This is a genomic window from Paraliobacillus sediminis (assembly GCF_003426055.1).
The window spans coordinates 346,030-461,372 of record NZ_QJSI01000002.1; the positions used below are offsets into that span (position 1 = coordinate 346,030).

Sequence of the window (115,343 nt, forward strand, 5' to 3'; positions counted from 1 at the left end):
GAAGAAGTACGTGATCGAATTATTGAAGCCTGTCAATTTGCAATTGTTGATCCATATCGAGCTGTCACACATAATAAAGGTATTATGAATGGCATTGATGCTGTTGTTCTTGCCTCTGGAAATGATACGCGTGCAATCGAAGCGGGCGTACATGCTTATGCCACGCGAAGTGGACAGTATCGTTCTTTATCTAGTTGGACCAAGGCGGAAAACGGTGATTTAGTTGGCATGATGACATTACCCTTACCAGTTGGTGCGGTTGGAGGTTCTATTAACATTCACCCTACAGCACAATTCACGAAACAATTGTTGGGAAATCCAACAGCTAAAGAATTAGAATCTATTATTGTTTCGGTCGGTTTAGGACAAAACTTTTCAGCTCTCAAGGCACTTGTAACAGAGGGTATTCAAAAAGGACATATGGGACTCCATGCCAAATCACTTGCTATTAGTGCAGGTGCTAAAGGAGAGCAAATTGAAGTCGTTACGCAAGAATTAAAACAAAGGAAAAACATGAACCTAGTAACCGCTAAGGATATTTTAAAGCAATTAAATAACAAATAAGTTACGCTATACATTAAACCCGTTTAAATAATTATTTTACTGAAGAAGCAGTCTAACATTAACGTAGACTGCTCTTTTTTTCGTAAATCGTCTCTGGGTCATATCAATTTAGTACGACCTTATATCACAACACGTATAGCATGTATTTTCTTATATATACTATATGTGAGGTGATGACATGAATAACAAGAACAATAAGTATATGAAGAAACAGGTTGATAATCAACCAAACCGGATGGAACAAGAAAATACGTCGGTGAATGTTGAGATGGCCAGCTATGTTGCTTCTGATGATGATAAAAATGAGCGACACAATAATAATGCGCGTGCTTTAGCAGCTGTTGAACCAGAATATCCGAGAATTAATACAGATAATCTCTAACAGTAAAACGAAATCTGAAAAATAATACAGTGAATAATCCTTAAACGAAACAAGAAGTACGGAGTGTATAGTTATAGAAAGCATATATCCTATATTATACCTATTTAACGCTCTTTCACAATACATTTCAACGCTTAACGTTACTGATTTTCCTAACTAAAATAAAATGACCGTTTAGTGATAATCACTTAACGGTCATTTGGCTTATTTATTTTTATTTACATATTGTCGCATATGATCTTTTATACCTGAGAAGCATATAGTCGCTGGGTCTTCATCAATTGGCAATGCAATGTTGTCAATACCTACTGGTAATGTATCTTGGAAGACCTCTTCATACTTAGCAACACTAATTTCTTTTCTATCTGCTAGTAATTTCTCGTGCTGGTCTGCAAATAAGGCGTCACGATAGTTTGGTTGTAATATTCCTGAGAAGAATTCGCCTACTGCTCCTGATCCATAGCTGAATAATCCTATTCTAGCTCCTGGCTCAATGGTATCATTTAATTCAAGTAAGGAAATTAAGCTTAAGTAAAGTGCTCCTGTATAAATATTACCAACAATTGTATTATATCGCTTACTAATTTCAAAATTAGCTAATAAGCGATCTTTGTCAGCTTCTGTACCTTCATCAATCACAGTTCTTAGTGCTTTTAAGCCCATCTTTGTATATGGTAAGTGGAAAAAGATAGATTCAAAATCCTTTAATTCGAATCCTGTCTTTTCTTTATGTTCTTTCCAAACACTTTGGAAAAAGCTCAAATATTGATCGACAGAAAGCTTTCCTTGTACATAGGCTGTATCCGAATAAATTGGACGCCAGAAATCCATCACCTGTTCAGTTTGGTAAGCACTTGGGCTCTCGATTGTCATGATTTTTGGATCTTTACTTACTAATATGGCAACTGCTCCTGCACCCTGGGTAACCTCACCAGTTGTATGTAAGCCATAACGTGCTATATCAGATCCTAATATAAGTACTTTACTTTCTGGATTTAATGCAATATGGCCTTTTGCAATTTGAATACCTGCTGTCGCACCATAACAAGCTTGTTTTACTTCAATTGATCGTGCACTCGAGTTTAAATCCAATAACTCATGGATATAAATAGAAGCTGCTTTGGAGTGATCAATTCCTGATTCTGTTGCAAAAATGACATAATCAATCGTTTTCTTATCTTCATCAGTTAATATTTCTAGCGCAGCATTTGCAGCTAAGGAAACAGAGTCCTGTGTAATAGGTGGAACGGCCATTTTCTCTTGTCCAATTCCAATCGTAAATTTCTCTGGTTCTACATTTCGTGCAATAGCCAATTCTTTTATATCTACGTACATATGTGGTGTATAAAAACCAATTTTATCAATTCCAATTTTCAAAATAGTTCACAATCCTTTTTCATTTAATATAAATCTTCATCTCCACTTGCATTTAATATGTTAGAAATCTTACCTAAGTATAACACCGAATAATGCTTCAGGAAAACCCTATCATTTTCTCTTTGCTGTTTTAGTTGGTCTAGTTGATTTTACAATGCCTCTTGTTTTATACTAGTACACAAGATAGGGAATCCTTTCTTGATTCATTTCGTTGTTATTTCTGAGGATACCCTATCTCTTTTTTATCTTCAAGTAATTTAGACTATTTAATTTACTTTACTAAAACGAGTAAATGGATAAAAGTCAACAGGGAACCTATTATCTACTTATTTAGAAGTAAATAGAGTCAATGAAATATTCTATCTTTCGGATTCAAGTTATTATATATTTCTATGAAGGAGTGCGTGAAAATATGGAAGATGTTGTGATTGTTAGTGCAGTACGAACACCAATTGGTAAGTATAAAGGAAGCCTGAAAAATATATCTGCAGAAAAATTAGGAGCACTGACAGTTAAAGAAGCTATTCGTCGTGCTCATATTACGCCAGAAGAAGTTGATTCGGTTATTTTTGGAAACGTTTTACAAGCGGGACTAGGTCAAAATCCAGCACGACAAATTTCTGTGAATGCTGGAATACCTTATGAAGCAACTGCTATGACAATTAATGAAGTATGTGGTTCTGGTTTAAAATCTGTTATTCTTGGCAGTCAAGCTATTCAACTAGGTGATGCGGATATCGTTGTCGTAGGCGGTACAGAAAATATGACACAAGCGCCTCATCTTTTACCGAATTATCGTATGGATAAAGACGCGGATGTGTCAAATTTAAAAGACAGTATGATCCATGACGGTTTAACTGATGCGTTTGATCAAACCCATATGGGAATTACAGGTGAAAATGTAGCAGAGAAACTAGTTGTTTCTCGTGAAGAGCAAGATGCATTTGCTTTACGATCGCAACAAAAAGCACAACATGCGATTGAAACTGGTAAATTTGATGATGAGATCATTCCAGTTAAAGTAGAAGATGACACTGGCGAAGAATATTTATTTTCCGCAGATGAACATGTCCGTAAAAATTTAAAAATAGAAGATTTGCAGAAACTTAAAACACCGTTTCTTAAAGATGGAACAGTAACAGCTGGTAATGCATCTGGTATTAACGATTGTGCTGCAACACTTGTACTGATGAAGAAATCAACGGCAGAAGAAAGAAACATCCCATATTTAGCGACAATTAAAGGATATGCAGAAGTTGGTACAGATCCTTCATTAATGGGCTATGCACCATATTATTCTATCAAAAAGCTAATGGAGAAAACAGATCTTAGTTTAGATCAGATCGATTTATTTGAATTAAATGAGGCTTTTGCTTCACAAAGTATTGCAGTATTAAGAGACTTGAAAATTGATACTGACAAAGTAAATGTTAATGGTGGTGCAATAGCACTGGGCCATCCAATTGGCGCATCTGGAGCTAGGATTCTAGTAACATTACTTCACGAAATGCAAAAGACAGACGCCCATTATGGTCTAGGCTCTCTTTGTGTAGGTGGCGGAATTGGTGTTTCTATGATCTTGGAACGATAGATAAATAAATTAAAAATGCAAGGCCAACTAGGTTGTACCCTATTGGCCTTGCATTTTTTTATTCTATTAAACTCTTCTTTTTTGAAAAACAGCTCGACCATTCTTAGTGATGGTTAGGAATAGAGAAAGGATCGGAGAGAAATTAGGTTTGGTTTTCTTTCCCTTGCCTATTCGTGTTAATTGTTGCGCGTACCAGATTAATTCCATTAATCCTTTATTGTCAATAAAAGACAACCCTGTTTTTATAGGTTTTATGACAACTTTCGTACCTTTGTCAAGTAATATTTGATTCGCATAGCCTGGATCTATAGCTAATGGTCTTGCTAATCCGATTAGGTCAGTTGCTCCGGACTGTAGTGCTTCATCCATTCCCGAACGGGTTCTAAATCCACCTGTTAAGATCAGTGGTATACGTGTTTTCTCTTTTAGTTTCGACGCATATTCTAAAAAATACGCTTCTCTTTTAATTGTTGATTCCTTTACATTATTACCAGTCATTTCTGGTCGTTCATATGTACCACCAGAAATTTCAATTAGGTCAACACCAAGTCTATCTAATTCTGTGATCACGAATTGTGATTCCTCTTCAGAAAAACCTGCTTTCATAAAATCAGAGCTATTGATTTTAACACCTATTGGAAAGTCATCTCCAACTTCTAAACGCATAGATTGATAGATTTCTGACAAGAATCGGAAGCGATTTTCAACTGTTCCGCCCCATTTATCATCTCTCTGGTTGTGTCTTGGAGAAAGAAATTGACTGATTAGATAACCATGCGCCGCATGAATTTGCACACCAGTAAATCCAGCACTTTTAGCGAGTTTCGCTGTGTTAGCAAATTGTTGGATCAGGTCATTAATTTCTTCTTCGGTTAGTGCACGACACATTGGAAAGAAACGTTGGAAATTTGGCTCAAAAGGAATTGCAGATGGTGCCAAAGCTTCAGAGGCGACCCCTTTAATAACCTGTTTTCCTGGGTGATTGATTTGCATCCATAAATGGGTATTGTTTTTCGTGCCTGCTTTCGCCCACTTTTTAAATACTCCAAGATTGTTGTCATTATCTAATACAATATTTTTAGGCTCTCCAAGTGCTGTGTTGTTTATCATTACGTTTCCGGTAATGACAAGTCCAGCTCCCCCATCTGCCCACGCCTCATATAAACGATTAATATTGTCCGTTGGAAGGTGATCTCTTGTAGAAAGGCCCTCACTCATTGCTGACTTCACGATGCGATTTTTAAATGTTATCGCTCCATTTTTTAAATAAAAGGGCTGACTTACAGTTAGTTCGTTCATATTTTAAGTCTCCTCTCCTATTTTCACCTATCTGCTACTATAAATGCCTGGATAAGCTCTGGCATTTCTTCTATAGAAATCGTTCGAAAATCTATCATGACCTGTTCCTCTTGAATCCGTGTAATGATGGCTGGCGTTCCAAGTCTAAGTTTTTCAGCCAATTCATTTTCTGAATAGGTAGCATGTGTTAACGAGACCACATATGTTGGAAGTTGGACATCTGGCATCGTCCCTCCACCAATTTGTGAGGTCGATTCTTTAATATAACAGTGATATCCTGTATCTACTTCCGTTAACGCTGTTATAAACGCATTTGCCTGGTTTTCAATCTCGCTTAACGTTTTTGTAATATCTCTTACTGTAGGAAGTTTTCGCGTAGCTTCCTCACTTGTTAGATAATCGCGTAGTGTTTTTTCAAGTCCTGCAAAAGTCATTTTATCAACGCGAAGGACTCTTGCTAATTGGTGCTTTTTCAATCGGTTAATTAGTTCCTTTTTACCAACAATAATACCAGCCTGCGGTCCTCCTAGTAATTTATCCCCGCTAAAAGAGACGAGATCAACGCCAGATTGAATCACTTCTTTCACAACTGGCTCCTCGCCAATACCATCTTTTCTAAAGTCATATATAGATCCGCTTCCCAAATCCTCATAAAAAATTAGACCCTCGTGTTGATTTTTAAGCGTTACTAAAGCCTCTGTTTGAACCGACTCAGTAAAACCAATCATTTTAAAATTACTTGTATGTACTTTTAATAACATACCTGTATTCTCACTGATTGCATTTTGATAATCATACAAATGCGTCTTGTTTGTTGTACCAACTTCGACAAGATTAGCTCCACTTTCCTCCATAATCGAAGAAATGCGAAATGAGCCGCCAATTTCTACAAGCTGTCCTCTGGAAACAATCACTTCTTTATCTTTGGCCAATGCCCGTAAAATCAGATAAACAGCTGCGGCATTATTGTTCACAACCATCGCCGCTTCCGCACCAGTAACTTCTATCAATAATTCTTCCAAAATATCATGGCGTGATCCACGTTTTCCTTCATCTATGTTGTACTCTAAGTTCGAGTAACTTCCCGCAATAGCCACTACATGCGCAATCGCATCATCACTTAATCGTGCTCGTCCTAAATTCGTATGTAAAACAGTACCCGTACCATTAATAACAGGTGTAAGAAAATCTTCTTGTCGCTTGTGTACACTCTCCTCTGTACGGGTAATGATGTAGTTGAAAAAGTTTTCTTTTGAGGGGTTTTCAATCGGTGAAGTACCAGTGAGAAGCTTCACGCGCAAGTCACTTATTATCTGTTGGATGACTGTAATAACCCGTGATTCAGTTAAACCGGTTGTTTCAATAAGCTTTATGAATTGCTCACTTTTTTTAAAAGCATGCACGGGTGGCAATTCCCTTACTAAATGCTTCATCTTAACGCCTCCTCTTCGACTGTACATTATTAGTATAAAGGCAAATGTTTTTATTGGAAAGTTAAAGCTACTGCTGATCTGACGTGTAGTCCTAATCAACAGTAGCTTTTTTGTTAGTGTTTGTCTATTTCTTCGATAATATCTGCCAGATCAGGATATTCGCCTGTCTCTCGTTTCGAATAGATCTTGTTCCCATTCACACTAATCTCAAAGACTCCACCAGAGCTTGGGATTAACTCTAATGATGTGATTGCGGTTCGATAATGGGTAAATAACTGTTCCGCAAAACTTGCGGCTTTAGGTGCGTAGTTTCATTGCATGCAAAATTCAATAACTAGTTTATAATCCATTCGAGGTTGCCTCCTTCTTACTCGTATCTATCTTCTTATTATAACGATAATAGGGATAAAACTAAAAAGTTATGCTCGAATGTATTAGATCCAATAACGCTTCGTTTCACCACGTTTGGTAAGATCTAATTGATCTAATAGCTCTAGTAGTGGAATAAGGTATTTACGTGAGACATGCCAGATTTCTTTTGCATCTTTTAAATTAAAAGAATCTCCTGTTTGTTGCTGTAACGTATGAATTGCTAGCTCAAAAGCTTTTTTATCAACAAGCAACTCTGCTGTTAACTGATAGGCTTGTTCTGTCTGAAGCAAATAGTTCTTTAATTCATCTACTTCTTTTTGTGAAAAAGGTGTGCCGATAAAGTAGTCTTCCCATTTTTGTACAGACAGACCATCAGCAGCAACCGTCTGAATAATTTCTACCATCCGTTTTGCCCATTTTTCGGGAAGGTGTGGTAAAAAGCTTGTCACAGCAATAAATTGACTTTCTTTTTTTATTATACCCTCTGCTATTGCTTCTTCCAACGTATATACGACCAGTTGCTTTGGAAAGTGAGCTTGTACCAATTGGATTAATTCAGCTTTATTCATACCGATACGCATTGGAAAAGCTTGATGATAGTGATTCAATTCGGTTACCAACATATCCTTAATGATTTCGACGTCTTTTTTTCGTGCATATTTTTTACTGGATAAGCTAATAAATTGATCATTTTCTACAAGTTTCGCGACTACTTCTTTATCTAGTGAAGTCAGTTGAATAAGTTGATCAAGGGACAACAAACCGTCATGTGAAAGTGCATCAACAATTAAATCCACTGGCGACCCTTGTTTCTTTTTCTCAAGCACCTCGATTGTTTCAATACCAAAACGATATTTCTCACCAAGTGGATCAATCACCCAACCACCACCTATTGTTTCTACAGGAGTTGGTCTTCTTAAAATAAAACGATCACCCCTGCGAGCAACTACTTCATTATCTAATCGAATTTGACAGAGCACTTCTTCTGTTTCTTCTGTTAGCTCATTCCGATCAAAAAAGACAATCTTACCGATCACTTCGGAAGTACCAATATGAACCTTTACAGGTGCACGTTGTTTTAATGTGTGCCGGATAGCTTTTACAAATCGAATCGAAACATCGATCGTCTGCGTGACTAAAAAATGTTCAGAAGTTACTAAAACGTCACCACGTTGGATCTCTTCACGATCTATTCCACCAAGGTTAATCGCTGTTCGTTGACCAGCTCTTGCATCTTTTACATCATTGTTATGTACCTGAATATTTCGCGCGCGCACTTTTTTTCTAGATGGTAATACAGTTAATTGGCTTGCTTGTTTAACAATACCTTCATAAATTGTTCCTCTTATGATCGTCCCTTGTCCCTGGACAGTAAAAACCTGATCAATCGGCATTCGAAAAGAACCATAACGATCGCGATTTTCTATCGTATTAACCTGCCTAAATATCTGATCTTTTAACTGATCAATTCCTTTTCCTGAAACACTATCAACATAAAACACTTCCGAATGTTCAAAAGCAGTTCCTTCAAGATTGTCGGCTATATCTAAACTGACAAGTTCTAACATGTCCGCTTCGACACGATCGATTTTTGTTACCGCAATAATAGCGTGTTTCACACCTAAAAACTCTAATATCTCAATATGTTCCCTTGTTTGTGGCATTACACCTTCGTCTGCCGCAATAACAAGTACGACAAGATCAATACCAGCAACACCAGCAATCATTTGACGAATAAAACGTTCATGACCAGGTACATCGACAATTGAAACGTGCGTACCATCTTGTGTATGTATCGGGGCATAACCTAAAGTAATCGAGATGCCGCGTTCTTTTTCTTCTTTCAATCGATCTGTATCGACGTTTGTTAATGCTTTCGTTAGCGTTGTTTTGCCGTGGTCAATATGCCCGGCCATGCCAATCGTATAATATGACTCTTCCATTTTTAAACCTGCTTTCATCCGTTCTTTATATCTCTACTTTAATCATAGATTGCAGGTGAATCAAGCATAATAGATTAAAATGATATAATTTCATCAAACACCTTACTTGCGATTCGACTAATTTCGTTATAAACTAATACAAGCTTCATATTAATATCTAATGGGGTTGGATGGGTGACTGGTGTCCTCCTGGGTCTTCAAAACCCTGAGGGGCCTGCGTGTCAGGCTCGGTGGGTTCGATTCCCACACAATTCCGCCAAAATATAATACTACTATTTTTCACTTTAGTAATACATCTTTAGAATATCTTAATAAGAAAAAAACTGTTAGCTTATAATCACAAAAAAGGCCAAATCATTATCTGATTTGGTCTTTTCTTCTTCTTTTAAGCATTGCCTTCTTCTGCAGCCATTGCATCTCTTTTGGTAGGATGAACAGTACCAAATGGATGATTAGGTGGAGCATAGATCGAATATAGTTTTAGTGGAATAGTGCCTGTATTGATGAGATTATGCCACGTGCCTGCAGGGATAATAATGGCAGAATCATCATAGACATTTTCTTCAAAGGTTACATTGTTTTTTGTGTTGCCCATCCGAACATTTCCCTGGCCTTGTTCAACACGTAAGAATTGATCAACATCAGCATGCATTTCTAAACCAATATCTTCGCCTACATCCAGACTCATTAATGTCACTTGAAACTGTGATCCTGTCCATAATGCTGTGCGAAATGTATTGTTAGTCTTCGTTGCATCATTAATATTAATGACAAATGGTTGTGGTCCATAATCTTTTGTAGGTATATTCGTGTCTACGTTTGAATAACGCATATTATCAACTCTGTTCCACTGATTTAACTGATTAGAAAAATCCGACTGAACAAACTGTCTTCCGAAATGATACATCGGTGCTTGCACATAATAAGGATAGTGAGCCGGATACATATATGGTATATAGTACATTCTTACAATCCCTTCAACGTTGATAAAATTATCCTATGCACGTCGTTCGGGAATGTACGTCACTTAGATCGCATTTATTTAATTAAAGCGCACATTTACTACACTAGGTCAAGAAAGATTTTCCATAGCTCAATATGGCCCTATTGCATCTTTTCAAACTCTGCTACCATCATCTCGTAATTTAATGCACCCAAAGCTTTATAACGAATGATACCCTTGGAATCTATCATATAAGATGAAGGAATTGGACGTATTTGATATGTTGTTGCAACCTCGTTCTTTTCATCTAGAAAAATCGGGAATGATAAATTAAAATCTTCTTTAAAGTCATTGACATCAGTTAGATTTGCTTCTGTTTCTGTTAAATTGACTGCTACTATTGCAACGTCATTTGCTTGATAAAATGCTTCCATATCTGGCATTTCTGCACGGCACGGTGGGCACCAAGTCGCCCAGAAGTTTAACATGACCCTTTGGCCTCTGTAATCTGATAGTTTTACGGTTTCTCCATCTAATGTCTCGAGTTGGAAATCAGGTGCAATGTTATCTACCTCAATTCCGATTTTAGCATCCGACGTTTCATTTTCGATAGTAGAAAGATTTTTTTCTTTACCATCTTTAAGTAAGTCAAAAATGGCGTAACCGAACATTCCTACAAGTACGGCAATAACGATCACTTTTTTCATTTACACCCCTCCTTATCCTAAATTTGAGAACCAACTGTCTTGTACGAATCGTAATAAGATATTAGAAATTCGAGCTAACTGTCCTGTAAATAGAAGGAGGCCCATAACAACCATAATCCCGCCACCAATTTTCATTATTTTTTGACTATATGTAACAAGCCATTTTGTTGAACCTAAGAAAAAAGTCAACAAGAAGAATGGAATCGCAAAACCAATAACATACGTAATGGTATAGACAGCCCCCATAGTTGGATCACTACCAGCGATGACAAGAATAGATGCAAAGATCGGACCAATACATGGTGTCCAGCCTGCAGCAAACCCCATTCCTACAAAAACAGTGCCTATATAGCCAACCGGTTTTTTAGTAAAGTGAAAACGTCGTTCTTTCATAAGGCCTTTCCATTGAATTAGACCGGCAACAAACAGACCCATGATGATAATAAAAAGACCAGCAATGCGTTGTAGAAAAACACCTGATTGACCTGATAATAAGCCTTGCACCCATTGTCCAAGAAGCGATACGCCTACACCCAAACTTATGAAAATAAGCGATACACCTAGTATAAATAGACTTGCGTGAATCAATAATTTTCTACGTACTTTAATTTCTTGTGATCCCTGTATTTCTTTTACAGTCATTCCGGTTATGTAGGATAGATAAGCTGGGAACAATGGCAGTGTACAAGGCGAAAGAAAAGACAGGGTTCCTGCACCTAATGCTAGCCAAAGTGTAATGTCAGCAACTGGATTCATTTTTTTACCCTCTTTCTATAGATACATAATAAAATAACAGCTAAACTAATAGCTCCATAAAACCAATGACTTAGATAAAATTGAAATACTGTTGTCTCTGAAAAAATAGATAAAAGCCATTGTCCAATACTCCATGTTACCAAACCAATTAATACTAATTTTTCTTTAGCTAACTTGTCTTGTTGCAAGACGAATAGTATTAGTAATAATAAGAGTAAACCTAAGTACGGTAAACTAAATGCGGCTGTTCCTGCTATCAGTTGAATAAAACCATACGTAAATGAAGCAGTGAAAAACACAATTAAAAAGGCATACAGTAACGCTATTACTTGATGATATGCACGCTTTGTCTTTATTTGCACATAAATCACTGATAAAATATTCGCAATATAAAATGCTGCGGAGTCACTGGGATAGGCTAATATCGAGATTGGATCAGTTATAAATGTGCTAAAGTTAGTTAAAATCTTTCCAATCCACAAAGCTAAGACAAATACAATTAGCAGGTTGATCACTTCATCTGTCTTTTGTTTTGTGGTAATTTTTGAGTAGGAACTAATAGTACGAAAAAAAATAATTCCGACAATGAAACTTGCTAATAGTATTACAAGTTCACTTTTAATAACTAAAGGTCCAATCAACCAAGCAGATGGCATCAAACATCCCTCCTCCTCTTTTTATAAGATTATTAATACTATGTTAAAACAAGACAACGAAAAAGAACGATAAAGGTATGTCACAGACCTCTATCCCCCTTATTCTACTTCATTAAAAGAACTTTTCTAGTAATGAATAGATGACAAATGCCGCTCCTGCCAGGAACGCTATTTTTTGAGGCGGTCACAACATGGTCCATAAGCTTTTCACTTAATATTCCATCTCTCCTTCATTCAGTTCTGCCTTAATTGCATAATGTACTGCATTTAAGTCAATCGCTTCGGCACTAAAACCAGCAGTATTAAGGAATTTGATCATTCCATTGGAAGAAATGCGTTCGTCAAGAGGCGGACCAGATTCTGTTTCAATTGCTTTCCACTCGATAAGTAGCAATTCTCCACCGGGCTTTATTATGCGTTTTATTTCATTTATTGACGTTTCTAAATTTGTTACTTCATGAATAACTAATGATACAAGTACTTTATTTACCGCGTTATCAGGTAATTGAATATCCTCTAAATCACTTATAACATAATCAATATTGTCTAATCGTTCCTTTGTTGTATTCTCTTTTAACATATCAAGCATCTTTGGTTCGATATCAACAGCGTATACCGTATTAGTTGTATTTCTCGCAATAGGAATAGTGAAATAACCATTACCTGCTCCTAAATCTGCAACTTTATCAGTAGGAGTTAATTTTAGATAGTCTATTATTTTGCTCTGTGGCAATTGCACTTTCCGCTCTTCGCTCATTAATTTATCAGCATGTTCTGGATTAAATCGCTTATTTGTCAACTTATTTTTTGCCCCTTTCGGATTAAGGATGCGGTGAATCAAATTAGTTAGACCACCGTTACCTTTTGTATTGTTCATTTAAAATTAGTTTTTCTACTCCCAATCAAGCATGCCACCTGTCATATTAATTACGTTGAATCCTCGTCCTTCAAGAAATTGTGATGCACGACCGCTTCTTCCACCAGATTGACAAACCATAATATATTCCTTTGACTTATCTAATTCATGCATGCGAAATTCTAATAATCCTAATGGTATGTTTAAAGCACCTGGAATTATTCCCGAAGATACTTCCGCTACTTCACGTACATCTATAATGTTTAGCCCTCTATTTTCTGCTAACAACTTTTTTAATTCACTTGTTGAAATGTTTTTCAAGAGTATATCTCCTCTCATTTATAAATTTTAAAAAACCGATCGTATCAATGTTATTACATTAATTATCATATACCCCTAATGGTATTTAGTCAACCAATTGATTCTGATTTAGAATGAATTAATTGTAATTAAGGCATAGCATTTATATAATGTAATAGGAAATACTTGATACATATTCGTAAAGTAATAAATAATCTTATATTTCGTGTCTGTGGTGTAATTATTTTAGAGCATCTTTTAAACTAAAAAATAACAAATTGACTAAAGGATGAAGAATATGAAAGTTTTATTAGCAACACCTAATTTTCATCAGCCGCGTGGAAATACGATAACGGTGCAACGAATTGCGGACGGATTAGAAAAGCTTGGTATTAATACAGAGATTATTTCAACAACAGAAAATCAGCTAATTAAAAGTTTACCTGAAGCGGATATCGTCCATGGTTTCCATGCCTATCGTTTCTACACGTTTATGCAACAGTTAGATACAAAACCAAAAGCATACATGATTACGATGACAGGTACGGATTTAAATCATAATCTTTATGACGATGATACACGCCACGATGTGATCACTTGTCTTCGGGAAGCAAAAGCAATTCATGTATTTAATGAAGAAGGGAAAAAAAAAATTGAGAAGGAGATTCCAGAGATAATGGATAAATTGTTTATGATTCCCCAAGGAACAAGTGCGTTTACACAAGCGAGCATTCCTCATAAAAAACAAGACGGTTCTTTTTTGTTTGTTTTACCGGCTGGAATTAGAAAAATAAAAAATGTACCAGCAGCAATTACGATGCTCAAGTTACTCCGCGAGAAGTATACAAACATACGACTATGGCTAGTCGGTCCTATTCTTGAAGAGGCAGAAGGTATAAAAGTGAAACGTTTGGTAGAAGAGAATAATGAATGGGTAAGTTATCTTGGACAAGTTCCACATGATCAAATGGGAACCATATACAGGCAAGCGGATTGTATTTTAAACACGTCAGTTTCTGAAGGCCAGTCTTCAGCCATTCTAGAAGCAATGGGATACGGTTTACCCGTTTTAGTAGCAAATAATGAGGGAAATGCTAGTATTGTAATGCATGAAGAAACTGGTTTTATATATGATTCGTCAAGCCAATTTCTTGATTATGCAGCGCAAATAATGAATAATATAACTTTAAGGCAAGCTATCGGGCATCAGGCTAAAAGTTATATTTCAGCTCATCATTCAGGTAATGATGAAGTGGAAAGCTTGTTACGTATATATAAAACCCGATTAAAATGATTTGTTAACAGAGAATATTTGATTAGAGGAGTGATACCATGTCAAAGAAAGAAGAAATTATTAAATTAACATCTTTATCTACGAAAGGTGGCTGAGGATGCAAAATTGGTCCTGAAGACCTGTCGCAGGTTCTGCGACACTTACCTAAAACTGTAGCTGACCCGAATCTACTTGTTGGCTTAGATACATCTGATGATGCAGGTGTCTATAAGATAAATGAAAATACTGCCCTTGTACAAACACTGGATTTCTTTACACCAATTGTTGATGATCCTTATATGTTTGGACAAATTGGTGCAGCAAATGCACTAAGTGATGTGTATGCAATGGGAGGAAAACCATTAACAGTCATGAACATTGTTGGCTTTCCAATTAATACATTAGATAAAAGCATTTTAGCAGATATATTAGCTGGTGCTTCTGACAAGGTAGTCGAATCTGGTGCTGTATTGGTCGGTGGACATTCAATTGATGATGATGAGCCTAAGTTTGGTTTATCTGTAACAGGTACCGTTCACCCCGACCATATACGTGCAAATATTGGCGCTAAACCAGGTGATCGTATTATATTAACGAAACCAATTGGTGTTGGGATTTTAACTACGGCCCTTAAAAATGGTTTACTAGATGATGCTACAATTAAGGATGTCATGGATGTCATGGCGACATTAAATAAATATGCTTCTGAGGCAATGGATGGCTATACTGTAAACGCATGTACCGATGTAACTGGTTTTGGCCTACTTGGCCATACACGAGAAATTGCTGAAGGTAGTAATGTTGGGATTACGATAAATTATAAAGATGTACCAGTATTATCAAAAACACGTGAGCTAGCTGAACAAGACGTTATTCCTGGCGGTTCCAAGAAAAATCATAAATGGCTTGCTGATTGTATTGAATACGGTGACCATATCAGTAAAGTTGATCAATATATTCTTTGTGATGCTGTTACGTCTGGTGGCCTTTTGATTTCAGTTCCAGAATCTGAAGCAGACTCTCTGCAACAAAAATTTCTTGATAATAATGTTTTTTCAGCCATTATTGGTGAAGTAACAAGTGATAAACCAGGTAAAATTACTGTTATTTAAAAACATATATGGCTCACTTACTAAATTGAAATGAAAGAAGGACTCTACTTCTGTTGAGTCCTTCTTTATATGAAAGGATTATTCTAATGAGGGTTTTGGTTACAGGTGGTGCCGGTTTTATTGGCCGTCATGTCATAAGTGAACTTTTAGAAAAGAAACACCATGTTTCGGTTATTGATCTAGAACCTGTCGAAGCGGCTGTTTTGGATAAACAAGTGCACTATTACTGTGCTGATATTACAACTGATGTTACGTCTATATTTGAACAAGAAAAACCTGATATTGTCATCCATCTTGCAGCGCAGGTTGATGTATCAAAATCTGTGGTGGATCCGAAGTTGGATGCTTCTTCAAATATATTAGGAACAATAAATATCTTAGAAAACTGTAACAAACATAACGTAAAAAAGATAATTTATGCATCATCAGCAGCTATTTATGGCGAACCTACATACCTAGCAATAGATGAAAAGCATCCTAAAAGGCCTAATTCATTTTATGGTGTATCGAAACTCGCTGCTGAATCTTATATTGAAACGTTTGCAGCATTACATGGTTTGAACTATACGATCTTGCGCTATGCAAATGTTTATGGACCAGGCTCATTAAACATTTTAGATGGAAATGTAATTTCAAGATTTATAGACAAATTAACGAACGACCACTCCCCTACTATTTTTGGTGATGGTGAGCAGTCACGTGATTTTATCTATGTACAAGATGTTGCACAAGCTAATATTGCAGCAATTGATCATGGTTATAGACAAATAGTAAATATTAGCACGAATCATCCAACGACTTTAAATGAATTAGTCGACAAGTTAAACATCATATTAGAAAAAAATCTCAATGCAACATATCTTCCATCTCGTATTGGAGATATTTCATACAGTTACTTATCAAATGAATTAGCACGTGAACAGTTAGATTGGGAAAACGCATATTCCTTAGAAGAAGGATTACGTCTTATGGTAGCTGAATTAAAAAATATAACTTAGAGGTGAATTTTTATGAAGAAAGTAGTTTTAACGATAAGCATTCTTTTACTTATTCTTGTACTTGCAGCATGTGGAGAAGAAAATGAAGAAAGTCAAAATTTAGATGAACAAGAAACATTCACAATTGGTGTTATTCCAGCTCAAACAGAAGGTGAAATGGATACAGCAATGAATAAGTTGCAAGAAACGTTAACAACAGCTTTAGAAACAGATGTTGAAATTGAAGTTTATCCCGATTATAACGGTGTAGTCGAAGCAATGAATTATGACAAAATTGATATGGCATACTTCGGACCGTTAACATATGTTGTTGCTAATGCAAAAAGCGGTGCCCAAGCTATTATCACACAATTAATTGATGGCGAGCCATTTTATCATTCATATATCATTACACATACCGATAATGAATGGGATTCACTTGATGCATTACTTGAGGATTCTGCTGAAGTTGATTTTGCATTTGGAGATCCTAATTCCACTTCAGGTTCTTTAATACCAAGTATAGAATTACAAGATCGCGAAGTATATATGTCTGAGGATGATCATAAATTTAATTCCGTTCGTTATACCGGTTCTCATGATGCAACAGCGCTATCTGTTCAAAATCAACAAGTGGATGCTGGAGCGATTGATAGTGCAATCTATAATCAACTTGTTGAAGCCGGGAAAATTGACGAAGAACAAATTAAAATAATTTGGGAATCAGATGAATTGTTTCAATATCCATGGGCTGTTCATGAAAATACAGAACAAGCTACAATTGAAAAATTACAGGAAGCTTTTTATGCTATTGAAGATGAAGATATCTTAAATGCTTTTGGTGCAAGTGGATTTACGGAAGCAACTGATGAAGATTACGAAAGCATAAAACAAGCAGCAATTAAGCAAGGTATTATTGAAGAATAGAGTTGATTAACGTGTGGTTCAAGAAAAAAAACATCTATACAGTTATTCTGTTAACGGTATTCCTATACATTAGCATGAGGCTAACTGAATTTGATTTAACAAAATTTAGAGATTTTCGAAATATGATTGATTTTCTTTCGCAATGGTTCCCAATGGATTTTACTAAGCTACCCCTTATGTTACAGGATAGTATGGAAACTTTAGCGATGGCGTTTTTAGGAAGTTTTCTAGGTCTCTTAATTGCATTACCTATAAGCTTTTTTGCTGCATCGAATACATCACCATCTAAGTCACTCTATCATTTTTCAAGATTTGCACTTAGTTTTACTCGTTCGATACCAGAAATTGTATTTGGGTTAATCTTATTGACTGCCCTAGGTCTTGGCCCATTCCCTGCTGTAATAGCAATTATGTTTCATAATGTGGGTGTGTTAGGTAAATTGATTTCAGAACTGATTGAATCATCAGATCCTGGACCACAAGAAGCAATAAAGGCTGTTGGTGCTAAAAAAGGGTTTGCTTACATTTTTAGTACAATACCTCAAATTTGGCCAAACCTATTATCGCATTATTTTTATCGATTTGAAGTTGCGATCCGTACGTCACTAATCTTGGGTTTTATTGGTGGTGGAGGTATTGGTCAACGTCTATTTAATGACTTTAAAACGTTCCAATATTCTGCAGTCTCACTCGATGTATTAATTATTATGGTTATTGTTGTTATGGTCGACTTATTTGGCAGTTATGTAAGAAATAAGGTCATTTAATAGATAACTTCTTTCATCCAGAGCATATGTACAAAGGAGGCGATTAAATTGTTAGAGTTAAAGAATCTTTCTGTTCGATATCCAGGTGGCGAACAAGATGCTATATCAGGTATTAATTTATCTATTCAAAAAGGCGAATTCGTTTGTGTCTTAGGCCAAAGTGGTTCAGGTAAATCTACATTTATCCGTTGTATTAATGGTTTACAAAAACTGACAACTGGTGAGGTACACTGGAATGATCAACAAATTTCAAAATTAAATGAAGAACAACTAAGAACGGTTCGTAGAGAAATGGGAATGATTTTTCAACATTTTAATTTGGTCCCCCGTCTCTCTGTTATCCAGAATGTTTTAACTGGTTTGTTCGGTTATCGTTCTACCTTTAAGAATTTAATTGGGTGGTTTACAAATGAAGAAGTAACTCGGGCAAAAAAAATCATTGCAGATGTAGGGCTTGCGGACCAAACTAATCGCCGTATTGAACAGTTAAGTGGTGGTCAAAAACAGCGGGTAGGTATTGCCCGCGCGTTATTGCAAGAACCAGCTATCTTTCTTGGTGATGAACCTGTCTCTAGTCTTGATCCCGGTACTTCTAGCCATATATTTAATCTGATGCAAGAAATGCATGAACGTTTAGGGTTACTTACTATTATTAATGTACATGATGTTGATTTAGCTAGACAATATGCAACACGTATCATTGCATTAAAGGATGGCAAAATAGTGTTCGATGACGCTCCTGCACTATTTAATGAAGAAGCTTTCTATCATACGTATCATTCAGAAACAAACAAATTAGCCTTAACGAAGTAAAGGAGTTTGATTATCTTGTTGATAACAAGTCCGTGAGTAGTCGATCAATCAAGGGTCGTGTACGACTCTAAGCATCCAAAAATTATCACAAAAGTGCATACTGTTAACAATAAAACTGTTGTCTTATCCTTTGATGATGGTCCTAGTAAAGTACTAACAAATATACTGGATATATTAAAAAAGGAAGATGTCCCTGCAATGTTTTTTTGGCAAACACGTCTCCTTTATCCAAAAAGGCCATGGCAGCGTGTAATTGATGAAGGACATGGTATTGGAACACATACCATTAATCATCCTAATTTAGCGAATATGACGTATGATCAACAGTATAAGCAAATTAAAACGAGCACGTCTGATTTGGAACGTATTACAGGTGAAAAGATTCGTTATTTCCGTCCTCCTTTTGGTCAATATAATACGGATACAATTCGTGTTGCGGACGAACTAGGCCTGCAGACAGTAATGTGGCGTATTGCTTCTATTGATTGGGAATTAAAATATGATCCAGATCAAATCATTTCAAATGTGATCGATCATGTAGAAAATGGTGCAATCATTCTTTTGCATGAATTAGAACAAACTGTTGAGGTGCTACCGATCATCATCTCAAGGTTAAAAGAAAAGGGATTCACCTTCCGTTTATTAGATTAAAAAAGCTGATTTCCTCCTTATAAGAGGAAATCAGTTTTATTTTTGTGATCTAAAAAAAACCAGGTTTTCTGCCGGAATTACCATAATTCATCGGACCGTATCCTGGATTATATCCTTGTGAACCGTAATCTGGTCCTCCACCATATCCAGGATTATAACTAGGTGTATATCCAGATCCAGGACCATAATAATTAGCGCCATAACCAGGATTGTTCATACCAAACCCTGGATTATAACCGCCGTATCCTGGACCGGGGCCATAACCACCATATCCTGGTCCATATGCACCGTAACCTGGTCCAGGTCCATCAAATAACTCGCCACCTAAATAACCTAATCCTGCTCCAATTAGTCCTGTTGCTAAAGGACTAATTGGTCCAAACCTCTCGTCAGGTTGTACTTGATTCATTGGTATGTGATTCATAGGTACATCTCTTCTCATTCCGTACATATAAACGCTCCTTTTTTCACATCTTGTGATGATAGTCTATTTCCTTTTGTCCCTATATCCTATGGCTCTTAAATAAAATGGACTGGGCAAGACTACTATTTTTTAGAAATCCTTAAAATAAACAATATTTATTTCTGTTTATTTAAGTAAAAGGTATCGTCTACTCATGATTAATCTTAAAAATTAAAATAAGCTAGAACAATATGTGAAGCGTATTTTATTAAAAAAGCTGGCTCAAAGTAGTTTTAATACTACTTTGAGTCAGCCACTTTTTAAAAAGTATTCCTTAGTATCCGTAACCGCCGTAAGATGCTCCAATGATTATTAACAAAATAAACAGTACAACGATTAATGCAAAACCGCCACCATAACTATATCCTGCAGACATTGTTTTCCCTCCTTTTCACGTTTCAAGATACTATATGCAGTATCATTAAAATGTGAAAGGGTATTTGTAACAAAAATATAAGTTAAAGCGCTTTTTTTATAAACATTTACATAGTTAGAAGTCTTGCTTATCCCTTTGTGTATATAGGTTCACTAGCTTTTAAGGCTCTCTCTAATTGTTTTCAAATTAATGATATCGCCTAGTAGAATTATAGTATAGAACATGTACCTTTTTTAGGACCTTCTAAAAAGAAATCTATCCAGCATAACTGCCACAATAGCAACACTAATTAATATTACTGTATTTCTAAATACGTGAGAAAACGTCATTCGATTTCTGACAACATACGTTTTTATTTCTTCCCATGTGTATGTATTATTTTTAATAAAAGTTAATTCACTTTCATTAATGTTTTCATCATTCGATACTAAAATATCATTAGCTTCTAGAGTATCATTATTATAAAATGGTATATTTCCATAATACAGGCTAACACCTAACGGAATACCAACAAAAAGTACAAATAGTAAGAGAAGAAGAACGATTAACGTTTTTTTATTAATCAGCTTCCCCACCCCCTTCTATTTATTTTATTTAACTTCGTTTAAAACATGTTCGATATTTAATGATTTTGAATTTATTTGTATGAGATCATGCTTTTATTTCTACATGAAATCAAAAAAGTACCGAATGATATGAAAAAATATTGGTGAAGTATACGCTAAGCTGTCTACTCGATTCAAGTAGATGATTTTATCTAATTTCACTTTATCTCCTATTAACAAATCTCGTTTTAGAACAGAAATTGTTAAACTTCCGACGAATCCAGCAATTCCTATAATTAGCCCGGACAGGATACCGAATGTTAGATCAAATGGAGTTAGAAATGGATAGAGAAAGTAAGATATACTTGTCGTGATAATTAACGCTCCAATGAACCCTTCCCATGTGATGTATGGATTAGCTGAGGGTACAATTTTTTTGCGACCAATATAGAGAGAAATTAGAAAGTGAACAACATCATTTAACTGTGTCAATACAATTAAGAATAGGACTAAATTAGATCCATATTCTGGTGAAACGAATTGGAAATAAGCTAGATGACTCAAACCGAATACCATTAGCATTAAGCCCCATTGCGTCAAGCTAACTGATCGTAAGAAACCGAATGTACCTTTCCCAATAATGCGTGGTAAAGGTAAAAACAGAAAGACATATACGGGTATGAACACGATAAACATACCGTACCAACCAATATATATCCAATAAAACTGCATAGGAATTGTTAAATAAGCCCACAAAAATATGCGACGATCAGACTTCCTTGTTTTTATCATGGAGAAATACTCTTTTAATGAAAAGAAACAAAGAAACATAATTGCAAATAGAGAAACGATTGGACCAAACAATGTTGCTACAAAAAAGACAGCAAACATTCCCCACCACGTTTTTAAACGGTTGAAAATACTAGAAAAGTCTTTATTCCTTTCTTTCTTTTTAATAATTGATAATATAATAGTCGCCGATACTAATCCTATGAAAATAATAGATAAAGTCCATAATACCTCTGTCATTTTTTATCACCCTTAAGTTGAATTATGCTAAAATACTGTATGTATTTAACTAGAATACTATATAATTGAAGAATAAAGAATAATTTTATGAAAAGAAGGAATTAAAATGACTTCAGATCGCTATGTTTATATTATGCTCTCCGATACAGGAACATTATTTTCTAACATAATTAAAAAATACACGAAAGCACCTTATAATCATGCTTCCCTTTCATTTGATCCAGAATTGAAGCAAATGTACAGCTTTGGACGAAAAAAGCCAACCAACCCATTAAATGGTGGTTTTGTTAAAGAAGATATTTTTACCGGTACATATAGTAAGTACAAAGATACGACATGTGTGATTTATAAACTTGCTGTTACAGAACGGGAAAAGAAAAAGATGAACAGAATTTTGAATGTCTTTATTCGAAATAATGATAAATTTCTTTATAATTTTCTTGGTTTAATGGGGATATCTGTTAACGAAGCGGTTGAGTTCAGTAATTCCTATTTTTGTTCTCAATTTGTTGCGGAGGTTCTTAATCGTTCTGGAATTAAACTTTGGGATAAACTTGCTGCTTTAGTGACGCCAGATGATTTTCGGAAAAATGATCGTTTAGAGCTTATCTATGAAGGAAAGTTATTTGAATTTGAACCGATTAAGCAACAAATTTCTGATAAATAAAATTATCTTGTAAATAACGAAACAAAGGAGAGAAATATGGGGTTTTCACTAACTGGATTGTTACTTGCAGTTTTAATACTTGTTCCCAATTTATTAATTCTTATCTTCCCTCCTACTAACAAACTTTCCAAATCCGATGCTGGATTCCTGTTTACTTTATTGGAACGAGTTGGTCAGGTGTCTTGTATCTTTATTTTGGTAATGTCAAAAGAAAACTATCAATCTATTAATATTGATAGTCTGTTTGTCTTGTTTGGGCTTTGTATTCTCTTTTATTATGGCTTATGGATCAGATATGTCGTAAAAGGACATGATTTTAAACTACTATATAAACCTATAGTATTAATACCAATTCCTATGGCGGTTTTTCCAGTTTTCGCATTTTTCTTTGTGTCTTTATGGAGCCAATCAACCTACCTAGTACTTGCAGTTATTTTACTTGCTGTTGGGCATTTTGTTAACAGTTGGCATACGTATAAACAACTAAGTTTTCATTATTAATTTAGTAAATGACTTCTGTGCCGTTAACATATTTAATCAAAGTTAAATTTCTACCACGTTATTGTTAAAACATCAAAAGCCCACTCACATACTCCTTTTTCAAATACACTATATTAAAAATATGGTGGTGAACGAATATGAAGATAAATTATTTACGGTGGTCAGAATTACCTTATGCTGGGGAAAGTAATCCTCCGCGTTATTCAGACACGCCTTTAGCTGGTTCTTGGCCGCTTGTCTTTTTAAAGCGAGATAAAGATGGTCATTTCCTAAATACAGAAGGTAAGAAGTTAGATTTACCTCTAACAGCACCTACTGAAATTGATTTTGACAAAGAACTGCATGTAGTCATAAAAACATTGGATAACTTAACGCCTGGGCAAAATAAGATAGGTACCTACTACGGAACAGGTGTCCCCACTAAACAATGGACACCTGTAATTGATAAATTAATTGATACGTATAATGTTTCTCCATTGCATGCCACAAGAGTACTTGCTTCAGTGCACGGTGCAATAAACGATACGATGATTCTGGTGTGGGATCTAAAGTACAAATGGGATGTAGCTAGACCAAATCAATATGACCAAACGTTAAGAACATTGTTGTGTACGCCGAATTTCCCAACATATCCGTCTGGTCATGCTACGATGGCAGGATGTTGTGAAGTTGTGCTCAGTTATTTCTTTCCTAAGGAAGCAAAGAAATTAACGAAAATTGCTGAAGATAATGCGCGTGGTCGTTTATATGCTGGTGTCCATTTTCCGTCTGACAATGATCAAGGACTTGTTCTGGGGAGATATATTGGCGAAACAATTGTCAACCATTTAGAAGCGCAAAATACTAATTCGGATCTAATTGATATGCCATACAGATCCTTCCGCGATGCGGCGATTTTTCCAAAAGAATATCAACAATTTATTCCGTATGATTTTCAAAAAGAATGTCCTTCTCTATTAATTGACAAGAAAACAACGAGGCATGCGGATCATAATACACATGCACCGAAACCATTTCTTTTCATATAATACTTGTATATTAACAATGCCTTGCACTATAAAATTATAGCGCAAGGCATTTCCATTAGCTTAGTTTCGCGCAAATTCTCCATCTACTTCTACAGTTTCGTAAATATTAATAAATGCCTTTGAATCATATTTGCGCACAATTGATTTAATCTGCATTGTTTCATAACGTGTCACGACCATCATTAAAATTTGTTTCTTTTCTTGTGTGTAACCGCCATAACCATCCATAATCGTTATTCCTCGATAAATTGATTCGATCAAATCTTGGCGAATCACTTCTCCTTTGGTAGTAACAATTTGCATCGTTAATTTGATATGATTCGTGTGAATTGTATCAATTACTTTTCCAGTGATAAATATTGATAACATCGTGTACAACGCAATATTCCAATCAAAAACAGCACCAGAAATAAGTACAATAATGCCATTCATTCCTGTGAGTAACATACCTACACTTATATTACTTGTTCTAGATATAATTATCGCGATGATATCTAGCCCACCAGATGTACCGGAGTACTTTAAAATAAGACCTATACCAAGACCACCAATAACCCCTCCAAATATACTGGATAACAAAACATTCTCCGCTACGGGTATGACTGGTATAACGTACAAGAAGATAGATAACGAAACAACACAAGTGATTGTATTAATCGTAATTACTTTTCCGAGTTTCCTGTAGCCTAAATAAAGTAAAGGCAAATTCAGAATTAAATTAATAATTCCGATACTAAATGGTGTGAGTAACCCAAGTAAAATAGCGATACCACTTATTCCACTACTCAAGATTCCGTATGGTACAAGAAAGAAATTAAATGCAAATGCCACAATTAGCGAGCCTGCAACAACTATACCGTGTTTCATAAACACCAACCTTCTGCAACTTACTTCTATATCTAAAGAAGCACATTTTATTAACTAGGACAAAGGTAGCAAAAGCACATAGGTGATGTCAATAGAATAGGCCATTCACGCTAAATTCAAAATATTTGAGACCGTATTAAAATGAAACACTTGGTTGGAATTAGACGTACATTATCAGGTAAAAGTAAACCCAGCCTTTTTGTTAAGACTGGATTCAATTCTAAAAATTATTTATTTTCATATCATGTATACCTGTTTTCTCGCTTAAATAATCAACATCACACTAGATACTGTAGGTTACATGTAATGTTCCTTTACTATCATCTTGCTGACTTTTATCTATACGATCAAGTCTGCTTAAAACTTGATTGTGATAAACTAGAATGTTTTATTGGTCCTCCATTACAAGTGTCGTTTGCCGAATATTACAATTTTGATGAGGAGCATACACAAAAAGCAATAAATTATTATAGGGAGAGGTTTAAGGAAAAGGGGATGTTTGAGAATGAGTTATATTCTAACATTGCCATTCTATTAAAATCGTTAAAAGAACGAGGTTTTACTAATGAGGTGATGTGATGGATAATGACCAGTTGCTTAAAATCATTTTAGAACGATTTGATAACATTGACTTCCAATAATATCAGGCTAATCAATATCCATTTTATGTAACGTATATTGAACTGATTTAGTTATTCCTACCTTGGGGTCTGACAGCGTTCCGTCTAAATCAAATAAGATCACTTTATATTTATCCATATTAAAATCCTTTCTAATACCCAATTAGTTAATCGAATCTTACCACTAAACTGTTGCGTATATAGAGCAAGTATATATTCACATTATTAAAGTAAATACCCATCTGTCATTAACATATTTTAGCACCTTATAAAATTTATTCACTACTTCTACCTCTTTCCATATTATTGCTAGATCCGCTTCCTTTCAAATTAAGATGTCATGATGGTAATAAAATGTTCAAATAAAGTAAGTGATCTATCCTGACCTTTACTTTTTAAAAATACGCCATAACTAACAGTTGGTCTAGCGGAACCAGAAGTTGTTGATATGCAGTTTCTGTTGCTTATTGTAGTAACGACGTGGTTTCTTAAAAATCACTTTATCTCTTTAAAAAATAATACTCTATCCACACCCTCTCCACCATGATCCGAATGAACGCTGATACCATCAATTAAATTATCTCCTGGTACAATATCAAATCCCATCCTTGTATGAAAAGCAATCGATTTTTTATTTACAATTGAAGTGATGCACTTTATCTTATGTACATTCTGTTTTTGGACCTCTTCAAAGAATAAATTATAAAGACTATTGGCTATCCCTTTATTTCTGAAAGTTGGTTCTATCCCAACAAAATGAATATATGCTTCGCCATCCTGAGATTGAGATAAAAATCCAATTAGAAATCCTATTATTTTATTGTTATCCTCCATGACAAAACTTGTATTCTGAAAATGGTCAAAGAATAGCTTCGGAAGAGACATATCCCTTCCTCCCCACCAATCACGTAAAATAGGCGTTATTTTTTCAAAGTCTTCAGATTCAATATTTCGTATCAACAAATTAGGCTACCTCCATTTACTTAGCAATATTACCAAATACTATTAAATCTTAACATGCGTATCCTTTTTTTAGTAGATTAATAGTAATATTGCTTATTTTTTTACTGTAAAATTATTCAATGAAACATAATATGTATTATGTTTCATTATGAAAATTTGTGAAAACAAGTCGAATCAAGGTTAAATTCATTATATCGCTTTTTATCAAATAATGGTATAATACATATTGAAGTTTAACGTTCATACATAATTAGTAAAACGGCTATTTCAAAATACACTTAATGGTATTCTGCTTATAAATAGGAACACTTGTACCTTTAACGCAGAATCGCATTTTAAGAGAATTAGTCATGCAGTTGGTCGTGACCGATGAGATAATTTCATCTGTGAGCCTCTCTCTGCATGGGGTTAATTAGGGGGTTATTTATATCGAAAAAATAGCATATGCAACATATGTCAATTTAACAGAAGGCGAATATATCTATCTATTAAAAAAATATGGTGACTATGAACTTACTAAAAAAATAGAAGATTTGAATAAAACAAAACTAAGAGATCCAAGAAGAATCCAGTCAGTCAAATCGGATTACCATGCATTAATCAGTAAGGGCATGCAAACTGTCCAACCAATCAGAGATAAACATCAAATTGAGATGATGAAAACAGCATTATTAAACACATCGTATCGCAATTATTTTCTATTAGTAATGGGTCTTAACACTGGACTGCGAATTAGTGACCTCCTTCCATTGCGTGTTCAAGATGTCCGAGGGAAATCGCATATTGTTATGAAGGAAACAAAAACGAGGAAAAATAAACGATTTCTTATTAATATTGAATTAAGAAATATCATTTCAGATTACACGATTGAATTAAGTGATGAAGATTATTTATTTCCTTCTAAGAAAACGGATTTGCCTTTAAAAAGAGTTCAAGCCTATAAGGTATTAAGTCAAGCAGCGAGTAATGTTGGAATTGAAGATTTTGGAACACACAGTATGCGTAAAACATTTGGATTTTGGCATTATACAATTAATAAAAACGTGGCACTATTACAAGATATCTTTAACCACTCCTCACCAGATATCACACTTCGATATATTGGAATAAATCAAGATATTGTCGATAAGAGCCTTGAACACTTTAGTTTATAATAACTAAAAAGTAGCGACATCCATCGTCCGTGATGAATGTCACTACTAATTAAAAGTAAACAATATACATGACCGAACAGATGTGTCGATTCTATTCAATCACTTCGATTGTCGTCCCGTGATAAGCGCAGATTGCTTTAAAAAATCAACTTACATTTCTAACTGTGTATTTCTTTTTCTTAACGCAATCAGATCCTTTTCCTCACGGCTTCGATTGTCGTTTTCTTTAAACAAACCAGATTGTTGGAATTGTGTAATCTATTTGTCCAAGGCAAATGCAATTAATTCATATTCACGGATTATATATTGACGCTTTTTTCCGTTCTCAACAACTTGCTTCTAAACTTCTGTGGTAAACGTTCTTCTTTTCTGCGACATAGTAGATTCTCCCCTTTTTTAGTATCATTCTACTTGCCCTTAATTTTTTTGTCCAACTAAGTGTAACCTATTCAATACACTAATATAGTACTATCTCTATTAATTACAGCCCTTACTCTAATAATCGTACTTCTGTTTTAATAGGTTTTACTTTAAACCTAAAGCTTCTTCGACCCCGAACATAACGAACTTACTATTAGGAATTAGACCCTGAACACCTATTTCATCAGGAATCTCAACCGTTATGATCTCTTCTCCTGTTGCGTAGTTAAAAATAGATAGGTAGTCTAAACCTGTCTCGTAAATTAAGTTATTGCTGTATAACTTAGTGTCATAAAAACCGTTTATTCTTCCTACCATAAGGTCTAAAACAAACTTTTCCTGCTCAAAATCATATAGTAGAAGGTCATAGTCATAGTCTATTACTATATACCCACTAGTTGTAAGCTCTGGTGTGTTTAATCTCTTACTTATAGAAGGAGTAACTCCATCTAGGAATTCTGTATTTACTGTTTGCACTTTTGCAACCTCTAAATCCTCAACACTAAACTCTATATACTCTTTTGTATCTATTAGATAGTAGTAAAGCATATTATCCTCAATTTTTAGGTCTGTCTGTTTGTTAAGTAAACTAGAATTTATAAGTTTATAATTTATATCACCTGTCTCCCATAGTAATTCGGAGGTCTCTCTACTATAAATAGTAATCTTATTATTATTATATAGTACAAGTCCATTGTCTGTTAAACCAAGATTATAATTACCTGCATCATCTCCAAGTTGTCCCTCTATAAATGTATCAAGAGTTTTTGTTTCATAGTCATAAATATACATTATATCCGAATAGGAAGCTATATACATTACTGAATTCTCTGGGTCTATAGCATAGGTGTTACTCTCAAAATCAAGAGTTAAAAAGTCATCGTCAACTACCTCTCCTGTCTCCTTGCTGATTAACTTCATTTCTGTAATTCTATCACCTGCGCTATTCTCCTCATTAGTATCTGACCAAAGTATATGCTCATCATCAAAATCAGTATAATGACCGTGAGACTTAACCTCATCAACTCTCCAAATAGCATCTCCTGTCTTACCGTATTTAACAAGATCACTAGAGTCTTCAACGTAAGAATACTCGCCATCTAAAATTAATAGGGTATCTGCACCATAGTCTTGATTAGTTACTAAATTCAGGTAACCGTAATCCTCTGCAAACTCTTCGTTGTACTCATCTATAGAAATTATATCTCTTGTTACACCTATCATATCTTCGTCAATAAGCATCCGTCTAGGATCTCCGTCTTCCTCACCCTTAATTCTTCCATCAGCAGTCAGGAACTCTGAATCCTCAGAATCTTTAACCTCTTCCTTTGAATCTTCATTCTCTGAAGAAGTAGCATCATCACCACAAGATGCAAGTAGCAATCCCGCCATTATTACCATTATCATGAATACATATCTTTTGACAAATACCATTTAAATCTACCCCCTACTTTAGCTATCTATGTAAAATTGACTAGAATATTACATGTAATCAATGGACTTCAGCATGAATAAAGAGTACTACCAAATGATTAAGTAGTACTCTCCTAATTGTGATACTTTTAATATCATTACTATAAATACTATAGCATGGCAGACTAACTTCCTATTTCTGCTAATTCTATAACATGTCTAAAACCATGTCAATACTGCTTGTTAATTTAACTCTATCATAGGTTACTCATAATCGATGATCTTATGGCTACAAATGAATTAAAAGTAAACAACATATATGACTGCAACTAATAAAATCCGATAGATCGCGAAAGGTACTAGTTTTACTTTGTTAATTAGTTTCAGAAAAAACTGTATAGAAATTAAAGCGAAGATAAATGCACTGATAAATCCAACGATAAAAAATGGGATGCTCTCTACAGTAAAGTATTGCAAATTTTTCAATAAAGATATCAAACTGGCTCCTAGCATAATAGGAACAGCCATGATAAATGTGAAATCAGCGGCAGCTCGATGGCTCATCCCTAACATAACACCACCAGAAATCGTAGATCCAGACCTTGAAAAACCTGGCCAAAGTGAAAAACACTGAATAAGTCCAATTAAGAGTGCTTGTCGATACGTAATTTGATCAACAGTTTCCACGGGTACAGATGCCGCTTTTTTACTAATAATATCAGCAAGTATCATTAGTATTGCACCAACTACTAAACCAATTAGAACTGTTTCTATTGAGAATAAATATTCATCAATATAATCCTCGAATAAAAGCCCTAAAACGCCAGCAGGTATAAGTCCTACTATCACTTGTGACAGCTTGAGCCTTGGTTTATCGATGTTGCTTTTATTTGTTTTCCAGTTTAGCATATCAATAAAACGATGCCTAAAAATGATTACAACTGCTAAAATCGATCCTAATTGAATCATAACTTTAAATGTATTCGCAACATATTTAGTTAAAAATACTTCTGATTGCAACCACATATCGTCCACAATAATCATATGTCCAGTTGAGGAGACTGGCGCGAACTCAGTCAACCCCTCTACCATACCTAGTATAATCGCCTTTACTAACATAAAAATATCCATTAACGTTTCTCCCGTTCTCTCATGCATTAAATGTTATATAATTTTATTAATCATAATCGCTAATTAAATATATAGCTAGCTTTATTTTATTTAACATCGAACATAATCATTCAATTAAAAATGTATGATGCACGTATTCTTGGCATGCCTATAAAATATATACTGATAAATGGTCGATACAAAAGTATTATGGCTTTGCTACCAACCAATTTGTATATTTACCTTGCTTGGTTTTAAGTATCAGAATGATTAATCAACAAAAAATGATGATGCTTTGGGAAATTTATAATAAATTGAGGATAATAATGGTAGTCTTAGATTATCTATGTTTATGAAATAATTATATTTGCTATTCAACTAACGGAACAGTCATCTTTAATAAAGATAACGATTTATATGGTGAAATCGATATAAAAAGAAATTTTAAATTAGAGGAGAGATTGATTTGAAGAATAAATCAAGAAAATCTTTAACAAATAGGTTATTAAAACCAATGAAGGTGATAAAATTGAAAAAGAGGATTCCTAATAGTAGTATACTTATAATATCAATGCTAATAAGTGTGTTTTACTACACAGGTTTAAATAAAAAAATAGCCATTAATTGGTTGAACTGTGAAGTTGCCACTACTACAATCGAGTCAATAGCTTTACATTCAATGCCTTTCATAATGATTCTAATTTATGCTCTATTTCGTTTCATATTTAGAACTTCCCAAGATAATATAAGCGATAATATGAAAGAAATACTAATTATGATTACTTTATTAACGATTTTTACAATCTACATGACGATCATTATTATTAATTTGGGTTACAATCTTGATGTGAACGTAATAATGGGACTAATTTTTTCATTTATCTTAATGATCACCGGTTATTTAATGCCAAACGTAAAAACAAATTCGATAGTCGGAGTGCGTACAGAATGGACAATGAGTGATGAAAGAGTTTGGGATATAACACATCGATTCACAGGTAAGTTGTCCCTTTTGACCGGTATTATAAGTATCATACTTATAATAATTATTCCCAAGTACAGCTTTATCTATGGATTTTCTTTGGTTATGATAGTTGCTGCTATAGCGATAATCCACTCTTATATAACATATAAAAAAATTGTCAATCTGGATAGTTAACACTAAATAAAACTTTTTTTAGGGCTGTGTTTCGATATGAAACTGAACTTACATAGCCACGTGTGCCGCACATTCGAATAATATTGTACTAATGGGCGTAATCAAAAATTTCAAGGGTGTTAAATTATATTCCATTGAATCAGAGAAACGCAATAGTTAGAATAAATTACAAATAAAAAAAGAATATCCAATTGGATATTCTTTTAAACGCCACGCTTATTACCCCAGACAAGTGCATGAACTTGTGGCAGAACACGAGCATGATTTAATTTTGTGGATGCAACAACTTTATCTATCAACCATTCATATTTATCTAGTAGATGACTGGCAAGGTTTGCTGCGTTATTTTCTGCGAGTTCATCATTACCTACTTGCAAAAAGAACGCAATAGTAGGATATCTTTGGTGGACCTTTTCCGCATACAGTAAGTCTGCGTCATCGAATACGACTACTTTTAGACTGGTCTGATGTATATGATTACCAGTTTGTAAGTTCTCAATAATAAGATCAAGTTTCTCCCAATCTGTCTTCATCTTTGAACTTGGTGGTTTTGGTGAAATAGTGAGGTCATTAACCTTAAGAAACCATTCCTGCCAACGACTTCCTTGTGTTTCAAGTGCTACTTCCATATCGTGGTCATGCAAGGCGTCAACTAACTCATCAAGCTTTGCCAAAAGTGCAGGATTTCCACCTGATATTGTAACATGATCAAATTTATCTCCACCTGTTTCTTTTAGTCTATCCATAATTTCATCTGCAGTGAGTCTTTCAATTTGGTCCTTTGCACTGCCGTCCCAAGTAAAAGCAGAGTCACACCAAGAGCAACTGTAATCACAACCGGCTGTTCGAACAAACATTGTTTTCCGACCAACGACCATACCCTCACCTTGGATGGTTGGTCCGAATATTTCTAGTACAGGGAATTTATTCAACGTTCATCCACTCCCGTCTAGCTTCAGCATAACTCGTTGGTGTTTCGTAAAGTTTAACAAACTCTACACGGTTTTGGTTTGATTGCTTTAGAAGGGCTTGTTCCATCTTTTGATAAATCCAAACCACCATATTTTCTGCCGTTGTGTTCATATTAGGTAACGTATCGTTTAAATAACGATGATCAAGATGAATTTCAATCTCTTCCTTCCAAATCTCTTTGATATCGCCAAAGTCAATAACCAAGCCAATCTCATCTACCATACCACTTATTCCGAAAATAACTTTGTACGTATGTCCATGTAAGTTTTTACACTTTCCCTGATAACAATGAAGGTGATGTGCAGCATCAAAAGTGAACTCTTTACTAACCATCACCCGTTTTGTATGATATTTGAGCTCATGATGTTTTATATCCTCATTAATCTTCTGTAAGTTTTCAACAATTGTAAAACCGTACATTAACCGCTCACCTCATTACGTTCTTTAAGGTACGTATCGAGTCCGTTCTGACGTAACTTACATGATGGACATTCTCCACAACCGTCCCCGCGAACACCGTGGTAACAGGTTAATGTTTTTTCACGAATATAATTGAATCGATTTAACTCATCTGCTAACTTCCATGTCTCGGCTTTATCTAACCACATTAGTGGCGTATGAATAACAAATCCATCATCCATTGATAAGTTAAGTGTGACATTTAACGATTTAATAAATATATCACGGCAATCTGGATACCCACTAAAATCTGTCTCACATACACCTGTGATAATGTGTTTTGCACCAATCTGTTTAGCTAATATCGTAGCAAAAGATAAAAAGAGTAAGTTTCTACCAGGAACAAATGTCGAAGGTAATTCGCCATTATCACCATCTTTAACCTCGATATCATCACGCGTTAACGCACTTGGCGCTAATTGGTTTAACAAAGACATATCTAAAACATGATGCTTGACGTTTAATTCTGTAGTAATTTCTTTCGCAACTTCTATTTCATTATTGTGCCTTTGATTGTAATCGAATGTGACAGTTTCAACATGTTCATAATTTTGAAGTGCCCAGAACAAACAGGTGGTGCTATCTTGTCCTCCACTAAATACAACAATTGCTTTACTATTTTTTTTCATAAAAAAATTCTCCTTCCATTAAAAAAGAGAATTCTACACACCATACAAAACAAAAAAACGTCACCTAAAGGAAGGTAGCGTCCATCCTTAGTTTTTTATAGAGGGTGTAGCTAGAACCTCTCCTGCAAGATTGCAGACTTAATATTTATTTTCTAGTTACAGTATAGCATAAAATATTATTGAAGTGTTTTTTGATGTGTTCTACCCATCTTTTTAAATAAATCGGGACATCTGTCCATATCATTTTGTTTGTAATCCCATAGTATACTCTTAGAGTCATTAAGAAAAGGAGGGATTTACAAATGGGTGAACCAGTAGCAGCTGCACCAGCAGGATTTGGTGGAGGTTTTGCATTACTCATCGTATTGTTTATATTGTTAATAATTATAGGAGCTTCTTATGGTGGAGGTTTCGGTTACTAAAAAGAAGAAAATCTGTCTAACGAATAGATAAGGAGGAAAAATATATGAGTTTAGGATATGGCGGTTATGGCGCTCCAGTCGGATACGGTGCAGGTGCTGGATGTGGTGTAGTTCCAGGCGCGGGATTTGGCGGAGGATTTTCATTAATTGTTGTATTATTTATCCTTCTAATTATTGTAGGTGCAGCTATTTATTAATAGCTAAATAATAGAAATATGAGGCGTGCACCGAAGATTATGTGCACGCCTTATATTATTTCATATATTTAGGTATGCTTGATTTCCTGTTTTTTTGACCATTGGGTTATACTTTTGTAAACATCTTTACTAAAAACCTTATAACCCTCAGCTGTAAGGTGAATACCGTCATCACTAATTAATTCGGCTAGATCTCCTGCTTTTTTTATTGCGCTTCTAACATCAATTTTAAGCACGCCTAACTCATCTGCTAATTTATTAAGATTGCGGTTATAAATACCATGCCAGTGTTCAATACCACCCATGGAACTAATCAGATGTCCAACTACATCGGTATATTTGTCAGAAATACTTTTATAATAACGTACTGGATCTAATGGTGGCAATGTAGAAATAATAGGTGTTATGCCACTTTCTTGTACTTTTGTAACCATTGTTCTAATGTTATCTATATAGCGATCAATTGGAACGATGGGAGCGTGTTCAACGCCTGGACTTTTGACAACCTCTTTCCAATTAAAGTTGCAATCATTTCCACCAATTTCGATTATGGCATAATCAGGATGTTGTTCAATTACGTCTTTATCTAATCTGGAAAGCAGAGAATCAGAATTATCATTAAAAACACCTTTGTTAATAACGGTAACATCTTCTCCCTCATTTTCAGCAAATAATTGTTGTAAAAAGGCTGGATAGTTTTCTTTCAAAATACGTAATCTTCCCTTTGCTACAGATACACCACGCGTAAGGCTATCGCCGAAACAAATTATTTTCATATCTATCACCTTCTATAATTCAATAATACCTATATTATAGCATTATTTCATTCGAATAATGCACCAATAATTATACGAATTTCGACTATTTGCTAAAGGTTATTTTCAAAAATATTGTTGTTTTTTATTATACATAAAATTAATATTATTGGAAATTATGCTATTATAGAATATATCAATAGTTGCATTTATAAAGGAGTGAAGTTAGGAATGAACGATGTTTTCATCGTATCTATGTTGGCATTTCTATTTTTGACATACAAATTCATCAAAGTTTTTAAGACTAAAGAAGTTCCTAAAAACAATAAAATTATCGCTTGGTCTATATATGGATTTTGCATTGTTGGATTGATTTCAGTAAATATGCTGTTTTAGCTGGTGTTATATATTTAATAAATATTTTATTCTAAATAACTAACCCTTCTCTCCGTTACCTTAATATTTTAAGGGGTTAGAAAGAAGGGCGAAAATTAGTGTTTTGTTGCTCTTATAATTTTGGCTTTTAATCAGTTCTTATAGTCTTAATATTAGCTATTTCTTAAATTTCCTCGGGTATGATACATATTGCTAAAATATAAATCAAAACTAAAGTTGGATTAAATATTGTCAAAGCTGTATATACCAATCTTAAAATTGTTGGGTCAATATTATAGTAATTACCAATTCCTCCAAATACACCAAACAATTTCCTATCACCAAGAGAACGGGTTACTCTTTTTATCAATTTTAATCCTTCCTTCCCATTAAAACGCTATATATAATTATACGATTTTCGATTGAAAAGGTGTCATAAAGCATTGATCGTGTTGGTTCATATGCAAATTATTCAGTTAAGTAAGTAACGGTCTCTTTATCCGATTTAGTTGGTAAGCTAAACGCTTGCTGATAGGCTTCATGACCTTTACCAGTAATAATAATCCAATCACCATTTTGACTGGTTTCCATTGCTTGTTGAATTGCTAAGGTTCGATCTGGAATAACTAATCCTTTATGGTTACCAATAGTGTTGTGGATATTTTCAAGTGTCTCAATCATAACTTCTAAAGGTACTGCATTTAAATCATCCAATGTTAACAAATATTGATCACTAAGTTCAGCTGTAATTTCAAGCATGTCTCTTCTCTTAGCTTTATCTCGATTCCCTCTAAAGCCAAATATATGAACAATTCTTTTAGCCCCAGCTGTTTTAGCAGTATGTAGACAATGATAAAAAGCGTCTGTTGTATGCGCGTAATCAACAACAACATTTGCGCCATTCAGTTGTGGAAACACTTGAAATCGTCCATCAACACCTGGAAAGTCTTTTAATGACTGACTTATTAATTTTTCGTTAGCTCCAAGTTGTCGTGCAACTGCATAAGCCATACTGGAATTATATATATTATGAATGCCCTTCATAGATGGATTTATTTCTTCGGTTCTGCCTTGGTTTTTAAGTTTGAAAGAACCATCCTGTTTGGTTATTTCAATACAGTAGTCGTTAGAAGAACTTTTACCTATTGTAGAAGTTTTAATTTCACGATGCTTTAACCGTTCATTTAACTTCTTGCCCCAACTATCATCAGTATTTATAATAGCTTGTCCATTATCTTTTAACATTTGAAAAAGAGTTGCTTTTGTCTCGAAATATTCTTCAATAGAATCATGGTAATCTAAGTGTTCGTGACTTAAATTAAGAAAAAGACAAATATCAAAATGCATCCCTTCAAGTCGATTTTGTAATAATCCGTGAGAAGAGGCTTCCAAAACAATGACTTGATCTTCACTTATATCCAATAATTTATTAAGTGAGAGTGACCCAGGAGTTGTGTTAATGGATGGATTACTTTCTCCATTTATTATCGTTTCAATTGTGCCTACTAATCCGCATGACATGGCATTGCTTTCTAAGATATGCTTAACGAGATAACTTGTAGTTGTTTTCCCATTAGTTCCTGTTATAGCAATCATTATTTTATTTTGAGATGGATTTCCATAAAAGTTCCCCGCTATGATCGCTAACGCTTTGCGACTGTTATCGACACAAATATATGGTACAGATAAATCAGTAAGCTTTTGTTCTCCGACGATGACAGAAGCCCCATTTTTAATTGCATCTTCAATATAATCGTGTCCGTCTGCTGTATACCCTTCAATGGCCACAAAAATAAAACCTGGTTTTACTTCAGAAGAGGATTCAGCAATACCGTGAATTTCTATCTTATTTAAATTGTTTTCTTTAATCAGTTTGTATTCTATATTCCCCAGCAAATTTAATAGCTTCATGATGTATAACTCCTTATTCATACGTACTCTTTTAAAATTGTCTAATACACAAAATAATACCCGTTAATTAACGTTTTAAAACTGAGATTTATTTACATTATTATTACCTAAGACTTCTTATAATACTCAAGTAAAATTTTTACTTAATCTGAATACATTAATAATCCTTTACTTGTTATGTACAGCTTGATACACACTGGGTATGATAATTGGATATAAGAATTAAAGGAGGAGATTCGACGATGAGTCATCAGAAAGATGCTGACATAATTAAAACGTTGCACGAATGTATGGAGGCTTGTAATCATTGTTACACCTCTTGTTTTGAAGAGGATGCAAACAAAATGGAAGCATGCATTCGTTTAGATCGAGAATGCGCAACAATTTGTGCTTCTTTTGAACAAGCTCTTTCATATGATACAGCTTTTGTACAAGAATACGCACAGCTGTGCGCAACAGCATGTAAAGTCTGTGGTGATGAATGCGCTAAACATGAGCCTGACCACTGTAAAAAATGTGCTGACGCGTGTTATGTATGTGAAGATGCTTGTAAAAAATTAATAACATAATATAAAAGAACCTCCAGTTTACCTGCATTTCAAGCTGGAGGCTCTCTTTATTTACTGTCATACAGACGTTTTCATTAGGAAAATACGTTTATTATAAACCTATTAACTTACTGGAGTGGTGGTGTTCCATGAATATAGATAGGTGCTGGCATTAAACTAGGATTTTGACCATTCGCCTGTGGGTTTTGAATATACTGGAAGTTTCCGTTTCCGTCCATTGATTTACCGCTTGCCCAGCGCCCTGCTTTACTCTCTTCGCCTTCAGAAAAGTTCATAAATGCATATGCTACATCCTGCTTCTGTTTTTCAGCATTAAATGTTGATGGTACAACAGCACCGTGCTTTTGTTCTAATTCTTCAATTGCAGCCATCCATTGATTTTGATGCATCGTATCTCTCGCAATAAGGAAGGAAAGCATATCCTTCACACCAGGATCAGTTGTGATTTCATATAATCGTACGGCTTGTAGTCTTCCTTGAGATTCGGCGTTTAAATTCGCTCTAAAATCAGCAAGTAAATTTCCACTAGAAATGGTATATCGTGCGTTCCAAGGATAACCAGCACTATCATTTGGTTGTGCTCCTAGACCGTTAACGATAGCGTGCTGTGGATTCATCCCACCTAAAACTGCTTCAATTACAGGATCTTTTGCTCCTGCCTCTTGATCTTGCACTGGTGCATTGTCCAAAAGTTGTGCGATCATAGTAGCTAACATTTCCACATGTGCTATTTCTTCTGTTCCAATATCTAAAAGCATATCTTTGTATTTCCCGTTTGCTCTGCAGTTCCAACCTTGAAATAAATATTGCATCATTACCGATATTTCGCCATATTGGCCACCTAAAATTTCTTGAAGTTTTTTAGCGTAAACAGGATCAGGTCTAGTTGGTTTCGCCGTGTACTGAAGTTTCTTAATATGTGAAAACATTTTAGTCACTCCTTTTTTCCTTATCATGGCTAAAAAATAACTATTTATTCGCATAGCCTTTCAGTAACTCGAATAAAAATAGTACAAGCCAGTAAAAGGAGTGATTTTGGTGGGTGTATTTTTAAGTTATCTCGTATTGGGTTTATCTTTAGCTGCTCCAATAGGTCCGATTAATGCAGCACAAATTAATCAAGGTATTAAAAATGGTTTTTTTCATTCATGGTTGATCGGATTAGGTTCGATTGTTGGTGAATTTCTATTCATCATTGCAATATTTTTTGGGCTTGTTCATTTTTTAGAAATGCCAATCATGAAAACATTTCTATGGTCATTCGGTACGTTTGTACTTCTCTACACAGCAATTGAGAACATGGTTAGTGTACCTGAAATAGACAATTCAACTAATAGACAAACGGATTCACTAAAAAAAACCTTTTGGAGCGGTTTTTTCTTAACTATAACGAATCCATTATCAATTTTATTTTGGCTTGGGATTTATGGGTCTATATTGGCGAATACAATTCATCGCTATGATATGCCACATGTTATCATGTATGGTAGTGCTGTTTTGTTAGGATTAATGATGTGGGATGTTACGATGGCAGTTCTCTCTAGTAGTTTTAGAAAGATTTTAACACCAACTTTGCTTAAAACAATATCGTTTGTATCAGCCTTATCGTTATTCGGATTTGCTGGTTATTTTGGTTTTCAAGCACTTCAGTTGTTATTTCGGTTCTAACCGCCACTTTTTCCTCATAATCAAAGTGACAATTGATATGATTAGTATAAAGGCAAAACTAATAAAAAAACCAATTCGAGCTACTTTATCAAATAATGTTCCAATAATACCAATGAATAATAAGCATATACCTATCCATCGTTTGACTTTTTTCCAAACACTTATATCGATCAGTTTATGGTAGGAAAACAAAATAAAAACCCATATATACAACAACATGAGACTTGCAGCAGTTGTTAAATACTCATAAATTTTCCCTGGTAAGAGTATAGCCACCACAATTGAGGCAATTAGTCCAATAGCTGTAAGAATAACTGAATAATAAGGCACATTTCGTGGTCCAGTCTTAGAAAACAGTGCTGGTGCATCTTTATCTTCAGATAATGAAGTTAAGATTGTTGTAATACCATACAGTGACGCAACCATGGTAGAGAATCCACCTATTATTAGTACACCATTGAATATGTGCGCAATGACAGTTAAATCAAATTGATTAATAACCATAATAAAAGGGCTCTCGTCAGTGGTGAATTTCTTATTTGGTGCTATCCAAACCGCTAAACCAATAGAAATCACATAAATAATCGTTAAAACAGAGAGCATCACTCTTCCAGCTTTCGGGGCCTCTTTCGGGTCTTTAAGTTCATTGGACATGATCCCCATGACCTCGATACCTCCGAAAGCATATAACACATAGATAAAAGCAGTCCAAACTCCTGTGAAACCTTCTGGGAATAATCCATCATTTGTGAATGGGAAAGCTCTATCTGGTGCTCCACCATTTAATAAACCGCTAATTGCTAAAATCCCAATAATAATGAACATCAGAATTGCAGCAATTTTCATTGCACCAAATATATTTTCAATTCGTTCAAAACCTGATACACCAGTAATAATGACACCAATTCCTAAAATCGCAAAAATACTAGACAAGATCCATAGTGGGATATTTGGAAACCAGTATTGGGAAAAGATTGCTAGTGCTGTTAATTGACTTCCCATTATTAGTAATTCTGATGACCAATAAACCCAGCCATTACTAAATCCAGCCCATCGTCCATATGCTTTTTTAGCATATGTTCGAAAGGAACCTTTCTGAGGGTCAGATACAGTCATACTGGATAATGCATCATAGACAATATAGGTAGCGATTGCAGCAAGTATAAATAATATGAGTACAGTAGGTCCTGCTCTTTTAATTGCAATCGCTGAACCTAGAAAAAATCCAGTTCCAATTGTACAACCAATTCCGATTAAAGCCAATTGCCACCATTTTATTTTCTTTTGTTTTCCTTTTTTATTAGACCCCATTTTATATCCCCCCGTGATATTTTTTAAACATATTGTCTTAGTATAGCCAGCAGTTTTTTTCCTACTACCTAAAAGTTAAATCCCCTATTGTATTTATTGGTATATCTGAATGAAGGACAACATATCATTGAATAGTCTGATTAAATAGGAGGGATTTTATTGTTTTTTCATGTAAAAGAACTACAATATGAAGCAAAAGTTTCAAGACCGGATCCTGTCTATGCAAAAAAGTTACAAGAAGTATTAGGCGGTCAATGGGGTGAAATATCAGTAATGATGCAATATATGTTTCAAGGTTTTAATTGTAGAGGGAATAAGAAATATCGTGATTTACTCATGGATATTGGCACAGAAGAAATTGCGCACGTTGAACTTTTAGCAACACTTATCGCTAGGTTATTGGATAACACACCAATTGACGTGCAAGAACAAGCATATCAATCTGATCCAGCACTTGCTGCGATTATGGGTGGCATGAATCCGCAACATGCAATTGTTTCTGGGTTAGGTGCTATGCCAACAGATAGTGTTGGTAATAGATGGTCAGCTGATTATATAATATCAAGCGGGAACCTACTTGCTGATTTCCGTGCCAATGTAACAGCAGAGTCACAAGGAAGATTACAAGTTGCGCGTCTATACCAGATGACAGACGATCCTTTAGTCAAAGATTCATTAAGCTTTTTGTTAGCACGTGATACCGCTCACCAAAATCAATGGATTGAAGCAATTCGTGAGCTTGAAGCACAGGCGCAAGATGTTGTCGTTCCAACTAATTTCCCCCGTGAATGTGAAAAACAAGAAGTTGCTTATGATCTATACAACACATCACAAGGTCAAGCAGATGCGAATGGACCATGGGCACAAGGTGTGGCACCTGATGGCAGAGGACAATTTAGATACATCGCGCAACCTGTACCATATGCAGGAATACCCAAGCTACAACCCGCACCAGCAAACCTATTTAATACACCTCCACTACCATCAAAATAAAAATCCTATTGATCATATATGTAAAAAATGAAGCATTGATAAAATGCTTCATTTTATTTTTTATTTAGTCTTCTTCGTCCTTATAAGGTGTTAATTCGTCAGAAGATTCGGTAATGTAATTTGTTCGATTTATTGGTATAAACGTATCACTGTTCATCTCTAATTTTTTCGCAACATATTTATGAAAAATCACTTCAGCTATCGCCACAACAACAGCTGAAACTAATGCTGCTGCGAATGGATTTCCACCCACTGTTAATCCATCAGTCATTAGATAAATAATGACAAACGCCATGCCGAAATCCGCAGCTGTTGCAATTGTGTTATTTGTTCGAGATAGTATAAGCAAATCACCAAATAAATAAGCAGAAAACCCTAAAACAATGCTTATAAATAGTACATTGCCAAACGAAACGTCGTACCCGATTCCTAATATTGTATAAAGAACTACTAATAATAGTAATATTTTCAACCCAATTAAACTAAAATGTTTGATAGTCACACCTCCTCTATCTATTTTTTGTATCTAACGCAATAATATACTTGTATAATTTTAGAAATTGATTGTTTTCCTTCCTTCTTTTAACCGTATGATTTAGATAATAAAACACATACTTAAGGATATAAATTGATCATTGAGGTGAACATTCATGAAAGCTGTTACGTATCAAGGAAAACATCAAATTGCAGTTAAAAAGGTAGATTATCCAAAAATACAAGATAAGCAAGACATTATCGTTCGGATTACTTCTACGGCAATTTGCGGTTCTGATCTGCACTTGTATCAAGGAAACTTTCCATTACCCATTGGCTACGTGATCGGACATGAACCAATGGGAATTGTTGAAGAAGTCGGTTCTGAAGTAACTAAATTAAAAAAAGGTGACCGTGTTGTTATTCCTTTTACTGTAGCTTGTGGAACGTGTCAATATTGTCATGCACATCAAGAAAGCCAATGTGATAATGCGAATCCACACTATGATTCAGGTGGCTATTTTGGATATTCGGAAAAATTCGGGAATCATCCAGGAGGACAAGCTGAATATTTACGCGTACCTTTTGGTAACTACACTCCTTTTCGAATTCCAGATGATTGCGAACTTGAAGATGAGTCACTACTGTTTCTTTCTGATGTGCTACCTACAGCTTACTGGAGTGTAGAAAATGCAGGTGTAAAAGCTGGTGATACCGTGATTGTTTTAGGATCAGGTCCTATCGGTTTAATGACACAGCAATTTGCGTGGCAAAAAGGTGCGGAACGGGTAATTGCTGTAGATTATATTGACAACCGCTTGCAGTTTTCTAAAAATATAAATAAGACGGAGATATTTGACTTTACGAAACATGATGATATGGGAGAAGTTTTAAAAGACGTAACAAATGGTGGTGCTGATGTTGTGATTGATTGTGTCGGTATGGATGGTAAAAAGTCACCTTTAGAATTTGTAGAACAAAAACTTAAATTGCAAGGTGGAACAATGGGACCAATCCAGATTGCAACAAAGGCTGTTAAAAAATGTGGAACGTATCAAATTACTGGTGTGTATGGAGGTAATTATAATTTATTCCCTTTAGGTGCCTTCTTTTCTAGAAATATAACTATTAAGACTGGACAAGCACATGCAAGGTCCTTCATGGAACCAATTTATAAGCAAATTGTAAATGGGGAGATTGACCCGTCAAAGATCATTACACACAGTCTACCTCTAGATGAGGCATCACATGGTTATAACATATTTAATAAAAAGGAAGACAATTGTATTAAAGTTATACTCAAACCATAATATACAAGAAAGAACTCTAGGGGGTACAGCACCCACTAGAGTTCTTTTTTGTTCTATTTATTGATACATTCCATCACTTTAACCTGCAATCGGGTTTTGCCCCTCGTATTTCATCATCATTGCTTGAATTTTTTCTTGGTCTTCAGGTACTACCTGATGCATAGTACCGATTTTTGTAGTGATAGCTAGATCAGCTGGTTCTAATGGATAATAACCTTTGCTAACCATGTATTGCCATGCTTCATATGCATGAGAACAGCTCATCATAAAGGCTGTTTGTAGGAAAGAACGTATTTTTCAAACTTTATTTATTTACAAATTTAAAAGCGATTCATCCCACACCTAAAGGAATGGGCTTTCTCACCTTTAATTCTGTAATTCGTGTGCAGCTAATTTCATTTTTTCTCTTCCTTTTTGAATATAGTTTTACTCTAATATTCTTTCATATACCAAATTAAATTCATCAAATTACGACGTTTTTGGAATAAGTTTTACGTTGATGAAAAGACTATCTGTGTAAGAACAAACAAAGGAGTGTTTAAAAATGGGTGTATTATCAGGTAATCCAAAGAAACAACCACTTCATTATGGTGAAGTTTTCAGTCTGTGGTCATTTCTAGCAGCTGCTAAAGGTAACTATGCGGCGTATCAAACATTTATTAACCATACTGGTGACAAAGAACTGAAAAATTTGCTTGAAGATTTAAATCGAGGTATGAAGCAAGAAATGGAAAGTGTTGAAGAGATACTTAAAATAAATGGGATTGCTTTACCTCCTTCACCTCCTGAACGGTCACTGGCTGACATTGAAGATATTCCTTCAGGTGCGAAGTTCAGTGATCAAGAGATTAGTGCAGTTGTTTCTGCAAATATTTCAGCAGGATTAATTGCTTGCAGTACAATCATTGGACAGTCTCTACGCGAAGATATTGCAATGCTATTTGGACAGTTCCATATGAATAAAGCACAAGCTGGAGCAAAGGCGCTCCGACTGAATAAAGACAAAGGATGGATCATACTCCCTCCAATGCAAGCGAAAATTCCAAATAAAGAATAGCAAAAAAAGCACTAGAATTCTAGTGCTTTTTTATTTTAGCTACTTTGTAATTCGAATGGTGTTTAATACAAAAAATGCGGATTAGCAACTCACCTTACGTCTCAATTCTATCACTTCCGCCGAATTATAACTTAAGTCCATATATTAAAAAGCAATTACTGTCTGCGTAAAGTACTTTTAGCCTTAATACCAGCTTATTTCATCTCTTCTAGTGGCCATTTTTCTAATTTATAAGCCATGTTCCAAAATAAATATTCGTATTGACTGCTAATTAAGAAGTGTTCTTTCATTCGTTCTCGATCAGATGAGGTTACAGTTTCAGCTAATTGATCTAACCTATCAATTTGTTCCTCTACTAACGTGCGGAACCAATCAGATCCGTATGCTTTAATCCATTCTTGATAAATGGGCTCGTCTGGTGTTTTGTTCTTTAACTGTTCTCCAACTTCATAATAAACCCAGTAGCAAGGTAATATTGCTGCAATCACATCACCGAGATGACCTTGGTAAGCAGCACGATACATATGAGAACTATAAGCGTAAGCGGTTGGAGCAGGTTTAAATGCTTTTTGTTCTGCATCCGTAATATCTAATAATTTAGAAAAAGTACGATGCAAATCTAATTCTGCTTGATAGGTTCCTTGCGCATGTGACGCCATACTATTTGTTGTCTCTAAACCCTCCGCCTTTGCAGCACCAAGTGCCTGAACACGGGCGAATTGTGCTAAATAATAAGAGTCCTGCATGACATAATAACGAAAGTTCTCTATAGGTAATGTGCCATCACCAATCCCCTTAACAAAAGGGTGATTAAAACTAGCCTGCCAAACTGGATCTGCTTCCTTTCGAATACGTTCTGAAAATTTCATCGTTACTTCCTCCTTTATCTGCATAAAAAACCACCTTCTCTGATTAAAAGAAAGTGGTGGCATGATAAAGTAATCGAAAGAAAGACTTTATTTCCATCCACTTCCCTCCGCTAGTTTGAACTAGATCAGGTTCTAAGAGTCTTGAAGTATCACTTCAATCTCAGTCTTTATAAAAGACTCCTCTAGTGGTTTTTCGTGCTATTTGGTTCTGTTTATAGAATAACATCTAGGGAGATAATGTCAATGCTATTAAAGTAAACTTTCTTCGAGTGTTTTCATTTGATAAAAGTAACCTTGCTTTTGCATTAATACTGTATAAGATCCAGATTCAATAATCTCACCATGATCCATGACAATAATTTGGTCCATTTTTTCTAAACCATTTAAACGGTGACTAACTAACAGTAACGTATCTGTTTGCGCTTGTTCAAAAAGCTGTTTGTGAATCATTCGTTCTGTTTGCGCATCAAGAGATGACGTTGGTTCATCTAAAATCCACAAATGACCCTGTTTTAAGATTGCTCTAGCAATTGCCAGACGTTGTTTTTCGCCACCAGAAAGATTTTCACCGTTTTCTGATACATGATCATCAAGCGAAAAGTCTTCAAGTTGCACCTTTACTAATGCATCATTTAATATAAAATCATCTAATGCAGCATCAGCAAGCAATAAGTTTTCACGAATTGTTCCATAAAAGAAATGATTTTCTTGTAAAACAACTATTGCTTTTTCCCATAATGCACTTCCTGAAACAGTTGAAATATCATGATCATTCCAATAAATAGTGCCCGTCTGAATTTGTTGTAGCTTTAAAACCAATTGCAGTAAAGTTGATTTTCCTGATCCACTAGCTCCAACAATTGCTGTTTTCGAACCTGCTGGAATTTCTAAACTAAGAGAAGGAATGGTTGTACGCCAATCTCCCATATACGTGAAGGTGATATTTTGAAATTTAATTGCTGGTGCCCTGCTTTCAACCTGATGACTGATAATCTCTACTGCGTTCACTTGAATATCCGGATCCTCCACCACATTATATAAACGACTTGATGCGTCCCGGCTTTCTTGCATATAAATCGGGAAAACAGCCATAGGAGCTGCAGGTTCAAAAACGGTTAGAGAGATCATCACAAGCATCGCTAAAAAAAGTCCTTCTAACGTACCATCTACAACTAAATAAGCGCCAACAGCTAGAACTAACCAACTTACGATAAAGGTTATAAAACCATTGAATGATTGACTATAGACTTTATTAATATTCTCGCGTTTTTGCTTTTCAATATACTTATCTGATTGTGTTATTAACTGGTCTTGTTTCTTTTGCAATTGTTGAAATATCTTTAAATCTCGAAAGCCATACATCAATTCAGTAACTTCCGTAGAAAGATCTCCACGCTCTTGTCTAACGCTATCCTTAATTTTCAATTGTCTGAATGAAAAAATTGCAGGAATAACAAATACGGTTAACAAAAGACCCAATAATAAAATTAACGCAATTTCAATGGAATAAAAGCTGCTAAATAAAATCGTTGTGACAAAAACAAGCAATAAAACTATCGGTGGATAAAAAACACGTAGAAAGAAGTTCTGAAGACTTTCCACATCACCTACTACACGGCCAAGTATATCTCCGCTTCTATACTTATGAAAAATTTGCGGAACAAGAGGTTCTAACTTTTCAAAGAAAGTAACACGTAAATTGCTTAAGATAGTAAACGTAGCCCGGTGAGAATAAATACGTTCGCCATATTTAGAACTAGCTTTAATAAAACCTAGTAATTTAACGGTAGAAGTAAGCATAATTAATGCATAAAATGGAGGCATTAAAGCTGCTTTAGAAATAAGATAGCCACTAGCAGCAAATAGTCCGACGCTACTAATGCCTGCTATGAAGCCAAATAAAATTGCAAACAGAATATCTTTTTTCTCAATCAGCATCAGTTTAATGACTTTTAAAAGAGCGCTCATGCTTCTTCTCCCCCTTGTTGAATCGTCACCATATCTTTATAAGCAGGTAAAGTAGCTAATAATGTTTCATGTGTTCCGACAGCTAGTAATTGACCCTTATCCAAGAAAAGAATTTGATCTGCGGTTTTAATCGTGTGCAATCGATGTGCTACTGTTATAACTGTCGCAGTTTTTGACAACTGTTCAATCGATTCCTGTAATATTTTTTCAGTAGTTAAATCAAGTCCGCGTGTAGGTTCATCAAGTAAAACAACTTTAGGCTTTTTCAAAAATGCCCGTGCGATAGACACGCGTTGTTTCTCCCCACTAGATAACCCTCGACCAGCTTCTCCAATTGGAGTATTATATTGTTTTTCTAATGATTCAATTAACGGCGCAATTCCGGCTAATTGGGCAGCTTGTTGAACATCCTTTTCTGTTACTGCCATATTCGTTCCCATTTCGATATTCTCCCCAATTGTTCCTGAGAAGATATACGGTTGTTGTGATATATAAGAAAGTTGTCCAAGCCATGAAGACTCAGTGAAGTCAATAAGCGGTTGTTGATCAAGTTTGATCGCGCCATGTTCAGGAGTGATCATACCAGCTAATAAATGTAGTAGCGTGGATTTACCTGCCCCACTTGCCCCAACAATTGCTATCTTTTGCTTTGGTAAGAAAGTGGCTTCAATAGCCTGCAAATTAAACTTACTATCCGGATAACTAAACCCAAGCTGATCTAAGTGAATCGTTGGTGGTTCGTCCTTCTTGCTTATATCCTTTTCTCCCCATTTAATCGTATAATCCTCTTCATCGAACGCTTCTAATACTTTTTTAGCGGCACCCATACTGCTTCTTCCATTATGAAAAGTCGTGCCGAGTTCTTTTAACGAAGAAAAGAATTCAGGTACGAGAACTAGGATAACAAATGCAGTGAAAAACGAAAGACTTTCATAAATGATTAACTGTATTGCCAGTTCTAAAGCAATAATACCGATACTCAGCATTGAAATAACTTCAAGCATAAACGATTGCGTAAAGGCAACCTTTAAAATATCCATTGTGGTATCTCGAAAACCAAGACTACTTTTCTCTATTTTATCTTTCTGTTGTTTTGTTTGGCCAAACAGTTTTAATGTAACAAGTCCTTGTAACGTATCTAAAAAGGTGCCAGAAAAAGAAGCTAATTTATCTAGCTTTTCTTCTGACTTTTTTTGCGTTTGTAAGCCAATTACAATCATGAAGATTGGAATAAATGGTGCTGTCACAAGTAATATGATTCCTGAATTAATATGTTGTGTAAAAATAACGATCATGACTAGTAATGGTACAAATGTACTTTGCATTACTTGTGGAATAAACTGACTGTAGAAACTATCCATTTCATCGACACCGTCTAACAACATACTAACCTTTTTACCTGTTTGTCCCTTTTCAGCCAGTTGGACTGGACGGGCTGCATACTTTTCTAATAAATTTCTCCGTACAGTCCCTTTTACATCACTTGCTAGTGAAACACCAATTCGCTTGCTTATATAATCCGTTAATGCTCGCGTGAAGAGAACAAGTAACAATACCATTAACCATGGTATCATTGCATGAAACGTTTGGTTCTTAAGAAAGACCCCATCAACAACAGTAGTCATAGCAAAAGCCTGCATGATTATTGATAGTCCAAGTGCTATGGTTAACACAATTAAAAAGAAGATCCTTGTTTTATGCATCCATACGGTTTGCTTTAAATTTTGCATGAACGATTCAGTCCCCTAACACAAATTTTGCGTACACGATTATTTTTTCCCTTTCGCATAATCTGCATTAAATAGAAATAAACGCATGAGTAAGAAAAGAGATGGTACTAATAAGAGTAATCCGCCAATAAAGGCGACAATTAAAGCAATACCCATCGCTTCATTTGTCACGCTATCCTCAATGTGAATGAACGGATCAAGTAAATAAGGATACTGCGCAATACCATAACCGAAAAATGCAAAGAAAAATTGTAACATAATCGTGATAAAAGCGGATCCATAATTTCTACCCATATATAAAAGACCCATTGCTATTAAGAAAAATCCCATCGATAAACCGAAAATCCACCACAGGTCTAACATATTATTAAAATGACGTTCGTTACGTTGACTTAAAGCAATCATTGTTGTTAAAGCCATTATAATAGTAGGTGTTGCCCAAAATAGTGCCCATCTTCGTACCAATTTAAGAGCTGATTGGTCATCAGCACGTGAAGCATAATACGTTAAAAAGCTTGCACTAATAAATAATAGTGCTGTTATCGCTAATGCAACAATACTCCATGCTAAAGGACTTGTGAACAACTCCAAATATTTAAGTGAAACTACACCATTTTCTTCGGTAATGAATCCACCTTCTGAGATAGTTAATGCAACAGATAAGGATGCTGGAATTAACAAACCAGTAGCTCCATAAAGAAACATGTATACGTTACTCTGTTTTGATCCATAGTTTTCAAAAGCATAAAATGACCCTCGAATTGCTAACAGTACGATCGCAAAACTTGCAGGTACGAGTAATGCAGAACCATAATAATAAGCAGTTGATGGGAAAAACCCTACTATTCCAACAAAAAAGAAGACAAGGAACACGTTGGTAACTTCCCAAACGGGTGATAAATATCGTGAAATTATCTGATTGATAATATGATCTCGTTTCGTCATTTTTGCATAAAAGGCGAAAAATCCTGCACCAAAGTCGATCGAAGCAATGATTAGGTAACCATACAAAAATAACCATAAAACTGTTATTCCAATTATTTCGTAACTCATTTTTCAGCCCCCTTTTCCGTTTCAGGGTAGTGTTTTTCTAATTCTAGTTCTGCTGGATTGTCTTTAAATAATTTTCTCATCGTAATTACAAATAGTGTTCCTAGAACAATATATAGGCCTAAAAACAAAAAGAACATATGCAGAATATATGGTGACGATGTCGCTGCTTCTTCTACTCGCATATAACCACGCAAGATCCATGGTTGCCTGCCTTCTTCTGCATAAATCCAACCGAATTCTACAGCTAACATTGCTAATGGTCCACTTAATGCAATAAGCCAGAGCATGAATTTATTATTTGCATTCCATTTTTTAAGTCGACTTAGAACGAGATAAAGGAAAGAAATCCCTATTAAGAACATTCCAATCGAAACCATTAAATCAAACATATAATGAATCCATAATGGTGGTCGTTCATCTTCTGGTGTTTCTTCTAATCCTGTAACTTCGCTCATGAAATTGCCATGTGCTAAAAAGCTCAAAGCTCCTGGAATTCGAATAGCACCAACAATTTCATTATCTTCGTTTAGCCAACCAAATAAGAGCAGATCAGCGTTCTCTTCCGTTTCAAAAAGCCATTCTGCGGCAGCTAATTTTTCAGGTTGATTATTTGCCAAATATTTAGCCGAAGCATCTCCTGCTACTGCAGTTATCAAAGAAAAAACGAACATTGATATGACGGTTAATTTTAATGCCTTTTTATGGTACGCAGAAGCACCTTTATTTCGTAACAACGCAATAGCCGCAATGGTAGCTAAAATAGCAGCAACAGTAAGATAGGATCCTCCTACAACATGTGCAATTCTAGTAGGTGAAGATGGGTTTAACATCGCTTCTAGTGGATTGACTGCAGCAAACTCACCATTCTCCATTGTGAATCCAGCAGGTGAATTCATAAACGAATTTACAGTAGTGATGAAAACTGCAGACATTCCAGCTCCAATTACAACTGGTATTGAAAGTAACCAGTGTGTATATTTTCCTTTAAAACGATTCCAGGTATATAAATAGATACCTAAGAAAATTGCTTCAAAGAAAAATGCGAAAACTTCCATGAACAGGGGTAAAGCAATTACATTACCTGCGAGTTGCATGAAGTTTGGCCAAACTAATGATAGTTGTAAACCAATAGCTGTACCAGTGACAACACCAATTGCAACGGTAATAATAAATCCACGCGCCCAACGCTTCGCTAACAATTCATAATGCTTGTCCTTCTTTTTAATTCCAATAAACTCGGCTAATGAAATAAATAATGGCACACCAACTCCTAATGTTGCAAAGATGATATGAAATGTCAGGGTCATTGCTGTGATTAATCTACTAATGGTGACTGTATCAAATTCCATTGATCTTTCCTCCTCGCACATTATTAATACTTAAGTGAAGTAATACACATACTCTGTTTACTATTTTAACATTTATTAAATAATAATGGTTATCCTTTTGTATTATAAACTTAATGGTTTGAAAAGTTGTGAATAGCTAATGACTATTCTGTGACGAATTCGTGTCAATTATTTTAACTCAACTTTCGCACTGTTAAACAAGCACTTAAGTCATGGTATAACAAGAAAGTCTAACAATCCAAAATAGAAGTTGATTTCAAGCTACTTTGATAATCATCCGTGCGTTTGACCTGACGCACATGATAGGAATTATGTTGTAAGAGGCATAAAGTTCATACCCGCTCCTCAAATGAAATTGACTCGCTTTCCGTAGGCACGGCTTCAGCTAATTTGGTAAAGAAAACCGCTTTACCGAATGGATCTTCAGCCCGTGCTGTTCCTACTGGACAAGGAAGGCTTCGACAGCGACACATCGCACGAGAAAATGGCTTTATATTTTCGAGGATCTCATCAATTTCATTTGATACGCTGGATAGAGTTTAAAATTAATATATTAGCTGCTGGTCAAGAAGTTTTATTGTGCTTCTCACAAACAGCTTCTCACAATATACTGATTGATTGTAGCGTAGGGCAGTCGACTCCTGCGGGAAAAGCAAGATCTGAAGATCCACTTTGGAAAGTGGTTTTGCTTTTCAAAGTTAACTGAAGACTTGCCCGCGGAAAGCGACTGACTGAAGCGCAAATCAACATGGCAGTTACGACAAAGTCTATGGGTATGCAGTAATAAACATTTTTAAATAGTGTCAATTTTTATAATGAACACAAACTAAACTCATAACAGCCAACGTTTAGCGCTTATTTTTTAAGTGAGAAAGTTGAGTTATCATTAAAAGATCATTCTTCTTAATTTACCTTCCAACACATTAAATAAACCTCTTTTTTAACAAAAAATTTATCAGTTGATTAAACCTTCTAAATCTTCAAGATATCACGAATATCCTGTTCTGTAATTATCGAACTTACTTGTTCTTCCGGATCAATTATTTCACCAATTAGATCCCTTTTTTTATCCTGTAGCGCATGCATCTTTTCTTCGATCGTTCCTTTTGCGACAAGTTTTATCACTTGTACATCACGCGTTTGACCAAATCGATAAGCGCGGTCTGCAGCCTGTTCTTCAACAGCAGGGTTCCACCAGCTATCATAAAAAATCACTGTATCAGCGCCTGTTAAATTGAGGCCTTGTCCACCCGCTTTCATTGAAATAAGGAAAATATCGCGTACACCATCATTAAAATGATTACAGATATTCAAACGTTCTTCCGCAGGTGTTTTTCCATCAAGGTAGAAGAAAGCGTGTTCCCTTTTTGTTAATTCTCTTCCTATTAAATCGAGCATCTTAGTAAATTGTGAGAAGATTAACACCCTTCTGCCTGACTGTTTTATCTCTTCGATCATTGTTAATAATTGTTCGAATTTAGCTGATGTTCCAGTATAGTCATCAATAAAAAGACTTGGATGACAGCAGATCTGTCGTAGCCTAGTTAATCCTGCCAAGATGCGAATTTTATTTTTTCGAAATGTTGCTTTATCCAAATGCTTTAATGTATCATGCCTTAGTTTAGCCAAATACGCCGCATATAATTTCTTTTGTTCAGATAATAATTCAGTTGATTCAAGTGTTTCTGTCTTTTTAGGTAGTTCTTTTAATACAGTAGTCTTCAACCTACGAAGTAAAAAAGGCCGTGCTCTTCTTGCTATTGTCTTTCTCGACAGTGTACTGTATTCTTTTAGTCCTAAAAAGAGGTCTGGAAAGATTACATGAAAAATTGCCCATAATTCTTCTATAGTATTTTCAACTGGAGTTCCTGTTAGAGCAAACTTATGATTAGCTTGAATTCGTTTTACCGAACGAGCAGTTTGGGTAATCGGATTTTTAAATGCTTGTGCTTCATCAAAAAAGACAGTGTGAAAGACGTTTTTTTCAAAATGTTGGACATCTTGACGTAGTATTGGATAAGACGTAATGATCACATCCATCTCCGTTAGTAACTTTAGTTGTTTTAGTCGTTTATTTCTATTTCCATCTATTACAACAACCTTCAGTTCCGATCCGAATTTGCTTAATTCATTCAACCAGTTATAAGTAACAGAAGATGGACAAATAATCAGTACGGGCTGCTTGTGCTCTCGAATAGATGTAAGCTCTGATAAAATAAAAGTAATACTCTGTATCGTCTTACCTAATCCCATATCGTCCGCTAATATGCCACCAAAACCATAGTTAGCCAATGTTTTTAACCATTGAAAACCCTCTACTTGATAATCCCGTAAGATTGGTTCTAAGTTTTTGGGTACATCAAATGTTTTGCTTTCTGGATTTTCAATTGTATTTAAAAAATGACGGAACGAATCTTCGACTAAAAAAGTATTACTCGACTCGACCGAATCAAGGATCTCCATATACTTCTCGATTGGTAATGTTAGACCATCAACTAAATCACCAGTTCGTTGCGGTGGTAGACCTTGAAGGAAACGATGGATCTCTTCGAACTCTCTCGTATTTAAGGCAAGTAACCCCCCGTTTTGCAAACGATAATACTTACGTTTTTCCTCTATAGCTTCTAGAAGATCACGAATTTCATCATCTGGTATCCCGTCCATTTCGAACTTAAATTCTAACCAATTGGTACGTTCCCTTTTGAACTTGACACGAATTTTTGGGAAATTATTACTGGTAACAATTCGATTTCTTATTGCCGTTGTTGTATACACGTGTGCTAATCGTTGTAGTTCTGGAAGTTTATAATATAAGAAGTCATATTCTAATTCCTCATTATAAAGAACATATCCACTTTCCGTCGTAGCAAATAGACTATTCTCCATAATTTGTAGAATCTGTTCTTCTTTTTCTTCATCTCTTATAAACATGGTGTGGATGGTTGGTTCGCTGTTTTCTAGTGGATTGATCACGCTATTTTCATAATGAAATTCTAGCCCTGCAAGTAAGCGGTTTTTAACACGATCCAAATAGAGTTTAGCAATCAAAGGAACTGGTGTAACTTTCTGTTGAAGCTCTTTTGTAATATTAACCTTCCCTAATCCTTTTAATCCCGGCACAACCTTTTCTAGAAAAAAATTAACTTGTTGTTTTGGAATTCCTATTTCATTCGTATTTGAACCATCTAACATTCTTTTTAATTCAACTAATTGCTTCGTATGTTGTTGATTTAATTTTGCGAATTTACCATCGTAAAATATCATTTTATAAGACAGAAATACAACCATATTCTCTAAACCACTTACGGTTAATTGATATCCTTCTTCTATTGTTTCGGTCAACTCAAACGTTAAGGGTAATTGCTCTACAGTAAGTTTAATTCCTTGATAAATAGCTGATTTATAGTGGATAGTAATTTCTGGTACGTTTATGAGTAATGGTAATAGTTTCGTCCACATAGAGGCAGGAATGAGCATCTGTTGCTTTCCGACCTTATCAATAGACTTCCTTGATAAACCTTCCAGATATAAACGTTCATCTCCCATAATTTGTATCAGTAATTGGACAACTGAGTCAGTCTCTTGATTAAAACAGTGTTCGTGTAAGTCAAATATAAACCCAGAAGAAATCTTATAAGGTCTTCCTTCTTGTAGATGTGTTAAAAATGTACGAATATCTAAAACGGATTCTTCATTTAATTTCACTTCCACTGTCAAAAGATAGTTTTTTTCATCCAATTTTATCGGTTTACAAATAAATGCTACATCAATCACTTTTCTATTCTCAAAATGCAATTGCTGTCCACTAGTACGTGAAGTTGATTGATTAAAAATCTCTAACAACCCATTTGACAACTTCGATGACGTGTCAGAATCCTTCGTCTTATGTTGTAGTTCTTTGATGGCTATTAAAACGGCTGCTACATGTTGACAGTCAAAAGCATAACTAGCTAATTTTGGGCAGCTACAAGAAGATTGAAAACCCTCGTTTGACTTTTTCTCGATATCAACATAAAAAGATTCTTTACCTATAACAATTGCTTTACATCCATTTGATGTACTTGTTTCAATCTTGACTTTATTAGCACGGTAAAAAGAATTCCCACTTTTATAGGAAAGCTCTCCGCATCTTTCTTCTATAATTTTTCGATTTAATTTTAAATTCAATGGTTTAGTCACTCCTATGTTGAAAAATGCACTAGTGAAATTGTATCACATTGGCACATGTATATAACGTATAAACGGCTTACGTGATTTAGTGAAATAGATCATTTTTATATTAAACTAGATCCACTTTAATACATTGCTCCTAGTTAGAACATAAAAACAACCTCTTCTTTTTAGGAAGAGGTTGTTTTTAGATTAAGCTAAAGCTTTCCAGATATCATTCGTAAAAGCAATCGGGTCTTCTACAGCTAGTCCTTCAATTAATAATGCTTGGTTATACAAAATGTTTGTATATACGTCTACTTTCTCTTTATCTTTATTAAAAGCTTCTTTTAATGATTCAAACACATCGTGATGAATATTAATTTCTAATATTTTATCAGCCTTCACTTCTTGGTTATCAGGCATCATACTTAAAATTTTCTCCATCTCAATTGAAATTTCACCGTCATTACTTAAACAAACAGGATGTGTTTTTAAGCGTTTAGATACACGAACATCTTTTACTTTATCAGATAGTACAGACTTCATGTGATCTAATAGTTCTTGATTTGCTTTTGTTTCATCTTCTGTATTTGTTTCAGCATCATCAGAATCAAATCCTAAATCACCACTTGATACAGATTTGAATTCTTTACCTTGATAATTCATAATCATTTTAATAGCAAATTCATCAACGTCATCAGTGAAGTATAAAATTTCATAGCCCTTATCTAAAACCATTTCAGTTTGTGGCAGTCGTTCAATTCGCTCATTTGTTTGCCCAGATCCATAATAAATAAATGTTTGATCTTCTGGCATTCTTTCCACATATTCTTCTAGTGTAACTAGTTTCTTCTCTTTAGAAGAATGGAATAATAATAAGTCTTGTAATACATCCTTATTTTGGCCAAAGTCACTATATACACCATATTTTAACTGGCGGCCAAATGAAGTATAGAACTTTTCATATTTTTCCCGGTCGTTGCGTAACATTTTTTGCAATTCCGATTTTATTTTTTTCGTAATATTCTTCTCAATTAATTTCAACTGACGATCATGTTGTAGCATCTCACGTGAAATATTAAGTGATAAATCTTCTGAATCAACAAGACCCTGAACAAAACTAAAGTAATCTGGTAGTAAGTCAGCACATTTACTCATGATTAATACACCGTTGGAATATAACTCAAGACCTTTTTCGTATTCAGCAGAGTAATAATTATATGGCATGTTCTCTGGGATATACAAGATAGCTTCATAACGGATATTTCCATCTACACTAACATGAATATGCTGAAGTGGCTTATCAAAACCGTAATGTTTATCAGCATAGAACTGCTCATAATCTTCAGTTGTCAACTCATTCTTATTCTTTTTCCAGATTGGTATCATACTATTTACTGTTTTTTCTTCAATAACTTCTTCTGTTTCATCTGCATCATCTGCTTTTGGTTTTTGTTCAGTGACATCCATTTTAATAGGATAACGGATAAAATCAGAGTATTTTTTAATTATCGTTTTAAGTTCATTTTCATCTAAGAAGCTTTCAAAATCATCTTCTTCTGTGCTCTCTTTAATATCTAGTGTAATGGTAGTACCAATAGTATCTTTCTCAGCTAGCTCTATTGAATACCCATCTGCGCCTTCAGAGTGCCATTTATATGCTTGATCGCTTCCTAGAGCTTTTGTCCACACGTTAACAACATCTGCGACCATAAACGCAGCATAGAAACCAACACCAAATTGACCAATAATATCATGACCGTCTTTCACTTCGTTATCTTTTTTGAATGCTAAAGATCCACTCTTAGCAATCACACCTAGATTATTCTCTAATTCTTCCTTTGTCATACCAATTCCTGTATCAGTGATTGTTAGTTGGCGTTTCTCTTTATCAGTCACCACTTTTATGTAATAATCATCTTGATTAAATGTAATCGATTCGTCCGTTAGTGCTTTATAATACATTTTATCAATCGCGTCACTTGCGTTTGAAATTAACTCTCTAATAAATACCTCACGTTTAGAATAAATAGAATTAATCATCATTTCTAAAAGTCGTTTTGATTCAGCTTCAAATTGTTGCTTACTCATATATCGTTACCCCTTTCAAATTTTAAAAATAGCAGTCTTAACTATCAAGTGCTAACATTAATTATTTACCATATTACAGAGAATTTGTCAATAAAGTAGTCGCAAAAAAAGACATCCAATCCATCGGAAAAGGATGTCTTAAGCTTATCTTAATTCGATCGGAAATCTTCTTGTGTAGAATTTGGTTTTGATTCATATGCTTTAATGTAAGCTTGTTTTTTTGTCTTTTCTACATAATGTAGTTGCTTTGTTAAGTCAAGAAACCACGCTTCATCTTTTGTTTCTAATGCAATGTCAATTAATTGACGTAATTGTTTCTCTGTTTTAGATACTGTCATATCCAATTTATTTAGCTTAATCTTATTGATTTGAATACTATGACCCATAAGCATTTTGTTATCACTAGCTACGACGCGTAATTGAATAATATTGTGATCTAATGCATTTTTTTCAACAAAACCATGAATTAGCTCACCTTTACTCGATTTAGCTCTAACCCAATCGCCAATTTTAACTTGATTCGTATGATTCGTTTCCATGCATTTCCACCACCTTATTAAAGTAAAAAAAGCTTATGACTATTATAAAAATAAATGCATCATGCTTAACTGATTTATCATTTGAATAGCTACTGTTTATTCTATTTTTAAATGGCACAAATGTCAACGATTTCGCTTCAATGAGGCACCTTATTGATTATCTTTTCTGAAAATATCAATATGGTCAGCTGCTAATGGTTGACTAAAGAGGAAACCTTGTACATAGTCACATTGTTTTTGTTTAACATATTCAAGCTGTTCTTCAGTTTCAATTCCTTCTGCAATAACTACTAAATCTAGTTTTTTTGCCATTTCAAATACGGCAGCTAGTACCGCGTCCTCTTTATCATCAACCAGTAAGTTCTGAATAAATGATCGCTCTATTTTTAATATGTCTATTGGTAAATGTTTTATTACATGTAATGAAGAATAGCCCGTTCCGAAATCATCAATAGCAATTTTACAGCCAAGCATTCTTAGTTGCTTAATAAGATAAATTACTTTATTTTTATTCTTCATAATCGTTGATTCAGTAATTTCTAACATCAATAGCTTTGGATCAAAGTTTGTTTCTTCTAGTATTTTACTTATTTTCGCAACAATTTCTTGATCTTCTAATTGCACTGGCGATAGATTGACAGATAGGAACAGTGGCTTTTCTAGTTTATCATTCGATTCCTTCATCTGCATACACGCTATACGTAATGCGCATGCTCCAATTTCGTTTATTAAACCTGTTTCTTCCGCAATCGGAATGAATTCAGCTGGTGGAATCAATCCCAATTGTTTATGTTCCCAACGTATTAACGCTTCTACACCAGTCATTTTTCCCGATTTAGTATTTATAATCGGTTGATAATGCATAAATAACTCATTGCGTTCGTTTGCTTGATATAGATCTATTTCTAGTCTTAATTTTTCTGCGACTTCATTTTCCATATCTTCAGTATAAAAGCGGAATGTATTCTTGCCTTGTTGTTTAGATTGATACATTGCGGTATCTGCGTACTTCGTTAATGAGTCAACATTAGTGGCATCATTTGGATAGATACTAATACCAATACTTGCAGTGATAATGAATTTATGTTCTTTAAAATTATACGGCTTTGTAAGAATAGATAATATTTCTTTAGCGATATCTGCTGCTTTTTGTTTATCATTAAGCTGTGGAACTAAAATTGTGAATTCATCTCCGCCAAAACGAAATACCATGTCTTTTTCTATTAAAATGCTTTGTAGACGTTGGCTAACCATCTTTAATAAGGCGTCTCCTGCATCATGTCCAAATGTATCATTAATATACTTGAAACGATCCAGATCTAAAAAGAATAATGCAACCTTTGTGTCGTGCTCTTGTGCATAACTAATCTCTCTTTCTATTGTTTCAATGAATAATTTCCGATTTGGTAGTCCTGTTAGTTCATCGTGAAATGCTTGATACTTAATTAATTCTTCCTGTTGCTTTATTTCCGTTATTTCAGTTGCTACACACAATAATTGTAATTGCCCACCTGTATCACCCATAATTGGTACTTTGCCAACGTGAAACCATTTTTTATTTCCATTAGCATCTATGAGGAAATCTTCCATTTCTTGAGCTTCATTAGTCATCATAATTGCCCGATTTATTTTCAAATAGTGCCAAGCTTCATCTGCTTTCGGATTAAAATCTTGTTCTTTCTTTCCTAGAATATCGTCGGGTATTAAGCCATATAATGAGGCGAATTGTTTGTTTATTAATGTGAACTCGCCTTCCCAATTCATTGTATATATTGCACTAGGATTGAAATTAATTATTCGATTTAAAAAATTCTTTTGTTGATGCAATTCGATCGTTTTTTGTTTAACATCTATTCGATATCTTTCCAAATCCTGTAACATTAAATTGAATTTCGCACTAATTGATCCTATGTCTGAAGTTGGATCAACTTGCTCAATTCGATGTGCATAATCGCCTTTATTTACTTTCTCAACCGCATGATAAAGACGGTTTATAGGCTGCAAATTTCGGTGCATCATAATTGTAATAAGTATGATTAAGCTAACAGACAAAATAATAAAAACAGGGATTAATACTTTATTTAACTCTTGAGAGGCAATATTAATTTCCTCTTCTGGAATAGCCATTAAGACAGACCAATCTAATGCATTAATTGTTTGTTGGGAAACAAAATAGGATTTATCTTCCTGATTTGCTTGATAATATACTTGTTTGAATCCAGGAGACATATCTGTTAGCATCTGTTGATTTATTTGAAAGGATGAAATAAAAGATTCACTGTCAATTCTATTATTCTCAAATACAGGTTTACCATCTGTATCATAAATAGCTATATAATTGTTTTCCGAAAATTCCAACGTAGAAAATAAGGTTCGAAATAACGGATTTCTATCTACATCAATAATTAATTTAAAATTACGATATACTTCTGCATCTTTAAAGATAGGTATCGTTACCTGAAACAATTTATTACCATCGGAATTCGTTAGTTGTTTAAATGAAATCTCCTCTTGATTAGAGAATGTATTCGCTTGTGTTTTTCCTAAGGTCAAACGTTCTGGATAATGTGCTAAAACTGTACCATCAGTATGAATGACTGTACCTCCATCTATTAGGGAAGCAAATGTCGTTATTTCTTTTAAGTAACGAACTAGATCATTTTCTGTTATTACATTAGCTTCGCTGTCTCTCTGAATATTTTCTCCTATATAATTAAGCTCATGTACCATATTGGTTACTTGACTGTTTAAACGTTGGGTAGAACCATTCATCATATTTTTATAATTTGTTTCGGCGTAGCCATTAAGTAATTTTTGGGATGAAACAGTTAACAAAACGAATAGACCTACAATAACAAGTCCATTTAAACCGAGAATCTGCCAAAATCTTTTTGACCTCCAAAACACTTTTGTTTTCATTTTTGTACTCCATTCTTGTTAGCGGTTTTTATATGAACTATTGAAATTAAATCAAGAAAAAAAGACTACTCTATGGAGTAGTCTCATCTTACACTTATTAAGTCTATTATAAATGGTTTACGAGTATTATTCAACAAAATTCGACATTGCAAAAGATCATCTCTTTTAAGTATTATTGTTATTATTTAAATCAAATTCACTTACTACTTCATTTAATTCATTTGCTAGTGATGCTAATTGATTTGAGCTACTCTCCACTTCTTCCATAGCACTATTCGTTTCTTGCGACGAAGCTGCTGTTTCTTCAATACCAGCTGCCGACTCTTCAGATATAGAAGCTACCTCTTCAATAGAATGATTCATTTCATTACTACTACTAACAAGTGTTGTCATATTCTCTTTAACTGCATTTATATTAGCTGTTACTGCTTTAATCGATTGTTGTAACGAGTTGAAAGTTTCACCAGTAGTTCTAATTTGATCGGTACCTTTTTCAACTTCTTGATAGCCATCCTGTAAAGAATTTGCAACACTACTTGACTCTGTTTGAATCGACTGTACGATTGTTGTGATATCCGATACAGATGTTGAGACTTGTTCAGCCAACTTACGGACTTCATCTGCTACGACTGCAAAACCTTTACCATGTTCACCGGCTCTGGCTGCCTCAATTGCAGCATTTAAAGCTAATAAATTTGTTTGTTCTGCAATATCTTGAATAACAGAGACTAATTTAGTTATTTGTTGAGATTGACTGTCTAATCCTTGTACTTTTTTAACAGCATCTTGCACAATACGGTCAATAACAGTCATTTGTGTAATTGAACTTTGCATCGATTCTGAACCAGACTCTGTTAAATTTAACATGTGTATGGAGGATTCAGAAATGCTTGTCCCATTCTTATCTGCTGCATGTACTTTTGACTGAAATGCTTCCATCATTATTGCAAGAGAGCCAGCATGATTTGCTTGTGATTCAGAACCTGAAGCAAGTTCTTGCATCGTTGAAGCAATTTGTTCTGATCCTGATCGTACCTCAGAAGCAAAGTGACTTAACGAATCGCTTTGTGAGGTCACCGTACCAGATATAGAACTTACTTTTCCAATAATTGTCCGCAAGTTTTCCGCCATTATATCAATTGACGTTGCTAATACGCCAATTTCATCTGTACTATTGTAATTAATTTCTTTTACATTTAGGTTACCATTTGAAATTTGATTACTTACATCGACAACTTTACCTAGGTTAGTTTTAACCGTTTTGTTTACAAAGAATAGTAAAATTAAACTAATTATTATTGAAAAGACTATTGAACTTATTAAAATAATCAATGCAGATAACTGACTTTCCCTTGTATTCGCAACTGCTGCACTTCTTTCAGCGTTCACAACCACACGGATTTCATCCAATAAATCTAATGTTTCTAAACGTATTTCATTCGTTTGATTCGTGTAACTATTTGCCATAGCGCGATTTCCTATTCCCATCGCTTCTACTATATCAGTTAAAAACAGATCATTCATTGCTTGATCGTTAGCAACAACTTGATCAAAAAGATTTGTCAATTCTGTTGTATCCATTTGGCTTGAAATATCTGCTTCTAGTGTGTTAAATGCTTCTCGCAACGATTCATATTCGTCTACATAATTTGATTCACCGTTATTCGCATAATTCACAACCTGTATACTTTTAGCTCGAATTAAGGAGCCCATTTCAGTCACTTTTACCGCACGCTCACCACGGCGATCTAATGCATCAACATTTTCGCTAACATTAAATAATAATTTCGTAACAATTATGGTAGAAATAACTATCAAAAAAAAGACTACTAAAAAAGTAAAACCATACTTTGAACCTATCGACAAATTTCTCCATCTCTTCATATGTACATCCCCCAAGTCTTTGTTTTTCTTTTTTTATATAACCTACAAAAGTTATATATAATAATAGCCTATAAAGTATTAAGCTGACAACAGAAATGTGACAAAATACCTATTAAAGTTAGTTATTTTTTAATTCATGATAATATATCTCCCATTGTCATTGCAACTGTATAATTTATTTGATATAGTTGAATTAATATAATAACTTTACTTCAATAAGAAATTGAAGTGAGCATAGAGGTGCAAAGAGCATTAGTATGTTACAAGAAGCCGATGAGTGGCTATTGATTGTAACAGAAAGGGCGATTTGCCGAAGTGAACTGGAACTCATCGGCCTGTTCATTGGTGTTGTATTTAATAAATGCAGTACTGTCATATAGCTAATTGTTTGCTATATGGAGGGCTATCTCACGCATCATAATGAATATAATGATGCAGCAACGAGACCCTTCGTTGCTGTTTTTTGTTTTTTTATCGTACATTATGATGAGATACCCTCTATTCATCCTTGTGAACAATAGGTTTAACCAGAACAAAATTTTATGAATAGAGGTGGAGACCATGCAATTTGGTCGACTATTAACAGCGATGGTAACACCGTTTGATCAAAGCGGAAATATTGATTATGTAAAGACAGAGAAATTAATTTATCATCTACTTTCAAATGGAACAGATGGTTTAGTTATTACGGGAACAACTGGAGAATCTCCAACCTTATCAAAAGAAGAAAAACTTTCTTTTATCCAATTTGTGGTTAAACATGTTAATAAAAGAGTTCCAGTGATAGCAGGTACTGGATCAAATAACACACGTGAATCTATTGCTCTGACTAAACAAGCAGAAACAATTGGTGTAGACGGGGTAATGCTTGTAACACCATATTATAATAAACCCTCACAGGAAGGAATGTATCAACATTTTCTTGCGATAGCAAATGCTACTAAATTACCTGTGATGTTATACAATATACCCGGTCGTAGTGTTGTTGGTCTAACGACAGAAACGGTTATACGATTATCAGAAATTGAAAATATAACTTCTATTAAAGAAGCTAGTGGCGATTTAGAAACAATGACAACGATAATTAGAGAAACACCTGATTCATTTGTTTTATACAGTGGAGATGACGGTTTGACATTACCTGTTTTAGCAATTGGCGGTTATGGTATTGTATCTGTTTCCTCTCATATAATTGGTAATGAAATGAAAGCTATGATTGCGCATCATACAAATGGAGAAACGCAACAAGCAGCAGAAATGCATCAAAATATTTTACCAATTATGAAGGCACTCTTTATAGCGCCAAATCCAACTGCAGTAAAAGAAGCACTTACTATGATCGGAGTTACTGTCGGTTCTGTTCGTCTACCATTAATCCCATTAAATCAAGAAGAAAGACATCAATTGGAACACGCACTATACTTCATGAAAAAAGCAAATGTAGGTTAATAACATAATAAACGCCAGATCCACTTATAGCGGATTTGGCGTTTATTTTTATTCATCTATTTTTCTTAAACTAATTTTACTATCATCTTGGACAATTTTTGCTTCTTTCATTAATTTCCCTAATGCGCGTTTAAATGCAGCTTTACTAATATCAAATTTCTCTTTAATTGCTTCGGGATCACTTTTATCAGTAAATGGCAATTCGCCATCATTATCTTTCAAAAGATTAAGTATCATTTGGGCATCTGTAATACGCGCTTCTTTCCTTTTAGGTAGCATTGATACATTAAGGGTTCCATCCTCTTTTACAGCGATGACACGTCCTTTTACCCATTCACCAAGACGAGGTTCCACTTTGCGTTCCGTATGATGAATAAAGCCACGATAACTCTCTTCCGTTATGATAACCGCTCCCTCTCTATCTGTGCGAAATACTCTTCCAGAAATCGCTTTATTTCGCAAATCTTCTGGAGCACGGTCCCAATTGTTACCAAAGTCAAATTCCGAAACTGGATTGGCCAACAGCCTACCCTTTTTATCATTTGATAACACAACGTATAATTCATCGCCAACTTGTGGCCAAACAGATTGAAAAAGTGGTAAGTCGTCTTTGGATACTAATGTATGTTTCGTTGTACCGATATCAACAAATACACCTAAGTTCGGGACAACTTCTGTAACTTCCGCCCAATCAAATACATCCGGACCAACCGAAGGAATCGTAGTTGTTCCGATTAAAATCCCTTTCTTATCGTGATATAAAAACACCTCAACCGTATCAGCTACTTCTAGCGTATTTTCAACTTCATTTGCATGCACTAATATTTCTTCTGTTCCATCAGTTAGTACATAACCCGTTTCGATCTTTCTTGCAATTTCTAATTCAATAACTTGTCCTGCTTTTAATAATCCCATTCTTTGCCCTCTTCCTTAAATAAATTCCTCTTTCATATTATAACCGATCATGATCTTTGGTAAAATAGATTTAATCGAACAATTAGGAAAAGGTGATAATAAATGAAAATATATGTAGATGCTGATGCTTGTCCTGTTAAAGATATAATTATAAAAGAAGCACAAAAACACGCTATTGAAGTTTTCTTAGTCAAAAGCTATGCCCATTTCTCTACTCAAGATGATCCAAAGGGTGTAACTTCAGTATATGTAGATTCGGAAAAGGAAGCCGCTGATTACCGTATTATGTCGATGATTGCAGCAAATGACATGTTAATAACACAAGATTACGGACTAGCATCGCTTGCATTAGAAAAAAATACTACAGTTATCCATCATAAAGGTTTCCTTTATTCTTTAGAGAATATAGACTTTTTACTAGAAACCCGCTATCAAAGTGCACAAGCCCGTAAAAGTGGCCATCGAACAAAAGGCCCAAAAGCATTTAGTAATGAAGACAGAAATAAATTTCACGCCTTATTTAAGGAACTTCTAAATTAAAAACAGAGCAACTCGACCTCTTTATGTCGAGTTGCTCTATTAGTTACTCATTTTTATATGAATAATCCAATTAGACAGCACTATAAGAATTAAATTGTATCCAATGCATCTGTTATTGCTTGCTCACCGCTAACGAGATCAAATGATTTATTTTTTAAATTTGTTTTATCTAATGCGGTAATAATCGTAGCTGCTACGTCTTCACGTGGCACAGAACCAGGTTCTATCGTGTTATCGCCTACTTTAACTTTTCCTGTACCTGCATCGTTTAACAAGCCACCAGGTCGAATAATCGTATAGTCAAGCTTACTAAATTTCAAGAATTCATCTGCATAATGTTTTGCAACATAATATGGTTTCATGCCTTCTGCTGCATTGAACATTTCGCGATTATTTGCTTGAAATGCACTAATCATTATATACTTTTTAATTCCCGCTTTTTCAGCTGCTTCTACTGTTTTAATTGCTCCATCAAGATCAATTGTTAATGTTTTATCAGGACCAGTTTTTGCACCAGAACCAGCTGTAAACACAACTGCATCTGCGCCTTTAATTGCTTCAACTATTGAATCAACACTATCTTCTAGGTTAGCTAATTTACTTATAACACCTTGCTTTTCAAAACTTTCTTGCTGCTCTTTTTTGCGAACGATAGCAATAGCCTCATGATTTTTATCATCTTGTAATTTTTTTATCGTATGTTGCCCTATTTGTCCATTTGCTCCTATAATTGCTACTTTCATTTAACTCATCCTTTCTTATTGATCAAATAAATTCATACTTAAGTAACGTTCACCTGTATCTGGTGCAATACAGACTACTTTTTTACCTTTTCCTAGACGCTTTGCCACATCAATTGCCGCAAAAACAGCTGCTGCTCCTGATGGACCTATAAATATGCCTTCCCTTGTGCCCATTTGTTTAAACATGGAAATGGCATCTTTGTCTTCTATTGCCATGATTTCATCATAAATAGCAGTGTTCAATATTTCAGGGATAAATCCCGGGCTAGTACCAACAAGCTTATGCTTCCCTGGTTTTCCTCCAGAAAGAACAGGTGATCCTTTTGGCTCTACGACAGTAATATGTATATTCGGCAGTAATTCCTTTAATCCTTCACCAGTTCCAGTAATTGTTCCGCCAGTGCCAGCTGTTGCTACAAAAGCATCTAAATCTCCACTCATTTGACGATAGATTTCTGGAGCGGTTGTTTTTCGATGTATGTCAGGATTCGCAGCATTTTCAAACTGTTGTGGCATAAAACTGTTTGGCGTTTCAGCTTGTAATTCTTTTGCCTTTTTAATAGCGCCTGGCATCTTCTCGTCACTAGGTGTTAAAACAACTTTTGCACCATATGCTTTTAAAATATTAATTCGTTCCTTCGTCATATTATCTGGCATTACTAAAATAGCTTTGTAACCTTTAGCTGCAGCTGTCATCGCTAGTCCTATTCCAGTATTTCCACTAGTTGGTTCTATAATTGTTGCTCCAGCTTGGATCTTTCCTTCTTCCTCTGCAACTTTAATCATATTATATGCGGCACGGTCTTTGACACTTTTTGAAGGATTAAACATTTCTAGTTTTACATAGACATCTGCTGCTCCTTCAGGAACAACTCGATTTAATTTTACAATTGGCGTATTACCAATTAATTCAGTCATATTGTCAACAACACGCATTCTTTTCAAGCCCTTTCTTATAAGGAATCTTAGTTTTATATAATATTAATCTTACCTATTTACTAAGGTATTATATCAATCTAAACATATTATAGCCAATAATTGAATTTATAATGTAAGACTCTTTTCGTAAATATACTTCAACAACAATCTTTTAAAAAGAGCTAAAAAAAATTAGTTAACCTTAATATGATAAGGCTAACTAATCGAATTAATTCTACTGCAAATTCACACAACTAATTGAATCATTTCGTCCATTCGTTTGTATTCTTCCATACAGCTTTTTTTTAAGAGTATTTTTTCATTATAATCTAGAAATGAAGCATCAATAGCATTCATTGTTAATTGATTAAGTTCTATAATTGAAAAATTAAAATGTTCCATTAAAACTGCAAATTCTTTTGATAAAGTTGTATTCGATACTGTAATATTATCTGTGTGGACCGTAACCTTTACACCCTGATCAAAATAATCTCTAATTGGATACGTTTCCCAGCTATTAGCAGCTTTGGTCTGTATATTACTTATCGGACACATTTCTAATGGTATTTGTTGTTTAATAATTTTTTTTAACAATTTTTCATCATCTTTTAAACGAACACCATGTCCAATCCGACTTGCGCCTAGATTTAAAATGGCTTCTTTTATATTCTCAGCGCCAGATGCTTCACCTGCATGAATTGTAACAGGCAATTCATATTGGTTAGCTAACGCAAATACTTCTCTAAACAAATGGGTTGGGTATGCTGATTCATCACCAGCTAAGTCCACACCAACAAGCCCCTTCCCTAAAAATTCTCCTGCAGTACGTATAACCTCTTTATTCACGTCTGTAGGGTGATGACGCATGCAACAGGCAATTGCTCTAGCTTTCACACGATAGGTTAACTCACCCTTTGTTAAGCCTTTAATAACCGACTCTATTACTTCTGAAACACTTAATCCTTTAGCGCGATGTAATTGTGGCCCAAATCGCACTTCAATATACTTGTAATTTTGTTCCTTTGCACGTGCGACTAATTCATATGCAACACGTTCCAATGCTTCTTTCGTATGAAGAACTTTTGCAACAAGATTAAATTTATTTAAATACTCGGATAAATCCGAACAATCTTCATCTACTTCAAGATAGGGTTTTAATTCAGTAAGTGTAGTTTTGGGCAAAGTGACTTGTTGTTTCTTAGCTAATTCCAGGACAGTTTGTTGATTTACACTACCATCTAAATGGACATGCAAATCAACTTTAGGTAACCCTTTTATAATGCGCTTCGTTTCTTCTGTAATCATTATACCCTCTCCTTTTATTAATATATTACTCCTATACTAATAAAAGTGACACGTAATTACTACTCTTTCGTTAGGTATCCTTACGCAGTTATTTCTGACTTTGTTAGATAGTTTAACTTACTTAACGTATAAATTAAAATAAAACAAGCAGTTTCCTGCCTGTTTTATTCTCAAATTAATAAATGGAATAAATCTTCATCTTTATTAATTTCAATATAAGAAAAGCCTTTCTGTTCCATTCTATCTATCAGTGGGTAATAATCACTTCGGTCTTTTAATTCCACACCTACTAATACGGGACCCTTATCACGGTTATTCTTTTTTGTATATTCAAAGCGGGTAATGTCATCTGTCTCACCAAGAACTTCACCTAAGAATTCTCTTAAAGCACCTGCACGTTGTGGGAAATTAACAATGAAGTAATGCTTATATCCTTCATAGATTAGAGATCTTTCTTTAATATCTTGCATCCTATCTATGTCATTATTCCCACCACTTATAATACAAACGACATTCTTCCCTTTAATCTCATCCTTATAATCATCTAAAGCTGCGACCGGCATAGCGCCAGCAGGCTCTGCGACAATAGCATTATCATTATAGAGGTTTAACAGTGTTGTACATACTTTGCCTTCTGGGACGATCGCTATATCATCGATTACTTCTTTCGCAATTTCAAATGTTATGTTGCCAACTTGTTGTACACTAGCTCCATCAACAAATTTATCAACTTTGTCTAAGCGTACTACCTTATTTTGCTTAAGCGATGTTTGCATCGATGGTGCACCAGCTGGTTCAACTCCTATAATCTTCGTATTAGGACTAATACTCTTAACATAAGAACCTACTCCTGAAATTAATCCACCACCACCAACAGACATAAACATATGTGAAATTGGTTCTTGCATATTATCCAGTATTTCTAATCCAAGCGTGCCCTGCCCTGCAATTGTTCGGTAATCATCAAATGGGTGGATAAATGACATATTATGTTCGTCACAATACGCTTTAGCTTCCTTATAAGCATCATCAAAAGTATCACCGACAAGGATAGTTTCAACATAAGAGTTACCAAAAAATCCGACACGTTTTACCTTTTGTCTCGGAGTTGTTGTAGGCATAAATATTTTCCCTTTTACACCTAGTGCTTTACAGGAATAGGCTACCCCTTGCGCGTGGTTACCAGCACTTGCACAAACAACGCCATTCTTTAACTCCTCTTTTGTCAGGCCTTGCATTAGATTGTAGGCACCTCTAATTTTAAAAGATCGCACCTCTTGTAAATCTTCTCGTTTTAAGTAGACATTACATTCGTACTTTTCGGAAAGGATCGCATCCTTTTGTAATGGTGTATTTCGAACTACATCTTTTAACATTTTCTGTGCAATGAGGATATCTTTTATTTGAACTGCATTAACTTCTGTACTCATAATTAGTAGGATCCTTTCTGAAAAATAGTTAAGTTAATACGTCAAAGTAGAATGACATATAAACCAAATTCACTTTTTATTTGTTATGGATTAGAAAAGACAACTATTCCCTTTCTATAGCTGCCTTTTTCTAGTTATTATCCTAATGTTTCTGTTAATTGTGGCACTATTTGTTTCTTGCGAGATACGACACCTTTTAATAAGGCTTGGTTATTTTCTAATGTAACACCGAATGCCTTCTCGACGCTATTTACCATTTTACCTAATGATAGAATGACAGAATCATTATTAAGTATGTCCGTAATAACAAACACAAATAGGTCAAGATCTTTTTCACTTATTGTTTTATTAATAACCGCTTCCAGTTCTTGTTGTTTTACTAATACTTCTGTGATATCTACTGTATTAACTTGAGCTACTTCTACTTTATAAGAACCCATTTCAAATTCTTTTGCATCAAGTGTAATTAACTCTTTAATAGACTTTTGACTTAAATCTGCTCCAGCTTTAAGCATTTCTAATCCATATGTATCCAAATCTACATCTGCAATAGCAGCAAGTTCTTGTGCAGCTTCGATATCTTCACTTGTACATGTTGGTGATTTAAACAGTAAAGAGTCAGAAATAATTGCTGACACCATCAATCCGGCTATTTCTTTTGGAATTTCGACATGCTTTTCTTTATATATTTTATTTAAAATAGTAGCGGTACAGCCAACTGGCTCAGCACGATAATATACAGGATCGCTCGTTTGGAAATTTGCGATACGGTGATGATCAATTACTTCTTTTACTTGTACATCTTCAATATCATCTGCACTTTGTTGACGTTCATTGTGGTCAACTAGTATAACAGAATCAACTTCGTTAGCAACTGTAACGACCTGTCTTGGAGCTTCTACTTTAAAATGATCTAAAGCATATTGCGTTTCGTTATTAATTGTACCTAAACGTACAGCTTCTACATCTTCACCTAGTTGTTTTTTTAAATACGCATATGCAATTGCTGCTGTAATTGTGTCAGTATCTGGACTTTTATGTCCGAAAATTAAAGATTTGGTCATTTTATTACACTCCTTATCGTATTAAATCCTAATCGTTATATAAATTCATAATCTATTGTAACGCAAAATAAATAATCTTTCACGTATAATCATTAATCATTTAATTTGTCCATCACCGTATAAATTATATTTCGTTGATGTTAATGCTTTTAATCCCATTGGTCCGCGCGCATGTAGTTTTTGGGTGCTAATTCCTATCTCTGCACCAAAACCAAATTCAAAGCCATCGGTAAAACGTGTTGAAGCATTATGGTAAACACATGCTGCATCAATTTGATTCATAAATTTCACAACATGATTACTATTTTCTGTAATAATCGATTCTGAATGTTTCGTGCTGTAACGATTTATATGTTCGATCGCTTCATCTACACTTGTTACTGTCTTTATCGCAACAATTTTATCCGAAAATTCTGTTTCCCAATCTTCTTCAGTTGCTAACGGCAATTCAAGACGTGCTTCTATTATTTTAGCATCAACCCGCATCTCCACATCATGATCATAAAGTGCATTGATTAATAAATCGCCATGTTCTTTAAACCAATTCTCATGTACGAGTATCGTTTCAATAGCATTACAAACAGAAGGACGCTGTGTTTTTCCGTTAATTGCTATTTGCACACTCATTTTTGGATCAGCAGTCTCATCAATAAATAAATGACAATTACCGGCACCTGTTTCAAGTACAGGTACAGAAGATTTATTTATAACTGTATCAATTAATTTCTTACTACCCCTTGGAATTAAAACATCCAGATACTCATTTAAACGAAACATTTTTTCAGCTGTTTCACGACTTGTGTCTTCAATTAATTGTACTGCATGTATTGGTAAGTCTGATTTATTTAAAGCGGTTTGAATAACGGATACAAGTGCCTTATTAGAATGGATCGCAGAAGAACTACCCCTTAATAACACCGCATTACCTGTTTTGATACATAAACTTGCAGCATCAACAGTGACATTTGGTCTAGCTTCATAAATAATACCAATAACACCTATTGGAACTGAAACTTTTTTAATTTGGAGACCATTTGGACGTTCCCAATCCTCTAAAATAGTTCCGATTGGATCCTCTAATATAACTATTTGCTCTAGTGCGTGAGACATTTCCTCAATGCGGTCCTTGTCTAATCGCAAACGGTCTATAAGTGATTCTGTTACACCATTATTCACGGAAGCTTCAATATCTCGTTTGTTTTCAGTTATTATAAATTCCTGTTGTTCAATTAGTTCTTTCGCTATCAATTGTAATGCCGTGTTTTTTTCTTCTGTTGTTGCACTTGCTAATGTAAGACAAGTCTCTTTTGCTTGTTTTGCAACTTCAATTAAATCAAACATTTTTATACCCCCTGTAAAGTTAATACTAATTTATCGCGATGAATCACTTCTGGACGCTTTCTGTTCGTTATTTCCATTGCTTCTGTACTTCCCATTCCTTTTGCTTTAATAAGATCCTCTGAAGAATAACTGACTTGGCCCTTTGCAATCACGTTATTCTGATAAATTATTTCAACCACTTCTCCGGATTCGAAGCTATTGATCACTTTTTTTATTCCAACGGGTAATAGACTTTTCCCTTTTGATAAAATTGCTTGTTGTGCACCTTTATCGATTTCTATTTGTCCCGAAATATTGGAATGGAATGCAATCCATTGTTTTTGTTTGCGTATATGATGTGTTTGGTGATTTCCGATATATGTTCCATCACCATTTCCTGCTAAGATTTCCAAAAATTTTTCTTTTCCTTCTCCGAGACCAACAAATGCATCAACACCTAATGAAAGAGACGTTTGTGCTGCTAGTAGTTTTGATTTCATGCCTCCTGTACCTAGTTTAGAACTAGATGTTTGACTCGTCTGTTTGATCAAATCATCTGAAATGAAATCAAGGTAATGATATTTTTTGGCCGATAAATCTTGATTCGGGTTTGCATCATAAATGCCATTAATATCAGTAAGTAGAATTAAATAGTCTGCATTAACCAAACCGCTAACTAGCGCAGATAACATATCATTATCGCCAAAGGTCAATTCATCAATTGCAACGGAATCATTCTCATTAATTATTGGAATGACCGATCGTTTTAATAACTCTGTGATCGTTTGATATACATTGCTGAATTGTTCTTGATTTACAAATACATCTCTCGTTAATAATAACTGAGCACAAACCATGTCATACCTTTTAAAAGCGTCATTATACGCTTCAATTAACAATCCTTGACCCACTGCTGCCGCTGCTTGTTTCCCAGACACAGTAACCGGTTTACTTGAATAACCTAAATTCCCAAAACCAGCAGAAACTGCACCAGAAGAAATAAGTACAACTTCTATACCTGCTTGAATTAAGCGAGCAATAGCATCAGCATGACCATTTAGTTTCAAAAGGCTTAATCTACCGTCTTTTTCAGTTAACGAACTACTCCCTATTTTAACAACTACTCTTTTATTTGCCATTATTAGTCGCCTTCTCTGTATAAAATAAAAAACACTTTCCATCCATTACATTTTTATTGTAAAGGACGAAAAGAGTTTTCCGCGGTACCACCTTATATTGACAAGTTTTACACTTGCCCATCTCAGCCTATAACGCTAGGTGGCGGTTAAGTTATTTGCTTAACAACTCCAAGGTAGGTTCAATAGCATCAATTATGCAGGGATCTTTCAGCCGATGAATCCCATTCTCTTATCCTATGATAGCTATTTACTGATCCTCTTCTTCGTCTTCCGAATTATCTAATTACATCATATTATGCTTTAGTGAAATAAAAATGTCAACTAATTTTGTCAGAAAAATCAGTTGATTTTCAAAATGCCTGACTAATCAACTGAAATGACTTTAAACGTGTTGCATAACTAGTTGTATGTGTACTGATCATAATTTCATCAGCTTGATAATTTTTTCCAATCGTCTCTAATTGTATTTTTACTTGTTTTGGTGTACCGTAAATGACTTTTTCTTTTGCTTGGTGCACTAATTCTTGCTTTACTGAACTTAACTGTTGGAATCTTTCTTCAACGTTATCAAGTGACTTATTTTCGTTTTCTTTATATAATGTGCTCTCTATTTGTCTTACACAATGAGAAAATGCTTCTCGTGCTGCCTCTTCTTCACTTTCTAAACAAATAGCTTGGACAGTCACTAGCGTATAAGGATTTTTAGCTTGCTTCTTTTTAATGAAATTAGATTTATAGTTTTTTGTTATATCTGGACCCTTATTTTCACTCATAAATGCACCAAAAGCATACTTAACACCTAAATTAGCAGCTAATTTAGCACTCTTATCACTTGTACCCAACAACCAAATTTCAGGTGGGAGCTCTGGCAATGGCATTGGTATTATTGAATGAAACATGTGATCAACAGGAAAATCTTGTTGGAGAAAGTGGATTAATTCTTCTATATTATCAGGTGTCTGTTTCACATTTTCTAAATAATTCCCTGATAATGCTATAGATGCTTGAGCAGATCCACCTGGTGCCCGTCCAATTCCTAAATCAATTCGATCTGGAAATAAGGTTGCCAAAGTATTAAAAGTTTCTGCAACTTTTAATGGTTTGTAATGCGGGAGCAATATTGCTCCCGCACCTAAACGTATCTTCTCTGTTCTGCTACCAATATAACTTAATATAACCTCAGGGGTAGAACTAGCTAGGGTATCCATGCCATGATGTTCTGTTAGCCAAAAACGGTGGTAACCACACGATTCTGCAAGTTGAGCTAATTTTACTGATTCAATAATAGCTTGAGTAGATGTTACCTGTTCAAGAAGTGGTGATTGATCTAAAATACTTAATTTCATCTGATAGGCCTCCTTCTATCAAGAAAAAAACACCCGTGTGGGTGTTTTAATCGTTTAACGTGCTAATCCAATTAAACGGATCTTCTTCTCTTCCATATTGTATACCTGTTAATGTATCATATAAACGTTTAGAAACCTCGCCTGTTTTACCATTGTTTATCTTTAGACTCTCACCTTGCCAAGCTAATTCACCAACTGGTGAAATAACAGCTGCCGTACCGGCTCCAAAAGCTTCTTCTAATGTGCCAGCTTGATAAGCTTGATAGATTTGATCCATTGAAATTTTACGTTCAGATACGGGGATATTCCAATGTTTTAACAACTGCAGAACAGAATTTCTTGTTACACCTTCTAATATACTGCCATTTAATGCTGGTGTAACAACTTCACCGCCAATTTTAAAAAATACATTCATACTACCAACTTCTTCAATGTAATTTTTCTCTAGACCGTCTAACCAAAGCACTTGTGCATAGCCTTTACTCGCAACAATTTCTTGTGCTTTTAAGCTAGAAGCATAATTACCTGCTGTTTTCGCCTCACCTGTTCCACCTTTTACAGCACGAACAAACTCACTTTCTACTGCAATTTTAATTGGGTTAATACCTTCTTTATAATAAGCACCTACTGGTGATAAAATAATTATCAGTTTATATGTTTTTGATGGTGCAACTCCTAAATATGGTTCTGTTGAAATAACAAAAGGACGAATATACAACGATGTACCTGGTGCGTTTGGCACCCAATCTTTTTCAAAACTTACTAATTGTTTAATTGCATGTAGCATTAACTCTTTATCAATCGTTGGAATGCACATACGTTCATTCGATCTGTTTAATCGTTCCATGTTCTTCTCTGGTCTAAATAAGTTAACCTCACCTTGGTCTGTTAAATAGGCTTTAAGTCCTTCAAATACTGTTTGACCATAATGAAATACCATTGATGCTGGATCAAGTGAAATTGGTTGATAGGGTACAATTCTTGGATCGTACCACCCTTGTCCTTCTTTATAATCCACAATAAACATATGATCAGTAAATACATTGCCAAATTCTAATTGATCAGATACTGGTTTGTCTTTATGTGATGTAGTTTCAGTAATAGATATCGATTGTTGTGTCATATTTCTTGTCCCCCTGCAGTATATATTCTAGATCTAATAGTATAAACTCTATTTTATTACTAAATGATCAATTTAGACAACCTATTTGTATTAAAAATATTCAAACTATTTTCTAAACTAAAAAAATAAGCTCATTTGATAGGTAATATGATATGATCATATCACCATCCTTCTACCGATTAAATAAGTAAAGAGGTGAATATATGCGTGAAGTAATCACGTGGTTAGCCGAATTAGTGAATGCTGCCCACGATATTTTAATTGTTCTTTTTCAGGAACTAGGTTTTTCATTAACAGATAAGCAGTTACATTTTTGGATTATTGGCGTAATTGGAATTTTTGCTTACTTTTTTGTTTATTTCTTTTTTAAAATTTTAGCCGAATTCAAATGGAGTACATCCATTTTTGCCTTTGTTTATACATTTACGCTAATGATCGTGCTTGTTTTTGCAATAGAAATACAACAAGCTATCACAAATAGAGGGAATATGGAATTTGCTGATGCTGTTATAGGCCTATGGGGTTTCTTGGTATTCTTCTTTGTCTATGCATGCCTAGCTATCGTTGCGTATCTGATAACGAAATGGTATAAAAAAAGAAAAAGAGATTAATAGATAAACAGTGTTGCTTTTCAATAGTCAGACTTGAGAGAAATTCTGTCGTAAGTGGTTTACAACTCTAGACACGCTACGGTAGCAAATGGTCTCCTTTTCCGTGGGCACAACCTCAGCTATCTATAGAAGCGAAGAGCACTTCTATAGAGGATCTTCGGTTTGTGCTGTTCCCACTGGAGTGTCAACCATTTGCTACCTTCGCTGGATAGCGTATCTCTGTTTTAAACAGGTGACAATATCACTTTTTATTGAATCTAAAGCGTATTCTAGTTACGCTTTAATTACAAATAATAGTGCATTTTACACAATTTCTATTCACGGACTAAAACTAGCGGATCAAGCGAAATGGGCGACATCCTCGAAAATAATAATATTTTCTTCGTGCGATGTTTCGCTGTCGTAGCATTCCTTGTCCTGTAGGAACAGCACGTGCCTACGGAAAGGGAGACCATTTTGCTTGAGAAGCGAGTCGAAAGTTCTATTATATGCCCATTTATATAAAGATCGTTACGACAGAGTCTATGGTAATTTAACTTAATCAACAATCTTTTAATAAATCGCTATATGAAATGATTTACTGTTTGGTTTATTATTCTTTTAAGCATAACAGTCTCAAGAAATTAACAATAAAAAAGATCACTGTGGTACCTTTTATAAGGCATCACAGTGATCTTTTATTCTTATACTGCCAATACAGTTGGTAAGCTTGTCGCTCCCATTAAATAATTGTCTACTGCATAAGCAACTTCACGACCTTCATTGATTGCCCAAACAATTAAACTTGGTCCTCTTCTAGAATCTCCAGCAGCAAATATACCTGCTACATTTGTCTCAAATTCACCATAAGTAGCAGCGATTTTGTTTCTGCTAGTCTCAATGCCAAATTGCTTTAATAATGGCTGTTCTGGGCCTTCAAAACCAATTGCAATGACAACTAATTCCGCTGGCCAAACTTTTTCAGTACCTGGATTTTCTTGGTAAACAAACATCCCGTTTTCATCTCTTGTTTTAACCATTTCTACTGTATGCAATTCTTTTAATTGTCCATTTTCATCAGTAACAGCTTTCTTTGTTTGAATAGAGTATTCACGAATATCTTTACCAAATGCTTCTTTAGCCTCTTTGTGTGCATATTCTAAACTGAAAACCTGTGGATACTCTGGCCACATATTGTCTGATGTGCGTTTTAATGGTAAAGCTGGATTAATACCGAATTGTGCAATTGATTTCGCGCCTTGGCGCAATGCAGTTGCTACACAGTCAGCACCTGTATCACCGCCACCAATAACAATCACATCTTTACCATCTGCATTTAAAGTATCTGGAAGTATGGTTGTATCATCCAATACTTTTTTAGTAGCAGTAGTTAGATAATCCATTGCAACATGAATACCCTTGGATTCACGTCCTTCAACAACAAGATCACGAGGCTTTTGTGCACCCGTACAAACTATAACAGAATCAAATTGTTCTTTTAATTCATCGGCAGTTATATCTTTACCGACTTCTGTATTCAAAACAATTTCTACCCCTTCTTGTTCTAGTAATCTAATTCTTCTTGTTACAACGTCTTTTTCAAGCTTCATATTTGGAATACCGTACATTAGTAATCCACCAGCACGATCAGCGCGTTCATACATCGTAACAGAATGACCAGCTTGGTTTAATTGATCAGCTGCTGCCATTCCTGCCGGTCCTGAACCTATAATCGCAACTGTTTTACCTGTACGTTCTTCAGGAATACGTGGTTTAATCCAACCCTTTTCAAAACCTTTATCAATAATAGCCTGCTCGATATTTTTGATTGCAATTGCTGGTTCTGAAATAGCAACTGTACAAGAACCCTCACATGGGGCTGGGCAAACGCGCCCAGTAAATTCAGGGAAATTATTTGTTTTAAGTAAGCGGTCTAATGCATCTTTCCACTTTCCTTTATACACTAAATCATTCCACTCAGGTATTAAATTATAAACCGGACAACCGGATGTAGCATTACCAACTTCCATGCCGATATGACAGAAAGGTGTGCCACAATCCATACATCTTTCCCCTTGTCTTTCAGCGACCTCATCAGTGAAAGGAGCAGAATACTCTTTCCAATCCTTAACACGTTCTACAGGATCACGATCAACTGCTTCTTCCCGTTCTATTTCCATAAAACCTGTTGCTTTACCCATATTCATATCTCCTTTCTACTGTACGATCATTTTTTTGCGTTCGTCATTTAAAACAATACGATTTTCTTTTTTAGCCAGAAAAGCACTCATCTTAGCATCTTCAGCTGATTCGCCTGATTCTACATAAGATTGTATAGTTTGTAGCATTAACTTGTAATCTTTCGGAATTACTTTTATGAATTTCTTCACACTATTTTCCCAATCATCTAATACTTCTTTTGCTCGACTGCTGTTTGTGTAGACATATTGATCATTAATAATCGTTCTTAGGTTATTAATCTCTTCTTCTGATTTTAGTGTTTCAAATTCTATTAATTCCATATTACTTAATTGCTCGAATTTTTCTTTATCATCAGCTAGTACATAAGCAATACCACCAGACATACCTGCACCGAAGTTTTTACCTACTTCACCTAAGATAACAACTTTACCACCTGTCATATATTCACAACCGTGGTCACCAATACCTTCAACTACAATTGTTGCGCCACTGTTACGAACAGCAAAACGTTCACCAGCATAGCCATTTATATAAGCTTCACCACTTGTTGCACCATAAAAACAGACATTACCTGCAATTACATTTTGACTTGGTTCGATACTAGACTCTTTAGGTACACGCACCGTAATTTTCCCGCCGGATAATCCTTTACCAACATAGTCATTGGCATCACCAGTTAAGTGCAGTGTCATTCCTTTTGGTACAAATGCACCAAAGCTTTGACCAGCGGAACCTGTAAAGTTAAGCGTTATCGTGTCGTCAGGTAAACCTTCTTCCCCATACATTTTAGAAATCTCACTACCAACTATTGTTCCAGCTACTCGATTAATGTTTTTAATAGGGAACGAAACATTAACTTTCTCGCCTGTATCTATAGCTGATTGAACAGCTGGTAGAATATGCGTTATATCTAATGATTTATCAATCTTGTGGTCTTGTTGTGATTTATTATAACGAGCACTACCAGTATTTTTAGGTTGATAAAGCATTCTAGATAAGTCTAGGTATTTTGCTTTCCAATGCGTATTTGCTCGTTCACTTATCTCTAGGACGTCTGTACGACCAATCATTTCATTGATTGTTTTAAATCCAAGTGTTGCCATGATCTCGCGCACTTCTTCAGCGATGAATCGCATGAAATTTACCACATGATCAGGATCACCAGCAAATTTTTTCCGTAATTCTGGATTCTGTGTTGCAACACCAACTGGGCAAGTATCCATATGACAAACACGCATCATAACACAGCCTAATACGACTAAAGGTCCGGTAGCAAAGCCATATTCCTCTGCACCAAGTAACGCTGCCATTACGACATCTTTACCGGTTAATAATTTACCGTCGGTTTCTAGAATTATACGCTCGCGTAAACCATTTAACATCAACGTTTGATGCGCTTCTGCTAAACCAATCTCCCAAGGTAAACCAGCATGCTTGATACTCGTTTTCGGAGACGCACCAGTACCACCATCATAGCCAACTACTGATATAACATCGGCACTTCCTTTTGCTACACCAGCAGCGATTGTACCAACACCAGCACGAGATACAAGTTTCACACTAATACGCGCATCACGATTCCCATTTTTTAAATCATGAATTAATTGTGCTAAATCTTCAATAGAATAAATATCATGGTGTGGTGGAGGTGAGATTAAATCAACACCAGGTGTAGAACCACGTACATTCGCAACCCATGGGTAAACTTTCTTACCAGGTAATTGTCCACCTTCTCCAGGTTTTGCACCTTGTGCCATTTTAATTTGTAATTCATCTGCATTCACCATATAGTGACTTTTTGCGCCAAAACGACCTGAAGCGATTTGTTTTATTGCACTTCGACGGAAGTCTCCGTTTTCGTCAACAATATAACGATTAGCATCCTCGCCACCTTCTCCACTATTACTCTTACCGCCTAAGCGATTCATGGCAATAGCTAATGACTCATGTGCTTCTTGGCTAATAGAACCAAATGACATAGCACCCGTTTTAAAACGTTTTACAATCGTGTCCACGGACTCAACTTCATCTATCGATATAGAATTTTCAGTCTTAAAGGTAAGCAAATTACGTAAGAAACCTAAACGCTCTTCGTCTGCTGACTTAGAGAATTCCTTGAACAATTGATAATCTCCACGTCTTGTTGCCCATTGCAGTTTATGAATCGTTGTTGGATTATAAGCATGGTGTTCACCCGTTTGTCTCCACTGAAAATCACTTCCTGGCTCTAATGTATCATCTACTGACTTACTATAGCCGTCTTGATGACGCATCTTCGCTTCTTCAGCAATTATATCTAAACCGATTCCATCAATTTGCGATGCAGTTCCAGTGAAGTATCGATCAATTACCTTATTACTAATACCTAGTGCTTCAAAAATCTGTGCTCCCCGATAACTTTGAACAGTAGATATGCCCATTTTAGACATAACTTTAATAACGCCTTCAGTTACGTTATTAATATAACCACCGACTGCATCTTCGTACGTAACAGCTAGATTATCATTAGCAATTTCATTTCGGTATGTTTCATATGCTAAATAAGGCGTAATTGCGTCAACACCATATCCAATTAAGGCAGCAAAATGATGCACTTCTCTTGTTTCACCAGATTCAACTAGTAAACTCATTTTCGTTCTACTACCTTGTCTAACTAAATGTTGATGTAAGCCACTTGCCGCTAGTAAAATAGGAATCGCTATCTGTTTTTCATCCATATTTCGATCGGATAAAATCAATAGTTTTACGCCATTTTTAATAGCCAGATCTGCTTTAGCGAAAATAGCTTCTAATCCAGCTTGCAAATCATCCGTAAATAAGGAGTCAATAACCTGACTCTTAAAATCTGGATATACATTGTTTTTAAACTGTGTTAACTGGCTATTAGATAATATAGGTGTCTCCAATTGAATTCGATGACTATTTACTTCTGTTGGCTCTAGTATGTTTCCTTCAGGTCCTAATAAAGTCATCGTTGATGTTACAATTTGCTCACGATAAGCATCAATTGGTGGATTTGTAACCTGTGCAAATAACTGTTTAAAATAATTAAAAAGTGACTGTGCACGATTAGAAAGGACAGCAAGTGGTGTATCTGTACCCATTGCTCCAATTGGGTCTTTTCCTTCTGTGATAATTGGTAGTAAATACTTTTCAATATCTTCTGTTGTGTAACCAAAAGCTTTCTGTCGCGTAGTTAAAAGATCAATTGGTTTATCATCATTCTCAACCAATTCACCGCTTAATGTAACAAGATTATCATCTAACCATTTTTGATATGGCTGTTCTCTTACTATTTCATTTTTTATTTCTTCGTCTGCGATAATTCGTCCTTGTTCTAAATCAATTAGAAGCATTTTTCCAGGACTTAGTCTATCTTTATATAGAACGTTTTCTTCGGGGATATCAATTACGCCAACTTCTGATGAATAAACAATATAATCATCTTTCGTTACATAATAACGCGCCGGTCTTAAACCATTACGGTCTAAAATCGCACCAATTTGTTTCCCATTAGTAAATGTGACCGAAGTTGGGCCATCCCACTGTTCCATTAAACAACTATGATATTCATAGAAAGCACGCTTATCAGCAGGCATGTGCGGATTTTTCTTCCAAGGTTCTGGTATTAGCATCATTGCTGCATGTGCTGGTTTTCTTCCAGCGAGCGTGAAAAACTCTAATGCATTATCTAATACAGAAGAATCACTTCCTTCTGCATTTAATATCGGTAATAGTTTATCTAAATCATCACCGAATGCTTCAGAAACAAATTGTTGTTCACGTGCGCGCATCCAGTTCATATTGCCGCGCATTGTATTGATTTCACCATTGTGAATTAAATAGCGGTTTGGATGTGCGCGTTCCCAACTTGGAAATGTGTTTGTACTAAAACGGGAGTGTACAAGTGAAAATGCAGATACAAAATCTTCATCTTGTAACTCTAAATAAAATTGATCTACCTGACTAGGTGTAAGAAGACCTTTATAAACAATTGTTCTATTTGAAAGACTCGCAAAATAAAATTGGTATGCTTGTTCTGTTGCCCAATTTTCTGCTTGTTTACGAATAATAAATAATTTACGTTCAAAAGCTAAATCATCAGTAATTTCCTCATTTGCACCTATAAAAACTTGTCTTACAATAGGTGCTGTATCTTGTGCATTTATTCCAATTTTGCTAACATCTGTAGGGGCACTTCTCCACCCCAATAATCTTTGTCCTTCTTGTGCAATCAATTCATTGATTTTCATTTCAATTCGTTCTCTTTCTTGATCATCTTTAGAGAAGAATACCATCCCAACACCATAACGACCTTCTTCAGGTAATGTAAAGTCACAAACCTTTCGAAAATAATTATCTGGTATTTGAACCATTAATCCAGCGCCATCTCCTGTATCCGGATCACTACCTTGGCCACCTCGGTGGTCCAATTGGCATAACATTTGCAATCCTTTTTGGACAATCTCATGTGTACGCATTCCCTTAATATGCGCATACAACCCAATTCCACATGCGTCATGTTCAAACCCAGGACGATATAAACCTTGTGCTTCAGGTATTTTACTATAACTCATATCATTCGCCCCCATTTACGATTTCTTTTAAAGTGTCTATTTCTATTGTATGTTTATTTATTGATCTAAACAATATATAATATAGATGGGAACGATCTAATCTTGATATATATATATTAGGGGGATATCAATGGAACTACGTCAATTACGTTATTTTATGGAAGTTGCCGAAAGAGAGCACGTGTCTGATGCGGCACTCCACTTACACATTGCTCAATCTGCAATAAGTAGACAAATCGCTAATTTGGAAGCTGAATTGGGAGTGCAACTATTTGAAAGAACAGGTCGTAATGTCAAACTTACGCCTATTGGAAAAACATTTTTTTACCACACTAAAGTCGCGATGAAAGCAATTGATCACGCCAAGAAGCAGGTCGATGAATATATTGATCCTGAACGTGGATCCATTAAAATTGGATTTCCAACAAGTTTAGCCAGTAATTTATTACCAAATGTACTAGCGGTATTCAAGAAAAAATACCCGAATATATCTTTTCACCTTCGTCAAGGTTCTTATAGTTTTCTAATCGAATCAGTTAAAAGCAGAGAGATTGATGTAGCTTTCCTTGGACCAGTACCTATTGATGATCCTGATATTATAGGAGATATTTTATTTTCTGAGGATTTATATGCCTTAGTTCCGAATGATCATCCCATGGCTAATCGAAAAAGTATCTACTTAGCAGAATTAAAACAAGATCCATTTGTTTTATTTCCAAAAGGATATATCTTCGAGAAATTAGCAATGGACGGGTGTAAACAAGCTGGTTTTGAACCACATGTAACTTCAGAAGGAGAAGATCTTGATGCTATTAAAGGCCTTGTTGCTGCTGGTATGGGTATTACACTCCTACCGGAAAGTGCATTTAGTGAAGTGAACACAACATTTACATCTAAAATTGCAATAAGTAATCCGCAATTATGCAGAACAGTTGGAATTATAACACCAAAGCATCGTAATCTTGCTCCTTCTGAAACAGTATTTTATCAATTTGTTCTAAACCATTTTAGAAACTTAGATTAAAGATTGTATGGAGCCATTATCTTTTTGTATGAGAATGTTTCGCTTTTTGTTCCAATTGTGATTTTGGTTCTTGATCTGCTTTATCTTCTGAATAGCCTTGCGGATTTAAACCTGAATGCATCTCATTATTTCCTTTTTGCTTTGTTGGTCGTTTCAAATAATCACCTCCATACTATTATTTTGCTTATAAATGAAATTGTTATACTTTTTGATGGACATTCTCATTTAAATCAGCTAGATTTAAAGCACAGATGATTTTTTTGGGGGGGAATTAGAATGACAGATAGACGAGAAATTGCAACTTTTGCTGGAGGATGTTTCTGGTGTATGGTTAAGCCTTTTGATCAATGGGACGGTGTACATCAAGTCATTTCAGGCTATACTGGAGGATCACTAGTAAACCCTAGTTACGAGGATGTTAAAGGTGGAGAAACAGGTCACTATGAAGCGGTTCAAATAACCTATGATCCAACACTGGTTGATTACCAACAAATTGTTGATCTATATTGGCCACAAATTGATCCAACAGATCCAGACGGACAATTTCATGATCGCGGACCACAATATCGAACGGCAATATTTTATCATAATAGTGAACAAGAAAGAATTGCAGCAACTTCAAAACAAGCATTAGCTAATAGTGGTAAATTTAAAAAAGCAATTGCAACTGAAATTTTACCTGCTAAGCGCTTTTACGCTGCAGAAAATTATCATCAAGATTTTTATAAAGAGAATGAAAATGAATACCTTGAAGATCGTGCCAAATCTGGACGCGACAATTTTATCGAAGAAAACTGGAAATAATACAAATATTGAGGCTGCAACAAGTATTAGCTTGTTGCAGCCTCTTATTCATTTATATTCAAGAACATGTGTTAATCCTATATATTAATCTTCTCTTTTTGTATATCCTCTAGGATTTGTATGATCTTTTTGTTTTGTTTAGATTGTTCACTTTGGTTCCTAATAATTGTACCTAAACCTATGATGATAAATAATAATAGTATACTTATCATTAAATCACTCCTTATTAACTGTTGAAAAGTTGTTTAAATTGCTTGAATCATCTCTACTCGGTTACCAAATGGATCTCGAAATTCAAAACGGTCATAGCCAGGAAGTGGGATAGATTCAGAAATATTAATACTGTTTTCATTTAATACGTTTCTCCAATATGAAAGATCTTCTACTTGATATGCTAAATGGGCTTTTGTTGTTAATCGATCAAAACCATCTTCTGTTCCTACATGTACCTCAAGATTTCCAACTTGCAACCAAAATCCACCTCTACCTTTTAACGACTCTGGTTTTTTAATTTCTTTTAACCCTAATAAATCACAATAGAAATGCTTTCCTAACTCTTCAGCATTTTTTGGAATAGTAATTTGTACATGATTTAACCCAATAATCATTTCTTATTTCCCCCTTATTAGCATTAGGTTATTACTTATATTGTATTTAATGGTAGCGTATCATTTATATATTAAAAAAGCATCTATTGCTGTTTTAGAAAACTGTTACTGATGACATCAGCCCCACATATAAACTAAATATTGCAAGGCCACTCATTAACAAAGTGCTGATTACTTTCTCTTGGATCCAAAAGACGAAAAGCGTCGAAAAGAGAAAAACAACTGATAAAAAAATAAAGAAAATACTTATGAAATCAGGAGAAAATAGTACAGTATCCCCTATATTAACTGATGCAAATGTACGAAAAAGGATAGAACTATCACCACTGTTGACCATTTTCTCTATATCAAGTGGCGGCTCTTGTTCACTCATAAAACCAGTTACAGAGAATATAAGTAAAATGATCGCACTCTCAGCCCGCCACCAACGTTTAGGTGAGAAATTTGTTGATTTTTTTATCTTCTTATTTATCAGAACAGCATTAATAAAAACAAACAGCAATAAAGCTACATATAGTAAATGCTTGATTAGCAATGCTTGACCATAAGGAATACGCCATGATGATACCAACGTTCCTTCTGTTAATGAAAAGCTCATAAATAGCCCAGTAAACGTGACAAATACGAGACATATTAAAGCCATAATTGAAAACCAATTAACAAACGACTTCCAATGTGTATCGTCATTCGCAAACCAACTAACAACGAATAAGGTTCCTGCCCAAAAACAAACGGCGAGTAAATGAATGGTATGTGATAAAGCACCAGGATAGCTTGCCATACTAGCTGCATGACCAACAACACTTTGCGTTAAGACTATGCCTAACATTAGAAATAAACCAATAACTGGATAAATAACTATATGTTTTCTGATTGCCAAAATAAAAAGGTGGAAAATTGAAAGGAGCAACAAAATGAACCATGCTCTCCCTATCTCTATTTCTTTTATCACATAAATAAAACTAGTAAAGCCGTTATCTACTCTATATTTACTAATCGTGTTTACCAAATCAATAATAGGAATAACTGCAAGTATAGGTATTGCACTAGTTACACCTATCAATATACGTTTCTTAACTTTTATATACATTCTCATTTCTTCAGGTAATAAAGATAGGAGATGCGTGCCAATCAAAATGGAAAAGCAAACATATAAAAGTCCGTTTGTTATTGCATAAATCATTTTTTCTTCCTATTTACTAAGAATACGATTGCAGCAATCGCGATTAAAATGACAGCAATAACTGGCATAAGCCATCCGTTTTGCTCGTCCTGTTCACTAGCAGTTTCTGTTGCTTCTACTTTAGGAGCTTGCTCTGTTTCTTCTACTATTTCACTTTCTTCCGCTTCACCTTCTGTGTCTTCAGCGTTTTCTTTCTCAGAAGATTGTGTTTCATCCACTGAACTTGATTCCTTGTCTACTTGCTCATATGTAAATACGAGATTATTTTCTATTACATGCCCATCTTCTCCAATAATGCTGTAAAAAAATTCGATCTCTCCCTCTTCAAGATTTGCTGGTAATGTTACTTCTATTATATTTTCTGGAGAATGATTGATTTCTTCAATAGTTGTTACCACATCATTTTTATCTGTTACAGAAATTGTATTTATTTCTTGTATTGGTGAGTCAAATGTTAACGTAATTACTGGATTATCAGAAGAAACTACTTCTCCAGTTGCTGGTTCTGAACTGTCCAAATGCGTGTGAGCGCTTGCTTGGACAGGAAATAACAATAAAACAAGTATTAATAAACTTATGTAGTGTTTCATATTACACCCCTAATATATTTTATTCTATTTATTTACTTTATAAAAATTTAATGATACCTAAATATTATATCAGCCGCTATGATTCTTTTGTAGTGCTTCTTTCTCTTTGATAAATTAACGCTTTGCATAAAGAGTATTGAAAATGCTTCCCATAAAAACACCCAGCCGCCCACTGTTAGATTAAGTGAGACCAAATCTTGAAATAACTTATTTTCATCTGAGAACTGTAAATAACTCGAAACGATCGTAAACATAACAGAAACCATAATGTAAATCAATGATTTTTTCCTACTTTGTACTGTCTGCTTATTTATTAAAAAATACTTGTAATTAAAGTTATTTCGAATGCCTGAAATAATGTTTTTCTCCATTTCAACATCTTTTTTTTCATCTAACATATCAAACTTTAACTTAATATTTTTACGTGAGTCTATCTCAAACGAAAATTCTTCAAGAAAGGCTTTTAAACTTGCATCTAGATCTCTAATATTGTACACAGAGGAATCCCATGTATTAAAGACTTCATCATAGTCCTTTAGAGAAATTTCAATGATATAATCGCCCGAAATTGGGTCAACTGTATAAAACTGATCTAAGAAATTGTTTTTCATCAAACCCCTCGCTTTTAACTATTCTATTGACTATATTAGCCGACACATTTTAAGACCATTATCTCTATACTACCATTTCAGATTTATACATGATAGCAAAATGACTGATAACCAAAGCGCATTTTATAGTTTTCTCTAATTTTTAGTCATTTTTCATTTAATGCATTATTTGTGGTCTGATATTTTACACCTAAGTTATCTTCTACAATAACAAGCACCTCAATATCATTCACATCTTCTATAACTTCATCAAGTTCTACTATTTTATAATAATTAATATTCTCACTATTTTCATCAATATAGTTATTTTCCTCCTCTTCTAATAAGTTAATTTCTTTTTTAATCTCTCCATCTACATATATTAAAGCTTCAGCACTTTTAATTTTTAAGTCATCTTTATTCTGACCAAAGATAGAATCTTCATCTAAATGATTATATATAATGATATTAGGACTAATATTTTTATGATCGCTTTCTACATCTACAAACACATTAATAATAATACGGTTCTCTATCTCATCTTTAAAGTCCAAAATGAACAGTTCCTCACTTCGCTTTCCAGTAACTGAATCGCCAACTAATTGTACCTCATAATTTTCTCTTAAAGGGAAAGTATGCTCCACAGAATAGTTCAATCCATTTTCATTGTTAACTTCTAATTCATTCCATTCCGTAGTGTTTTCATTTCGATATAATAATGATAGAATTTCGTTTTGCAAGAGATCACGAGCATGCCATTCAAGCATTACATCAACCGTACTTTCCTCGGTATCTAGAGCGATAATTTGGTAATCTTTTTCTTGAATCCACAACTGTTCTTCTAGCATTTCATTCATAGTAGATTCCACTTGTGAATAATTGTTTTCAATTGAAAAGTTCGTATTTTGAAGCTTATTATCTAATTCAAATATATCTTCATCTAAACTGTTAAGTTTAAAAAAGGTACTAAGGTTAATAATGATTAGAATTACCACCGCTATACTAGCTATAATATATTTTTTTGACAAAAATCTTCACTCCTCTTTATTCATTTAAAAACTTTTGTTCAGTAATCGTTCCTTGATGAAAATATAGTTTCCGTATTTTGTAAATAAGCTTCCATATTGAGCTACGAAGTGTATTACGGCTTCTAGTTTTATCCTCGATAAAATAGGTAGCTAGGACAACATCTGGCGCTAAAATCTGAACTTCATAATTATGTAGTGACATGTCGAATAATTCGACACCACTGGTAAGACAATCTTCTTTATAAAACATAAAACCAGAACTTACGATTTCGATAAAATCAGTCTCTAATATTTCATCTAACTTCTTAACATCTTTACGAACATCTTGACTCAAATGACTTTTCTCTAATGCTTTCAACTGTGCTTTTAATTTATCAGTATTCCAGGTCCCTTCTATGTTTTCAAAACATTTACATATATATTTTAGCATAAATGAAGTTCTGCATTAACATAATTTAACAAAAGAATATGAATATTTTAAAGGAACTGACTTATACTAGAGATAGGATGTGATATTTATGCAAAATGAGATAGTTATTGAAGAATTAAACACAATATTAAGAGGTAGTTATATGGGTGTACGCTCTATTGAGCATTACATTCAGAAGATAAACGATGACAAATTAAAACAGGATTTTCAGTTTATACAACAAGAAGTTAAACAAGATGCCCAAAAATTAGCAGAGCGGATTCAAAATCTAGGTGGTGTCCCAGCTAATAGTGAAGGAATTACTGGATCCATGCATAGCTTTGTGCATAAAGCTATGTTAAGTGATGAACCCAACAAGATAATAGAAGATGCAATAAAAGGAATAGATAACTATGGCGTCGAGTACTCGGAAGAAATAGTTAAAGGTGATTTAGATCCGGAAAGCAAAAAAATTATTAATGAAGTAATTGATGGAAATAGAAAGCATGTGGAACATCTTAGGGGATTATTACATTAATCCCCTGTTGAATTGTTTAACGTTGTGTACTATTTAACAGTAGTCGTTTAATTGATCTTATTTGACCGCGGTGATTTATTTCGTCTTCCATAACGTGAAACCAAAGGTAGTAGTTATTATAAGCAACTCCATTCTCCCATTTATGTTCTTCAAATAACCAACTATCTTGCTTTAATTTCAATTGTGTTAACGAATTTTCTCTAACTTCTGCTAATTTATTAAGATAATAAGTAATAGGTTTATCTTTAATTTCAATTCTAGCTGTATCTCCAAGTTCTAAACCGTTCTTCCATCTTAAATACTCGCTTTCACTTAGATCTCTTTCTTCAAAGAATATTACTTGATGGGCAAATTCAATTGCTGCGATATGGTTTAAAAGAGCACCAATCGAATTCGAACTAGCATCTGGTAAATAGTCTAATTCTTTTTGAGTAAGATTCGAAATTTCATCAATTGTTACAGCACGCGTATGTTCAAGCATGGAAACTAGTGATCCGATTTTATCCGTATACATTTGTTTTTCAATTATTCTATAATCAATCATTTTTCTCCTCCAAGTTCTTAAGATGACCCTATTCCGACAGCAAGTAAGAGTAATATAGCGAACAGCAATACGCATCCATTTAAGAAAATTCCTGTAATTGTTACAATACGTTTCTTAGACATTAAAGCAAAAATAATACCTAGAACAGATACTGTAATAAATACACTTATAGCAAGAGTTATATTCGCATTCGGTCCTCTGGTGAAAATAAAGAAAATAAAATTGATAAGAACCATTAATAAAGATAACAGACCAAATTTATTAATATTAGCCATGTTACACCTCCTCATCTTTGATAAAGTATAGTAAGCTAATGCAAGGATTAACAAAATTCCACTAAATCAATTTAATTTTATCTATTACATTATTTTACAAAAAAATAATATCATTAATTAAATAATGTTTTTGCTAACAACTGATAAGAATTTACCTTTTCTTCAAATGAGTAAATATTTGTTATAATCATAAATTCATCGCAGTCATAGCTTACTTGTATCTCTTCTAATTGTTTCTTGACGCTTTCAGGAGTTCCAACAATGCATCTCTTTCTGTTTCTATCAATTATTACTTGTTCCTCTTTTGTATATGTTTTACTCTTTGCCTCTTCTACTGATGGTACACGCGTTCCAATCCCTTTTTCTACACGCAATAACCAAAGATCTTGTGATAAGGCAAGTTCTTCTGATTTTTCTTCTGTTTCGGCACAAATAACAAAGATGCAGACAGTCACTTGTGGCTCTTGAAAGTTTTTATTCGGTTTAAATTTATCTTTATATGCTGCAATCGATTCTTTCCCTTTAGTTGGATTAATAAAGTGACCATATGTAAATCCCGCACCAATGTTTGCTGCATTAGTTGCCCCGCGTTCTGATAAGCCTAGAACCCATATTGGGGGATTTGTCTTCGTTCTTGGGCTTGCCTTTACCGTGAAAAATGGGTGATCTTTAGGTAATTCATCATATAAAAAACCATATAACTCTTCTAATTGTCTCGGAAATAAACTCATACTTTTTTGTATATGATCGGTTAATGCTAAGCGTGTTTCATTTGATCCACCTGGTGAACGTCCTAAACCTAAGTCAATTCTATTTGGATACATAACTTCTAGCATTCGAAAATTTTCTGCCACTTTCAATGGTGCATACTGTGGTAGCAATACACCACCAGATCCAATTCGAATCGAAGCCGTCTCACTAGCAAGACGCGTCATTAATATTTCAGGTGAGGAACTTGCTAATCCGTTTGTATTATGATGTTCAGCTACCCAATATCTTGTAAAGCCTAAGTCTTCTGTTATTTTTGCTAACTTAATTGTATTATCTATTGCTTCTTCTGGTGAAGAATCTTGTGAAATTGGTACTTGATCTAACACACTTAATCGCATAGTTGTACTTCCTTTATGGTCAATTTCCTTTCAGTATACAGGAACATATTATAAAACCAAAATAGTTAACGCAATAAAAAATCCAGACTTAGAAAAGTATCTTAATTACTTTTCTAAGTCTGGACATTTCCATTCTTTTTATGACGGATTAAGTATTCGATTCAAAAATTGTTGTGTGCGTTTTTCTTTTGGTGCTTTTAACACTTCTTTTGGTGGACCTTGTTCAACAATATAGCCATCATCCATAAATATGACTTCATCGGATACTTGTTCAGCAAATTGTACTTCGTGCGTTACAATAGCCATAGTCCAATTATCATTTGCAAGATCCCTAATCACTGTTAACACTTCTCCAATTAATTCTGGATCTAGTGCAGATGTAGGTTCATCAAATAGCATTAATGCAGGTTCAATTGCTAATGCTCTAGCTATACCAACTCGTTGTTGTTGTCCACCAGAAAGTTGATGCGGGTATAGGTGCATCTTATCTTTAAGACCTACCTTCTCCAAAAGTCCTTCCGCCATTTGCTTAACTTCTTTCTTATTACGTTTTTGAACAGTGATCGGTCCCTCTGTCACATTTTCTAATGCTGTTTTATGTGGGAAAAGATTATACGATTGGAATACCATTCCGGACTTACGTCTTAATTTCAACGCGTCCTGTTTGCTGATCTTGTCCTTAAAATTAAGAGCGAGTCCATCATCAAAGGTGAAAATGCCGCTGTTTGGTTGTTCCAGTCCATTTAAACAGCGCAACATCGTTGTTTTACCAGATCCTGAAGGTCCCATTATCGATAACACTTTTCCTTTGTTAATCTCTAAATCAATATCCTTCAAAACTTCAAGATCATCAAAAGACTTAGCTAGACTTTTAATCGATAATAACATTACTACTCCCCCTTTTTATGTTGCTGTATATCGTTCTAGTCGTTTCTCAATTACTTGTTGAACAAGGGATAGTAGAAAACAGATGACCCAATAAAGAATAGCTGCTTCAATATAAATCAGCATAAAATCATACGTTACTGCGGCAATTTCTTGAGCTCTTCGAAACAGTTCTGTAACAAGTATCAACGAAGCAAGTGATGTATCTTTCACTAAACTAATAAATGTATTTGATAATGGCGGTACGGAAACCCTTGTTGCTTGCGGTAAAATAATCCGTTTTAATACCGTGTTTTGTGTCATACCTATTGTATAACCTGCTTCCCATTGCCCTTTAGAAATAGATAAAATAGAAGCACGTATAATCTCTGATGCATAAGCACCTACGTTCAAGCTAAATGCGATAACAGCACTTGGAAATGGATCAATTGTTACGTTAAGACTTGGTAGTCCATAAAAAATAATAAATAATTGCACAAGCAATGGGGTTCCTCGAATTGCAGAAACGTATACAGCTGCAGGTGCACGAACAATGAAAGATTTAGAAAGACGCATAATTGCTGTTAGTAATGCTAATATCAATCCTATTGAAAATGAGATAAGCGTAAGCGGTATGGTATATTTAATTGCACCTAAAATCATAGGGAGAAGGGAGTTTACAAATAACTCCCACCCTTCTAGATTCGATGTGATCGTAAACAATGTATTACTCAGAAGAAACATCTTCACCAAACCAGCTTTCCGAAATCTGCGCTAAAGTACCGTCTTCTCTCATCGCTTCTAATTGTTCGTTGATCGCTTCAACTAATTCTTCATTACCTTGATTTAATGCAAATGCTGTTTCAGATACATTACCTTCTTCTGCAACAATATGAACACTTTCATCGCCTTCTTGATTTAAATAATCTAGAACAGCAAGTTTATCATTTACTGTCACATCTGCACGTCCTTGCTTCAATAACTCAATTGATTGCGCGAGTCCTTCCACACTTACAATTTCAGCACCACTTTCTTCAGCTATAGCACCGAAATTACTAGTTAGAGACTGTGCTGAACTTTTTCCCTCTAAATCTGCAAAAGCATTTATATCATCCGAATCTGTAGGTGCAACGACAACTGCCGATGAATACGTATATGGATTTGAAAAATCATAACTCTCTAAGCGATCCTCATTAATACCAACTTGATTCGCAATTAAATCAAAACGTTCCGAATTCAAACCAGCAAACATGGAATCCCATTGTGTTTCCATAAATTCTGCTTCAACACCCATTCGTTCAGCTACTTCTCTAATAACTTCAACGTCGTATCCCGTTAATTCTCCATCATTATCATGAAAAGTGAATGGTGCGTACGTACCTTCAGTTCCTACTGTAAGAACACCTTTTTCTATTACTTCATCATATAGACTTGCAGACTTATCTGATGTAGAAGTATTATCTGTATCTGTGGTGTCTTCCTCATTTGTACCACATGCTGTTAATACTAGCATAAAACTAATTATAACTATTCCTGTTACTAATTTCCTCATGTTGTTAACCCCCAGTTATTTTGTCGTAATTATATTACTACGAAATAGTAAAAGATTTGCATCGATAATCTTTTATATCTTTACTTTAATTCAGTTTATTATGCACTTCCTATATTTTTCTTTTGTATACGAACCTCTATCCATCATGTTTTTTCTGAATAACTAGCTTAACAACCGCTGTGTCAGCAAATGGTTTAGCTGAATATAGTGACTATTTCTAAATGTTGAACAAAATTAAGAAGATAAATTATTAAAAGATACTAAAAAAAAGAAATTGAGAAGTGTTTACCACTTCTCAATTTCTGGACGATCGCCTTTACTATTCCCTTTTTTAGTAAAACGATTTTCTAACTCTGTTTTAACCTCATCTAATGAAACGTTTTGATTACTCATTAAGACAAAGGTGTGGAACAATAGATCACTAACTTCCAAAATAATTTCTTGTTTATCATTATTTTTTGCTGCAATTACCACTTCGCCGGCTTCTTCAATTACTTTTTTAGCTATTTTATCAATACCTTTATCAAATAAGTAGTTCGTATATGAATTAGCAACGCGTGTTTCTTTACGTTCTTCTACTTCGGCCATTACTTTATCAATAATAGATTCATTTACTAGCTTTTCATTTGTTTTTTCATTGTCTAAAATTGGATTAAAAAAACACGTTTGTTCTCCAGTATGACAAGCTGGACCTTTTGGAATAACGGTTATTAATAATGTGTCTTGATCACAATCAAGCTTAATAGAAACAACTGTTTGGATGTTTCCCGACGTAGCACCTTTATGCCATAACTCTTCTCTTGATCGAGAATAAAACCACGTTTCTTTCGTTTCCAATGTTTTTTTGTACGATTCTTCGTTCATATATGCAAGCATCAACACATCTTTTGTTTGATTATCTGTTATGATAGCTGGAACTAACCCTTTTGAAAAATCAGGCTTCACGTATACTCACTCCTTGTTCTTTACATCTTGCTTTCACTGCGTCTATTGAGAATGTATTTTCATGAAAAATGGATGCCGCTAAACCTGCCGATACATCTGTCTCTTTAAATACTTCTGGAAAGTGATCTGGGTTTCCGACACCGCCTGATGCAATAACTGGGATACGAACAACGTCAACAATTGCTTTTGTAAGCTTTAAATCAAATCCGTTCTTCACACCATCGGTATCAACACTTGTTAACAAAATTTCACCAGCACCACGTTTTTCTACTTCTTTTGCCCATTCAACTGCATCTAAACCACTATCTTTACTACCGCCGTGCGTCATTACATGCCAACCGTCATCAAATAACTTGGCATCAATTGCTACAACAATACACTGTGCGCCAAAACGGTCACCAGCAGTGGTTATCAAGTTTGGATCGTTAACAGCAGCTGAATTAATACCAACCTTATCAGCACCAGCTTTTAATAAACGGGTAACGTCGTCAATCGTCCTCACGCCACCGCCAACAGTAAATGGTACAAATACATTGCGCGCTGTTTCACGCACAATATCAACCATCGTATCGCGTCCTTCATTTGTTGCTGAGATATCAAGAAAAATAATTTCATCTGCGCCTGCTTTGGAATAACTAGCAGCCATTTCTACTGGATCACCCAATTCACGCAAAGATACAAAATTTGTGCCTTTAACAACTTTACCTTCTTTGACATCTAGACACGGTATAATGCGTTTAACAATCATACGGACGTTTCCCCTTTCAACGTAACCGCACCTTGATAAATCGCTTTACCAACAATTGCTTCTTCTATGCCTATTGCTGCTAAAGCTTCGATGTCTTGATTATTGCTAATGCCACCTGAAGCAACTATTTTACACGAAACATGTGCAAGTAATTTTTCATATGCTTCTACATTAGGCCCCATCATTGTGCCATCTTTTGAAATATCAGTAAAAACAATCGTTTGAACACCTAAATCCTCCATCTGTTTAGCAAAGGTCAGATAATCAAGCTCTGATACAGTTTCCCAACCATGGATTGCTACTTTATCGCCCTTCGCATCAATACCTACGACGATTTGTTCTGGATATTTAGCTAAGGCTGCTTTTAAAAAATCTTGATCTTCAATCGCTGCTGTACCAAGTACTAATCGATCTGCCCCTGCTGCAAGCAATTTTTCAATAGTTTCCATGCTTCTTATTCCGCCGCCTACTTGAATTGGTATAGATGATAATTTACATAGTTCACTTATTAATTGATATTGTCGCGCAGCTTCGCCTTCACGTGCACCATCTAAGTCAACAATGTGAACAATCTCTGCACCGTTAGCAATAAACGTTTTTAACTGCGTTATCGGATCAGATCCAACTTGTGTCGTTTGTTTAAAATCACCTTGATATAATCGAACACATTTGCCATCTATTAAATCAATCGCTGGTAGTATTTTCATGAGATACCTCCTGTAAAAATGCTTTTAAAATTGCCGCGCCTACTTCACCACTTTTTTCTGGATGAAATTGAATCCCATAAGTAAGACCGCTCTTAACAATTGCAGTTACATCTGATCCATATTCTGTTGTTGCAACGATATATTGTTTATCTGTTTTTGCCGCAAAAGAATGAACAAAGTAAACATGCTGATCTTGAAATAATTCAAAATTAGGTTGATTATCAGCTATATCTAATGCATTCCAGCCGATGTGCGGTAAAAGATAGTTCGTCTCTATTTTCTCTATTGTACCAGGAATTAGATCTAATCCCTTTGTATTTCCACCTTCAAGTCCTTCTGTAAATAGAAGTTGCATGCCTAAACAAATACCTAGAAATGGCTTGTTCTCAGCTAATGTTTGTAGTACTTCTTTGAGATTACGTTTCTCTATTTCTTCTACCGCAGCTTGAAAGGAACCGACGCCAGGTAGGATAATATGCGAGCTTTTAGCTAATTGTGCTGGATTATCTGTAACAATCACGTCATAGCCAAGATTATGAAGTGCTGTTTCAACACTTGCGATATTACCCATTCCATAATCTACTATTGCTATCATTCGATTAGTCCCTTTGTGGAATTAACGCCAACAATTTCTGGATTAATTCGAATTGCTTCTGCTAAAGCTCTACCAAGTGCTTTAAATAAGGCTTCAACCTTGTGATGCGTATTTATGCCATATAAAACACGTGCATGAAGCGTTATGCCTGCTTGAAATGCAAATGCTTGAAGAAATTCTCTCACTAATTCTGTATCAAAATTACCAAGTTTTTCATTTTCAAATGTTGCATCTAATACTAAAAATGGTCGGCCACTTATATCAAGTGAAACGAAACCGAGCGTTTCATCCATCGGAACATAGGCTGTACCATAGCGATTAATTTGTTTCTTATCGCCTAATGCTTCTTTAATCACTTGGCCTAGTACAATACCGACATCTTCAACAGTGTGATGACTATCAATATGTAAGTCACCGTTTGCTTTAACCGTTAGACCAATACGACCATGACGGGCAAATAATTCAAGCATATGATCAAAAAAACCAACACCAGTAGAAATTGTTACTTCTTGACTATTATCTAAATTACATGCTACCTCTATTACTGTTTCATTTGTTTTTCGCTGTTTACTAGCTGTGCGCATCTTGCACCCCCACTTTTAATTTTTCTTTAATCTTTTTTCAACTGCTCTCGCATGACCATCTAGATGCTCTTCTTTGGCGATTGTCATCACATCTTCTGATGCTTGTTTCAATGCATCTTCTGAATAATAAAGGAACGTTGTCTTCTTAATGAAATCATCGACAGATAAACCTGATGAAAATCTTGCAGTCCCTGAAGTTGGTAAGACATGATTGGGACCAGCATAATAATCTCCAAGTGATTCAGGTGTATAATGACCTAAAAACACAGAACCAGCATTTTTTATTTTCCCTAAATAATCAAGTGGATTATCCAATTGAATTTCTAAGTGTTCTGGTGCTAATTTGTTCGATAATAGAAATGCTTGGTCTAAATCATCTACTAACACTAATCCACTTTTTTCGCTTAAAGAAGCAGATGCAATATCTTTTCTAGGTAATACGGCACATTGTTTTTCCACTTCTATATTTGTCGCTTCTAATAACCTTTTAGACGTTGTAAATAAAAATGAACGCGCATTTGTGTCATGTTCCGATTGTGCGATAAGATCAGCTGCGATATAAACCGGATTTGCTGTATCATCAGCAATAATGGCAACTTCTGACGGACCAGCAATCATATCTATCCCAACATCACCATAAACGAGTGACTTAGCAGCGGCCACATAAGCATTACCTGGGCCGACAATTTTATCTACTGTTGGTACTGATTCCGTTCCGTATGTCAACGCAGCAATTGCTTGAATACCACCAATTTTGAAAATTCGATCGACACCTACAATATCAGCTGCAACAGATAAGATCGGTGCAATTTCCTCTCCATCACGTGCAGGAGTTACCATAATAACTTGTTCTACACCTGCTAATACAGCAGGAATAGCATTCATAAGCACAGATGATGGATAACAAGCTGTTCCACCAGGTACGTAAATACCCACACGTTCAATCGCTCGATATAATTGGCCAGACATTATATCACCATCTACTTGCATGAATTTTGAGGATTGTAGCTGTTTCGCATGAAACGCCTTAATGTTCTCGGCTGCTCTTGTCAGGGCATCAATTGTTTTTTGATCTACTTTAGCCCATGCATTTTTCCGTTCTTCTTTGGTAACTTCCCATTTTTTTGGTACATAACGATCAAATTTTTCAACATATTTTTCAAGGGCTTTATCACCGTTTGCACGAATATCTGCAATAACTTCTTTCGCTACTTGATAAACTTTTTCATCCGTTGCATCGGCCTCTTTCTTTGACAAAAAATCCATTTCAAACGCGCTCGGCTGATAAACAGGTATCATACCAACTCCTCCTTTTGTTTAAATGCTTGAATAATTGGAGCAAGCGCCTCTCTTTTTATTTTTAACGAAGAACGGTTTGCAATACAACGTGCGCTGAATGTAAAGAATTCTTCTTGAATAACTAATCCATTTTCCTTTAGTGTTGTACCAGTTTCTACGATATCAACAATTCCATCTGCCAGTCCTAAAATTGGAGCTAACTCAACAGAACCTTCTAGTTTAATGATTTCTACGGATTCACCTTTATTACGAAAATATTCTTTTGTTATGCCAGTATATTTACTTGCGATTTTTTTCTTTTGGTCTGGCCAAACTTTGCCTTTTTCCGTAGCAACTGCCATGCGACACTGCCCAAACGGTAACGGCAATAAATCAAAAACATCTGGTTGAAATTCTGCTAAAATATCACCACCAACAATTCCTAGGTCAGCAATACCATGCTCAACATATGTTGTTACATCTGGTCCTTTAGCAAATATAAATTGAAATTCATCCGTTTCCACACGTAATTTTCGTCCCTTATTTACAAGCGGTTCAATATCATAATCTAATGATTTGAAAAATGCGAGAAACTGTTCTTCTAATCGACCTTTCGTTAATGCAATACATGGTTTCATTCTTCTATCACCCTAAATTCTTTATTATTATCCGTTATAATTCTTACAATTTTATCATAATCATGTTCGTCCAGTATTGTATATTGAATATCGACAATACAATTTAAATAAGAAGCTCGTAAGCGCTCTGCAAAAACATGCGATTCTTCAGATGCTAGTATACAGATACTTTCTTTTTCCCCTTCATTGTTTAATTGATCCGCTAACACATCAACATCGAATGCTAAACCAACTGCAGATATTTTTTCATTAAATTGTTCATAAAGCTTATCATAACGACCACCTGAAAAACATGTAGCACCGTTTTCTTTTAAATAGCCTCGAAACATCGTACCACTGTAATACGGTAGGTTTTTAACACGTCCTAAATCTACTAATACTTCATCAATACCTAGTCCTTTTAGAACTGTAGCAAGTTGTTTCAAATGGTTTAATATTTTTACTAGACGTGGGTTACTAGCCCATATGGTTTGATATTTCTCTAATTCATCAATCGTACCGTATGCTTCAATCACTTGTGTCAGTTGATTGGCTATTACAGGGTGACCTTTATCTGCCGCAATTTGATAAACGACATCTCTACGCTTATCGTGCATTGCCTGACGTAATAGATCTTCTTCTGCTTTATTTAATTCCAATGGGCTTGTTAATTCGTCAAAGATACCTGTGTGGCCAAGTTCAATTAGATACTCCTTAATTTCTAATGCATTTAAATAAGTAACAGCAGTAAATAGACTTTCACTCTCACCTAAAAATGGTGTCGTGCGGATAATTTCAATTCCCGCTTGTCTACTTTCTATTCCATCCTTATCATTACGAAATACGGATCCTTGATAGGACCATTTTAATTGTTTTGGGTGTTGATTGATTAATGCACGCGCAATTGCTGTTGTCCAATCAGCTCGTAATACTTCTATTTCACCTTCACGATTAAACCATTTCAACATCGCGTGCAACTTCATCCCAACGTGTTCATTGGTAAACGTATTCGCATATTCCACAACTGGTGTAGAGATTGCTTTATAATTACGTGACGTTACAACATCTCGAAATATCTCATATGCTTTTGATCGATTATCTAACTTTTTCCCGATTTCATCTTGGCTTCCAGCAGGTAAAAACATTTTAGAACACATCCTATTTTCTTTATTGCGTTACCACTTTACTTTAGTAAAGCGTTTGTCTATTTATAGACTATCACGCTGTTCCTATTCTCGTCAATAAAAAACTTTTCTTTTTTAACTATACTATTTAAGATAGAATTAGGAAAGGGAGGAATGATCAATGCAAGTTACAGGAGATTTTCATGTACATACCAACTTTTGTCCCCATGGGTCATCAGATCTAATGGAGGAATACGTTTTAGAAGCAATAGAGAAGGATCTTGCTTACATATCTTTTACAGAACACGCACCTCTTCCTGTCACTTTTGTTGATCCAACACCAGAAAAGGATAGTGCAATGAGGCTTGAAGACGTTAGAAGTTATATCAAGGAAGGTAATCGCTTAAAAGAAAAATATCAAGATAAGATAACGATTTTTATTGGTTTTGAAGTTGACTTTATCGAAGGATATCAGGGAGAAACAGAACAATTCTTGAATCAATATGGTTTAGAACTAGATGACGCTATTCTATCGGTCCATATGCTAAAAGCCCCAAATGGCAGCTATGTCTGTCTTGATTATAGCGCTGAAGAATTTAAACGTATAATTGGATTATTTGGTTCTATTGATGCAGTATACAAAGCGTATTATCAAACCGTAAAACGAGCAGTTACACAAGATCTAGGAAAATATAAACCGACACGAATTGGTCATCTAACACTAATTGAAAAATTTGTGACGTTATTTCCATCAACACATCCATTTGATCATGAATTGGACGAGCTATTAAAATTAATCAAGGAAAAAGAATATCAGCTTGACTTGAATACAGCAGGTCTTTATAAAGAACATTGCAAGCGTATCTATCCAAATCAATCGGTTATTGCAAAAGCAAACCAACTTTCAATTCCATTTGTAACAGGATCAGATAGTCATGTTGCAAGAACAATTAGCCGAGGTTTCGAATTATTACCAGAAGATATATTATCCTCCCTTCCAAAAAGATTAGGAAAACGCTAGGTGAGCAGTTCACAGCTTAGCGTTTTATTTTTAATCTAAAGCCAGTTAATCTTATAGAAAATATCAGCCCATCTATATTAGCAATTGACCTTTAAATTAGAAAAAAAAAGACCAAATCTTCTTCAATTTAGTCTTTGTCAACAAATTTTATTTTTCATTTATTTGATCAATGGTACCAGCCATGAATTGATCTCTTAATTGTTCTACTGTTTCATTTAAACCTTCTTGTTCTTCATTAGCTGCATTTGACTCATTCAGTTGTTGCATATCTTTTTTCATAAAAGTAACACCTCCGTATCTTATATAAAGTATACGAAGGTGTTAGGATACTATACAGTATAACACAAATTATATACCATCAATATATGGCATTTTTTCATCTGTATCGATTACGCCTAATACTTTCTTTATTGAAGTGTCTTCACCATCTAACCAGTTTTGAAACGAAAATGGTGTGGGCTTTCGGTTGTTACCTAAAGCAAGATAAACAGCCAACTTTTTCTGGTCATAAAGTGATGTGTGCAATGTACCAGCTGATTGCAGATACTTTTTAGAATAAATTTCTTCCTCGACATTATTAAATAATTGAAATGCTTGTTCTATCGTAAGTGAAGATGTAAGTTGTTTCTCAAGTATAGCGTATCTTCGTTTTGAATCTGCCAAATGATAGCGGTTAGCTTCAGGTAACAAATCGAAATGATTCGTACTAATTTTACTTTCCTTAACACGAATAGCGTTAGCCGTTGCTTCTACAACATGTGAGTTCCCAAATTTATCAGCTAATACATAGTTAAAAGAATGACGATGTGGCACCTTTTTGATTAACGCAATGGCTTCTTCGTTTGTGGCACACTGTTCCAATAACATCCGAGTAATAATTGTCGGAATAAATCCATTCCCGCCATTTCTACGGTTTACGAAATTATAACCAACCGTAAGACCTTCTTCATTCATTCCATCTGCTCGACCTACTATCCGTTGAGACGCGCCTATCGTTGCATATCCTTTTGAAGCAAGAGGTTGATACATTACAAAGCGCCCTTCATATGTTTTAGGATGGAAATCGTAATTCCGAATTAAAAAGTTATCACCTGTTAAAATAGAGCATCCTGACCGTTTCCATTCTTGCTGATAACCACTAAAAAATGCAATTGTTTGTTCCAATGTAAAGCCAATAGCTATCGATATCCCTTTCAATTCTTCCAATAATGCAGGAAATAATTCGGTTAACCACGCTGTTGCTTCTTCTGTATTAACGACGAATCGTGGTCTTTTTGTTTGCGTATTCTGTTGTTGGTATATTTTAAAAAGGGGTGACGATAGAAGCCATTTGCCTTGTTCATAACCAAACGCTTGGTGGTCACCCCTAAACTGAATAATATCTGCATAATATTTTCTCATAAGCTTTATATCCTTTATCTTACTCACCTAATTGTTGATAGCTTCCGCTAAAATACAATAAAGGATTCCCGTCATTTATTTTCAGATCATTTACTTTTGCAATGTAAATCATGTGGTCGCCGGCTTCGACAGCAGACTCTTTTTCACAAGATAGTTGAACTAATGCATTATCTAAAACAGGAGTTCCAGCTAAATCAATAAAATTAACTGGTGTTTCTACTTCTTTTTGATTTGCATAAATCATTGATTCTTCTTTTTGGTCTTCACTTAAAATACTAATACCAAATGTATCTACCTCTAGTAAAACATCATAAATCGAAGCAGTTTTATCTATAGAAATTGCAATTAATGTTGGATCCAATGATAGTGACATAAAAGAATTAACCGTTATTCCCTTTACGTCATTTTGATAATCTGTTGATACTACTGTAATACCTGTCGCGAATTTTCCCATCGCATCACGAAATAATCGTTTCTCCATTTTAAAAACCCCTTTATCTCTATACTAACTGTTAAAATCATACCATTTATTATCTTGAATACATACTAAATTGCTTAATAAGTATAAAAAAGCAAAGCAACAGTTGTTTCTAGTTGCTTTGCTTTTTATACTTATAAGATTGTTGTAGTATTACCTTTTTTAACTGAAACAAAATTTCAAGAAAGATTCTTACTTATATCCCGTCCAATTAGTCATTTGAATCGTCAGCTTCAAACACTTTTACATAGTTTGCTTGTTTCCAAGCAGCAACAATTTCACCTTCGATATCTGTATCAATTACGAAAGATCCATTACTGTATCGATCACTTGTACTTAATTCCATTGGATATAATGGGTGATGCGTACCAGAATTCGTCATAAATTGTACGGAATCTTCTTTGTTGGTACTAACAAAACCTACGATACGGTGAGGTTTTTGCTTCAATTCGCGTAACATACTTTGACCACGTTTAGCACGCGATGACAATTCAAAATCATGTAAGGTCATTCGTTTTGCAGCACCTCTTTGTGTCATCACAACAAGATTAATGCCTGTCTTGGATTGAGTCAGTACAACACCATTTACTACTTTTTCATCGGGTTTAAGCTGAATTGCTTTCACTCCTGCTGCCCGTTGTCCGACAGGTGTTACTTCTGATTCGTGGTACCACAATCCAAGTCCTCGATCAGAAGCAATAAAGACTTCATCATTTCCTGTCGTTATTGCAACATTAACAACCTCATCATCACCTTTTAAATTGATTGCTACCAAGGCTTTTGAATAACGTTGTGCTTCATATAAATTCAATTCACTACGTTTAATCATTCCGTTTTTGGTGAAGAAAACTAGATAATTATCTTCAGAGAATTGTCTAATTGGTATTACGCGTACTATGTTTTCTCCCTTGTCAATTGCTGCGACATTTGATATATGCTGACCAAGATCTTTCCACCTTATATCCGGAAGTTTATGAACAGGTGCATAGATATATCTTCCTTTATTCGTGAAAACTAAGACTGTATCAGTCGTATTTACCTCTAGTAGACCAACCAAGTGGTCTTCCTCTTTGATTGCTAAGTCTTTCCCATTTGAAGCTGCATACGAACGTAAACTTGTTCGTTTCAAATAGCCATCTCTTGTTACAGAAACTAGCACATCTTCACTTGCAACCATTACTTCTAAATTAATCTTCAATTCTTCAATCTTATTCTCTATCTTCGTTTTACGGGGTGTTGAATACTTCTTTTTAATCTGTTTTAAATCATTTTTAATAACGGAAAATAGCTTATTTTCATCTCCTAAAATTGCTTCTAGTTCTGCAATTTTAGCACGCAATTCAGCTGCTTCTTCTTCTAAAGACGTAATATCAGTGTTTGTTAATCGATATAATTGTAAATTTACAATTGCCTCTGCTTGTTCATTAGAGAAACCATATGCTTCCTGAATACGTCTTTTTGCATCTTGTTTATCATTAGAAGCACGAATCGTCGCAATGAGTTCATCTAGAATAGAGATGGCTTTAATTAAACCTACCACAATATGTGCACGTTCTTTTGCTTTTCTCAAATCAAAGGAAGATTGTCTTGTTACAACCTCTTTTTGGTGTGCGATATATGCGTCAAGTAAGTCCGTTAAACTTAGTAACATTGGTGTCTTATCTTTTATCGCCACCATGTTAAGATGATACGTAATTTGTAAATCTGTGCTCTTATACAGAAAATGTAAGATTCCTTCGCTGTCAGCATCTTTTTTCAGTTCAATTACAATTCGAAGTCCAGTTCGATCCGTTTCATCACGAACTTCAGCTATACCTTCTACTTTTCGGTCAAGTCGTAATTCATCCATTCGTTTTACGAGAACTGCTTTGTTTATCTCATAAGGTATCTCATCTATGACGATTTGCTCTCTATTTCCACGTAATGGTTCAACTTTGGCTCTGCCTCGAACCATGATCTTTCCTTTTCCAGTTTCATATGCCGATTTTAGACCTTCGACCCCTTGGATAGTACCACCTGTAGGAAAATCAGGTCCTTTCATTATTTTCATAATTTGTTCGATTGTAATGTTTGGATTTTCAATCTTTTTAATTACCGCATCAATTACTTCATCTAAGTTATGTGGCGGCATATCTGTTGCATATCCAGCGGATATTCCAGTAGAACCGTTAACTAACAAGTTAGGAAAACGTGCTGGTAATACGACAGGTTCATTAATTGTATCATCAAAGTTCGGAATATAATCTACAGTCTCTTTATCAATATCACGTAATAATTCAGAACTAATACTAGATAGTCGTGCTTCGGTATAACGCATTGCTGCTGGTGGATCACCATCGACACTACCGTTGTTACCATGCATTTCTACTAATACATTACGAACCTTCCAAGTCTGACTTAGCCGAACCATTGCTTCATAGACGGAACTATCTCCATGTGGATGATAATTACCGATTACGTTACCTACTGTTTTAGCTGCTTTACGAAAAGCTTTATCAGCGGTATTTTTTTCTTCATGCATCGCAAACAAAATGCGTCGTTGAACTGGTTTTAACCCATCGCGTGCATCTGGCAATGCACGATCTTGAATAATATATTTACTATATCGACCAAAGCGGTCTCCAATAACATCTTCTAATGGTAAATCAAGAAATTTTTCTGTTGAAGCCAAAAATCTTACCCCCTACTAGGAATGAATGTTTTCATTATCCATTATATTTGAATCTTCTTCTAAACCAAATGCAACATTGGATTCAATCCATTTCCGTCTAGGCGCAACTTTATCACCCATCAAGGTTGTTACACGACGTTCTGCACGTGCTAAATCATCAATTGTTACACGAATTAGCGTTCTTGTTTCTGGGCGCATTGTCGTTTCCCATAGCTGATCTGCGTTCATTTCACCTAAACCTTTGTAACGTTGCAGTAAATAACCTGTTTTTAATTCTTTAGTTACTTTTTTCATTTCATCTTCATTCCAAGCATAATGAACGATTTCTTTCTTTCCCTTACCTTTAGAAACTTTATATAACGGTGGTAACGCAATAAATACTTTCCCTGATTCTATTAAAGGTCGCATATAGCGGTAAAAGAATGTCAGTAGTAAAACTTGAATGTGTGCACCATCTGTGTCTGCATCCGTCATGATAACAATTTTATTGTATTGTACATCATCCAAATTAAAATCGCCGCCGACACCAGCACCTATTGTATGAATGATGGTTGAAATCTCTTCATTTTTCATAACATCCGCAAGTTTTGCCTTTTCGGTATTAATTACTTTTCCCCGAAGTGGTAGGACAGCTTGGAATCTACGGTCTCTTCCTTGTTTAGCAGATCCACCAGCTGAGTCACCCTCGACAAGATATAATTCATTTCTTTCTGCATTTCTAGATTGTGCAGGTGTTAACTTACCGCTTAATAATAAGTCTCTTCGTTTCTTTTTCTTACCGCTACGGGCATCTTCCCTAGCTTTACGCGCTGCTTCACGAGCCTCTTTTGCTCTGACTGCTTTTTTAAGTAACATTAGCGCAATATCAGGATTTTCTTCCATGAAATAAGATATCTTCTCTGATACAACTGCATCTACTGCAGATCTTGCTTCTGATGTTCCCAGTTTTCCTTTTGTTTGTCCTTCAAATTGTAATTTTGCTTCTTGGATTCGAACCGATATGATTGCTGTAAATCCTTCTCTTATATCGTTCCCTTCCAAATTTTTATCTTTTTCTTTTAACAAGTTTGTCTTTCGTGCATATTCATTAAACACACGCGTAACACCTGATCTAGCACCCGATTCATGTGTTCCACCATCTTTTGTTCTTACATTATTAACAAAAGAAAGGATGCTTTCAGCGTAACCATCATTGAATTGAAAAGCGAAATCTACTTCCATGTCTTGGTTCTCGCCTTCAAATGAGACAACTGGGTGCAAAATATCCTTTTCTTCATTTAAATACTCGACAAACGATTTTAAGCCATCTGGATAACAGTAAGATTCAGTCTTTTCACTGCGTTCATCATGAAGAACAATTTCCAAACCTTTTAACAAAAAGGCGGATTCTCTTAATCGCTCTTCCAACATTTCTGCTTGATATGTTGTCGTTGAAAAAATTGATTTGTCAGGTTTAAAGTGAATTAATGTACCCATTTTCTTCGTTTTCCCTTGGTTTAACAATGGTTTTGTCGGGACACCACCATTATTAAATTCTTGTTTATATGTTTGTCCATCACGATAAATGGTGACCATTAAACGTTCTGATAAAGCATTAACTACAGATGCACCTACACCGTGTAGTCCTCCAGATGTCTTATAACCGCCCTGACCAAACTTACCACCTGCATGCAACACTGTTAATATAACTTCTGGTGTAGGTCTTCCGCTTCGATGTGTTCCAGTCGGCATTCCACGACCTTCATCCAATACGGAAACACTATTATCCTTATGTATTGTAACGACTATTTTGTTACCAAAACCAGCTAATGCCTCATCTACAGCATTATCAACTATTTCAAATACAAGGTGGTGTAAACCTCTTGCATCTGTACTTCCAATATACATCCCTGGGCGTTTTCGTACAGCTTCTAGTCCCTCTAGTACCTGAATTGAGTCATCTGAATAAGAGGTTGTTTGTTTACTCACTTTAATTAAGCCCCTTTCTCTTACAATTAAATCTAATATATTTATAACATATACACTAACATAAATGAATCATACATCTATTATCTTAGAACAGACGTTTGTTTATGTAAAGCTTATTTCTCCTAGTATAGCATTGATTATATAATGTAAATCTAGTTTTTTTGAAAATCATTTCATTTTTTTATCTAAAAGCAGAAAAAAATCTCTGTCGGAACAGAGATTTTTATAATACTATTTACCAATTGTAATGGCATGCGCGACTTTAATACACATATCCATAATAACTGAAAAACCTTTATTTGTTAGATCATCGTAGACATCTTTATCAAAGACACCTTGTTGTGCCCAGAAAACTTTTGCATCGGTTTTTAATGCTTGTTTCGCTATATCTTTTAAAAATATCGATCTTCTAAATACGTTAATAACATCAATTGATTCTGGTACATCTGCTAAAGATGGATAGGCTTTTTCCCCTAGTGAGGATTCAATAGACGGATTAACTGGTATTATACGATAGCCATTTGCTTGCATTGCTTTAGAGACTTGATAAGATGTTCTCTCTGGTTTATCTGATAGTCCTACTACTGCAATTGTTTTCGTGTCCTCTAAAATGTCTTTCATTGTTTCTTTGTCTGCTTGTTTGTAGTCCATTTTTTTCACTCTCTTTCTTCGTAGTCTTTTTTACTTTTCTAATAAGCCTGCTTCAACTAAAAACTCTCTAGCAACTGTAACCGGGGCTTTATCTTCAAAGTCGACTTGATAGTTCATTTCTCTCATTTCCTCATCTGTTATCTTACCCGCTAATTGATTCAATATTTCTTCTAGTTCAGGATACTGATCTAACGTCTCTTGACGCATTAAAGGTGCTCCTTGATACGGTGGGAATAAATTCTCCGTATCTTCTAGGGATCCGAGATTTAATTCTACCATATAGGAAGATGTGGAATAAGCGTCGATAATATCCACTTCATCATTTTCAATTGCTTCTTGTCTAACACCTGGTTCCATCGTTTTCACTTCGCCAAATTCGATATCATAGACATCTTGAATACCAACATAACCGTCTTCACGGTCATTGAATTCTAACGTAAAACCTGCAGTAATTTCATCATCCATTGTACGAAGATCAGCAATGGATGACAAGTTGTTTTCATCTAAGAAAGATTGCTTAGCCGACACTGTATATGTGTTATTGAATGCCATAGGTTCTAAATAAGCCATATTATATGTTGCAAACATACCTTCTTTAGCTTGTTGATATACTTCCTCGGCATCGTTACTTACTGCTTGTTCTTCTAAATGTGTTACGATCGACGTGCCTGTGAATTCAGGATAAATATCGATACTACCTTCTTGTAATGCACTAAAAACAAATGTCGTTTTGCCTAGTCCTGTTTCCAATTCAACATCTAAATCTGTTTGATCTTCAATTAGTAACTCGTACATATTGATTAGGATGGATGGTTCAGAACCTAACTTACCACCTAATACTAAATCAGGTTCTTGGTCTCGATTGATAATCCATGGTACAAAAACTAATGTCAATGCAAGGACCAACATTATGATGATGGATGTGAAAGCAGATTTTTTAGATATTTTTTCAAATAAACGTAATACTAAATCTAAAATAATCGCAAGTAATGCAGCTGGGATAGCACCTAATATAATTAGATTTATATCACCACCACGATCAATTCCAAGTAAAATTAGTTCACCTAAACCGCCCGCTCCAATTAAGGCCGCGATCGTCGTTGTCCCCACAATTAACACCATAGATGTGCGGATACCTGCCATAATAACTGGCATCGCAATTGGTAATTCGACTTTCATTAAACGTCGATACGAGCTCATCCCCATACCTGTAGCTGCTTCAATTAAAGCTGGATCCACTTCTTTTATTCCCGTATATGTGTTACGTAGAATTGGAAGTAATCCATAAACAATTAGCGCTACAATAGCTGGGGTTTGTCCAATTCCTAAGAAAGGAATTAAGAATGCCAGGATTGCTAAACTTGGAATTGTTTGCAAAACTGCTGTCACGCCTATAATTGGTTCAGCAATTTTTTGCTTTCGTGTTAATAATAATCCTAAGGGGACAGCAAGTAAAATTGCAATTAATAAAGATACAATCGATAGCTGTAAATGTTCTAGAACTAATTCGAGCACCATTCCCTGTCTGTCTTGTAATACGTCTATAAACTCAGACATTATTTAATCACCCCTTTTTCCATTTTTACTTGTTCACGTAAAAATCGAAAAATGTCTTGATAGGTTATTGTTCCGATAACTACATCTTCTTTTATAACTTGAATGGCTGTTTTTTCAGATTCCTCGAACAGTTTAACTGCATCTATCACTTGTTGGTCATACTTAATGGAAACGAGTCCCATTGTTTGTACACTAGGCTGATCAGATAACAATGCATTCGTTTGGATAACAGTATCGATCGTTTCTTGCCACGGGGAACGTTTATCCCCAATAAATTCTTTAGCAAAGTCATTCGCTGGATGTAAAATCAGCTGTTCCGGCGTACCAATCTGAATAATCTTACCGTCTTTCATTAAACAAATACGATCAGAAATTGTTAATGCTTCATCCATATCATGTGTTACAAATACAATTGTTTTTTTGATTTTTCTTTGTAAAGATTGAATATCTAATTGTAACTGTTCCCGGCTAATCGGGTCTAATGCGCTAAATGGTTCATCCATTAAAATAACATCGGGATCAGCTGCTAGTGCACGAACAACGCCTATTCGTTGTTGTTGTCCGCCTGATAGTTCATGAGGCATTCGGTTCATGAACTGATTCGGATCTAAACCAACCATGTTCAGAAGTTCTTCAGTACGTGATAGAATACTATCCTTTTTCCACTTTTTCATTTCTGGAACAATTGCAATATTTTCAGCTATTGTTAAGTGAGGAAATAAAGCAATCTGTTGTATTACATAACCAGTATTCCATCTTAACTGATGTAAATCATATGTAGAAATATCTTTACCCGCTATTTTTATCGTCCCTGCTGTTTCTTTTACTAAACGGTTAATCATCTTCAATGTAGTCGTTTTCCCACAACCACTTGGCCCGATTAAAGTTAATAACTCTCCCTCTTTAATAGTAAGTGAAAAGTCTTTGACAGCTTTAGTACCATCGGGAAATTCTTTTGTCACCTGATCAAATTCAATCATTCGTGCACCTCCATATTGTTATATAACTAATCCCCATTTTTTAGATAAAACAAACATTTTTTTAAAAATGACTTCAAAAAGCGGTTAAATAGTTGTACATGGTTATATGAATTCGTGTTAAAATAACGATACTGTATGCAGAATGAATGAAAAAGGAGTAACATTATGACTTATATATTAATTGTACTATTAGCTTATCTAATTGGTTCTGTTCCTTTTGGACTCTTAGTTGGAAAAATCGGTTACAAAACAGATATACGAGAACATGGTAGTGGAAACTTAGGTGGAACAAATACCTTTCGTGTATTAGGTAAAAAGGCTGGTATTATCGTAACGCTTGGAGATATTTTCAAGGGAACATTAGCTACTCTATTGCCGTTCATTTTTAGTTTAACAGAGATCAATCCGTTGATAATTGGTGTTTTCGCTGTTATTGGTCACATGTACCCTGTTTTTGCTAGGTTTAAAGGGGGAAAAGCAGTTGCAACTTCTGGTGGCATGTTGCTCGGACTTAGTCCAATATTATTTGGTATTATACTACTATCTTTTATAATTACACTTTACCTAAGTAAGTATGTATCTTTATCATCAATGATAACAGGCATAATTGCTATTATAGCCTCTGTTTTTATACAAGATTACGGGCTGGTAATCGTCACAGGTATATTAACACTATTTATATTTTATCGACATCGCTCCAATATTAAACGTATTCTTAATAAAACTGAACCTAAAATCAGTTGGATGTAAACAAAATGATCTGTATTTCGAGCGGAATATAGATCATTTTGTCAAATTATGCATGCTTAAGTCAAATAAATTGAAGTTTAATATGTTGTTCAGTATACTTTGAATTATCTATATGAAAGTTTGAAAGGGGGCATCATTATGGACGCACATACACACCATAAAAAAGTTTTACCAAATAAGTCAGAAAGACATACTTTATTTGGATCTGTTAATCCTGGACCAAAAACGAAACCAATTGAAAAAGATCAAATGCCTGATCTTCAAAATACGCAAAATGATTTTTTGTTTGATTTAGATGCTGTTGGGATCGCTAACGTAAAACATCCTATCCAAATCACGAGTAAAATGGAACCCGCTTTACAAACAACAATTGGTACATTCACTTTTACTTCTAGCATTACAAAAGACAGTAAAGGGACTAACATGAGTCGTTTCACACAACAATTACAAGAATACCATGCAGATGGTTCATTTACCTTAACGCTTACTAATTTGAAAAAGTTTGCTGAAGAATTAGCAACTCGTTTAAAACAAAGGGATGCATTTGTAGAAGTAACTTTCCCTTGGTTTTTTGAAAGGAAAGGTCCCTCTGCTAATTTTTCCGGACTAAATCATGCTGATGCTACGATCCGTCTACAGTATGACACTGAATTAGGCTATGAAATAACTGTTGGATTGACTGGTACAGTTACAACTTTATGCCCTTGTTCAAAAGAAATCAGTGAATACAGTGCACACAATCAACGTGGTAAAATCACAATTGAAATTGAATTGACTGAAGATTTTGATGAAGACCAAATAGATTGGAAATATGCTTTATTGGAAGCTGCTGAAAGTAATGCAAGTGCACGCATTCATCCTGTTTTAAAACGGCCTGATGAAAAGATGGTGACCGAACAAGCTTATGAAAATCCACGCTTTGTAGAGGATATGGTTCGTTTAGTTGCTGCTGATTTGTATGAATATTCATTTGTTCAAGCATTTTATGTTGGTTGTCGCAATGAAGAATCGATTCATTTACACGATGCAATTGCTTCCGTAACTTATGATAAACATGCCGAACAGTAAAGAAGGGCTACGATGAAATATCTTTTTCTTGGAATCATTCGAGTTTATCAAAAAATTATAAGCCCAATTAAACCACCAAGTTGTCGTTTCTACCCCACTTGTTCGCAATACGGTATGGAAGCAATTGGACGATTTGGTGCAATCAAAGGTGGCTATCTAACGATAAAGCGGATCATTAAATGTCAGCCATTTCATTCAGGTGGTTTTGATCCTGTACCAGAAAAACACAAAAAACGCGAATCTAGATGAGATTCGCGTTTTTTGTTTAGGTTTTTACTGAAATATCATAAGAAATCTGTATCATATCTATCCAATTTAAATTTTTAATACTGTTTCAAATAAGAGCTATAAGTTAAAATGTTCTATTTGTTTCCATTGTTGTTCTTTTATTAGTATTTCCTTTTGTTTTGCACCAAATAAATCGAAATGTGGGTGTATGGGATCATTATGAATCCAACTTGCTTCTAGTCCGTACTTATTCCCCCACTCAATTAATTTTTCTATATTATTACATCCTACTTTTGTTACGGTATTACAACCATGAAATCTATCATCCAACCAATAGTGCGTCAAAAACGCAATATTACCCTGTTCTACATTGCTCTTCCAATCCACTAATTCTTTTCGTTTAAGTCCAAAAGCCATCTTTATTTATCACCCATCGCTTTTTGATAAGCAAGATGCCATTCTGGAAATGTTTTTCGTAAAGAAACAGGACGGAAATTATCTTTTTTGACAATAACGTGCTTTG

General features: G+C 34.9%; 113 protein-coding genes, 1 tRNA gene, 4 pseudogenes, 3 riboswitches and 1 other annotated feature (2 of these 122 only partly in view). Of the genes and pseudogenes, 34 read left to right on the top strand and 84 right to left on the bottom strand.

Features of this window, described 5'->3' with window-relative positions:
- Both D2K60_RS07830 and D2K60_RS07835 read left to right on the top strand, forming a co-directional pair.
- On the top strand, positions 1-564 hold the final stretch of the coding sequence (locus D2K60_RS07830) for a hydroxymethylglutaryl-CoA reductase, degradative (RefSeq protein ID WP_117169455.1). The gene continues 729 nt to the left of window position 1, outside the view; 564 of the gene's 1,293 nt are visible here — the last part of the coding sequence; its start codon lies off the left edge, out of view; its stop codon occupies positions 562-564.
- Positions 565-742: 178 nt separating this feature from the next.
- Positions 743-946 carry a hypothetical protein gene (locus D2K60_RS07835; protein WP_117169456.1) on the top strand — a complete coding sequence of 68 codons (204 nt, stop codon included), beginning with the start codon at positions 743-745 and terminating at the stop codon, positions 944-946.
- Between the two features lie 204 nt (positions 947-1,150).
- Here D2K60_RS07835 and D2K60_RS07840 read toward each other — a convergent pair whose 3' ends face one another.
- Positions 1,151-2,323 (bottom strand): hydroxymethylglutaryl-CoA synthase, encoded by a 1,173-nt coding sequence (locus D2K60_RS07840; protein ID WP_117169457.1) that lies wholly within the window; start codon positions 2,321-2,323, stop codon positions 1,151-1,153.
- A 412-nt stretch (positions 2,324-2,735) separates the two neighbouring features.
- On the opposite strand from D2K60_RS07840, the gene D2K60_RS07845 reads away from it, so the two are divergent.
- Positions 2,736-3,914, top strand: a complete 1,179-nt coding sequence (locus tag D2K60_RS07845; RefSeq protein ID WP_117169458.1) for an acetyl-CoA C-acetyltransferase — start codon at positions 2,736-2,738, stop codon at positions 3,912-3,914.
- Positions 3,915-3,980: 66 nt separating this feature from the next.
- Here the strand turns inward: D2K60_RS07845 and D2K60_RS07850 are convergent, their stop codons facing one another.
- The 4 genes and pseudogenes from D2K60_RS07850 to selB all read right to left on the bottom strand — a co-directional run bounded on the left by D2K60_RS07850 (position 3,981) and on the right by selB (position 8,961).
- Positions 3,981-5,213, bottom strand: a complete 1,233-nt coding sequence (locus D2K60_RS07850) for an NADH:flavin oxidoreductase/NADH oxidase family protein (protein WP_117169459.1) — start codon at positions 5,211-5,213, stop codon at positions 3,981-3,983.
- A 23-nt stretch (positions 5,214-5,236) separates the two neighbouring features.
- Positions 5,237-6,646, bottom strand: a complete 1,410-nt coding sequence (gene selA, locus D2K60_RS07855) for an L-seryl-tRNA(Sec) selenium transferase (RefSeq protein WP_117169460.1) — start codon at positions 6,644-6,646, stop codon at positions 5,237-5,239.
- A gap of 113 nt (positions 6,647-6,759) precedes the next feature.
- Positions 6,760-6,945, bottom strand: a pseudogene (locus D2K60_RS21200) (Rdx family protein); the annotation flags it as partial.
- 135 nt (positions 6,946-7,080) lie between these two features.
- Positions 7,081-8,961: a selenocysteine-specific translation elongation factor gene (gene selB / locus D2K60_RS07865; protein ID WP_117170359.1), complete on the bottom strand. Its 1,881-nt coding sequence runs from the start codon at positions 8,959-8,961 to the stop codon at positions 7,081-7,083.
- A 162-nt stretch (positions 8,962-9,123) separates the two neighbouring features.
- Here selB and D2K60_RS20635 point away from each other — a divergent pair.
- Positions 9,124-9,220: transfer RNA gene (locus D2K60_RS20635), tRNA-Sec, on the top strand.
- Positions 9,221-9,346: 126 nt separating this feature from the next.
- Here D2K60_RS20635 and D2K60_RS07870 read toward each other — a convergent pair.
- The 6 genes from D2K60_RS07870 to D2K60_RS07895 all read right to left on the bottom strand — a co-directional run bounded on the left by D2K60_RS07870 (position 9,347) and on the right by D2K60_RS07895 (position 13,218).
- On the bottom strand, positions 9,347-9,925 hold the full coding sequence (locus D2K60_RS07870) for a cupin domain-containing protein (protein ID WP_117169462.1): 579 nt from the start codon (positions 9,923-9,925) through the stop codon (positions 9,347-9,349).
- Between the two features lie 140 nt (positions 9,926-10,065).
- Complete coding sequence (locus D2K60_RS07875; RefSeq protein ID WP_117169463.1) at positions 10,066-10,611, bottom strand: peroxiredoxin family protein; 546 nt, start codon at positions 10,609-10,611, stop codon at positions 10,066-10,068.
- Between the two features lie 12 nt (positions 10,612-10,623).
- Positions 10,624-11,367, bottom strand: a complete 744-nt coding sequence (locus tag D2K60_RS07880) for a cytochrome c biogenesis CcdA family protein (RefSeq protein ID WP_117169464.1) — start codon at positions 11,365-11,367, stop codon at positions 10,624-10,626.
- The gene (locus tag D2K60_RS07885) at positions 11,364-12,023 is read right to left on the bottom strand and encodes a hypothetical protein (RefSeq protein WP_117169465.1); all 660 of its coding nucleotides are present in this window, start codon (positions 12,021-12,023) and stop codon (positions 11,364-11,366) included. The genes D2K60_RS07880 and D2K60_RS07885 overlap by 4 nt, the downstream gene beginning before the upstream one ends.
- A gap of 211 nt (positions 12,024-12,234) precedes the next feature.
- Complete coding sequence (locus D2K60_RS07890) at positions 12,235-12,900, bottom strand: class I SAM-dependent methyltransferase (protein WP_117169466.1); 666 nt, start codon at positions 12,898-12,900, stop codon at positions 12,235-12,237.
- A 15-nt stretch (positions 12,901-12,915) separates the two neighbouring features.
- Entirely contained in the window at positions 12,916-13,218 is a 303-nt protein-coding gene (locus tag D2K60_RS07895) for a rhodanese-like domain-containing protein (RefSeq protein WP_420818812.1), read from the bottom strand.
- Positions 13,219-13,477: 259 nt separating this feature from the next.
- Here D2K60_RS07895 and D2K60_RS07900 point away from each other — a divergent pair, with 259 nt between their 5' ends.
- The 7 genes from D2K60_RS07900 (at position 13,478) to D2K60_RS07930 (ending at position 19,699) form a co-directional block, all read left to right on the top strand.
- Positions 13,478-14,473 carry a glycosyltransferase family 4 protein gene (locus D2K60_RS07900; RefSeq protein WP_205418591.1) on the top strand — a complete coding sequence of 332 codons (996 nt, stop codon included), beginning with the start codon at positions 13,478-13,480 and terminating at the stop codon, positions 14,471-14,473.
- A 38-nt stretch (positions 14,474-14,511) separates the two neighbouring features.
- Entirely contained in the window at positions 14,512-15,564 is a 1,053-nt protein-coding gene (selD, locus tag D2K60_RS07905; RefSeq protein ID WP_205418592.1) for a selenide, water dikinase SelD, read from the top strand.
- 86 nt (positions 15,565-15,650) lie between these two features.
- Positions 15,651-16,562: an NAD-dependent epimerase/dehydratase family protein gene (locus tag D2K60_RS07910; RefSeq protein ID WP_117169469.1), complete on the top strand. Its 912-nt coding sequence runs from the start codon at positions 15,651-15,653 to the stop codon at positions 16,560-16,562.
- A 12-nt stretch (positions 16,563-16,574) separates the two neighbouring features.
- Positions 16,575-17,468: a phosphate/phosphite/phosphonate ABC transporter substrate-binding protein gene (gene phnD, locus D2K60_RS07915; RefSeq protein WP_117169470.1), complete on the top strand. Its 894-nt coding sequence runs from the start codon at positions 16,575-16,577 to the stop codon at positions 17,466-17,468.
- A gap of 11 nt (positions 17,469-17,479) precedes the next feature.
- Positions 17,480-18,235: a phosphonate ABC transporter, permease protein PhnE gene (gene phnE / locus D2K60_RS07920; protein WP_117169471.1), complete on the top strand. Its 756-nt coding sequence runs from the start codon at positions 17,480-17,482 to the stop codon at positions 18,233-18,235.
- Positions 18,236-18,283: 48 nt separating this feature from the next.
- Positions 18,284-19,048 carry a phosphonate ABC transporter ATP-binding protein gene (gene phnC, locus D2K60_RS07925; protein WP_117169472.1) on the top strand — a complete coding sequence of 255 codons (765 nt, stop codon included), beginning with the start codon at positions 18,284-18,286 and terminating at the stop codon, positions 19,046-19,048.
- Positions 19,049-19,105: 57 nt separating this feature from the next.
- Entirely contained in the window at positions 19,106-19,699 is a 594-nt protein-coding gene (locus D2K60_RS07930) for a polysaccharide deacetylase family protein (protein ID WP_117169473.1), read from the top strand.
- Positions 19,700-19,748: 49 nt separating this feature from the next.
- Here the strand turns inward: D2K60_RS07930 and D2K60_RS07935 are convergent, their stop codons facing one another.
- The 4 genes from D2K60_RS07935 to D2K60_RS07950 all read right to left on the bottom strand — a co-directional run bounded on the left by D2K60_RS07935 (position 19,749) and on the right by D2K60_RS07950 (position 22,112).
- Entirely contained in the window at positions 19,749-20,150 is a 402-nt protein-coding gene (locus D2K60_RS07935; RefSeq protein WP_240335278.1) for a hypothetical protein, read from the bottom strand.
- A 286-nt stretch (positions 20,151-20,436) separates the two neighbouring features.
- Positions 20,437-20,538: a YjcZ family sporulation protein gene (locus tag D2K60_RS07940; RefSeq protein ID WP_117169474.1), complete on the bottom strand. Its 102-nt coding sequence runs from the start codon at positions 20,536-20,538 to the stop codon at positions 20,437-20,439.
- Between the two features lie 233 nt (positions 20,539-20,771).
- Entirely contained in the window at positions 20,772-21,113 is a 342-nt protein-coding gene (locus D2K60_RS07945) for a hypothetical protein (protein WP_117169475.1), read from the bottom strand.
- 90 nt (positions 21,114-21,203) lie between these two features.
- Positions 21,204-22,112, bottom strand: coding sequence for a phosphatidate cytidylyltransferase (locus tag D2K60_RS07950; protein WP_117169476.1), 909 nt, complete (start codon positions 22,110-22,112; stop codon positions 21,204-21,206).
- Positions 22,113-22,218: 106 nt separating this feature from the next.
- Here D2K60_RS07950 and D2K60_RS07955 point away from each other — a divergent pair, with 106 nt between their 5' ends.
- From D2K60_RS07955 to D2K60_RS07965, 3 genes are all read left to right on the top strand, one after another.
- Positions 22,219-22,779, top strand: coding sequence for a C40 family peptidase (locus D2K60_RS07955; protein WP_117169477.1), 561 nt, complete (start codon positions 22,219-22,221; stop codon positions 22,777-22,779).
- A gap of 36 nt (positions 22,780-22,815) precedes the next feature.
- The gene (locus D2K60_RS07960) at positions 22,816-23,280 is read left to right on the top strand and encodes a hypothetical protein (protein ID WP_117169478.1); all 465 of its coding nucleotides are present in this window, start codon (positions 22,816-22,818) and stop codon (positions 23,278-23,280) included.
- Between the two features lie 137 nt (positions 23,281-23,417).
- A complete protein-coding gene (locus D2K60_RS07965; RefSeq protein ID WP_117169479.1) occupies positions 23,418-24,308 on the top strand; it encodes a vanadium-dependent haloperoxidase in 891 nt (296 codons plus the stop codon).
- A 60-nt stretch (positions 24,309-24,368) separates the two neighbouring features.
- Here D2K60_RS07965 and D2K60_RS07970 read toward each other — a convergent pair whose 3' ends face one another.
- Positions 24,369-25,175: a YitT family protein gene (locus D2K60_RS07970; RefSeq protein ID WP_117169480.1), complete on the bottom strand. Its 807-nt coding sequence runs from the start codon at positions 25,173-25,175 to the stop codon at positions 24,369-24,371.
- Between the two features lie 366 nt (positions 25,176-25,541).
- Between D2K60_RS07970 and D2K60_RS21285 the strand changes: the two are divergent.
- Positions 25,542-25,736, top strand: a pseudogene (locus D2K60_RS21285) (HAD family hydrolase); the annotation flags it as partial.
- A gap of 93 nt (positions 25,737-25,829) precedes the next feature.
- On the opposite strand, the pseudogene D2K60_RS20885 reads toward D2K60_RS21285, so the two are convergent.
- Positions 25,830-25,934 (bottom strand): annotated as a pseudogene (locus D2K60_RS20885) (HAD family hydrolase); the annotation flags it as partial.
- A gap of 356 nt (positions 25,935-26,290) precedes the next feature.
- Positions 26,291-26,758 (bottom strand): GNAT family N-acetyltransferase, encoded by a 468-nt coding sequence (locus D2K60_RS07985; protein WP_117169481.1) that lies wholly within the window; start codon positions 26,756-26,758, stop codon positions 26,291-26,293.
- 611 nt (positions 26,759-27,369) lie between these two features.
- Here D2K60_RS07985 and D2K60_RS07990 point away from each other — a divergent pair.
- Positions 27,370-27,912 carry a site-specific integrase gene (locus D2K60_RS07990; RefSeq protein ID WP_117170361.1) on the top strand — a complete coding sequence of 181 codons (543 nt, stop codon included), beginning with the start codon at positions 27,370-27,372 and terminating at the stop codon, positions 27,910-27,912.
- 153 nt (positions 27,913-28,065) lie between these two features.
- On the opposite strand, the pseudogene D2K60_RS21290 reads toward D2K60_RS07990, so the two are convergent.
- The 3 genes and pseudogenes from D2K60_RS21290 to D2K60_RS08000 form a co-directional block, all read right to left on the bottom strand.
- Positions 28,066-28,233 (bottom strand): annotated as a pseudogene (locus tag D2K60_RS21290) (IS3 family transposase); the annotation flags it as partial.
- 204 nt (positions 28,234-28,437) lie between these two features.
- Positions 28,438-29,766: a hypothetical protein gene (locus D2K60_RS07995; RefSeq protein ID WP_117169482.1), complete on the bottom strand. Its 1,329-nt coding sequence runs from the start codon at positions 29,764-29,766 to the stop codon at positions 28,438-28,440.
- A gap of 279 nt (positions 29,767-30,045) precedes the next feature.
- The gene (locus tag D2K60_RS08000) at positions 30,046-30,876 is read right to left on the bottom strand and encodes an undecaprenyl-diphosphate phosphatase (protein ID WP_117169483.1); all 831 of its coding nucleotides are present in this window, start codon (positions 30,874-30,876) and stop codon (positions 30,046-30,048) included.
- 445 nt (positions 30,877-31,321) lie between these two features.
- On the opposite strand from D2K60_RS08000, the gene D2K60_RS08005 reads away from it, so the two are divergent.
- Positions 31,322-32,014, top strand: coding sequence for an SdpI family protein (locus tag D2K60_RS08005; RefSeq protein WP_117169484.1), 693 nt, complete (start codon positions 31,322-31,324; stop codon positions 32,012-32,014).
- A 203-nt stretch (positions 32,015-32,217) separates the two neighbouring features.
- Here the strand turns inward: D2K60_RS08005 and queE are convergent, their stop codons facing one another.
- Genes queE through queC form a run of 3 tightly spaced genes read right to left on the bottom strand, consistent with a single transcriptional unit; the run spans position 32,218 to position 34,074 of the window.
- Positions 32,218-32,946, bottom strand: a complete 729-nt coding sequence (queE, locus tag D2K60_RS08010; RefSeq protein WP_117169485.1) for a 7-carboxy-7-deazaguanine synthase QueE — start codon at positions 32,944-32,946, stop codon at positions 32,218-32,220.
- Complete coding sequence (gene queD, locus D2K60_RS08015; protein WP_117169486.1) at positions 32,939-33,406, bottom strand: 6-carboxytetrahydropterin synthase QueD; 468 nt, start codon at positions 33,404-33,406, stop codon at positions 32,939-32,941. The genes queE and queD overlap by 8 nt, the downstream gene beginning before the upstream one ends.
- Positions 33,406-34,074: a 7-cyano-7-deazaguanine synthase QueC gene (gene queC / locus D2K60_RS08020; protein ID WP_117169487.1), complete on the bottom strand. Its 669-nt coding sequence runs from the start codon at positions 34,072-34,074 to the stop codon at positions 33,406-33,408. Before queC ends, queD begins: the two co-directional genes overlap by 1 nt.
- A gap of 81 nt (positions 34,075-34,155) precedes the next feature.
- Positions 34,156-34,200: riboswitch (PreQ1 riboswitch) on the bottom strand.
- Between the two features lie 176 nt (positions 34,201-34,376).
- Here queC and D2K60_RS08025 point away from each other — a divergent pair.
- Both D2K60_RS08025 and D2K60_RS08030 read left to right on the top strand, forming a co-directional pair.
- Positions 34,377-34,496, top strand: coding sequence for a YjcZ family sporulation protein (locus tag D2K60_RS08025; protein WP_117169488.1), 120 nt, complete (start codon positions 34,377-34,379; stop codon positions 34,494-34,496).
- 44 nt (positions 34,497-34,540) lie between these two features.
- Positions 34,541-34,693: a YjcZ family sporulation protein gene (locus D2K60_RS08030; protein ID WP_117169489.1), complete on the top strand. Its 153-nt coding sequence runs from the start codon at positions 34,541-34,543 to the stop codon at positions 34,691-34,693.
- Positions 34,694-34,761: 68 nt separating this feature from the next.
- Here D2K60_RS08030 and D2K60_RS08035 read toward each other — a convergent pair whose 3' ends face one another.
- From D2K60_RS08035 to D2K60_RS08045, 3 genes are all read right to left on the bottom strand, one after another.
- Complete coding sequence (locus D2K60_RS08035; RefSeq protein ID WP_117169490.1) at positions 34,762-35,469, bottom strand: SGNH/GDSL hydrolase family protein; 708 nt, start codon at positions 35,467-35,469, stop codon at positions 34,762-34,764.
- Positions 35,470-36,007: 538 nt separating this feature from the next.
- Positions 36,008-36,193 (bottom strand): PspC domain-containing protein, encoded by a 186-nt coding sequence (locus tag D2K60_RS08040; protein ID WP_117169491.1) that lies wholly within the window; start codon positions 36,191-36,193, stop codon positions 36,008-36,010.
- Positions 36,194-36,291: 98 nt separating this feature from the next.
- On the bottom strand, positions 36,292-37,734 hold the full coding sequence (locus D2K60_RS08045; protein WP_162880735.1) for a UDP-N-acetylmuramoyl-L-alanyl-D-glutamate--2,6-diaminopimelate ligase: 1,443 nt from the start codon (positions 37,732-37,734) through the stop codon (positions 36,292-36,294).
- 242 nt (positions 37,735-37,976) lie between these two features.
- Here D2K60_RS08045 and D2K60_RS08050 point away from each other — a divergent pair, with 242 nt between their 5' ends.
- Positions 37,977-38,303, top strand: a complete 327-nt coding sequence (locus D2K60_RS08050; protein ID WP_117169493.1) for a four-helix bundle copper-binding protein — start codon at positions 37,977-37,979, stop codon at positions 38,301-38,303.
- 107 nt (positions 38,304-38,410) lie between these two features.
- On the opposite strand, the gene D2K60_RS08055 is transcribed toward D2K60_RS08050, so the two are convergent.
- A complete protein-coding gene (locus tag D2K60_RS08055) occupies positions 38,411-39,232 on the bottom strand; it encodes a manganese catalase (RefSeq protein WP_117169494.1) in 822 nt (273 codons plus the stop codon).
- Between the two features lie 109 nt (positions 39,233-39,341).
- On the opposite strand from D2K60_RS08055, the gene D2K60_RS08060 reads away from it, so the two are divergent.
- Complete coding sequence (locus D2K60_RS08060) at positions 39,342-39,971, top strand: LysE family transporter (protein ID WP_117169495.1); 630 nt, start codon at positions 39,342-39,344, stop codon at positions 39,969-39,971.
- Here the strand turns inward: D2K60_RS08060 and D2K60_RS08065 are convergent.
- On the bottom strand, positions 39,957-41,282 hold the full coding sequence (locus D2K60_RS08065) for an amino acid permease (protein WP_117169496.1): 1,326 nt from the start codon (positions 41,280-41,282) through the stop codon (positions 39,957-39,959). The two genes, D2K60_RS08060 and D2K60_RS08065, sit on opposite strands and share 15 nt — an antisense overlap.
- A gap of 159 nt (positions 41,283-41,441) precedes the next feature.
- Here D2K60_RS08065 and D2K60_RS08070 point away from each other — a divergent pair, with 159 nt between their 5' ends.
- The gene (locus tag D2K60_RS08070) at positions 41,442-42,275 is read left to right on the top strand and encodes a manganese catalase (protein ID WP_117169497.1); all 834 of its coding nucleotides are present in this window, start codon (positions 41,442-41,444) and stop codon (positions 42,273-42,275) included.
- Positions 42,276-42,339: 64 nt separating this feature from the next.
- Here D2K60_RS08070 and D2K60_RS08075 read toward each other — a convergent pair whose 3' ends face one another.
- On the bottom strand, positions 42,340-42,777 hold the full coding sequence (locus tag D2K60_RS08075) for a DUF2512 family protein (RefSeq protein ID WP_240335279.1): 438 nt from the start codon (positions 42,775-42,777) through the stop codon (positions 42,340-42,342).
- A gap of 148 nt (positions 42,778-42,925) precedes the next feature.
- On the opposite strand from D2K60_RS08075, the gene D2K60_RS08080 reads away from it, so the two are divergent.
- Positions 42,926-44,059 (top strand): zinc-dependent alcohol dehydrogenase, encoded by a 1,134-nt coding sequence (locus tag D2K60_RS08080; protein ID WP_117169498.1) that lies wholly within the window; start codon positions 42,926-42,928, stop codon positions 44,057-44,059.
- Between the two features lie 78 nt (positions 44,060-44,137).
- On the opposite strand, the gene D2K60_RS08085 is transcribed toward D2K60_RS08080, so the two are convergent.
- Positions 44,138-44,353: a spore coat protein gene (locus D2K60_RS08085; RefSeq protein WP_420818823.1), complete on the bottom strand. Its 216-nt coding sequence runs from the start codon at positions 44,351-44,353 to the stop codon at positions 44,138-44,140.
- 250 nt (positions 44,354-44,603) lie between these two features.
- On the opposite strand from D2K60_RS08085, the gene D2K60_RS08090 reads away from it, so the two are divergent.
- Entirely contained in the window at positions 44,604-45,116 is a 513-nt protein-coding gene (locus D2K60_RS08090; protein WP_117169500.1) for a DUF3231 family protein, read from the top strand.
- Positions 45,117-45,310: 194 nt separating this feature from the next.
- Here D2K60_RS08090 and tenA read toward each other — a convergent pair whose 3' ends face one another.
- The 10 genes from tenA to D2K60_RS08145 all read right to left on the bottom strand — a co-directional run bounded on the left by tenA (position 45,311) and on the right by D2K60_RS08145 (position 63,670).
- Positions 45,311-45,985, bottom strand: coding sequence for a thiaminase II (tenA, locus tag D2K60_RS08095; RefSeq protein WP_117169501.1), 675 nt, complete (start codon positions 45,983-45,985; stop codon positions 45,311-45,313).
- Positions 45,986-46,070: 85 nt separating this feature from the next.
- A riboswitch (TPP riboswitch) is annotated at positions 46,071-46,179 on the bottom strand.
- Positions 46,180-46,234: 55 nt separating this feature from the next.
- A complete protein-coding gene (gene cydC / locus D2K60_RS08100) occupies positions 46,235-47,953 on the bottom strand; it encodes a thiol reductant ABC exporter subunit CydC (protein ID WP_117169502.1) in 1,719 nt (572 codons plus the stop codon).
- A complete protein-coding gene (cydD, locus tag D2K60_RS08105; protein WP_117169503.1) occupies positions 47,950-49,683 on the bottom strand; it encodes a thiol reductant ABC exporter subunit CydD in 1,734 nt (577 codons plus the stop codon). Before cydD ends, cydC begins: the two co-directional genes overlap by 4 nt.
- A 39-nt stretch (positions 49,684-49,722) precedes the next feature.
- Complete coding sequence (locus D2K60_RS08110) at positions 49,723-50,736, bottom strand: cytochrome d ubiquinol oxidase subunit II (RefSeq protein WP_117169504.1); 1,014 nt, start codon at positions 50,734-50,736, stop codon at positions 49,723-49,725.
- Entirely contained in the window at positions 50,733-52,085 is a 1,353-nt protein-coding gene (locus tag D2K60_RS08115) for a cytochrome ubiquinol oxidase subunit I (protein WP_117169505.1), read from the bottom strand. The genes D2K60_RS08110 and D2K60_RS08115 overlap by 4 nt, the downstream gene beginning before the upstream one ends.
- 972 nt (positions 52,086-53,057) lie before the next feature.
- Positions 53,058-56,252, bottom strand: coding sequence for a DEAD/DEAH box helicase (locus D2K60_RS08125; protein WP_117169507.1), 3,195 nt, complete (start codon positions 56,250-56,252; stop codon positions 53,058-53,060).
- 195 nt (positions 56,253-56,447) lie between these two features.
- Positions 56,448-58,328: a molecular chaperone HtpG gene (gene htpG / locus D2K60_RS08130; protein WP_117169508.1), complete on the bottom strand. Its 1,881-nt coding sequence runs from the start codon at positions 58,326-58,328 to the stop codon at positions 56,448-56,450.
- 149 nt (positions 58,329-58,477) lie between these two features.
- Entirely contained in the window at positions 58,478-58,867 is a 390-nt protein-coding gene (locus D2K60_RS08135) for an IDEAL domain-containing protein (protein WP_117169509.1), read from the bottom strand.
- 150 nt (positions 58,868-59,017) lie between these two features.
- Positions 59,018-61,786 carry an EAL domain-containing protein gene (locus D2K60_RS08140; protein WP_117169510.1) on the bottom strand — a complete coding sequence of 923 codons (2,769 nt, stop codon included), beginning with the start codon at positions 61,784-61,786 and terminating at the stop codon, positions 59,018-59,020.
- Between the two features lie 165 nt (positions 61,787-61,951).
- A complete protein-coding gene (locus D2K60_RS08145; protein WP_117169511.1) occupies positions 61,952-63,670 on the bottom strand; it encodes a methyl-accepting chemotaxis protein in 1,719 nt (572 codons plus the stop codon).
- Between the two features lie 227 nt (positions 63,671-63,897).
- A riboswitch (Lysine riboswitch) is annotated at positions 63,898-64,084 on the top strand.
- A gap of 147 nt (positions 64,085-64,231) precedes the next feature.
- On the opposite strand from D2K60_RS08145, the gene dapA reads away from it, so the two are divergent.
- On the top strand, positions 64,232-65,119 hold the full coding sequence (gene dapA / locus D2K60_RS08150) for a 4-hydroxy-tetrahydrodipicolinate synthase (protein WP_117169512.1): 888 nt from the start codon (positions 64,232-64,234) through the stop codon (positions 65,117-65,119).
- Between the two features lie 48 nt (positions 65,120-65,167).
- Here dapA and D2K60_RS08155 read toward each other — a convergent pair whose 3' ends face one another.
- Positions 65,168-66,034, bottom strand: a complete 867-nt coding sequence (locus D2K60_RS08155) for a CvfB family protein (protein ID WP_117169513.1) — start codon at positions 66,032-66,034, stop codon at positions 65,168-65,170.
- Positions 66,035-66,136: 102 nt separating this feature from the next.
- On the opposite strand from D2K60_RS08155, the gene D2K60_RS08160 reads away from it, so the two are divergent.
- Positions 66,137-66,574, top strand: coding sequence for a YaiI/YqxD family protein (locus D2K60_RS08160; RefSeq protein WP_117169514.1), 438 nt, complete (start codon positions 66,137-66,139; stop codon positions 66,572-66,574).
- A gap of 89 nt (positions 66,575-66,663) precedes the next feature.
- Here D2K60_RS08160 and D2K60_RS08165 read toward each other — a convergent pair whose 3' ends face one another.
- The 9 genes from D2K60_RS08165 to D2K60_RS08205 form a co-directional block, all read right to left on the bottom strand.
- Entirely contained in the window at positions 66,664-67,317 is a 654-nt protein-coding gene (locus D2K60_RS08165) for an SDR family oxidoreductase (protein ID WP_117169515.1), read from the bottom strand.
- A gap of 15 nt (positions 67,318-67,332) precedes the next feature.
- Positions 67,333-68,253, bottom strand: a complete 921-nt coding sequence (gene cysK, locus D2K60_RS08170; RefSeq protein ID WP_117169516.1) for a cysteine synthase A — start codon at positions 68,251-68,253, stop codon at positions 67,333-67,335.
- Between the two features lie 228 nt (positions 68,254-68,481).
- Positions 68,482-69,540: an adenosine deaminase gene (add, locus tag D2K60_RS08175; RefSeq protein WP_117169517.1), complete on the bottom strand. Its 1,059-nt coding sequence runs from the start codon at positions 69,538-69,540 to the stop codon at positions 68,482-68,484.
- 170 nt (positions 69,541-69,710) lie between these two features.
- Complete coding sequence (gene ilvA, locus D2K60_RS08180) at positions 69,711-70,970, bottom strand: threonine ammonia-lyase IlvA (protein WP_117169518.1); 1,260 nt, start codon at positions 70,968-70,970, stop codon at positions 69,711-69,713.
- Positions 70,971-71,107: 137 nt separating this feature from the next.
- On the bottom strand, positions 71,108-72,034 hold the full coding sequence (locus tag D2K60_RS08185) for a manganese-dependent inorganic pyrophosphatase (protein WP_117169519.1): 927 nt from the start codon (positions 72,032-72,034) through the stop codon (positions 71,108-71,110).
- A gap of 96 nt (positions 72,035-72,130) precedes the next feature.
- Complete coding sequence (locus tag D2K60_RS08190) at positions 72,131-73,375, bottom strand: glutamate-5-semialdehyde dehydrogenase (protein WP_117169520.1); 1,245 nt, start codon at positions 73,373-73,375, stop codon at positions 72,131-72,133.
- Positions 73,376-73,377: 2 nt separating this feature from the next.
- Positions 73,378-74,493, bottom strand: a complete 1,116-nt coding sequence (gene proB, locus D2K60_RS08195; RefSeq protein WP_117169521.1) for a glutamate 5-kinase — start codon at positions 74,491-74,493, stop codon at positions 73,378-73,380.
- Between the two features lie 58 nt (positions 74,494-74,551).
- Positions 74,552-74,766, bottom strand: a binding site (T-box leader).
- A gap of 77 nt (positions 74,767-74,843) precedes the next feature.
- Positions 74,844-75,839 (bottom strand): MsnO8 family LLM class oxidoreductase, encoded by a 996-nt coding sequence (locus D2K60_RS08200; RefSeq protein ID WP_117169522.1) that lies wholly within the window; start codon positions 75,837-75,839, stop codon positions 74,844-74,846.
- Positions 75,840-75,885: 46 nt separating this feature from the next.
- Entirely contained in the window at positions 75,886-76,962 is a 1,077-nt protein-coding gene (locus D2K60_RS08205; RefSeq protein WP_117169523.1) for a branched-chain amino acid aminotransferase, read from the bottom strand.
- Positions 76,963-77,165: 203 nt separating this feature from the next.
- Here D2K60_RS08205 and D2K60_RS08210 point away from each other — a divergent pair, with 203 nt between their 5' ends.
- Positions 77,166-77,573, top strand: coding sequence for a hypothetical protein (locus tag D2K60_RS08210; protein WP_117169524.1), 408 nt, complete (start codon positions 77,166-77,168; stop codon positions 77,571-77,573).
- 683 nt (positions 77,574-78,256) lie between these two features.
- Here the strand turns inward: D2K60_RS08210 and D2K60_RS08215 are convergent.
- Entirely contained in the window at positions 78,257-79,753 is a 1,497-nt protein-coding gene (locus D2K60_RS08215; RefSeq protein ID WP_117169525.1) for a glutamate synthase subunit beta, read from the bottom strand.
- A gap of 15 nt (positions 79,754-79,768) precedes the next feature.
- Positions 79,769-84,331: a glutamate synthase large subunit gene (gltB, locus tag D2K60_RS08220; RefSeq protein ID WP_117169526.1), complete on the bottom strand. Its 4,563-nt coding sequence runs from the start codon at positions 84,329-84,331 to the stop codon at positions 79,769-79,771.
- A 130-nt stretch (positions 84,332-84,461) separates the two neighbouring features.
- On the opposite strand from gltB, the gene gltC reads away from it, so the two are divergent.
- Complete coding sequence (gltC, locus tag D2K60_RS08225; protein WP_117169527.1) at positions 84,462-85,355, top strand: glutamate biosynthesis transcriptional regulator GltC; 894 nt, start codon at positions 84,462-84,464, stop codon at positions 85,353-85,355.
- Between the two features lie 16 nt (positions 85,356-85,371).
- On the opposite strand, the gene D2K60_RS08230 is transcribed toward gltC, so the two are convergent.
- Positions 85,372-85,512, bottom strand: coding sequence for a small, acid-soluble spore protein L (locus D2K60_RS08230; protein WP_420818813.1), 141 nt, complete (start codon positions 85,510-85,512; stop codon positions 85,372-85,374).
- Between the two features lie 119 nt (positions 85,513-85,631).
- On the opposite strand from D2K60_RS08230, the gene msrA reads away from it, so the two are divergent.
- Complete coding sequence (gene msrA, locus D2K60_RS08235) at positions 85,632-86,159, top strand: peptide-methionine (S)-S-oxide reductase MsrA (RefSeq protein ID WP_117169528.1); 528 nt, start codon at positions 85,632-85,634, stop codon at positions 86,157-86,159.
- Positions 86,160-86,404: 245 nt separating this feature from the next.
- Here the strand turns inward: msrA and D2K60_RS08240 are convergent, their stop codons facing one another.
- The 6 genes from D2K60_RS08240 to D2K60_RS08265 form a co-directional block, all read right to left on the bottom strand.
- Positions 86,405-86,767 (bottom strand): VOC family protein, encoded by a 363-nt coding sequence (locus tag D2K60_RS08240; RefSeq protein ID WP_117169529.1) that lies wholly within the window; start codon positions 86,765-86,767, stop codon positions 86,405-86,407.
- Positions 86,768-86,861: 94 nt separating this feature from the next.
- Positions 86,862-87,950, bottom strand: coding sequence for a copper resistance D family protein (locus tag D2K60_RS08245; protein WP_117169530.1), 1,089 nt, complete (start codon positions 87,948-87,950; stop codon positions 86,862-86,864).
- The gene (locus tag D2K60_RS08250) at positions 87,947-88,540 is read right to left on the bottom strand and encodes a copper resistance CopC family protein (protein WP_117169531.1); all 594 of its coding nucleotides are present in this window, start codon (positions 88,538-88,540) and stop codon (positions 87,947-87,949) included. Before D2K60_RS08250 ends, D2K60_RS08245 begins: the two co-directional genes overlap by 4 nt.
- 47 nt (positions 88,541-88,587) lie before the next feature.
- The gene (locus tag D2K60_RS08255) at positions 88,588-89,151 is read right to left on the bottom strand and encodes a hypothetical protein (protein ID WP_117169532.1); all 564 of its coding nucleotides are present in this window, start codon (positions 89,149-89,151) and stop codon (positions 88,588-88,590) included.
- A 146-nt stretch (positions 89,152-89,297) separates the two neighbouring features.
- The gene (locus D2K60_RS08260) at positions 89,298-90,158 is read right to left on the bottom strand and encodes a hypothetical protein (protein WP_117169533.1); all 861 of its coding nucleotides are present in this window, start codon (positions 90,156-90,158) and stop codon (positions 89,298-89,300) included.
- Between the two features lie 16 nt (positions 90,159-90,174).
- The gene (locus D2K60_RS08265; RefSeq protein ID WP_117169534.1) at positions 90,175-90,588 is read right to left on the bottom strand and encodes a nuclear transport factor 2 family protein; all 414 of its coding nucleotides are present in this window, start codon (positions 90,586-90,588) and stop codon (positions 90,175-90,177) included.
- Between the two features lie 88 nt (positions 90,589-90,676).
- On the opposite strand from D2K60_RS08265, the gene D2K60_RS08270 reads away from it, so the two are divergent.
- Positions 90,677-91,105: a DUF2383 domain-containing protein gene (locus D2K60_RS08270; protein WP_117169535.1), complete on the top strand. Its 429-nt coding sequence runs from the start codon at positions 90,677-90,679 to the stop codon at positions 91,103-91,105.
- A gap of 16 nt (positions 91,106-91,121) precedes the next feature.
- Here D2K60_RS08270 and D2K60_RS08275 read toward each other — a convergent pair whose 3' ends face one another.
- The 14 genes from D2K60_RS08275 to D2K60_RS08340 form a co-directional block, all read right to left on the bottom strand.
- Positions 91,122-91,649 carry a DinB family protein gene (locus D2K60_RS08275; RefSeq protein WP_117169536.1) on the bottom strand — a complete coding sequence of 176 codons (528 nt, stop codon included), beginning with the start codon at positions 91,647-91,649 and terminating at the stop codon, positions 91,122-91,124.
- 17 nt (positions 91,650-91,666) lie between these two features.
- The gene (locus D2K60_RS08280) at positions 91,667-91,924 is read right to left on the bottom strand and encodes a hypothetical protein (protein WP_240335280.1); all 258 of its coding nucleotides are present in this window, start codon (positions 91,922-91,924) and stop codon (positions 91,667-91,669) included.
- A 113-nt stretch (positions 91,925-92,037) separates the two neighbouring features.
- Complete coding sequence (locus D2K60_RS08285; RefSeq protein ID WP_117169537.1) at positions 92,038-93,033, bottom strand: LLM class flavin-dependent oxidoreductase; 996 nt, start codon at positions 93,031-93,033, stop codon at positions 92,038-92,040.
- A gap of 138 nt (positions 93,034-93,171) precedes the next feature.
- On the bottom strand, positions 93,172-93,921 hold the full coding sequence (locus D2K60_RS08290) for an amino acid ABC transporter ATP-binding protein (RefSeq protein ID WP_117169538.1): 750 nt from the start codon (positions 93,919-93,921) through the stop codon (positions 93,172-93,174).
- 15 nt (positions 93,922-93,936) lie between these two features.
- A complete protein-coding gene (locus D2K60_RS08295; protein ID WP_117169539.1) occupies positions 93,937-94,641 on the bottom strand; it encodes an amino acid ABC transporter permease in 705 nt (234 codons plus the stop codon).
- Entirely contained in the window at positions 94,625-95,449 is an 825-nt protein-coding gene (locus D2K60_RS08300; RefSeq protein WP_117169540.1) for an amino acid ABC transporter substrate-binding protein, read from the bottom strand. The genes D2K60_RS08295 and D2K60_RS08300 overlap by 17 nt, the downstream gene beginning before the upstream one ends.
- A gap of 285 nt (positions 95,450-95,734) precedes the next feature.
- Positions 95,735-96,394, bottom strand: coding sequence for a bifunctional phosphoribosyl-AMP cyclohydrolase/phosphoribosyl-ATP diphosphatase HisIE (hisIE, locus tag D2K60_RS08305; RefSeq protein WP_117169541.1), 660 nt, complete (start codon positions 96,392-96,394; stop codon positions 95,735-95,737).
- Positions 96,384-97,142 carry an imidazole glycerol phosphate synthase subunit HisF gene (gene hisF / locus D2K60_RS08310; protein ID WP_117169542.1) on the bottom strand — a complete coding sequence of 253 codons (759 nt, stop codon included), beginning with the start codon at positions 97,140-97,142 and terminating at the stop codon, positions 96,384-96,386. The genes hisIE and hisF overlap by 11 nt, the downstream gene beginning before the upstream one ends.
- Positions 97,139-97,849 carry a 1-(5-phosphoribosyl)-5-[(5-phosphoribosylamino)methylideneamino]imidazole-4-carboxamide isomerase gene (gene hisA, locus D2K60_RS08315; protein ID WP_117169543.1) on the bottom strand — a complete coding sequence of 237 codons (711 nt, stop codon included), beginning with the start codon at positions 97,847-97,849 and terminating at the stop codon, positions 97,139-97,141. The genes hisF and hisA overlap by 4 nt, the downstream gene beginning before the upstream one ends.
- A complete protein-coding gene (gene hisH, locus D2K60_RS08320) occupies positions 97,827-98,444 on the bottom strand; it encodes an imidazole glycerol phosphate synthase subunit HisH (RefSeq protein WP_117169544.1) in 618 nt (205 codons plus the stop codon). The genes hisA and hisH overlap by 23 nt, the downstream gene beginning before the upstream one ends.
- Positions 98,441-99,028: an imidazoleglycerol-phosphate dehydratase HisB gene (hisB, locus tag D2K60_RS08325; protein WP_117169545.1), complete on the bottom strand. Its 588-nt coding sequence runs from the start codon at positions 99,026-99,028 to the stop codon at positions 98,441-98,443. Before hisB ends, hisH begins: the two co-directional genes overlap by 4 nt.
- A gap of 15 nt (positions 99,029-99,043) precedes the next feature.
- Positions 99,044-100,327, bottom strand: a complete 1,284-nt coding sequence (hisD, locus tag D2K60_RS08330) for a histidinol dehydrogenase (RefSeq protein WP_117169546.1) — start codon at positions 100,325-100,327, stop codon at positions 99,044-99,046.
- The gene (gene hisG / locus D2K60_RS08335) at positions 100,324-100,944 is read right to left on the bottom strand and encodes an ATP phosphoribosyltransferase (protein WP_117169547.1); all 621 of its coding nucleotides are present in this window, start codon (positions 100,942-100,944) and stop codon (positions 100,324-100,326) included. Before hisG ends, hisD begins: the two co-directional genes overlap by 4 nt.
- The gene (locus D2K60_RS08340; RefSeq protein WP_117169548.1) at positions 100,941-102,068 is read right to left on the bottom strand and encodes an ATP phosphoribosyltransferase regulatory subunit; all 1,128 of its coding nucleotides are present in this window, start codon (positions 102,066-102,068) and stop codon (positions 100,941-100,943) included. Before D2K60_RS08340 ends, hisG begins: the two co-directional genes overlap by 4 nt.
- Positions 102,069-102,228: 160 nt before the next feature.
- On the opposite strand from D2K60_RS08340, the gene hisJ reads away from it, so the two are divergent.
- Positions 102,229-103,068, top strand: a complete 840-nt coding sequence (gene hisJ / locus D2K60_RS08345; RefSeq protein ID WP_117169549.1) for a histidinol-phosphatase HisJ — start codon at positions 102,229-102,231, stop codon at positions 103,066-103,068.
- A gap of 147 nt (positions 103,069-103,215) precedes the next feature.
- Here the strand turns inward: hisJ and D2K60_RS21125 are convergent, their stop codons facing one another.
- The 8 genes from D2K60_RS21125 to D2K60_RS08380 all read right to left on the bottom strand — a co-directional run bounded on the left by D2K60_RS21125 (position 103,216) and on the right by D2K60_RS08380 (position 112,774).
- Complete coding sequence (locus D2K60_RS21125) at positions 103,216-103,347, bottom strand: DUF4025 domain-containing protein (protein WP_275896246.1); 132 nt, start codon at positions 103,345-103,347, stop codon at positions 103,216-103,218.
- Positions 103,348-103,416: 69 nt separating this feature from the next.
- Positions 103,417-104,469, bottom strand: coding sequence for a C45 family autoproteolytic acyltransferase/hydrolase (locus D2K60_RS08350; protein WP_117169550.1), 1,053 nt, complete (start codon positions 104,467-104,469; stop codon positions 103,417-103,419).
- Between the two features lie 19 nt (positions 104,470-104,488).
- On the bottom strand, positions 104,489-104,950 hold the full coding sequence (locus D2K60_RS08355) for a flavin reductase family protein (protein WP_117169551.1): 462 nt from the start codon (positions 104,948-104,950) through the stop codon (positions 104,489-104,491).
- Positions 104,951-105,158: 208 nt separating this feature from the next.
- Positions 105,159-107,618: a DNA topoisomerase IV subunit A gene (parC, locus tag D2K60_RS08360; RefSeq protein WP_117169552.1), complete on the bottom strand. Its 2,460-nt coding sequence runs from the start codon at positions 107,616-107,618 to the stop codon at positions 105,159-105,161.
- 15 nt (positions 107,619-107,633) lie between these two features.
- Entirely contained in the window at positions 107,634-109,586 is a 1,953-nt protein-coding gene (gene parE, locus D2K60_RS08365) for a DNA topoisomerase IV subunit B (RefSeq protein ID WP_117169553.1), read from the bottom strand.
- A 231-nt stretch (positions 109,587-109,817) separates the two neighbouring features.
- Positions 109,818-110,237, bottom strand: a complete 420-nt coding sequence (locus D2K60_RS08370) for a CoA-binding protein (protein WP_117169554.1) — start codon at positions 110,235-110,237, stop codon at positions 109,818-109,820.
- Between the two features lie 30 nt (positions 110,238-110,267).
- Positions 110,268-111,794: an ABC transporter permease/substrate-binding protein gene (locus D2K60_RS08375; RefSeq protein WP_117169555.1), complete on the bottom strand. Its 1,527-nt coding sequence runs from the start codon at positions 111,792-111,794 to the stop codon at positions 110,268-110,270.
- Positions 111,794-112,774 carry an ABC transporter ATP-binding protein gene (locus D2K60_RS08380; protein WP_117169556.1) on the bottom strand — a complete coding sequence of 327 codons (981 nt, stop codon included), beginning with the start codon at positions 112,772-112,774 and terminating at the stop codon, positions 111,794-111,796. Before D2K60_RS08380 ends, D2K60_RS08375 begins: the two co-directional genes overlap by 1 nt.
- 165 nt (positions 112,775-112,939) lie before the next feature.
- Here D2K60_RS08380 and plsY point away from each other — a divergent pair, with 165 nt between their 5' ends.
- From plsY to yidD, 3 genes are all read left to right on the top strand, one after another.
- Entirely contained in the window at positions 112,940-113,524 is a 585-nt protein-coding gene (plsY, locus tag D2K60_RS08385) for a glycerol-3-phosphate 1-O-acyltransferase PlsY (protein ID WP_117169557.1), read from the top strand.
- Between the two features lie 138 nt (positions 113,525-113,662).
- Complete coding sequence (gene folE2, locus D2K60_RS08390; RefSeq protein WP_117169558.1) at positions 113,663-114,592, top strand: GTP cyclohydrolase FolE2; 930 nt, start codon at positions 113,663-113,665, stop codon at positions 114,590-114,592.
- Between the two features lie 12 nt (positions 114,593-114,604).
- Complete coding sequence (gene yidD, locus D2K60_RS08395) at positions 114,605-114,841, top strand: membrane protein insertion efficiency factor YidD (protein ID WP_117169559.1); 237 nt, start codon at positions 114,605-114,607, stop codon at positions 114,839-114,841.
- A 96-nt stretch (positions 114,842-114,937) separates the two neighbouring features.
- Here the strand turns inward: yidD and D2K60_RS08400 are convergent, their stop codons facing one another.
- Together D2K60_RS08400 and D2K60_RS08405 are read right to left on the bottom strand one after the other, a co-directional pair.
- The gene (locus D2K60_RS08400; protein WP_117169560.1) at positions 114,938-115,237 is read right to left on the bottom strand and encodes a hypothetical protein; all 300 of its coding nucleotides are present in this window, start codon (positions 115,235-115,237) and stop codon (positions 114,938-114,940) included.
- Positions 115,238-115,239: 2 nt separating this feature from the next.
- Positions 115,240-115,343, bottom strand: partial view of an acyl-CoA thioesterase gene (locus tag D2K60_RS08405; protein WP_117169561.1) — the 3' portion only. Its footprint extends 316 nt past the window's final position; only the last 104 of its 420 coding nucleotides appear in the window; the start codon falls outside the window, past its right edge; the stop codon is at positions 115,240-115,242.

Coding starts and splice junctions, on each gene's coding strand:
- D2K60_RS07990 (WP_117170361.1), top strand. CDS start 27,370: ATGCAAACTGTCCAACCAATCAGAGATAAACATCAAATTGAGATGATG.
- D2K60_RS07935 (WP_240335278.1), bottom strand. CDS start 20,150: ATGTACGGAATGAGAAGAGATGTACCTATGAATCACATACCAATGAAT.
- D2K60_RS08350 (WP_117169550.1), bottom strand. CDS start 104,469: ATGAGAAAATATTATGCAGATATTATTCAGTTTAGGGGTGACCACCAA.
- D2K60_RS08375 (WP_117169555.1), bottom strand. CDS start 111,794: ATGTCTGAGTTTATAGACGTATTACAAGACAGACAGGGAATGGTGCTC.
- hisD (WP_117169546.1), bottom strand. CDS start 100,327: ATGATACCTGTTTATCAGCCGAGCGCGTTTGAAATGGATTTTTTGTCA.
- folE2 (WP_117169558.1), top strand. CDS start 113,663: ATGGACGCACATACACACCATAAAAAAGTTTTACCAAATAAGTCAGAA.
- selA (WP_117169460.1), bottom strand. CDS start 6,646: ATGAAGCATTTAGTAAGGGAATTGCCACCCGTGCATGCTTTTAAAAAA.
- D2K60_RS08025 (WP_117169488.1), top strand. CDS start 34,377: ATGGGTGAACCAGTAGCAGCTGCACCAGCAGGATTTGGTGGAGGTTTT.
- D2K60_RS07965 (WP_117169479.1), top strand. CDS start 23,418: ATGAAGATAAATTATTTACGGTGGTCAGAATTACCTTATGCTGGGGAA.
- D2K60_RS08245 (WP_117169530.1), bottom strand. CDS start 87,950: ATGATTTATGCAATAACAAACGGACTTTTATATGTTTGCTTTTCCATT.
- add (WP_117169517.1), bottom strand. CDS start 69,540: ATGATTACAGAAGAAACGAAGCGCATTATAAAAGGGTTACCTAAAGTT.
- cysK (WP_117169516.1), bottom strand. CDS start 68,253: ATGCGTGTTGTTGACAATATGACTGAATTAATTGGTAATACGCCAATT.
- D2K60_RS08065 (WP_117169496.1), bottom strand. CDS start 41,282: ATGGGGTCTAATAAAAAAGGAAAACAAAAGAAAATAAAATGGTGGCAA.
- yidD (WP_117169559.1), top strand. CDS start 114,605: ATGAAATATCTTTTTCTTGGAATCATTCGAGTTTATCAAAAAATTATA.
- hisB (WP_117169545.1), bottom strand. CDS start 99,028: ATGCGCACAGCTAGTAAACAGCGAAAAACAAATGAAACAGTAATAGAG.
- D2K60_RS08185 (WP_117169519.1), bottom strand. CDS start 72,034: ATGACCAAATCTTTAATTTTCGGACATAAAAGTCCAGATACTGACACA.
- hisG (WP_117169547.1), bottom strand. CDS start 100,944: ATGAAACCATGTATTGCATTAACGAAAGGTCGATTAGAAGAACAGTTT.
- D2K60_RS07955 (WP_117169477.1), top strand. CDS start 22,219: ATGACTTCAGATCGCTATGTTTATATTATGCTCTCCGATACAGGAACA.
- D2K60_RS08295 (WP_117169539.1), bottom strand. CDS start 94,641: ATGTTTCTTCTGAGTAATACATTGTTTACGATCACATCGAATCTAGAA.
- proB (WP_117169521.1), bottom strand. CDS start 74,493: ATGGCAAATAAAAGAGTAGTTGTTAAAATAGGGAGTAGTTCGTTAACT.
- D2K60_RS08370 (WP_117169554.1), bottom strand. CDS start 110,237: ATGGACTACAAACAAGCAGACAAAGAAACAATGAAAGACATTTTAGAG.
- D2K60_RS08190 (WP_117169520.1), bottom strand. CDS start 73,375: ATGTTTGATTTAATTGAAGTTGCAAAACAAGCAAAAGAGACTTGTCTT.
- D2K60_RS08275 (WP_117169536.1), bottom strand. CDS start 91,649: ATGATTGATTATAGAATAATTGAAAAACAAATGTATACGGATAAAATC.
- gltC (WP_117169527.1), top strand. CDS start 84,462: ATGGAACTACGTCAATTACGTTATTTTATGGAAGTTGCCGAAAGAGAG.
- D2K60_RS07845 (WP_117169458.1), top strand. CDS start 2,736: ATGGAAGATGTTGTGATTGTTAGTGCAGTACGAACACCAATTGGTAAG.
- hisA (WP_117169543.1), bottom strand. CDS start 97,849: ATGAAAATACTACCAGCGATTGATTTAATAGATGGCAAATGTGTTCGA.
- D2K60_RS08210 (WP_117169524.1), top strand. CDS start 77,166: ATGCGTGAAGTAATCACGTGGTTAGCCGAATTAGTGAATGCTGCCCAC.
- D2K60_RS08140 (WP_117169510.1), bottom strand. CDS start 61,786: ATGAAAACAAAAGTGTTTTGGAGGTCAAAAAGATTTTGGCAGATTCTC.
- D2K60_RS07870 (WP_117169462.1), bottom strand. CDS start 9,925: ATGTACTATATACCATATATGTATCCGGCTCACTATCCTTATTATGTG.
- D2K60_RS07900 (WP_205418591.1), top strand. CDS start 13,478: ATGAAAGTTTTATTAGCAACACCTAATTTTCATCAGCCGCGTGGAAAT.
- D2K60_RS08290 (WP_117169538.1), bottom strand. CDS start 93,921: ATGTTATTATCGATTAAAAGTCTAGCTAAGTCTTTTGATGATCTTGAA.
- D2K60_RS07995 (WP_117169482.1), bottom strand. CDS start 29,766: ATGGTATTTGTCAAAAGATATGTATTCATGATAATGGTAATAATGGCG.
- D2K60_RS08000 (WP_117169483.1), bottom strand. CDS start 30,876: ATGGATATTTTTATGTTAGTAAAGGCGATTATACTAGGTATGGTAGAG.
- D2K60_RS08110 (WP_117169504.1), bottom strand. CDS start 50,736: ATGAGTTACGAAATAATTGGAATAACAGTTTTATGGTTATTTTTGTAT.
- cydC (WP_117169502.1), bottom strand. CDS start 47,953: ATGAGCGCTCTTTTAAAAGTCATTAAACTGATGCTGATTGAGAAAAAA.
- cydD (WP_117169503.1), bottom strand. CDS start 49,683: ATGCAAAATTTAAAGCAAACCGTATGGATGCATAAAACAAGGATCTTC.
- D2K60_RS08355 (WP_117169551.1), bottom strand. CDS start 104,950: ATGGAGAAACGATTATTTCGTGATGCGATGGGAAAATTCGCGACAGGT.
- D2K60_RS08215 (WP_117169525.1), bottom strand. CDS start 79,753: ATGGGTAAAGCAACAGGTTTTATGGAAATAGAACGGGAAGAAGCAGTT.
- D2K60_RS08300 (WP_117169540.1), bottom strand. CDS start 95,449: ATGAGGAAATTAGTAACAGGAATAGTTATAATTAGTTTTATGCTAGTA.
- D2K60_RS08400 (WP_117169560.1), bottom strand. CDS start 115,237: ATGGCTTTTGGACTTAAACGAAAAGAATTAGTGGATTGGAAGAGCAAT.
- D2K60_RS07910 (WP_117169469.1), top strand. CDS start 15,651: ATGAGGGTTTTGGTTACAGGTGGTGCCGGTTTTATTGGCCGTCATGTC.
- D2K60_RS08090 (WP_117169500.1), top strand. CDS start 44,604: ATGGGTGTATTATCAGGTAATCCAAAGAAACAACCACTTCATTATGGT.
- D2K60_RS07850 (WP_117169459.1), bottom strand. CDS start 5,213: ATGAACGAACTAACTGTAAGTCAGCCCTTTTATTTAAAAAATGGAGCG.
- D2K60_RS07895 (WP_420818812.1), bottom strand. CDS start 13,218: ATGAGAGGAGATATACTCTTGAAAAACATTTCAACAAGTGAATTAAAA.
- ilvA (WP_117169518.1), bottom strand. CDS start 70,970: ATGAGTACAGAAGTTAATGCAGTTCAAATAAAAGATATCCTCATTGCA.
- D2K60_RS07950 (WP_117169476.1), bottom strand. CDS start 22,112: ATGACAGAGGTATTATGGACTTTATCTATTATTTTCATAGGATTAGTA.
- D2K60_RS08165 (WP_117169515.1), bottom strand. CDS start 67,317: ATGAAAGTAGCAATTATAGGAGCAAATGGACAAATAGGGCAACATACG.
- gltB (WP_117169526.1), bottom strand. CDS start 84,331: ATGAGTTATAGTAAAATACCTGAAGCACAAGGTTTATATCGTCCTGGG.
- D2K60_RS07960 (WP_117169478.1), top strand. CDS start 22,816: ATGGGGTTTTCACTAACTGGATTGTTACTTGCAGTTTTAATACTTGTT.
- hisH (WP_117169544.1), bottom strand. CDS start 98,444: ATGATAGCAATAGTAGATTATGGAATGGGTAATATCGCAAGTGTTGAA.
- D2K60_RS08155 (WP_117169513.1), bottom strand. CDS start 66,034: ATGGGATTATTAAAAGCAGGACAAGTTATTGAATTAGAAATTGCAAGA.
- hisF (WP_117169542.1), bottom strand. CDS start 97,142: ATGATTGTTAAACGCATTATACCGTGTCTAGATGTCAAAGAAGGTAAA.
- D2K60_RS07835 (WP_117169456.1), top strand. CDS start 743: ATGAATAACAAGAACAATAAGTATATGAAGAAACAGGTTGATAATCAA.
- D2K60_RS08045 (WP_162880735.1), bottom strand. CDS start 37,734: ATGAAGCTATTAAATTTGCTGGGGAATATAGAATACAAACTGATTAAA.
- D2K60_RS21125 (WP_275896246.1), bottom strand. CDS start 103,347: ATGAAAAAAGATATGCAACAACTGAATGAGTCAAATGCAGCTAATGAA.
- D2K60_RS07890 (WP_117169466.1), bottom strand. CDS start 12,900: ATGAACAATACAAAAGGTAACGGTGGTCTAACTAATTTGATTCACCGC.
- D2K60_RS08270 (WP_117169535.1), top strand. CDS start 90,677: ATGCAAAATGAGATAGTTATTGAAGAATTAAACACAATATTAAGAGGT.
- D2K60_RS08145 (WP_117169511.1), bottom strand. CDS start 63,670: ATGAAGAGATGGAGAAATTTGTCGATAGGTTCAAAGTATGGTTTTACT.
- msrA (WP_117169528.1), top strand. CDS start 85,632: ATGACAGATAGACGAGAAATTGCAACTTTTGCTGGAGGATGTTTCTGG.
- D2K60_RS08240 (WP_117169529.1), bottom strand. CDS start 86,767: ATGATTATTGGGTTAAATCATGTACAAATTACTATTCCAAAAAATGCT.
- D2K60_RS08285 (WP_117169537.1), bottom strand. CDS start 93,033: ATGCGATTAAGTGTGTTAGATCAAGTACCAATTTCACAAGATTCTTCA.
- D2K60_RS08200 (WP_117169522.1), bottom strand. CDS start 75,839: ATGAAATTAAGTATTTTAGATCAATCACCACTTCTTGAACAGGTAACA.
- plsY (WP_117169557.1), top strand. CDS start 112,940: ATGACTTATATATTAATTGTACTATTAGCTTATCTAATTGGTTCTGTT.
- D2K60_RS08205 (WP_117169523.1), bottom strand. CDS start 76,962: ATGACACAACAATCGATATCTATTACTGAAACTACATCACATAAAGAC.
- D2K60_RS08080 (WP_117169498.1), top strand. CDS start 42,926: ATGAAAGCTGTTACGTATCAAGGAAAACATCAAATTGCAGTTAAAAAG.
- D2K60_RS08050 (WP_117169493.1), top strand. CDS start 37,977: ATGAGTCATCAGAAAGATGCTGACATAATTAAAACGTTGCACGAATGT.
- D2K60_RS08160 (WP_117169514.1), top strand. CDS start 66,137: ATGAAAATATATGTAGATGCTGATGCTTGTCCTGTTAAAGATATAATT.
- D2K60_RS07885 (WP_117169465.1), bottom strand. CDS start 12,023: ATGCCATCTGCTTGGTTGATTGGACCTTTAGTTATTAAAAGTGAACTT.
- D2K60_RS08030 (WP_117169489.1), top strand. CDS start 34,541: ATGAGTTTAGGATATGGCGGTTATGGCGCTCCAGTCGGATACGGTGCA.
- D2K60_RS08035 (WP_117169490.1), bottom strand. CDS start 35,469: ATGAAAATAATTTGTTTCGGCGATAGCCTTACGCGTGGTGTATCTGTA.
- D2K60_RS08255 (WP_117169532.1), bottom strand. CDS start 89,151: ATGAAAAACAATTTCTTAGATCAGTTTTATACAGTTGACCCAATTTCG.
- tenA (WP_117169501.1), bottom strand. CDS start 45,985: ATGAAATTTTCAGAACGTATTCGAAAGGAAGCAGATCCAGTTTGGCAG.
- dapA (WP_117169512.1), top strand. CDS start 64,232: ATGCAATTTGGTCGACTATTAACAGCGATGGTAACACCGTTTGATCAA.
- selB (WP_117170359.1), bottom strand. CDS start 8,961: ATGGAAGAGTCATATTATACGATTGGCATGGCCGGGCATATTGACCAC.
- queD (WP_117169486.1), bottom strand. CDS start 33,406: ATGTACGGTTTTACAATTGTTGAAAACTTACAGAAGATTAATGAGGAT.
- D2K60_RS07940 (WP_117169474.1), bottom strand. CDS start 20,538: ATGTCTGCAGGATATAGTTATGGTGGCGGTTTTGCATTAATCGTTGTA.
- D2K60_RS07970 (WP_117169480.1), bottom strand. CDS start 25,175: ATGAAACACGGTATAGTTGTTGCAGGCTCGCTAATTGTGGCATTTGCA.
- D2K60_RS08265 (WP_117169534.1), bottom strand. CDS start 90,588: ATGCTAAAATATATATGTAAATGTTTTGAAAACATAGAAGGGACCTGG.
- queC (WP_117169487.1), bottom strand. CDS start 34,074: ATGAAAAAAAATAGTAAAGCAATTGTTGTATTTAGTGGAGGACAAGAT.
- D2K60_RS08340 (WP_117169548.1), bottom strand. CDS start 102,068: ATGTTTTTACCTGCTGGAAGCCAAGATGAAATCGGGAAAAAGTTAGAT.
- htpG (WP_117169508.1), bottom strand. CDS start 58,328: ATGAGTAAGCAACAATTTGAAGCTGAATCAAAACGACTTTTAGAAATG.
- D2K60_RS07880 (WP_117169464.1), bottom strand. CDS start 11,367: ATGAATCCAGTTGCTGACATTACACTTTGGCTAGCATTAGGTGCAGGA.
- phnD (WP_117169470.1), top strand. CDS start 16,575: ATGAAGAAAGTAGTTTTAACGATAAGCATTCTTTTACTTATTCTTGTA.
- D2K60_RS08280 (WP_240335280.1), bottom strand. CDS start 91,924: ATGGCTAATATTAATAAATTTGGTCTGTTATCTTTATTAATGGTTCTT.
- D2K60_RS08115 (WP_117169505.1), bottom strand. CDS start 52,085: ATGGAATTTGATACAGTCACCATTAGTAGATTAATCACAGCAATGACC.
- D2K60_RS08135 (WP_117169509.1), bottom strand. CDS start 58,867: ATGGAAACGAATCATACGAATCAAGTTAAAATTGGCGATTGGGTTAGA.
- D2K60_RS07875 (WP_117169463.1), bottom strand. CDS start 10,611: ATGAAAAAAGTGATCGTTATTGCCGTACTTGTAGGAATGTTCGGTTAC.
- D2K60_RS08380 (WP_117169556.1), bottom strand. CDS start 112,774: ATGATTGAATTTGATCAGGTGACAAAAGAATTTCCCGATGGTACTAAA.
- D2K60_RS08055 (WP_117169494.1), bottom strand. CDS start 39,232: ATGTTTTCACATATTAAGAAACTTCAGTACACGGCGAAACCAACTAGA.
- hisJ (WP_117169549.1), top strand. CDS start 102,229: ATGCAAGTTACAGGAGATTTTCATGTACATACCAACTTTTGTCCCCAT.
- D2K60_RS08250 (WP_117169531.1), bottom strand. CDS start 88,540: ATGAAACACTACATAAGTTTATTAATACTTGTTTTATTGTTATTTCCT.